Origin of the sequence: Nonomuraea sp. GTA35, assembly GCF_041950525.1 — a bacterium.
Classification (GTDB): Bacteria; Actinomycetota; Actinomycetes; order Streptosporangiales; family Streptosporangiaceae; genus Nonomuraea.
This window is the reverse complement of sequence record NZ_JBGNUV010000004.1, coordinates 1-114,102: the sequence shown is the minus strand read 5'-3', so window position 1 is coordinate 114,102 and position 114,102 is coordinate 1. Positions and strand designations below refer to the sequence as shown.

Here is a 114,102-nt window from a genome sequence, read left to right as displayed (position 1 = left end):
GCTCCAGATCGAGCAGGACACCGCGCGTCTGCGGGTTGGCGCGCAGGATCGTGGCCAGGATGTGTCCCTTGCCGCCGGCCACGTCCACCACGGTCGCGGTGGCGGGGAAGTCGTACCGCTTGGCCAGGCCCTCGGTGAGGGGGATGGCCCTGGCGGTCATGTAGTCGTCGAACATCCGGCTGACGTCCGGATGGGCGGCGAGGTGGTCGTACAGGGGCCCGTAGCGCTTGATGAAGGCCGAGCCGCCGTCGCGGACGGTGGCGGGCAGCATGCCCATGGCGTACCAGAAGCTCTCCTCGCCGAGCATGCGGATCGACGAGCGGACCGAGTCGGGCACGTCGGAGCGCAGCGGCGTGCCCTTCTCGGTCAGGTCGTACGCGTCGGGCCCGGCCACCCTGACCACGCCCATGCTCGCCAGCTCGCGCAGGACCCTGCGCAGCGAGGGAGCGTGCGCCCCGCAGCGCCGGGCCAGCTCGGCGCTGCCCAGCGGCCCCTGCGCGAGGTGGTCGGCCAGGCCCAGCTCCGCCATGGTCAGCAGGGCCGCGAAGCGGGAGATGTCTCCTACGGCTCCCCATAAGAGGTCATCGGAATGCGGCATGTGTCCTTCCAGGGGATCACGGGTTGCGGTTGGCCTGCCGGTGCCAGACGAGCACGCGCCGTTCGGCCAGCACGAACAGGCTGTTCACGACGTAGCCGAGGATGCCGAGCAGCGCGATGGCCGCCCACACCCCCGCGCCGTCGAAGCTGCGCTGGGCCTGCAGGAGCTGGTACCCGATGCCGTCGGAGCCGCCGAGGAGCTCGCTGATCACCATCATGATCAGGGCCAGGGACAGGCTCAGCCGCAGCCCGGCGAAGATCTTCGGCGAGGCGGCGGGGAGCAGCACCACGCGCAGGTACTGCAGCTTGGACAGGTTGAAGACCGTCGCCGTCTCGGTGTAGGTGCGGTCCACGGCCCTGACGCCGTCGATGGAGTTGAGCAGCACCGGCCAGATCACGCCGAACACGATCGTCGAGAGCTGGGTGATCAGGACACCGCTCACGGTCTCGCTCGACAGGCCGGCCATGACCACGAGGAACACCGGGATCAGCAGCGGCGGCGGGAGCGCGCGGCCGAACTCGATCAGCGGGTTGACGAAGTCGGTCGCCGCGCGGGAGCGCCCGAGCAGCACGCCCGCCAGGATCCCGATCAGCGCCGCCAGGATCCAGCCGCCGAACATGCGCCCGAGACTCGGCAGGATGTTGGCGATCGCGTCGTCGGTGAGGAACACGCGGGCGACGGGGCCGGAGAACCACAGCTCGTACATGCGGACGACGATCGTCGTGGGCGGCGGGAAGTCGGGGTCCCCGATCGCCCGGGTGATCAGCTCCCACACGACGAGCACGGCGGGGATCACCAGGAGTCTGGGGAGGTTCTTCATGATTGCGTGGCTCCCGTCCGCATCCGGTGCCAGTGGAAGAGGCGCCGTTCGCCGGCCATCAGGAGCACGTTGGCGAGCACCCCGATGACGCCGGCCCAGAACGTGGCCGCCATCATGAGGTCCGTCCTGTTGCCGCTGCCCGCGACCGTCACGAAGACGCCGATCCCGTTGAAGCCGCCGGCCAGCAGCTCGGCGCTGACGGCCAGGACGAGCGCGATGCCGGCGGCGATCCTGATGCCCGTCGCGACGAACGGGGCGGCGCTGGGCAGGCTCACCCTGGCCAGCACGGCCAGCGGGCCGAAGCCGAAGCTGCGCAGCGACTCCTTGGCGAGCGGGTCGACGTCGTGCATGCCGTACAGGGTGTTGATGAGGATCGGCCAGACAGAGGCGTACACGATGACCGAGATCTTCATCAGCTCGTCCACCGGGATCAGCAGGATCGCCAGCGGGATGATCGCCACGGAGGGGATCGGCCGCATGAACTCGAGCAGCGGCCGGATCGCCCGCTCCAGCGGGGTCAGCGCGCCGAGCAGCACGCCCACCGGTACGGCGATGACGGTCGCGATGAGCAGGCCGAGCACCCAGTTCGTGAGGGTCGTGCCGACGCCGGCCATGAACTCGGGGTCGGCCGGCAGGCGCGCGGCTTCCAGCAGGATGGTCGAGGGGGCGGGGAAGTCCAGCTGGCCGCTCACGCCGAAGCGGATGACCAGCTCCCCCACAACGAGGAACCCCGCGGCGCCGATGGCGCCGCGGAGCAGACGTGCACCGGTCATCCGTTCGACGAGGGAGCCGCGATGACCGACTTCACGTCGATCGGGCTCTTGAGGTAGCCGTACTCGAGCATGAGGTCGGCGACCTTCTGCAGGCGGTTGGCGTTCAGCTCACTGGGGAACGAGCCCAGCGTGATCACCGAGGCCGTCTTGGCGTCGATCTTCGTGTACTTCGGCAGCATGGCCTCGATCTCCTTGCGGTCGCTGGAGGCGAGCTGCTGCGCCTTGGCGATCGCGCGCTGGAAGGCGGCCAGCGTCTTCGGGTACTTCGCGGCCCACTCCTCGGTGGCCATCCAGCCGGCGATGGGCAGGTCGGCGGTCTGACCCGTCATCGTGTCGGCCAGCTTGCGGAAGCCGTGCTGGCTCTGGTTGGCCGTGATGAACGGCTCGGTGATCCAGCCCGCGTCGGCCTGGCCGCTCAGGATCGCGTTGCCCATTTCGGGGAACGGCTTCTCGACGAACTTGACGTCGCCCTCCGCGAGACCGGCCACCTTGAGCTGCGAGGTCGTCGAGAGCGTGGCGATGTTCCTGAGGTTGTTGACCAGAACGGTCTTGCCCTTGAGGTCCGCCACCGTTTTGATCGGCGAGTCCTTCGGGACCATGATGTTGAAGGTGTTCGGGGCGGCCTGGTACATGTCCGCGACCAGCTTGATCTTCTTGCCCTGGCTGACCGCCAGGAACGTCGAGACGTAGTTGGTCTGCGAGATGTCGAGCGAGCCGTTCTCGATCGCCGGAATGGCCGCGGCGCCACCGGTGATGATCTTCGGCGTGACGGTCAGGCCCTCCTCCTTGAAGAAGCCCTTGGCGTTGGCGATGTAGAGGGATACCGGGTCCGGAATGGGGAGCGCCCCGACCGTGATGGTGGTTTTCTCCAAGCCGTTGCTGTTGGCGGAGGTCTCCGGAGTGTCGGAGCCTCCGCAGCCGGCAAGGGTGAGAGCGACTGTGACGCCGAGAACAATGGCGTGACAGCGCAGTTTGCGTGTCATCGGGGGGTTCTCCTACCAGGGGGAAGTCTTCTGGAGATCGGCACGGGATGCCGGGCGTGAAGCGTACCGGAGGGGAGATCCGAACGGCAGCACTATGCCACATTTATGCCGTTTATCGGCAAAATATGTCTGTGCGCCGCTATAGATGTAAATAGCGCTGTAAGTGGTGTTTAGTGACTGTATGTCCGGATTGGAGCGTTGGTTGCGCTCCGTGTCCAGGGGTTTGCCACGTGAACAATGTGTGAGTTGGAACGGTTGAAAACCGTCGAGACGTTGGCCTAAGTATGAGGTTTGTGCTCAAATTGGGCCTCGAACTTGCCTGCGATCACTCGTCCGTGTGACGAAGCCGCTGAGACCCCCCTAAAGCAGGCCATGGCGAGAGGTTGCCACCAGTGAGGACAACAACGACCGGCTCCGGTCGTGGTAGCGCTCCGGACGTTCCGGAAGAGTCTGCGGGCGGTGCGGCGCCGCCGCAGCCGCAGCAGCCGCCCCGCTCGGGCAGCTCGTTCGCGCTGCGCAACTGGCGCGTGCGTACCCGCCTCATCGCTCTCATCGCCATCCCCACGATCGTGGCCGTGATCCTGGGCGCGCTGCGCGTCACCAGCTCCATCAGCAGCGCCCAGCAGTACCAGCTCATCAGCGACTCGGGAAGGCTGGTCGTCCAGATCGGCGAGCTCTCCCGCGATCTCGGTATGGAGCGTGACCTGGCCGCCCGCTTCGTCGCCGAGGGCAGGCGGGACGAGGAGAAGCTGAAGAGCCAGCAGGGCATCGTGGACGCCAACGTCACCCGCACGCTGGATCTCGCCAAGACCGTCGAACCGTCGCTGTCGGACCTGGGCCGCAGGACTCTCGACCGGATCGAGGTCCGGCTCAGCCAGCTCGCCTCGCTGCGCCAGACGGTCGTCGGCTCGGAGCTCCCGCCGCTGCCGACCGTGGAGAAGTACTCCGAGACCATCGCCGACATGCTGCAGATCTACGACGAGCTCGGACAGGGCTCCACGGACGAGCAGCTCATCGCGACGGCCTCCGCGCTGCGCGCCATCGCCCGCGCGCAGGAGCAGGCCTCCAAGCAGCGCGCGCTGCTGACGATCGCGCTGGTCAGGGGCGAGTTCGAGGAGCCGGAGTTCAACGCCTTCCTCGACGCCCGCTCCCGCCGCGAGAGCGAGCGGACAGCGTTCAACACGGTCGCCACGGCCACGCAGCGCCAGAACTTCGACAACACGGTCGCCAGCCGGAAGATCGGCCTCGCCGAGCTCTACATCAGCCGCGCCGTGCTACTGAACAACAACGGCCAGTCCCTGCGCCGGCTCGACAACAAGACCGTCAACGACACCGACAGCTGGTTCGACGCCATCTCCGAGACCGTCGACCGGCACCACCAGGTGCAGAAGTCGCTGTCGGAGCAGGTGGCAACCCGAAGCGCCGACGTCGCCAGCGGCGACAGGCAGCTCGCCGCGATCAACATCGGCATCGTGATCGCGCTGCTGGTCCTGGTCCTCGCGATCACCGCCCTCATGGCCGGCTCGCTGGTACGCCCGCTGCGCCGCCTGCGCGGCGACGCCCTGAAGATCGCCGGGCACACGCTGCCCGACCTGGTCCGCCAGCTCCGCAACACCGACGTCGACCCCGACCAGCTACGGGTCCCGCCCATCGAGATCAACTCCAGGGACGAGATCGGCGAAGTCGCCCGGGCCTTCGACGAGGTGCACCGCGAGGCGGTCCGCCTGGCGGGCGAGGAGTCGAGGCTGCGTTCCAACGTCAACGCGATGTTCGTGAACCTGTCGCGGCGCAGTCAGACGCTGGTGGAGCGGCAGATCACGCTGATCGACGGCCTGGAGCAGGGTGAGCAGGACGAGCAGCGGCTGGGGAACCTGTTCAAGCTGGACCACCTGGCCACCCGCATGCGCCGTAACAGCGAGAACCTGCTGGTCCTGGCCGGCCAGGAGCCACCGCGCCGCTGGAGCCAGCCGGTCAAGCTGGTCGACGTGGCCCGTGCCTCGCTGTCGGAGGTCGAGAACTACGAGCGGGTCGTGCTGGAGGTGCCGGAAGGCGTCTCCATCGCCGGCCAGGCCGTCAACGACGTCATCCACCTGCTCGCCGAGCTGATCGAGAACGCCCTGTCGTTCTCGCCCCGCGAGACCCGCGTCCCCGTCTCCGGCAGCCGGATCGACGGCGGCGGCATCATGCTCTCCATCAGCGACTCCGGCATCGGCATGACCGCGGAGGAGCTGGCCCAGGCCAACGAGCGGCTGACCGACGCGCCCACCGTGGACGTGTCCGTCTCGCGCCGCATGGGCCTGTTCGTGGTCGCCAGGCTGGCGCACCGGCACGGCATCCGCGTCCAGCTCCGCCCGCACGGCTCCGGCGGCCTGACCGCCATGGTGCTCATCCCCGAGTCGCTGCTCGGCGCGCAGGCCGCCCCGGTCGGCACCCCCGCCGCCGCGGGCGGCGCCTCCAGGGAGGCCTTCCACACGCCGCAGCCGGCGGCCGCCAGCCCCTGGCCCGCCTCGTCGTTCCAGCTCGGCCCGGGACACCCGTCGTATCCGTCGTACCCGTCGGAGCCCGTCCCGCAGGGCGGCAGCGGCTCCTGGGCGTCGGGCCCGGCCTTCCCCGCCGAAGCCGGCGGCTGGATGTCGTCCGACTCCTCCAACGACGTCTGGGTCAGCTCGCGCGGCCCCATGACCGGCGACAGCGGGTTGCCGCAGCGGGAGAGCGGCCTGCCCCAGCGCGGCGTGCTGCCCGACGAGACCCGCCCGTGGACGCGCGGCCCCGAGCAGCCGCTGCCCGCCAAGGGCAGCTTCAACAGCTTCCCCGAGACCGAGTCGGCCGCGACCGGCCCCATGCCCGCCGTCAAGCCGGCCTCGGCGGGGGACGAGTACCTGCCGATCTTCGCCTCGGTGGAGTCGGCCTGGTTCGACCACAACGCGGCCGAGGCCAACGCCACGTGGGGCTCGGCCAACGCCGACGCGGGCTGGAGCAGGGCGGAGGCCGTACGCGAGCCGGTGCGCGACGGCGCGACGGCGGCGGGCCTGCCCAAACGGGTGCCCAAGGCCAACCTGGTGCCCGGCTCGGCGGACACCGTATCGGCGCCCAAGGGCGTCGCACCCATGCCGGCGGTCTCGCCCGAGCGCGTACGCAGCCGGCTGTCGAGCTTCCAGCAAGGCTTCAGGGCCGCGCGCGACGACATCAGCGAGGGCAGGACGTACGGGTCCGGCCCCAGGAGTGACAGTAGGGATGAGGGCGCATGAGCGAGCGCAGCGAGCGGCCAGTCACACACAGCCGACTGTCGTTCATGCGATCGACGAAGGAGAGCGCATGAACGACCTGAGCCACGCGGCACGTGGGGTGGACTGGTTAATCACCGACTTCGTCAGTACCGTTCCAGGAGTCGCGCACGCGGTGGTCGTCTCGTCCGACGGATTGCCGCTGGCGGCTTCGGCGGGTTTCCCCGCCGATCGGGCCGACCAGCTGGCGGCCATCGCGTCGGGTCTGGTCTCGCTGACGCAGGGTGCGGCCAGGGTCTTCGAGGGCGGCGCGGTCAATCAGACGATCGTGGAGATGCAGCGCGGCTTGATGCTGATCATGTCGATCAGTGATGGTTCGTGTCTGGCGGTGCTGGCGGCGCCGGACTGTGACATGGGTCTGGTGGCGTATCAGATGACGCTGATGGTCGATCGCGCCGGTCAGGTGCTGACTCCGGCTGTGCGCGCCGAGCTGCGCGCCAGCCAGACCAGGTGATGTAGGTGACGAATTCGTGGAACAGCGGCGGTTGGGAGCCCCCGCCCCCGCCCGTCAGCTCTGACCCCGCCTCCCCTGTACGGCCGTACGCCGTGACAGGCGGGCGGACCGCGCCCAAGGTCAAGCTGGCGATGGAGGCCCTGGTGTCCTCGGCGACCGCCGAGCACCGGGAGTTCTCCCACATCACGCCCGAGTACAAGGCGATCAGCCAGCTCTGCCTGCAGGTCAGGTCGGTGGCCGAGGTTTCGGCGCTGCTGCGGATCCCGCTCGGCGTGGTGCGTGTTCTGATCGCGGACATGGCGGCGGAAGGCCTGGTTCGGGTGCATCAGCCGCAGCTCGAGGCAGGTAGACCGGACGTCAACCTGCTGGAAAGGGTGCTCAGTGGACTACGCAGGCTCTAGCCCCGGCCTCACGTCGACGAAGATCGTCGTCGCCGGTGGGTTCGGGGTGGGCAAGACGACGTTCGTGGGAGCGGTGTCGGAGATCATGCCGTTGACGACGGAGGCCGTCATGACCGACGCCTCCGCCGGGATCGACGACCTCGGCATGACACCGCTGAAGTCGACCACGACCGTCGCCATGGACTTCGGCCGCGTGTCCCTGGACCGTGACCTGATCCTGTACCTGTTCGGCACGCCCGGGCAGCACCGGTTCTGGTTCATGTGGGACGACCTCGTACGGGGCGCCATCGGCGCGGTCGTCCTCGTCGACACCCGCCGCCTGGCCGACAGCTTCCCGGCCATCGACTACTTCGAGGAGGCGCAGCTGCCGTTCGTGGTGGGCATCAACGGCTGGGACGGCTCCTACCCGCACAGCGACACCGAGGTGCGCGACGCCCTCACCCTGTCGCCGCACATCCCGATGGTCCGGCTGGACGCCCGCAAGAAGGACTCGGTGAAGAACGTCCTGATCCAGCTCGTCGAGCACGCGCTGACGGTCAGGATGGCCGTGCCAGGCTGGAGCGGCTAGCGGAGCGGATAGGCTGGAGTCTTAGACGTACATTCGCTTCGAGGACTGGCCAACCACGTGTTCGAGACGCTATCCGACCGGCTGACATCGGTCTTCTCCTCCCTCCGATCCAAGGGGCGGCTGTCCGATGCCGACATCGACGCCACCACCCGCGAGATCCGCATCGCCCTGCTCGAGGCCGATGTCGCGCTGCCGGTGGTCAAGGCGTTCGTCGCCCAGGTCAAGGAGCGCGCCCGCGGTTCCGAGGTCTCCCAGGCGCTGAACCCGGCGCAGCAGGTCGTCAAGATCGTCAATGACGAGCTGATCGGGATCCTCGGCGGCGAGACCCGCAGGCTCCGCTTCGCCAAGACGCCGCCGACCGTCATCATGCTGGCGGGCCTCCAGGGCGCGGGCAAGACGACGCTGGCGGGCAAGCTGGCCAGGTGGCTGCGGGAGCAGGGGCACGCGCCCATGCTCGTCGCCGCCGACCTGCAGCGGCCCAACGCCGTCCAGCAGCTCCAGGTCGTGGGCGAGCGCGCCCAGGTCGCCGTCTTCGCGCCCGAGCCGGGCAGCGGCGTGGGCGACCCGGTCGAGGTCGCCCGCAGGTCGATCGACGAGGCCAGGCGCCTCAACCACGACATCGTCATCATCGACACCGCCGGCCGCCTGGGCATCGACCAGGAGATGATGCAGCAGGCCGCCGACATCCGCGACGCGGTCACGCCCGACGAGACCCTGTTCGTGGTCGACGCCATGATCGGCCAGGACGCCGTCACGACGGCGCAGGCGTTCATGGAGGGCGTCGGCTTCGACGGCGTGGTGCTGACCAAGCTCGACGGTGACGCCCGCGGTGGTGCGGCGCTCTCGGTGCGGCACATCACGGGCCGGCCGATCATGTTCGCGTCCACGGGCGAGAAGCTCGAGGACTTCGACGCCTTCCACCCCGACCGGATGGCCTCGCGCATCCTCGACATGGGTGACATCCTCACCCTGATCGAGCAGGCCCAGAAGACGTTCGACGAGGAGCAGGCCGCCAAGATGGCCGGCAAGCTCACCTCGGGCGAGAACTTCACGCTCGAGGACTTCCTCGAGCAGATGATGATGGTCCAGAAGATGGGCCCCATCAAGAACCTGCTCGGCATGATGCCCGGCATGGGGCAGATGCGCGACCAGATCAACTCCATCGACGACCGCGACCTCGACCGCATCGCGGCCATCATCCGCTCGATGACCCCGGCCGAGCGGCAGGACCCCAAGATCATCAACGGCTCGCGCCGCGCCCGCATCGCCGCCGGTTCCGGCGTGACGGTGAGCGCGGTGAGCAGCCTCGTCACCCGCTTCTTCGACGCCCAGAAGATGATGAAGCGGATGGCAGGCGGCATGGGCATTCCCGGCATGCCCGGCGGGAAGGGCAAGGCCGGCAAGGCGCAGAAGAAGGCCAAGAAGGGGCGGCGCGTCAGCGGCGACCCGCGCAAGGCCGCGCTGGGCAAGCCGTCGGCCGCCGAGCCGGCCGCCGACGCGCCCCAGCAGGGCGGGGTGCTGGGCAACCTCGGCGGGAAGCTGCCGCCGGGGATGGAGCTTCCGCCCGGCTTCGACCCGTCCAAGCTGCGCTTGCCCGGGCAGAAGTAGGACGTCGGCGGCGGGGTGGGGGTATCCACCCCTTGCCGGACCTTTGCGGTGCGCTGTCGTGACAGGTCGTAGGCAGTGCCGTCGATCTGGCACAATGACATGTTGGAACACCGTGGCCATGCGGGTGCCCTCTCACCTCCCGCCGGACACGCCTGTCCCTGGAGCGTCATCCCGTCGTGCCCCACTCGGCGAGGTGCCGTTCACCCACGCTCGAATGCAGGAGAGACCACACCCGTGGCAGTCAAGATCAAGCTCAAGCGGCTCGGCATGATCCGCAACGCTCAGTACCGTATCGTCATCGCCGACAGCCGCACCAAGCGTGACGGCCGGGCGATCGAGGAGATCGGCCTGTACCACCCGAAGGAGAACCCTTCGCGCATCGAGGTCAACGCCGAGCGTGCGGCTTACTGGCTGGGTGTCGGCGCGCAGCCGACCGAGCCGGTGCTCAAGCTGCTCAAGCTCACCGGTGACTGGCAGAAGTTCAAGGGCGAGCCCGCTCCGGCGCCGCTGCTGGTGGCCGAGCCCGCGCCCGACCGCCACGCCGTCTACGAGGCCGCGGCCAAGGAGGCGCTGTCCGGTGGCGACACCGGCACGACCGCCACCACGCCGCGGAAGAGCAAGAAGAAGGACGAGGCCGAGGCCGCCGCCGAGACCCCGTCCGAGGGCGAGGCCTGACGTGCTCGAGGAGGCTCTCGAGCACCTCGTTAAGGGCATCGTCGAACATCCCGACGATGTCCGGGTCCGCGCACGCCGCATTCGCAGCGGGCGCGTCCTGGAGGTCCGGGTGCACCCCGAGGACCTGGGCAAGGTCATCGGACGCGGCGGGCGCACCGCCAAGGCGCTGCGCACGGTCGTGAACGCCCTGGCCGACGGGAAGTACGTGCGGGTCGATCTGCTCGATCTGCACGAAGCAGTCCGTTAGCGTCAGGTTTGTGCGCCCTCATCGGTCTCGTTCCGATGGGGGCGCTCCGCGTTGAGAGAGAAGGCAGGTTCACGTGCAGCTGGTCGTCGGCCGGATAGGCCGCCCGCACGGGGTACGCGGTGACGTGACCGTGGAGGTGCGCACCGACGATCCCGAGCTGCGCTTCGTCGCCGGCAAACCGATCGCGACCGATCCCGCCGACCGGGGGCCGCTCGTGGTCACCGGGCGCCGGTGGCACAAGGGTGTGCTGCTGCTGACGTTCGAGGGGGTCGCCGACCGCGACGCCGCCGAGGAGCTGCGCGGCACCATGCTGGTCATCGACTCCTCCGAGGTGACGCCCTCCGACGACCCCGACGAGTTCCACGACCACCAGCTCATCGGGCTGAGCGTGCAGACCGTCGCGGGCGAGCCGGTCGGGGAGGTGGAGGACGTGCTCCACCACGGCCAGGACCTGCTCGTGGTGCGGCGGAAGGGCCAGGAGGACGCGCTCATCCCGTTCGTCAGGGAGCTGGTGCCCGAGGTCGACCTGGAGGCGGGCCGGCTGGTCGTCGATCCTCCGGAAGGGCTGCTGTGATGCGGCTCGACATCATCTCGATCTTCCCCGAGTACTTCGCGCCGCTCGACGTCTCGCTGATCGGCAAGGCTCGTGAGCGGGGCACGCTCGACGTACGGCTGCACCAGCTGCGCGACTGGGCCCACGACGTGCACAAGACCGTGGACGACACCCCCTACGGCGGGGGGCCTGGCATGGTCATGAAGCCCGAGGTGTGGGGCGAGGCCATCGACGCCGTCGCCGCGGGGGGCTCGCCGCGGATGATCGTGCCGACCCCGAGCGGGCGGCCGTTCGACCAGGAGCTGGCGCAGGAGCTGGCGCAGGAGCCGTGGCTGCTGTTCGCGTGCGGCCGCTACGAGGGCATCGACTCCAGGGTCATGGCGGAGTACTCCTCGCGGATGCGCGTGGACGAGGTCAGCATCGGCGACTACGTGCTGGCAGGCGGCGAGGTGGCGGTGCTGGTCATGGTGGAGGCCGTCGGCAGGCTGCTGCCCGGCGTGCTGGGCAACGCCCAGTCGGCCGTGGACGACTCGTTCGCGCCCGGGTCGATGCGGAACCTGGTCGAGGGGCCCGTCTACACCAAGCCGCCCGTGTGGCGCGGGCACGAGGTGCCTGCCGTGCTGCTGTCCGGACATCACGGAAATGTCGCCCGCTGGCGGCGCGACGAGGCGATCCGGCGCACCGTACGGAACCGGCCCGAGCTGGCGGCGGCGCTCGACCCGGAAACGCTCGACAAGCACGACAGGAAGCTGCTCGAAGAGCTCTCGTTTCGCCTCCAGCCGGAAGATGTGGCAAACTGAATCGCTGCCAACCGTCTATCGGTTGGTCCGTCATGCCCGGGAAACGGTCCCGGGCACATCAAACCAGCAAGCGTGTCCGCCGCGAGCTCAGGCCGGGTGGACCTCCGCGTGCTCGCGAGGACTTGAGGACAGCTCTCATGCACACGAAGATCCAGGAGCTCGAGAAGGCGACCCTGCGCGGCGACGTGCCGGCGTTCCGCCCCGGTGACACGCTCGAGGTTCACGTCCGAGTCGTCGAAGGAAACCGCTCCCGCATCCAGGTCTTCAAGGGCTTCGTGCTGCGCCGCCAGGGCAGCGGTGCCCGCGAGACCTTCACGGTCCGCAAGGTCAGCTACGGTGTCGGCGTCGAGCGTACCTTCCCGGTGCACAGCCCGGTCATCGAGAAGATCGTGCTCGTGACCCGCGGTGACGTGCGTCGCGCCAAGCTCTACTACATGCGCGACCTGCGCGGCAAGGCCGCCCGCATCCGCGAGAAGCGCGAGACGGCCACCGCCAAGTAACCAGGTGGTCTTTTTCGATGGCCCGCGCCTCGCGCGGGCCATTCGGCTTTACAGGGCCGTTTCCTTTATGTGGAGCGACTCGTGCACGGTGTAACGTCGGTCGAGGCTTGTCGGGCCGAAGCATCATCTAGGCTCGTCAGCGATGACTAGCGAAAGCCAGGAGCACGGCGCGGCGCGCCGCCCTGTCGAGGACGAGGTGGACGTGGTCGCCGAAGAGACTCAGAAGCCTGCCAAGGGCGAAAAACAGGAGAAGAAGGGGTCGTTCTGGAAAGAACTCCCCGTACTCATCGTCGTAGCCCTGGCGCTGGCCCTGATCATCAAGACGTTTGTGGTCCAGGCCTTCTACATTCCGTCGGAATCGATGGAGAACACCCTGCTGACGAACGACAGGGTCCTGGTCAACAAGCTCGTCTACCACACTCGTGACATCGAGCGCGGTGACGTGGTGGTCTTCTCGGGCGTCGACTCCTGGGACGGCGAGTTCCAGCTGGAGGAGCCGTCCAACCCGGTCGAGGGCTTCTTCCGGTGGGTCGGCACGGCCTTCGGCATCATCCCCGGCGAGAAGGACTACATCAAGCGGGTCATCGGCGTGGGCGGCGACCACGTCAAGTGTTGCGACTCCAAGGGACGCATCACGGTCAACGGCACGCCCATCGACGAGGAGAGCTATCTCTACCCGGGTGACGTGCCCTCCGACGAGTTCTTCGACGTCACGGTGCCGCCGGGGCGGCTGTGGGTGATGGGCGACCACCGCTCGGTCTCGCTCGACTCCCGCTCGCACACCGGTGACCCGGGCGGCGGCTCCATCCCCGAAGGCCAGGTCATCGGGCGGGCCTTCGTGATCGTCTGGCCGTTCAACCGGTTCGACACGATCGACATCCCTGACACGTTCGCCCAGCCCGCCTTGCAGGCGCTGGGCGGATCGGTGCCGCTGGTCGCCGGGTTCGGCATGGCCGTACCCTTGGTGCTGGTCCGTCGCCGCCTGCGGAGGAGGCGCTGATGGCCGACACCGAAAAGGCGGAGGGCGTGGGGAAACAGAAGAAGAAGGGCGGTTTCCGCGAGACCGTGCTGCTGCTCGTCATGGGCGTCGGCATCGCGCTGCTGCTTCAGGCGTTCGTGGTCGGGTCGTTCTACATCCCGTCGGTGTCGATGGAGAACACGCTGCTGGTCAACGACCGGGTCTTCGTCAACAAGCTGGCGGGCAAGCCCGAGCGCGGCGACATCGTGGTCTTCAAGGGCTGGAACGGCGAGGACACGATCAAGCGGGTCATCGGCATCGGCGGCGACAAGGTGGTGTGCTGCGACAAGCAGAAGCGCATCACGGTCAACGGTACGCCGCTGGACGAGAAGTCCTACCTCTACCCGGACGATTTCGCTTCTGGCGATGAGTTCGACGTCACCGTGCCCGCCGGGAAGCTCTGGCTGATGGGCGACCACCGCAGCGCCTCGGCCGACTCCCGGGCCCACATGGGGGAGCCCGGAGGCGGTTTCATCTCGGAAGACGCGGTGGTCGGCAAGGCCGTGCTGCGCTACTGGCCGCTGTCGCGGGGTTATCTCTTCTCCCGTCCCGACATTTTCGACAAGGTCAAGTAGAGCCGCCTTCCAGTCGCGGTATGCGGCGAATGGGGCGTACGCTGCCTGTGTCATGACAGTTGCGTTCCGCCCTCGACCGAGCGTCGTCCGGCGCGATTCCGGACTCTACGCCTATGAGCGGGCGCTGGCCCGCCGCGGCCTCACCCCCATTGCGGGCGTCGACGAGGCCGGTCGCGGCGCCTGCGCCGGCCCCCTCGTGGTCGCGGCCGTCATCCTGCGCAAGCAGATCGACGGCCTGGGCGACTCGAAACTGCTGACCCCGCAGGTGCGCGAGCGCCTCCACGACCAGATCATGCGTCTCTCGCACGTGGGCATAGTGATCATCCCGCCGGGGGAGATCGATGCCAAAGGTCTGCACAAGTGCAACGTCTCGGGAATGCGGCGAGCTGTCGCGCAGTTGCCCTGTGACCCGGAGTACATCCTGACGGACGGCTTCCCGGTCCCGGGGCTCCCGGCGCCGTCGCTGGCCGTGTGGAAGGGGGACCAGGTGGCCGCGTGCGTGGCGGCCGCGTCGATCGTGGCCAAGGTGACCAGGGACCGGTTGATGGTCGCGCTCGACGAGCGCTACCCGCAGTACGGCTTCGCCGAGCACAAGGGGTATGTCACACCAGGACACCGGCTGGCGCTGGAAACACACGGCCCGTGTCCTGATCACCGTTACTCCTTCGTCACGGTGGCGAGGGAGATGGGTGAAAATGAAATGGGGGCCGGGGTTGCCTGAGCAGGCGAACCGGGGGACCGGTACGACAGGAGGACCGCGATGAGCGCAGAGGATCTCGAAAAGTACGAAACCGAGATGGAGCTGCAGCTTTACCGCGAATACCGTGATGTCGTCGGTTTGTTCACGTACGTGGTGGAGACTGAGCGGCGGTTCTATCTGACCAACTCGGTCGATCTCGACGTCCGGACCGCCGAGAACGGCGACGTCTTCTTCGATGTGAAGATGCAGGATGCATGGGTTTGGGACATGTATCGGCCGGCGCGGTTCGTGAAGAACGTCCGGGTGGTCACGTTCAAGGATGTGAACGTGGAGGAGCTGGCCAAGGCTGATCTGGAGATGCCCAAGGAAGGGTTCTCCGGGTAGGGGATCGTGGTGGTGGGCTCGGGGGTGTGCCGGGAGTGAGCGGGGGTGGAGCCTCCTGCCCCGGGTCCGTCGGTTTGTCGCTGTCAGGGGCGGCTTGTGGCGTGCCCAGCGTCTGACTGTGCCCGGGGCGCCGGGTGCTGTGCCGTCTCGCGGCCGTGACCACGCCTGCGCGCGCCTCACTCGCGTCGTCGACGCCCGTGCCGGCCTTGCACGCGCTTCACTCGTGCCGGCCTTGCACGCGCTTCACTCGTGCCGACCTTGCCTGCGCTTATTCGCGTTTCGCTCGCGTCGGTCGTGCTTGTGCTTACCCGCGCTTCACTCGTGCCAGCCGTGCTTGCGCTTTCCCGCTCTTCACTGGCGCCAGCCTTGCCCGCGCTTATCCGTACTGCACTCGCGCCGGCCGTGCCAGCGCTTGCCCTTGTCCTACTCGCGCGCTCGGCGCGCGCCGACCGTGCCCACGCTTGTCGGCGGCGGCCGTACCCTTCTCCCGCGATGTCCACCGGTCCCGGTGTTTGTATGGGCCGCGCCCAACCCCCGTTGCTGCGCTGCACCCTCACCACACCAAACACCTGAGCACGCTCACTGAGCACATCCAGCCCATACAGCTCATAGAGCACAGCTAGACCTCAGGCGGCTGCGGCAGCCCAGCCGGTTGTCCACAACCCTCCGCCACCCCACACCCCCTAATCCACAGAACCCCGTTCGGCCCTGCCCCCGTCATCCCACCTCCGCGAAGGTGATCCCGGAACCCGCACCGGATCGACCCGACGGAGGTGGCACATGGCCAAGGAAAGCAAGCTCGAGCTAGGCAAACGCGGCGAACAGGCAGCCGTGACCTACCTGGAAGCCGCGGGCATGAAGGTCGTCGAACGCAACTGGCGCTGCCGCCACGGCGAGATCGACATCATCGCGGAGGACGGCCCCACCCTCGTCGTGGTCGAGGTCAAAACCCGCTCGGGCAGATCCCACGGCACGGCACTGGAGTCGGTCAGCCCCGCCAAGCTGGCCAGGCTACGCATGCTCGCGGCCAAATGGCTGTCCGCGCAGCCCCGCACGTTCGAGGCCGTCCGCGTGGACGTGATCGCCCTGGAGCGCTTCGCGGGAGACTTCGCCCTCCGCCACGTACGGGGGGCGATCTAGATGGCCGTGGCCCGCACGCGCAGCGTGGCCCTGGTGGGGGTCGCGGGCCGCACGGTCGAGGTCGAGGCCGACGTGGGAAACGGCCTGGCCGGCATCCACCTCATCGGCCTCCCCGACACAGCGCTCAGCGAGGCCCGTGACCGCGTCAGATCGGCGATGGTCAACAGCAACTACCCCTGGCCCGACGCCCGCATCATCGTCAGTCTCTTCCCGGCCAGCCTGCCGAAGCGTGGCTCCCAGTTCGATCTGGCGATAGCCGTGGCCATCCTGGGCGCGGCGGGCGTGGTCCCGGCCGAGCGTATCGCGGAGCCGTTCTTCCTGGGAGAGCTCGGCCTCGACGGCCGCATCAGAGCCGTACGCGGCGTGCTTCCCTCCGTCCTGGGTGCGGCCAAGCACGGTGACGTCACGGTCGTGGTCCCCTCCGCGAACTCCGCGGAGGCCGTCCTCGTGCCCGACGTGAAGGTGATCCCGGTGGCGGACCTGCGCCAGCTCGTGGAGTGGCTTCGCAAGGGTGACGATCCGCCCAAGCCCGAGTTCGAGGAGTACGCCGAGCCGCCCAAGACCACCGGCGCCCCCGACGTCGACCTGGCGGACGTCGTCGGCCAGCCGGCCGCCCGCCGAGCCCTCGCAGTGTGCGCGGCCGGCGGCCACAACCTGTGGATGCTCGGCCCGCCCGGCACAGGCAAGACCATGCTGGCCGAACGCCTCCCCACCCTCCTGCCGGACCTGGAGCTCGACCACGCCCTGGAGGTCACCGCCATCCACTCGGTCGCGGGCGTCCTGCCGCCCAACGCGCCGATGATGAGCCGCCCTCCGTTCGTCGGCCCGCATCACACGGCGACCGCCGCCGCGATCATCGGTGGCGGCAGTACGGTCGTCCGCCCCGGAGCCGTCTCACTGGCCCACCGGGGTGTCCTGTTCATGGACGAGGCCCCGGAGTTCCCGCGGCATGTCCTGGACGCGCTGAGGCAGCCCCTGGAGTCCGGCCGCGTGACGGTGTCGAGGTCGGCGGGCTCGGTCACGTTCCCGGCCAGGTTCATGCTCGTCCTGGCGGCCAACCCGTGCCCCTGCGCCCAAGCGGAGGACCAGACGGAGACCTGCAGATGCTCCCCCACGATCAGACGCCGCTACCTGGGCCGCCTGTCCGGCCCGCTCCTCGACCGCATCGACATGAAGGTCACCATCACCCGCTCGTCGCGCCGCGAGCTCCTGGCCGACCGCCAGTTCGTGGAATCGAGCGAGACGGTGGCCGAACGTGTCCTGGCGGCCCGCGAACGAGCCGCCAAGCGCCTGGCGGGCACGCAGTGGCGCTCCAACGCCGAGATCCCCTCCTCCGTCCTCCACGCCGACTACCGCCCTTCCGACGAGGCCATGCGCCCCATGACGGCCTGCCTGGACGCGGGCACCCTCACGGCCCGCGGCCTCGACCGCGTCGTACGAGTTGCCTGGACCCTCGCCGACCTGGCCGACAAGGACACCCCAGGACAAGACGAGACGAACGCGGCCCTCAGCTTCTGGCTCGGCGTGACATGACCCAGCCCAGCCACCCACCCGTCCCCGGAAAGCCTTCTCGGCCACCCGTCCCCGGGAGGACTCCTCGGCCACCGGGTCCCGGCTGAGCCTCCTTGAACACCCCGTTGTCACGCGTCCCTGATCACCCTTCTCGGCACGAGCCGCCATCACCCCACACTCCGGGAGGACCTTCATGACCACCCCGCCTTCCGCAGCCGCAGGAGCCGGCAGATCCCCCATCGTTGCGATGACCTGCTCCGACGAAGCCTCGCGAACCCACATGCCCCGCGCCTCGCCACTTGCGACCGCGCACCCGGCGGGTCCCGTGAGCAGAGCGGGACCCGAGGCCCGAGAGGCGTCCATGAGCGGTCAGGCTGATCAGCGTCCCCCGCAAACGGGGATGGCGGGCTCTGGGCGACCGGAGACCGGCCCTCGAGCCGAAGCCCGGCGGGAAATGGAGGCGAGAGCCGCTCTCATGCGAGCCGCCGACGTCGGAGACGTCACGATGGGCAGCCTCGTGGCCGAGTACGGCGCCCCACAGGCGGTGGAGGCCATCCGCGCCCGCACCCTGCCCCCGGAGTTCGTGGCCGGACAAGCCCAGCAAGAGCGCCCGCCCAACCTCACATCCCGCCTGAACGCCTGGTTCACCCGCCTGGCAGCCGCCAACCCCGCGGCCGACATCGAAGCCGGCCAGAGATCCGGCGCCAGACTGATCATCCCCGGCAGCCCGGAATGGCCGACCCAGCTCGACCAGCTGGGCCGCGGCCGTCCGCTCGGCCTCTGGGTGCACGGCAACGCGGACCTCCGCTTCTCCTGCCTCAAATCCGTGGCGGTGGTCGGAGCCCGAGCCGCCACCTCGTACGGCTTGCACATAGCGGCGGAGTTCGGCATCGGTCTCAGCGAATCAGGATGGACCGTCGTGTCGGGCGGCGCGTTCGGCGTGGACGGGGCAGCCCACAAGGGCGCACTGGCCGCCGGCGCGCCGACGGTCGTCGTCCTGGCCTGCGGAGTCGACGTCTGCTATCCGAGCGCGCACGAGTCCCTGTTCGCCAAGGTCAAGGAGAAGGGAGTGCTCATCAGCGAGTGCCCGCCCGGCGTACACCCGACCAGGGCCCGCTTCCTCATCCGCAACCGGTTGATTGCCGCCCTGTCACGAGGAACGGTGGTGGTGGAAGCCGCGGTCCGCAGCGGCGCCCTCAACACGGCCACCCACGCCCTGTCCCTCAACAGACACCTGGGAGCGGTCCCGGGCCCCATCACGTCCGCGATGTCAGCCGGATGCCACAGGCTCCTCCGCGAACGCAAGGCCGTCTGCATAACCTCGCCAGAAGACATGATCGACCTCGTGGGCGTGCTGGGCGACGACCTGGCCCCGCAGATCCGCGCCCCAGCCGTCCCCAGGGACAGGCTCAGCGAGCCGACCAAGAGAGTCCTGGACGCGGTTCCGTCCAGAGGCGGCGCGGGCCCGGCGTCGATCGCGGTGGCAGCCGGCATGAGCCTGGACGCGACGCTGAGCGCACTGGGCGGCCTGGCGGCCGCGGGCTACGTCGAACGCATCCCGAAGGGCTGGCGCCTGCGCAGACAGACGGCCTCCTACCGCAAGGCCCCCGACTCCGCAGCCCTGGAACCCCCACCCGCCCCAGAACCGGACCCTGCCGAAATCCCGCCACCTCCGGACGATTTCCCCGGCCCGGAGGACCTTCCCTCTGCCCCACGGCAGTCCATCCCGGCGCAGGAGCGCTGCCACGCGAACGCGCAGCACGAAGCCGACACCTGGCGAGAGGTTCGTTAATTGGTGTCGGTTTCCGCTTCCATGTCGTTCCTGAGGGGTGGGGATGGTGCCTCGATCGGGAACAGGATCGGGCTGAGCAGGTATTGCGTGCGGTCGGGGGCTGATGGGTTGGCGAGCCGGGGCGCGATGGCGGCGCGTAGCTCGCTGATCAGGTCGTGCAGTTCGTCGTGGCTGAGCCAGATGGCGTGCTGCCGGTAGCCGACGAGGTCCGCCACCGGGTCGGCCTCATCTCGGTCGAGATAGGCGTTGAACTCGGCGAGCAGGATGGCCATGGCCGTGGCGAAACCGCGCCGATGGTCGTCGGGCGACAGCGATTCGATCATGGCAGGGTCGATGACCGCCAGGTCCTGGCGTAGGCGGTAGCGGCGCTCCACCGCTCCCCGCACTCTCCGCTCCTCGGCCACCTCCAGGACGCCCTCGGTCGCCAGCAGATCGATGTGCCGGTAGAGCGTGGCCTTGGAGACGTCGGGGATCCGCGCGCACAACTGAGAGGTGGTCAGCATGCGGCCGCCGCGCATCGCGTGAACGACGCGCAGCCGTACCGGATGGGCCAGGAGCTCCAATGGGTCCATGGGCTTATGATCTCATATCTGCTACCTTTCTCATCGATGAGAAAGGTGAGGGGGCATGGGAGTAGCACGTGAGCCCGGTGCGGTCGCTGTCTCGGTCGTGGAGCTGGCGGGAGAGGGGCGCTTCGGGGAGATCGAGGAGCTGTTCGCTCCGCCGCTGCGGGCGGCCGTGTCCGCGGACATGATGCAGACTGCTTGGCTCGGCGAGATCGGCAAGCGGGGCGGGGTGTCCGTCGTCGGGCAGCCGGTGAGTGAGGCGGCTGGTCCGGGGCTGGTGCGGGTGAGCGTTCCGGTCGGATGCCAGCAGGGTGGAATCACCCTGGTCGCGGTGGTCGATGAGGCCGGCACCCTGCATGGGCTGCAGCTCGCGCCCGCGACGGCGGCCCCGTGGGAACCGCCGCCTTACGCCGACCCCGAACGCTTCTCCGAGCAGGACGTCACCGTTGCCGACGACGCCCATGCGGTGCCGGGCACGCTGAGCCTGCCGCGCGGTGAGGGACCATGGCCCGGTGTCGTGCTGCTCAGTGGAGGGGGACCGTTCGACCGCGACGAGACGAGCGGGCCCAACAAGCCGCTCAAGGATCTCGCCTGGGGTTTGGCCAGTCGTGGTGTGGCCGTACTCCGGTTCGACAAGGTGACGTACGCGCATCGAGAAATGGTGACCGCGCCCGGCTTCACGATGACCGGCGAGTACGTTCCGTCCGCGGTGGCTGCCGTACGCCTGCTCCGGGGACTGCCCGAAGTGGACCCTGCACGGGTCTTCGTCGTGGGCCACAGCATGGGCGGAAAGGTCGCTCCGCGCGTGGCCGTCGCTGAGGAGTCCGTGGCAGGGCTGGTGATCATGGCGGGTGACACGCAGCCGATGCACCGCTCAGCTGTGCGTGTTGTGCGCTACCTCGCCTCGGTGAGTCCCGGTGCCGTCCCGGAGGCCGCGGTGGAGGGGATCATCGAACAGGCCGCGATGGTCGACAGCCCCGCACTCTCGCCCTCGACACCGGCTGCGGCGCTGCCCTTCGGCCTGCCGGCTTCGTACTGGCTGGATCTGCGCGACTACGACCCGGTCGCGACCGCGGCGGCTCTGAACAAGCCGATGCTCATCCTCCAGGGAGGCAGGGACTATCAGGTCACCGTCGCGGATGATCTCTCTGGGTGGCGGACGGGCCTCGCGCACCGTCCCGATGTCACGATCCGGGTGTATGACGCCGACAACCACCTCTTCTTTCCTGGTGAGGGCGTCTCCACGCCTGAGGAGTACGAGGTCGCGCAACATGTCGATCCCGCTGTTGTCGAGGACATCGCGAAGTGGTTGGTCGCGGGGCGCGATGTGACACCGTCGTCGTAGCAGGCCCTTGAGTTGCAACGTTGCGGGCGCGGTGAGTGTCTGGGGATGACTGGGAAGTAATGGGAGTTTAGGTGTGGATGGAGATGCGGAGGGGGTTCGGGCGTGGATCGGGAAGAGGTCGTGGCCGAGTTCGGACGGTATCTGCGGCTTGAGCGTGATCTTTCTCCGCATACGGTCCGGGCGTACCTGACTGACGTCGGCTCCCTGCTCGATCACACGGGTGGGGAAGTTGAGCGTCTGGACATCGGGGTGCTCAGGGAGTGGCTGGCGGAACAGCATGCGGCGGGGAAGGCGCGGGCCACTCTGGCGCGCCGGACCGCCTGTGCCCGCACCTTCACCGCTTACTGCCATCGCCGGGGCTGGCTGCAGGCGGATCCGGGGCTGCTGCTCGGCAGTGCCAAGTCACCTCGGACGTTGCCTTCCGTGCTCGATCAGCGGCAGGCCGAGGCCGTGCTGGCAGCACCCTCGACCGCGGAGCCCAAGGAGTTGCGGGATCAAGCGCTTCTCGAATTGTTGTACGCCACCGGTGTGCGCGTGAGTGAGCTGTGTGCGCTTGATGTCGACGATGTGGACCGCGAGCGGAACGTGATCAGGGTGCTGGGCAAGGGGCGCAAGGAGCGTACGGTGCCTTTCGGGCTGCCTGCGCTACGGGCCTTGGACCGGTGGTGCATTCATGGGCGGCCGCTGTGGATGCGGGCCGGGACGGGGCCGGCGCTGTTTCTGGGGGTACGGGGCGGGCGTATCGACGCGGGGACCGTGCGGCGGGTGGTGCATGCGCGGTTGGCGCAGGTGGAAGGGGCGCCGGACATGGGGCCGCATGGGTTGCGGCATAGTGCGGCCACGCATTTGCTCGAAGGTGGCGCTGATCTTCGCAGCGTTCAGGAGTTGCTTGGGCATGCGTCTCTGAACACCACGCAGATCTATACGCATGTCTCGATCGAGCGGCTGCGGGCGGCTTATCGGCAGGCGCATCCGAGGGCGTGATCGGTGGCGGTTCGGCCGTCCGCCGGGATGGACCGGTGGAGGGCCGGGTGGTGGGCCCAGGCGGAGGGGCCGGGTGGTGGGCCCGGTGGTGGTGGGGGGTTGGGTGGGCGATCGTGCTTGCACTGGCCGGTCTTTCGTTTTGTGTTCCGTGGTGAGTGGTTGACGACGTCGGTGGCGTAGGAGGGCGGGCGGCGGTCAACGCGGCCTTGGTGGGGCTGGTGGTCGGTGTTTCTGGTTTCTGCTTCTGCGTCGCCGTCGTTTGCGGTGCTGGCCCCTCATCCGACTGCGCGCGTGCGTTGTGGCACGGCGTTTGCGACGACTGCGATACAGGGCCGTGATCAGGAGGACGGTTGTGATCAGAGCGCCGAGACCGATGCCGGCGACGGCGAGTTGGGCTGAGGCGCTTCGTCGTAGCGCCTGGACCGTTCCTGCCCAGTGAGGGAGATGGGCAGGAGGGGCGGCGATGCAGGTGGGGAGTCCCGGGGGAGGCACGTTGCTTGAGCTGGAGCTCGCGATGTGGGCTGAGTCGAAGCTCGGGGTTGTACTGGGGCTTGAGCCGGGGTTGGGAACGAGGCTGGGGCTGGCGCTGGGGCTCGGGATGGGTATGTGGCTGGAGTCGAGACTAGGGCCGGAGCTGTGGTCGGAGTCGGGGCTGTGGTTGGAGTCGGCGCTTGGGCCGGAGTTGGGGCTTGGGCTGGGGTTGGGGTGGGGGCTGGAGTGCGGGCTGTAGGAAACCCATGAGGTGGTGGGGGAGTCGTTGTCAGGATCGATGTCGGCACTGGTGGCGGTGATGAGGGCGGTCTTGGTGGTTGCCGGGGCGAGTGGGGTGGTGGCGGTCGTGGAGATGGGGGCGCGGGCCGCGGTTCTGGCGGGGGAGATTGCAGGGGTGCGTAGTGGTGAGGGCCAGAAGGGGAGGAGACGGGTGGGGGCGTGGCCCAGGAGTTGCAGCGGGTTCAGGTAGTCGGTGTCGCGTCGGAGGCCCCAGTGGAGGCATGACTCCTCGCAATGGTGCTCCGAGGGCTCGAGAACGCCGAGTTCGGCTCCTGACGTGATGGGTTGTCCACGGCGTACCGAGGCCGTGACCGGGAGATAGGTCGTGCGTAGGCCGCCTTCGTGATCGATGGTGATCACGCCTTTGCCGGCTACCGGGCCGGCGAAGCGGATCGTGCCTGGGCCTGCTGCCAGGACTGGGGTGTCCGCTGGTGCAGCGAGGTCGATGCCGCGGTGGCCGGCGAGCCATGGCTCGGGAGGTGGGGTGAAGGAGCGAAGGATCCTGGGGGTTCCGTCGAGCGGCCAGCGCCATGTGGGGGGAGAGGCTCTTGCCGGGGGAGCGGGGGTGGTGGCCAGGATCAGAGTCGTCGAGATGAGCAGTGTCGAGACGGTCGAGGCCACTCTCCTCAGGGCTCGGGCTCTTGGGGATTGGTGCTGGGCTGGTGATGCGAGGTGGGCGAACGAGGGGTGGGCGTTCGAGGGCTGGGCGTTCATGGTGGGAGCTTGGCTGGGGCGGGCAGGGCCGCAAGAGGGTGAACGCCGTTCTGTGGATAGTGGGGGCCGGTGGGCTGTGGGTCTTGGGTGCCGGGCGGTGAGTTAGGTCTTGGGATGCGGGGTGGTGGGGTTTTGGGTGCGGCGTGGAGGCCTGTGGGTTTGGGCGAGGCGTGGGGGGTTGCGGGTTCTGGGCGAAGCGTGGGGGTTGCGGGTCTTGGGATGAGCGGTGGTGGGCTGCGGGGGCACTGGAGACAGGGGATGGTTCGTTGTGGATCTTGAGATCGGGATGACGGGGTGCGGAAGCGGGAGGGGGACGGTGGGGGTGGAGAAGGGGTTGAGGGGTGGTGTGGCGGCGGCGTGATCGGGGCGCGTTCGTGGCTGAGGTGGGGCGGTGAATCAGCGCGGGGAATGGCGCTTGGTTTCGGTCAGGTGGGCGGTGGACTGGGCGAACGATGGGGCGGGGGCGTCCGGGGTGCGGGGCAGGAGGGGGCGACGGTGATGCGGGCGGAGCGGGGACGTCCAGATCCAGATGGTGCTGAGGGCTATGCCTGCTGCGCAGATGAGGATTACGGGGCGTAGGCCCAGCAGTTCGGCCAGGAAGCCGCCGGCGAGGCCGCCCAGGGCCAGGACACCCTGGACGGCGAAGGTCGTCGTGGCGTTCACTCGGCCGCGGAGCTCCGGGGCGGTTTCCCGGAGGGTGATCGCGCCCATGCAGGTGGCGAAGGCGACGACGATGCCGCCGGTGATCGTGCTGGTGAGAGCGAGGAGCGAGAGCTTCCACCACAGAGGGCCGGTCAGGAGGCCTACCGCGAGGATCTCGATGGGGAAGAAGATCACTGAGACGAGCAGGACGCGGTTCTCGCCGTAGCGCTTCGCCAAGCGTGCCGTCAGCCAGGCGCCGAGTAGGCCGCCGACGCCGCTCAGGGCGATGAGGACGCCGATCAGGGCCTTGGGGATGCCGAGGGTGTTCAGCATGTAGAGCATGTAGACGGCTGTGTACGCCATGGCGAAGAAGTTGATCGTGACGCCGGCTCCGAGGAGCGCGCGCAGTACCGGATGGGTGACGCTGGTCTTCAGGCCCTCTACGACATCGCGCCACATGCTCTTGGAGGCCGCGGGGGTGTTGTGCTCCGGGGTTCTGATGGTGCGCAGCAAGAGGGCCGAGGTCAGGAACGCGAACGCCTCGGCAAGTACGGCCAGGGGAGCAGTGAGGAGTTGCACCAGGAGGCCCGCCAGACCGGGGCCGCTGACTGATGCCACCGAGTAGGAGGCGTGGAAGCCGGCCATGGCCTCCGTTCGCTGGGACGGATCGACCACCGCTGCGAGGTGGGGGAAGTTCGCGGCCTTGAAGAGCACTCCGGCTGTGCCGATCACCAGGGCCACGGCGATCAGCCAGACGACGTTCAGCACGCCGAGCAGCCAGGCGATGGGGATCGTGGCCGCGGCCGCGCAGGAGACGAGTTCGCAGGCGATCATCAGCGGGCGGTGGCGGGTGAGCCGGTCGGCGATGGCACCCGACTGGAGGCCGAACAGGAGGACCGGGACCGAAGCGGCGGCAGTCAGGATGCCCATCTGGGATGGGGAGGCGGTCAGCAGCGTGACCGCGGTCAGCGGGATGGCCAGCTTGGAGACCTCTGAGCCGGTGACGGAGATGGTGCGGGCCGTCCAGAGGAGGCGGTAGTCGCGTTGTTTCCGGAGGGGAGGAGGGCTGGTCGAGGGCGGGGTTGAGGTGGAGTCGGTGGTGTTCGTCGCCTGCGGGGTTGAGGTGGAGACGGTGGTGTTCGTCACCGGCGGGGCTGGTGGATCGGCGGTGGGATCGGTCGGGGGTTGGGCCGGGGTGGCGGTGATGCGGGTGGCTGTGGGTGCGGTGGGGGGATTCGGGGTGGATGTTTGGGAGGTGCGCGCGGGGGTGGGCGTGAGGCTGTTTTCGCTGCTCGGGGTGGTGAGGGATGGTGTGGGGGCAGGGTCGGCGGAGTTGTGAAAGGAATGCTTCATAACTGTGAAGGTAACGCTTCATAGTTATGAAGGCAATACTTCACGTCTCGGGATGGGTACGTTTGGCGCATGACGCAGGACAGCGAGGGGCTCAGCGATCCCAAGGCGATGCGGGCGCTGGCTCATCCGGCGAGATTGATGATCCTCAACAGGCTTCGGGTGGAGGGCAGTGCCACCGCGACCGAAGTGGCGGAGATCGCGGGGATCACGCCCAGCGCCGCCAGCTATCACTTGCGGATGCTGGCCAAGTACGGGTTCGTCGAGGACGCGCCGCCGCGAGGGGACGGCAGGGAGCGGCTGTGGCGGGGGGTGGACCGGCCGCTGAGCGTCGGCGTGCGGCCCGATGATCAGCCGGAGGTACGGGCGGCCAAGGTCCTGCTGATCACGGCGATCCGGCGGGATGCGAACGAGGAGGCGGATCGGGCTCTGGCGAGCTCCGACCTGGAGTCTGAAGAGTGGCGTGATGTGACGCTCTTCAACCGGCACCGCCTCCGGGTGGACGCCGGGGAGCTGGCGGAGCTGAACCGTCAGATCGAGAAGTTGCTTGAGCCGTACTTCGCCCGGGATCGGAGTGAGGAGGTTGCGCCTGAGGGGGCCAGGCTGGTGGAAGCGCAGGTCAATCTGTTCCCGGTCGCGGCGAGGGTGGTTCCGGGGTTGCCTACCGAAGACCACGATGCTCGCCTGGCCTCCGAGTGAGTGATGGGCCCGAGTGCGTACGGGCTGGGTGCACGGGAGAGCCGGGGCGTGCGGGAGCCGGTGCCCCCCGGGAGCCGGCGCATGCGGTGCGGCGCATGCCGGCGTGGTGCCTCCCAGGCTGGGTCATCCACGACTGGATCATCCAAGACCGGGTGGGCGGGGTCCTTGCGCTGGGTCCGCAGCAGGGCTGGGTCCGCAGCAGGGCTGGGTCCGGAGGAGGGTGGGGTTGCCTCGCTTCGGGATGGATGCGCTGGTGACGGGTGTTGTGGGTGGTGTTCGAGCGGGGTATGTCTGTTCGCGGGGATGGCCGCCGATTTGGTGTGGTCGTCCCAGCAGTACCGCGTGACGGAGAAGACTCGGGGGGCTTCTGTGGTGATCGGGGGTTTCGGGCCATGAGTGGGCGGTGGTGTCCGGGTAGGGGCGGATGTCCGTTTGACCGTAGACGGTCAGCCTGGGGTGGTGTGGGAGGTAGACTTTTCGATGGCCTGTGACCACAGGCCGACTTCGCATGCCCCATTGCGGACCGCGCCATCGGTCCGGGCCATGTGCCCGGCGGGAGCGGGTTCGGGGCATCAGGGCGGCAGACAACGCGCTGTCGCGGCACAACCGAGAACCGCGCCCATCCGCAGGGCGCCCAGACCTGGAGGACCAGCACATGGCCCCCGTCGTCACCATGCGACAGCTGCTCGAGAGTGGCGTTCACTTCGGTCACCAGACTCGGCGCTGGAACCCGAAGATGAAGCGCTTCATCTTCACCGAGCGCAACGGCATCTACATCATCGACCTGCAGAAGTCTCTGTCGTACATCGACCGCGCCTATGACTTCGTGAAGGAGACCGTCGCGCACGGCGGCACGATCCTGTTCATCGGCACCAAGAAGCAGGCTCAGGAGGCCATCTCCGAGCAGGCCGCGCGGGTCGGTATGCCGTACGTCAACCAGCGCTGGCTGGGTGGCATGCTCACCAACTTCTCCACCGTGCACAAGAGGCTGCAGCGTCTGAAGGAGCTCGAGGAGCTCGACTTCGACAACGTCGCGGGCTCGGGGCTCACCAAGAAGGAGCTCCTCATGCGCCGGCGTGAGAAGGACAAGCTGGAGCGCACGCTCGGCGGTATCCGCGACATGGGCCGCGTGCCCAGCGCCGTGTGGGTCGTCGACACCAAGAAGGAGCACATCGCGATCAGCGAGGCCAAGAAGCTTGGCATCCCGGTCGTCGCGATCCTCGACACCAACTGCGACCCCGACGAGGTCGACTACCCGATCCCCGGCAACGACGACGCCATCCGCGCCGTCGGCCTGCTGACCCGGGTGGTCGCCGACGGTGTCGCCGCCGGTCTGATGGCGCGTTCCGGCGCCGCCCGCGGTGACGAGAAGCCGGCCGCCGCCGAGCCGCTGGCCGAGTGGGAGCGCGAGCTCATCGAGCAGGGCACCGGCGAGCGCGCGGCCGACGAGGCCGCTGCCGCTCCTGAGGCCGCCGCCGAGGAGGGCGCCGCTGCCGAGGCTGCTCCGGCCGAGGCTGCCGCTCCGGCCGAGGACGCCGCTCCGGCGGAGGCCGCTGCTCCGGCCGAGGCCGAGACCGCTGGTGAGGGCGAGACCGAGCAGCAGGCCTGACGTCCGACGCGTACGGGGGTACCACGGGTCTTCCTCTGTCCCGATTGAGGGCGGATCCGCGGTCCCCCGGAGCGATGGCGAAGGTCGCCGCCGCCACGTCCGGCTGGACTGCCGGCCGGCGAGCGAGCAAGGCTCGGCGGGTGCGCGAGCACGGCTCGGCGGGTGCGCGAGCACGGCTCGGCGGGTGCGCGAGTGAGCAAGGCTCGGGCGAGCGAGTGAGCAAGGCGACGTACAGCTGAATATGGCAAACCACCGGGTGGCTGCGGGTCTCGGGTGGGCGGTCAGGCAAGGTAGGCGTCCCGGCTCGGCAAACGGCTGAGTCAGGACGGCACGCCGCGCGGGCCGCTCCGGGACCTCGGACGGTAGTCCAGGCCAGGGCGAGGTGGCGGCGAGGTCAGGGTCTCCTGGCCCGGCGCCCCGAGACCGGCCTCTTCGTCTCCTGCAGGCTTGTAGGCAGGGGTGTGGCGTCGAAGCGCGGTCTCCTCGCAATCAGGGTGAAAGCCTCTCGCCACGGCGAAGCGGGCGCTGGGCCGGGCCGGGACGATGTCGCGGTGCGGCGCGGCGGGCGCTCACCGGGGTGAGGGTCCGGACGGGCCGAAGGTGGTGTGCCGAGGTGAGATCGCTGGGCGATGCCGAGCCGAGGTGGTACGCCGAGGCGAGGCTGGGCAGTATGCCGAGCGAAGCAGCAGCGAAGCCGGGCCGGCCCGAGCCCCGAGCAAGACAAGGCTCCTGTACGGCGGGGCGCCTGCCGTACAACCCAGGGTGGGTAGCCGGATCCCGGCTCCCGCCCGAACCCACGATGACGACGACGAAATCCCACAAGGAAAAAGAGCAATGGCTTCCGTGAACATGGCCGACGTCAAGCGGCTTCGCGAGATCACCGCTGCCGGCATGATGGACTGCAAGAAGGCGCTGGAGGAGTCCGAGGGCGACTTCGACCGCGCCGTCGAGCTGCTGCGCCTCAAGGGTGCCAAGGACGTGGGCAAGCGCGAGTCCCGCACCGCCTCCAACGGCCTGGTCGCGCTCAAGCAGGACGGCGACTCCTCCGCCGCGCTGGTGGAGATCAACTGCGAGACCGACTTCGTGGCCAAGGGCGAGCGCTTCCAGGAGCTGTCCGCCCAGGTCGTCGAGCACGTGCTGGCGACCAAGCCGGCCGACGTGGCGGCGCTGCTCGAGTCCTCCTTCGGCGGCAAGACCGTCAAGGAGCACCTCGACACCGCCAACGCCGCGCTCGGTGAGAAGATCGAGATCCGGCGCTTCGCGGTGCTGGAGGGCGGCTACGTCGGCGCGTACATGCACAAGACCGACCCGGCGCTGCCGCCGGCCGTCGGCGTGCTGGTGCAGCTCGACAAGCCGAACGCCGAGGTCGCCAAGGACATCGCGCAGCACGCCGCCGCGATGGCGCCGCAGTACCTCAAGGCCGAGTCCGTCCCCGCCGAGGTCGTCGAGAAGGAGCGCAAGCTCTTCGAGGAGATGACCCGCGAGGAGGGCAAGCCCGAGGCCGCCATCGGCAAGATCGTCGAGGGCCGCGTGAACGGCTGGTACAAGGACTTCACGCTGCTGCAGCAGGCCTTCGTCAAGGACAACAAGAAGAGCGTGGGCAAGTACGCCGAGGAGAACGGCGTCGAGGTCCTCGGCTTTGTCCGCTTCAAGGTCGGTCAGGCTTAGGCTTAGGCAAGCTGCCAGCTCAACGATCCACCGAATGAAGGAGGCCGCCGCCGTGCAGGACCACCGGGAGTCAGCCCACGAATCCACACGGACGGCGGCTTCCTCATCTCAAGATCCACAGAACCCGCACAACCACCTGAGGTGGAAGCGGGTGATGCTGAAGCTTTCGGGAGAGGCGTTCGCCGGGAGCGAGCCGCTGGGCATCGACCCGGTGGTCGTCGATCACCTGGCCGACTCGATCACCGAGGCGGTCAAGGAGGGCGTGCAGGTCGCGGTCGTGGTCGGCGGCGGCAACATGTTCCGCGGCGCGACCCTGTCGCAGGGGGGCATCGACCGGGCCAGGGCCGACTACATGGGCATGCTCGGCACGGTCATCAACTGCCTGGCGCTGCAGGACTTCCTGGAGCGCCGGGGCGTGGAGACCCGCGTGCAGACCGCCATCACCATGCAGCAGGTGGCCGAGCCGTTCCTGCCGCGCCGCGCGATCAGGCACCTCGAGAAGGGCCGCGTGGTGATCTTCGGCGCGGGGCTCGGCTCGCCGTTCTTCTCCACCGATACCGCGGCGTCCCAGCGGGCTCTGGAGATCGGCGCCGAGGCGCTGCTCAAGGGCACCCAGGTGGACGGGATCTACGACTCCGATCCACGCAAGAACCCGTACGCGGTCCGGTTCGACCACCTCGACTACGGCGAGGTGCTGCTGCGCGACCTCGCGGTCATGGACGCCACCGCGATCAGCCTGTGCAAGGACAACGATCTGCCGATCGTGGTCTTCGACCTGATGGGCGAGGGCAACATCCTGCGAGCGGTACGCGGTGAGAAAATCGGCACGCTGGTGAGTCCCGCAGGCAAATGACGGAGCGAGCCCGACACCGCCAGCTAGAAGACAGGGAGCCGCTGTGATCGACGAAACCCTCCTCGAAGCCGAGGAAAAAATGGACAAGGCCGTATCGGTCGCGAAGGAGGACTTCGCGAGCATCCGTACGGGCCGGGTCACCCCCGCGATGTTCAACAAGATCCACGCCGAGTACTACGGCACGCCGACGCCGATCCAGCAGTTGGCGTCCTTCCACGTGCCCGAGGCGCGCATGATCCTCATCCAGCCCTATGACAAGAGCTCGATGGGCGCGATCGAGAAGGCCATCCGCGACTCCGACCTCGGCGTCAACCCCACCGACGACGGCCAGGTGATCCGCGTGACGTTCCCGGAGCTGTCCGAGGAGCGCCGCAAGGAGTACATCAAGGTCGCCAGGAGCAAGGGCGAGCACGCCAAGGTGTCGATCCGCAACATCCGTCGCTCCGCCAAGGAGACCCTCGACAAGATGATCAAGGACGGCGAGGCGGGCGAGGACGAGGTCAGGCGGGCCGAGAAGGAGCTCGACGACCTCACGCAGAAGCACGTCGCGAAGATCGACGAGCTGCTCAAGCACAAGGAAGCCGAGCTGCTCGAGGTCTGAGCGGCGCGCCGTACGGCGGGTCGCCTGGAGCGCTCCGCCGCAGGTAGCGAGTCACCTACGGCCCTCGCCCCGGCGGCGGGGGCCGTGGCTCTTGGAGAAGTCTGTGGAAGAACGTACGGCTGGCACCAGCTCGAGCGGCGGCAGCCGTACCGGAAGGAACCTGCCCGCCGCCATCGCGGTCGGCCTGGTCCTGGCCGGGCTGGTCCTCGGCACCGTCTACACCATCAAGGAGCTGTTCCTCCTGGTGGTCGCGGGCGCTGTCGGCGTCGGCGTGCTGGAGCTGGTCAAGGCCTTCGCCACCCGTGACATCAAGGTCCCTGCCGCGCCCGTGCTGGCGGGCCTGGTGGCGATGCAGGTGGGGGCGTACTGGGGCGGGCCGCGGTGGTTGCTGGCCACGTTCGCGGTGTTCGCGTTCGTGCTGCTGATCTGGCGGATGTTCAGCGACGGGACGGACGGTTACGTCCGGGACGCCTCGGCGTCGGTGTTCACGCTGTTCTACCCCGCGATGCTGAGCGCGTTCGTGGCCCTGATGCTGTATCCGGACGACGGCAACCACCGGGTGCTGATCTTCATCGCGGTGACCGTGGCGAGCGACATCGGGGGGTATGTCGCGGGGGTGCTGTTCGGCAGGCACCAGCTCACGGTGATCAGCCCGAAGAAGACCTGGGAGGGGCTGGCCGGCTCGGTCGTCGCGTGCACGGCGGTGGGAGCCTGGCTGGTGACGTGGCTGCTGGACGGGCAGCTCTGGCAGGGCGCGCTGATCGGGGCGCTGGCGGCGCTGCTGGCGACCGTGGGCGACCTCGTCGAGTCGATGATCAAGCGTGACCTCGGCATCAAGGACATGGGGACGATCCTGCCGGGGCACGGCGGGCTGATGGACCGGCTGGACTCGTTGGTGACCACGCTGGTGCCGGTCTGGCTGCTGATGACGCTGTTCTTCTGACCTAGTGGGCCTGCAGGGCCTGCGTGGTGACGGGGGAGAGCCAGAGCCACCGGACGATCTCGCCCCCGAACGCGAACCCTGACATGTCGGGCATGTGGCCCGGGTTGGCCTGCATCAGGACACCCGAGTACTGCGGGCCGAGCGGGAACGTCGAAGGCTCGTGATACCACTTCGCCGTATGCCCGTGACCCAGCCACGTCACCGAGTGCCACGGATACTGCGACAACCACACCAGCAGCAGCGCCGCGTCCTTCGGGTCGTCGCGGGTGGCCACGGCCAGCTCGATCCTGGCGTACGCGCCGGGCTTGTCGATCCACTGCTCCACCGTCGGCATGCGCTGGCAGCTCATCCCCACCGTGGACAGCACGGTGAAGCCGCGCTCGCCGTGCGGCGGCCGCTCGGTGATGCCGACCGTCGGCAGCCGCTCGCCGCTGGCGTCCCAGTACCGGCCCGCCGGCCCCAGCACCCGGTCCAGATGGCCCATCACGAACTGCTGGAACGACGGCCACGACCCCTCGCTGTGCCGCCAGCGCCAGTAGGACCTGGCGTTCGAGATCCGCGGGCGCAGCCCTTCGAGCGCCTCCGACAGCGCCCAGGCGAACGGCGACTCGCCCACCGCGTCGCGCGCGTAGCCCGGCATGCCCCTGCTCATGTCGGCCCAGCCGGGGATGACCGCGAGCAGCTCGTCGTCCTCGTACAGCGCCACGCCGTCGCCCTCCTCGAACCACAGCGGGCTGAGCTGCCCGAGCGGCCGCCGGCCGTCGGGATGCAGCGTGTTGGCCCTGGGCATGAGCGGCGGCAGGCCGGAGTTGATCCGCGCCAGGTCGACGACGGCCGGGGCGGGGCGATGGTTGGCCAGCCAGACGGCTCCGTGGACCGTGCCGTCGGGCGAGCACAGGTAAGCTACCGAGGAGTCCTCGTCCCGCTCGACCACGAGCGTCCGGCTCCCGTACGGGTTGCCGGCGGCGAGCACGACCTCGGTGCGTCCCTCGCCGGATGCCGACCGAAAAATCGCCATACGAGATGACTGTAGATCGGGCGGCGACCAAGACGCGAGCCGTAGTGAGACCAGGAATGTCACCTCCGATCCGAACGTTGATTACCCTGGTCGCAAACCCCTCAAGCTAGCAAAGGCAGCACAGTGTCCCAGCCTCCAGGTCAGCTCACCTTCGTCGCGCCGCGGCGGGCCAAGCCCGCACGCCACCTGGCCGACCTGTCGATGGCCGACCGGCGGGCCGCCGTGACGGAGCTGGGCGAGAAGGCCTTCCGCGCCGACCAGCTCTCGCGCCACTACTTCGAGCGCCACACCACCGACGTGCAGGCCATGACCGACCTGCCCGCGGCGGCCAGGGAGAAGCTCTCCGCCCTGCTGCCCACGCTGCTCACGCCGGTCAGGGAGCAGACCACCGACCGCGGCACCACCCGCAAGACGCTGTGGAAGCTGTTCGACGGGGCGCTGGTGGAGTCGGTGCTCATGCGCTACCCCGACCGGGTCACCATGTGCGTGTCGTCACAGGCCGGATGCGGCATGAACTGCCCGTTCTGCGCCACCGGGCAGGCCGGGCTCACCCGCAACATGTCCACCGCCGAGATCGTCGAGCAGGTCGTGGCCGGAGCCCGCGCGCTGGCCGCCGGTGAGGTACCCGGCGGGCCCGGGCGGGTCAGCAACGTCGTGTTCATGGGCATGGGCGAGCCGCTGGCCAACTACAAGCAGGTGATCGGGGCGGTGCGCCGCCTGGTGGAGCCGGCGCCGCACGGGCTCGGCATCTCCGCGCGGGGCGTCACGGTCTCCACCGTGGGGCTGGTGCCCGCCATCGGCAAGCTCGCCGACGAGGGGCTGCCGGTCACGCTCGCGCTGTCGCTGCACGCGCCGGACGACGAGCTGCGCGACACGCTGGTGCCGATCAACACGCGCTGGAAGGTCAGCGAGGTGCTCGACGCCGCCTGGGCGTACGCGGCCAGGACCAAGCGGCGGGTGTCGATCGAGTACGCGCTGATCAAGGACGTCAACGACCAGGAGTGGCGGGCCGACCTGCTCGGCAAGCTGGTCAAGAACAAGCTCGTGCACGTGAACCTGATCCCGCTCAACCCGACGCCCGGCTCCAAGTGGACGGCCTCGCGGCCGGAGGACGAGCGGGCGTTCGTGCGGCGGCTGGAGTTCCACGGGGTGCCGGTGACCGTGCGCGACACGCGCGGGCGGGAGATCGACGGCGCCTGCGGGCAGCTCGCCGCCGCCGAGTAGCGGCGACGCGCACGGCCGGGCTCACGCGGCACGGCCGGGCTCACGCGGTACGGCCGGGTAGCCGGTCACGGGCTCGGCCGTTACGTTCTGGTGGCCGGTCGCGGGCTCGGCCGGGGTCGGGCCGTCCGTCATGACCGCCGGCGGAGCCAGCCGTACGCTGCCAGGCCGATCAGGCACCACGCCAGCGAGATGGCGGCCAGCTCGGGGAACGCGCCGAGCAGCTCGCCGGAGTTGGCGGCCTTCATCCACGAGATGAGCGGCACCGTGAGCCAGTACATCGATGTCGAGCTCAGCAGCAGCATCGCCAGGAAGCCGAGCAGCAGGCTCATGATCGAGATGGCCGGCGACGGCAGGACGGCGCGGCTGGTGAGGGCGCCGAGTGCGGTGCCCGCCAGGGCGGAGAGCACGTACAGGACGAGCGCGGCGAGGAGCACGCCGGACGGCGGGGACCCGGAGACGCCGACCATCAGGGCCCAGAGCAGGCCGAGCGCCGCGAACACCGCGCACGCCGTGAAGGCCGCCACCAGCCCCGCCACCACCTCCTTGCCTCGGCCGCCGACCTGGATCGCCGACATCTCGCGCTGCCGGTCGGGTTCGGTGTCGAGCAGGCTCCTGGCCGCCCAGGCCAGGACGGGGACGAGGAGCACGGCGCCGTCCACCAGCACGGTGGCCTCGGCGCCTCTCGGCGCCCGGCTGCCGTGGACGATGGCCAGCAGGGCGAGGGTGAGCAGCAGCGCCTGGTACACCCGATGCGAGCGCACGTAGGCGGCCAGGCGGAAGACGGCCAGGGCGATCATCGGGCCTCCTCGGGCTCGCGGGCCTGAGCCGCGCCGTCGATCTCGCGGGCCTGGAAGCCTTCCTCGCGCATTCTCGCCAGGAACCGCGGCACCTCGCCGGCCGGCAGCGTGACGGCCACGGTGGCCCGGGCTGGGGTCGTGGGCAGGGGCGTCGCGGTGCCCTCCTTGAGGTGACCGTCCACCATCGACCAGTGGCGCAGCTCCGGCAACCCTCGCATGCCGCCCTGGTGGTCGCTGGCGACGACGATCCCGCCCCGCCCCGCCACCTCCGTCGCGATCGAGGGCAGCGCCTCCCGCGTGTCGGCGTCCAGGCCCGCGAACGGCTCGTCCAGGATCAGCAGCCCCGGCTCGGCCATCAGCGCCTGGGCCAGGCCGACCTTGTGCGCGCTGCCCTTCGACAGGTCGGCGAGCGGGGTGGCGAGCAGGTGCCCCATGTTCAGGCGCTCGATCCACGGCTCCCAGCGGGCGCCACCGCGTACGCGGGACATGTGCCGCAGGTACGCCGTGACGGTGAACGGCTGTCCCGCCGGAAACCGGTCGGGGGCGAAACCGACCACCGGCGGCCGGTCGGCGATCGTGCCCGTGGTCGGCCTGGCGAGGCCGGCCAGGAGGCGGAGCAGGGTGGACTTGCCTGCTCCGTTGACGCCGGTCAGCTCGATCACGTCGCCGGGGGCGAGGCGGGCGTCGGCGTCTTCGATGACGAGAGGATCACGTCTTCGGTAACGGAAGGAGACGTTGGACAGACGCATGATCCTGTAACGGTATATCTCGGGTCGCAGGGTCGGCATAAAGGTCCGACAATGGAGGGACCCCCGGCACGAAGAACCCCCCAGAGGAGTGAGGCTTGAACCGCTTTCCGCGCGTCATGGGTATGCGTTCAGGCTATGACCCCGTCGAAGTGGACGCCCTGATCGGGCGGATCGAATCGACTCTCGGCAGAGGCTCGCACCTGTTGGAGCCCGTCACCGCGGACGAGGTCCGCACGGCCACGTTCCGCGCGAGACGCGGCGGTTACCAGGAGACCGCGGTGGACTTCGCGCTGGAGGCGTTCGTGGTGGCGCTGGAGGCCCAGGCCAAGCGGCCCATCCGCCTGGCCATGGCCGAGCCCACCGGCGAGATGCTGCGCGAGCAGTGGTTCGAGACGCAGGCGGCGCGGGTCGAGCGGGTGGCGTTCCGGCCCGGCCGGATGGGCACCGGATACAACGAGGACGAGATCGACGCCTTCCTCGACCGCATCGTGGCCACGCTGCGCGGCACGACCGACTACCCGGTGACGGCCAAGGAGGTGCGGGAGGCGAAGTTCTCGACCGTGATGTTCAGGGCCGGCTACCTCATCGCGGACGTGGACTCGTTCCTCGCGGGCATCGCCGACGTGCTGGAGCAGCGGGCTCTCTAGGAGCCCGTGGCCGCCTCGACCGCCGCGAGCAGCCCGCTCAGGTCGGGCTGCACGTGCGGCACGATCGACGGGTCGGACGGCCGCGTGCCGTGGCGGTTGATCCACACGCGGGGCACGCCCAGCCGGTGGGCGGGCTCCATGTCGTGGAAGTAGCTCTGGGCCGCGTGTACCCACACCTCCGGCTCGTAGGAGCTCCTGAACAGCTCGAAGTGCGCGTCCGACGGCTTGTACGCGCCCGCGTCCTCGGCCGTCACCACCGCCTCGAACGGCACCGGCAGCCGCCGCCGCGTCTGCGCGATGAGGTCGCGGTCGCAGTTGGTCAGCAGCGCCAGCCGCCACCCCGCCTCGCGCAGCGCCGACAGCTCGGCCCCCACCTCGGGGAACACCGGCCAGTACGGCAGCGTCGCGGCCAGCACCGAGGCGTCGTCGGCGCCGAGCTCCACCTTCTCCTCCTCGCAGGCCCTGCGCAGCGCCTCGGCCAGTACGTGGCGGTAGCGCATGGCGGGAGACTCGGCCTGGACGGCGTGCTCGTGCCGGTTGTACGCCTCCAGCAGCCGCGCCCCCTGCCCCGGCGCGACCAGCTCGGCGCTGGTGCGGATGCCGTGCCGCCAGTCGATCAGGGTTCCGAAACAGTCGAACGTGATCCATCGCATGGCTCTCATAATGACGGTCATGGACATTTCCGTGCGCGACATCGGTCCCGGCGACCTGCCCGTGGTCACCCGCGTCATCACCGAGAGCTGGGGCGGCAGCTTCTACCAGCGCTACGGCTTCGACCTGGTCGCCCTGCACAGGAACGCCATGGATCGGGTGCGTGCCATCAAGCCCGACATCCCGGCCGAGTCCGACGGGATCCCGATCAGGCACGAGCTGGAGCTGGAACTGCTCCTGTAGGGCTCAGGCGGAGCGCGGGTGGCGGAGCAGCGCGACGATGACCGAGGTCACCGGGGCGGCCAGGAACGCGCCCGCGATCCCCGCGATCACGCTGCCCACCGTGATCGCGACCAGGATGACGGCGCCCGGCAGGTCGAGGGCCTTGCCGTAGATCTGCGGCGCCAGCACGTGCCCCTCGATCTGCTGCACCGCGAGGGTCACCGCCACCACGATCAGCGCCACCAGCCACCCCTTGGCCACGAGCGCCACCACGGCCGCCAGCAGCCCCGCGAAGAACGCCCCCACCACCGGCAGGAACGCCCCCACGAACGTCAGGACCGCCAGCGGCAGGGCCACCGGCACGCCCAGGATCCACAGCGCGATCCCGATGAAGAACGCGTCCACCAGCCCCACGAGCGCGACCCCGTGGATGTAGCGGCCGATCACCGAGAAGATCAGGCCACCGGTCTCGGTCACGCGCGGCCTGGCGGTGGCCGGCAGGAGCTCGACCAGCCAGCGGAAGAGCCGGTCGCCGCCGTGCACGAAGTACACCGACAGGATGATCGCCAGGACCGCCCCGACCACGATCTCGCCGACCGTCCTGACCCCGGCCAGCGCCCCGGTGGTGATCTGGCGGCTCTGGCCCGACAGGTAGTCCCTGGCCTGGGTGAGGAGCTGCCGGTCGTCGAGCCCGAGCCTGGCCGTCAGGTCGTGCAGGTCGTCGAGCACCTTGCCGACGCTGGCCCGCAGCTCCGACACGCTGGCCACGGTGGGCGGGACCACCAGCGCGATCACCGCGCCGGCCACCAGCAGCCCGCCGACGAAGACGATCGTGGTGGCCGCCGCCCTGCCCAGCCCGCGTGACCTGAGCCAGCGGGCCGGGGGCAGCAGCAGCGCGGTCAGGAAGACGCCGATGATGATCGAGATGGCCACCGTACGCACGTGGTAGAGGCAGAAGCAGGCCACCGCGATGACCGCGAACCACCCCAGCAGCCGCCACGGCCTCATCCCGTTCCCCCCGATCATGCCTGGTCAGTGGCGTTCCCCAGGGTGATCGGGGGCAACCCTGATCAGGCGGGCGGGGTCAGGTGGGGGCGCTGGGAGCGCTTGCCCGCCTCGTACGTCTCCCGCGCCGCGTACGTGGCGCTCGTCGTCGCCACCTGCGCCACGGGCACGTCCCACCACGCCTCGGAGGACGGTGCGTCGTCGGCCAGCCGGTCGGTGCGCACGTAGATCACCGTGGTCTCGGCGGACGAGCGGGCCGTGTCGAGCGCCTTGCGCAGGTCGGCGACCGTCTCCGGGCGCAGCACGGTGGCGCCGAGGCTGGCGGCGTTGGCGGCCAGGTCCACCGGCAGCGGACCGCCGTCGCGGCGCTGGTAGGCGGTGCCGAGCCGCTCGGCGCCGACGCTCTCCGACAGCCGCCCGATCGAGGCGAACCCGGAGTTGTCGACCAGCACCACGACCAGCTTGACGCCCTCGGAGACGGCGGTGACCAGCTCCTGGGCCATCATCAGGTACGAGCCGTCGCCCACCAGCACGAACACCTCGCGCTCCGGCGCCGCCAGCTTCACCCCCAGGCCGCCGGCGATCTCGTAGCCCATGCAGGAGTAGCCGTACTCGACGTGGTAGCTGCCCGGGCCGCTGGGCCGCCAGAGCTTGTGCAGGTCGCCGGGCATCGATCCGGCCGCGCAGACCACCACGCCGTCGTCGCCCGCCGCCGCGTTGACCGCCCCGATGACGGCGGCCTGCGGCAGCGGCGAGCCCTCCAGCGCGTACGCCGCGTCGACGGCCGCGTCCCAGGCCCGGGTCAGCTCGGCGGCGCGCTCGCGGTAGGCGGCCGGCGTGCTCCAGCCCGCGCACGCCTCGGCCAGGTCGCTCAGCCCCTCGCGGGCGTCGGCGACCAGTTGCAGGCCGGAGAGCTTGGCGGCGTCGAAGCCGGTGATGTTGAGGTTCAGGAACGCGGCATCGGGGGCGAAGATCGTGCGGGAGGCGGTGGTGAAGTCGCTGTAGCGGGTGCCGACGCCGATGACCAGGTCGGCCTCGCGGGCCAGCGCGTTGGCGGCCGTGGTGCCGGTGGCGCCGATCGCGCCGAGCGCGAGCGGGTGACCGTACGGGAGCGCGCCCTTGCCCGCCTGCGTCTCGGCCACCGGGATGCCGCACGCCTCGGCGAACGCCTGGAGCTGCGCGGTGGCCTCGCTGTAGATCGCGCCGCCGCCGGCCACGATGAGCGGCCGGGCGGCCGACCTGATCCGCTCGGCGGCGCGGGCGAGGGCCGCGCGTTCGGGGCGCGGCCTGGGGATGTGCCAGACGCGGCGGGCGAACAGCTCGTCGGGCCAGTCGAACGCCTCCGCCTGCACGTCCTGCGGCAGCGCCAGCGTCACCGCGCCGGTCTCGGCCGGGTCGGTGAGCACCCGCATGGCGGCCAGCAGCGCGCTCGGCAGCTGCTCGGGCCGGTTGATCCGGTCCCAGTAGCGGGAGACCGGCTTGAAGCAGTCGTTGACGGAGATGTCGTACGAGCGCTGGTCCTCCAGCTCCTGGAGCACCGGGCTCGCGGCGCGGGTGGAGAAGATGTCGCCGGGCAGCAGCAGCACGGGCAGGCGGTTGATGGTCGCGCCGGCCGCGCCGGTGATCATGTTCGTGGCGCCGGGGCCGATCGAGGTGGTGCAGGCGAGCGTGGCCAGCCGGTTGCAGGCGCGGGCGTAGGCGGCGGCGGTGTGCACCATGGCCTGCTCGTTGCGGCTGAGGCGGTAGGGCAGGTCCTCGGTGGACGTGGCCAGCGCCTGGCCGAGGCCGGCGACGTTGCCGTGGCCGAAGATGCCGACGCAACCGCCGAAGAACCGGCGCTCCACCCCGTCGCGCTCGCTCCACTGGCGGGCCAGGAAGTGCACGACCGCCTGCGCGACGGTCAAACGGATCACGGAGTCCTCCCGAACGGCAGTCTGGGGTCGATGAACTGGGCGTCCCAGGAGGAGCGGATCCAGGCGTGGCGGGGATCGTCGCAGAACGCCATCGAACGTTGCTCCGCTGGGCCTGCCAGGACGTTCAGGTAGTACAGGTCGTAGCCGGGGGCGGCCATGGAGGGGCCGTGGTAGCCGTACGGGACGAGCACCACGTCGCCCGAGGAGACCTCGGCCAGGGTGTCGATGTGGCCGCGCTCGGAGGAGTAGACGCGCTGGTAGCCGATGCCCTGGTCGGCCACCTCGAAGTAGTAGATCTCCTCCAGGACCGCCTCGCCCTCGCCCGGGGTGTCGTGTTTGTGCGGTGGGTAGGACGACCAGTTGCCCGACGGGGTGAGGACCTCGACGGCCATGAGCTTGTCGCAGTCCTGGTAGGAGTCGGGGGAGCAGAAGTTGTTCACCTGGCGGGTGGCCTGGCCCGCGCCTCTGATCTCCACGGCCACCTCGGCGGCGGCCACGTAGCGCGGGGGCATCGCGCGGGTGGCCCGGGCCGAGGGGAACGCGATGCGGCCCGCCCCCTCGACGGTCACATGCGTAGAAATCGGGATATAGGCGAAATCGGAGGGGCCGTCGAAGACCGAGGGACGGCCCGTCAGCACGAACGTCTCGCCGGGGATCGTGACCGTGCAGGAGCCGGCGAGGGGAAGGACGAGCATCTCCTCCTCGCCCGTGTCGAAGGACAGCGGGGCGTCCGTCAGGTCCGCGATGCGCAGGCCCGAGTACGTCCAGCCGGCCAGTGACGGGGTGATCTCGACCGACCAGGGGCCGCTGGCGGTCTTGCCGTACGGAAGGTGAGTCATGCACGAGCCTCTCGTACCAGTGCGGCGGCGCCGTCCACCGCGGTTGCCACGTCGTCGTCCGGAGGGTAGAGCAGGGCGCGGCCCACGACGAGGCCGCGCACGCCGGGCAGGCTCAGGGCGCGGTGCCAGTCGGCGTAGGCGGCGTCGATGTCGGGCGGGTCGCCCCCGAGGAGCAGGGCGGGCAGCGTGGTGGCGGCCATCACGCGCTCCATCTCGGCCACCGCCGGGATCTTCAGCCAGGTGTAGGCCGAGGTGACGCCGAGGGCCTGGGCGACGCTGATCGCGCGGATCACGGCGTCCGGCGACAGGTCGTTGCGCAGGGCGCCCGACTCCGAGCGCAGCGACCAGAACGGCTCCACCATGGCCAGCAGCCGCCTGCGCGCCAGCTCGGTGACCGCGCGGGCGCAGGATTCCAGCGTGGTCACGGTGGCGTGGTCGGACGGGTCGATGCGGCAGAGCATCTTGCCGCCGTCGAGCCGCATGGCGTCGATGGAGGCGGCGTCGAAGCCGGTGAAACGGTCGTCCACCTCGAAGACCGAGCCCTGCAGGCCGCCGCGGTTCATGGAGCCGAAGGCGAGCTTGCCCTCCAGGGCGCCCAGCAGCAGGAGGTCCTCCAGCACGTCGGGGGAGGCCAGGATGCCGTCGACGCCGGGCCTGGACAGCGCCACCCGCAGGCGGTCGAGCAGGTCGACGCGGCTGGCCATGGCCAGGGGGCGGTCGCGTACGCCGAGGGCGCCGCGGGCCGGGTGGTCGGCGGCGATGATCAGCAGCCGCTCGCCCTCGGCCGGCAGCCCGCGGCGCTGCCGGCGGGCCGCGGCCGCGGCGATCTCCTCGGGCTGGGTGGCGCGGATGCGGGTGAGCCGCTCGTAGTCCGCCGATCTGGACAGCGTGGTGTCGCTCAAGAGCGCGCCCCGTTCAGCAGGTCTTCCACCTCGGAGGTGGACGGCATCGCGTCGGCGCAGGCCAGGCGGGCGGCCACGAAGGCGCCTGCCGCGTTGGCGAAGCGGAGCGTGCGCTCCAGCGGCCAGCCGCGAAGCAGGCCGAGGCAGAGGGCGCCGCCGAACGCGTCTCCCGCGCCGATCCCGTTGACCACCTTCACCTCCATGGGCTCCACCAGAGCGCTCTCCCCAGAGGTACGCGCGAAAACCCCTTCCGGGCCCATTTTCACGATCGCCAGCCGTACGCCGGCGTCGAGCAGGGCCTGGGCGGCGGCCTCCGGATCGCGTACGCCGACGGCGACCTCCACCTCCTCCAGGTTGCCCACGGCCACGTTCGCCAGCGGCAGGCTGCGGCGCGCCGCCTCGTGGGCCGCCTCGCGCGACTCCCACAGCACGGCCCGGTAGTCGAGGTCGAACACCGTCAGCCCGGACGTGCGCGCCGCGAGCGCGGCGGCGTGGGCGGCGGCGCTCGGCTCCTGGCTCAGCCCGGTCAGCGAGAACCAGAACAGCCCCGCGCCGGCGATGGCCGCGAGGTCGAGCATGGACGGGGTGAGCTGCAGGTCGGGCGGGCGCTCGCCGCGGTAGAAGTAGATCGGGAAGTGGTCGGGGGGAAAGATCTCGCAGAACGTCACGGGCGTGGGGCGGCCCTCGATGGTGCGTACGAAGGCGTCGTCCACGCCGAAGCCGCGGATCGCCCGCCGCACGTAGTCGCCGAAGGGGTCGGCCCCCACGCCGGTGATCACGGCGGAGCGCAGCCCGTGGCGGGCCGCGGCGACGGCGACGTTGGTGGGGCTGCCGCCGAGGAACTTGCCGAAGGTCTCGACGTCGGCCAGGCCGACACCGGTCTGCAGCGGGTAGACGTCGACGCCGGAGCGGCCGATCGTGATCAGGTCGTACAACAGCACCTCCAGGGACGGAGCTCACCTCGTGACTATGGCATATTGTCATGACATTCGGATGTCCGCTATGTTGCGAATAGCGGCCCCGTCCGAAACCTGGTCGTTCCCTACCCGGCATCCCGGGTAGTGAAGATCGCCCCGCGCGGGCAAAGGCGCAGCATGTGGGCACGTCCTCGAATATCGGCCAGGTCTTTACGTCATATGAATGTCATGACATATTGGCCCATGGCCTCCTCCCTTAAGGACACGTCGGAGGGTTTGCATGGCATTGCGGAAACGGTCGATGGGTGTCGTCGCGGTCATCACCGCCGCCGGTCTGGGGCTCGCCGCCTGCGGCCAGTCCTCCGGCGGGGGCGGTGAGACCATCGAGCTGACGATCGCCCAGAACGCCATCGCCGGCGGCAAGAACGCGGCCGCGGCGCAGTACATCGCCGACTGGGTGATCCCCAAGTTCGAGGCGGCGCAGAAGGCGAAGGGGAAGGACGTCACGGTCAAGTTCGTTCCCAGCGGCGTCGACGACGAGCAGTACAAGACCAAGCTCTCCCTCGACCTCAAGTCAGGCAAGGGCGCGGACGTGATCGACATCGACGGCATCTGGGCCGGCGAGTTCGCCGAGGCCGGCTACATCAAGCCGCTGTCGGAGCTGGTCGGGGCCGAGGCCGACAGCTGGGACGGCTGGGCCCAGATCCCCGAGGCCGTGCAGGCCATGACCGAGTTCAACGGCAAGAAGTACGCCCTGCCCGTCGGCACCGACGGTCGCGTGCTCTACTTCAACAAGAACCTGTTCGCCAAGGCCGGGCTGCCGGCCGACTGGCAGCCCAAGAGCTGGCAGGAGATCCTCGACACCGGCGCCAAGCTCAAGTCCTCCGGCGTGCCCGTGCCCATCCAGATCAACGCCGGCACCGCGATGGGCGAGGCCACCTCCATGCAGGGCGTGTTGCCGCTGCTCGCGGGCGCGGGCGGCGAGGTGCAGAAGGACGGCAAGTGGACCGGCGCCTCCCAGCCGCTGAAGGACGCGCTCGGCCTCTACCAGAAGATCTACGGCGGCGGCCTCGGCGATCCCAAGCTCCAGCAGGAGGCCAAGGGCCGCGACAAGTCGTTCCAGCAGTTCGCCGAGGGCAAGATCGGCATTCTGATGGAGGGCGACTACTTCTGGCGCGGCGTGGTCAACCCCAAGACGGGCGTGGCCAAGATGGCCGACCGCGATCAGGCCGTCGGGTACGCCATGATCCCCGCCATCGAGCCCGGCAAGGGCATCCGCGGCCAGGACTTCGTCAGCATGTCCGGCGGCGCCCTGCGCACGGTGAACCCCAACAGCAAGCACCCCAAGGAGGCGTTCGAGCTGCTGGCCTTCACACTCTCCCCGGAGGCGCTGAAGGAGGAGACCAAGGACGGCAACGTCCGCATCACCCCGCGCACGGACGTCAACAAGGAGATCCTGGCGGGCGAGCCGCTGCTGACGTTCATCTCGGAGAAGGTGCTGCCGGTGACGGCCTACCGCCCGCCGGTCGCGCTCTACCCGCAGGTGTCGGTGGCGTTGCAGGAGGCCACCGCCGCGGTCGCCGGCGGCACGGCTCCGGACCAGGCCGCGGCCGACTACCAGAAGAAGCTTGAGGGAATCGTCGGTGGCGCAGGCAATATCGCCTCCTGAGGCAGGCCCCGGCACGAAGGAGCCCTCCCGCTACAGCTCGGACGCGGCGGGCCTGGGAAAGGCGCGGGCCGGGGTCTTCATGGCCCCCGCCCTGCTGCTGATCGCCGCCTTCCTCGTCTTCCCCGCGCTCTGGGTGCTCTACCTCGGCCTGACGAACTACCGCCTGACGGGCATCGCCGCCGCCGAGCCGCAGTTCGTCGGCCTCGACAACCTCCTCGACGCGGTCGCGAACCAGACGTTCTGGAGCTCCACCTGGCTGACCGCGCAGTTCGTGCTGGGCTCGGCCGTCATCGGGCAGGTGGGGCTGGGCTTCACCATCGCGTGGCTGCTGCGTGACCGGCGCGGCCCGCTCAAGCGGGTGGCCGAGGGCCTGGTCATCCTGGCCTGGATCCTGCCCAGCGCCATCGTGTCGTTCCTGTGGGTGGCGCTGCTCGACCGCGACGGTGGCACGCTCAACGCGCTGCTCGGCATCCCCGGCACCGCCTGGCTGCTGGACCATCCGATGTCGTCGATCATCGTGTTCAACACCTGGCGCGGCACCGCGTTCTCGATGATGTTGTACGGCGCCGCGCTCGCCAACGTGCCGCCCTCGCACCTGGAGAGCGCCCGCCTGGCCGGCGCCTCCGGCTGGCAGCAGCTCAGGGACGTCGTGTTCCCGCACATCAGAGGGCACATCCTGACGAACCTGCTGCTGATCAGCCTGTGGACGTTCAACGACTTCACCCCCTTCCTGCTCACCGCCGGAGGCCCCGACGGCAAGTCGGAGATCCTGGCCGTGCACGTGTACAAGGTGGCCCTGCAGGGCGGCGAGCTGGGCTACGGCGCCGCCGTCTCCACCATCATCCTGCTGATCAACCTGGTCGTGGCGGTGTTCTACCTGCGGCTGTTGCGGAGCAAGAAATGACGCGGTTCGTCCTGGGCCGGATCGGGTTCTACACGCTGATCGCCGTGCTGCTGGCGTTCTTCACGATCCCGCTGCTGTGGCTGGTGACGGCGCCCTTCACCTCCGACCCCACGTACGAGGTGTCGGTGCCCGACTTCACCTGGGACAACTTCGCGGCGGTCGTGGAGCATCCGTACGCGCTGCCGTCGTTGTGGAACTCGGTCGTGCTGTCGGTGGGCACCGCCGTGCTGGTCGTCCTGCTCTCCGCGCTGGCCGCCTACGCGCTCAGCAGGGTGCGGCTGCCCGGCCGCGATGCCCTGCTGTACGCGCTGCTGCTGCTGTCGTCGATCATCACCGGCACGGCGGCCATGGTGCCGCTGTTCCAGCTCGCGGTGGAGCTGAACCTCATCGACTCGCAGCTCGGGCTGATCCTCATCCTGAGCGGTGGCCTGCTGCCCGCGGCGATCTTCATGCTGAAGGACTTCATGGACGCCACGCCCAAGTCGTACGAGGAGTCGGCGCGCGTCTTCGGCGCCACGCCGCTGCAGATCGTGCGGCACGTGGTGGTCCCCCTGGTGCGGCCGGGGCTGGCGACCATCGCGGTGTGGACCGTGGCCAACGTGTGGGGGAACTTCCTGATGCCGTACCTGCTGCTGAGCGACGTGGAGAAGCAACCGGCGGCGGTGATCACGTACACGCTGTACACCGAGGGCGGGCAGGCCAACCTCAGCATGTTGTCCACGTTCGGGCTGCTCTACTCCATCCCGGTGGTGCTCATGTACCTGTTCGTCAGCAAGAAGTACGGCTTCCGCTTCCACGGAGGGATCAAGCGTTAATGGCCGCCATCGAACTACGCGGGCTGACCAAGGTCTACCCCGGCGGGGTGAAAGCGCTCGACGCGCTCGACCTGGCCATCCCCGACGGCGAGTTCTTCGCCCTGCTCGGGCCCTCCGGCTGCGGCAAGACCACGCTGCTGCGCACGATCGCCGGCCTGGAGACCGCCAGCGGCGGCGCCGTGGTCATCGGCGGGCGCGACGTGACGGGCGTGCAGCCGGGCGGCCGGGACGTGGCCATGGTGTTCCAGGACTACGCGCTGTTCCCGCACATGGACGTCACGGACAACATCGCCTACCCGCTGCGCATCAAGAAGGTCGCCAAGGGCGCCCGCCGCGACAAGGCCGCCGAGGTGGGAGCCCGGCTCGGGCTCGACCACCTCATGGACCGGCGGCCCGGGCAGCTCTCCGGCGGGCAGCAGCAGCGGGTCGCGCTGGCCAGGGTGATGGCCACGCAGGCGCAGGCGTACCTGTTCGACGAGCCGCTGTCCAACCTGGACGCCCGGCTGCGGCTGGAGGCCCGCACGTTCCTCAAGAAGCTCCAGCGCGAGCTCGGGGTCACCACCGTCTTCGTCACCCACGACCAGGCCGAGGCGCTGGCGATGGCCGACCGGATGGCGGTCATGGAGGCCGGGCACATCCGGCAGATCGGCACGCCGGCCGAGGTCTTCCAGCGTCCGGCGAACACCTTCGTGGCCGGGTTCATCGGCTCCACGCCCATGAACCTGCTGGACGGCACCGTGCGAGGTGACACGCTGGAGGTGGCAGGGTGCAAGATCGCGGTCCCCGCCTCCGCCGGGGGCGCGCTGTCCGACGGGGAGGAGATCGTGTACGGCGTACGGCCCGAATACCTGACCTACTCGGCCGAGCCCGCGGAGGGCGCGTTCGGCGGGCAGGTGGCCATCGTGGAGAACCTGGGCGCCTCCCACCTGGTGACTCTCGACGTCAACGACGTGAGCGTGCAGGCCGTGGTGCCCGAGGGCAGCGAGCCCGCGGTGGGCGACGACGGCTACGCGGTGCCCCGGCGTGACCGGGCGCTGGTCTACCGGAACGGAGAGCTGGTGTGAGAGGGCACTGGTCGCTGGACGACCGGCTGGAGCGGATCCTGCGGGAGGCGCCGTTCGAGGTGCCTCCGGGGACGGCCGCGGTGCACGTGAAGCTCTCCTACGACAGGTCGCAGGGGGTGATCGACCTCGGCTGCGGCGCTCCCGGCGGCTTCCGCGGCTGGTCGGGCGGCGCGCGCGACGAGTACACGATCACCCGCGACTGGGCCACCCCCGGCTACCTGCCGGGCGAGCCCGAGCCGGGCACCTGGAACGTGTGGCTGCGGCTGCACCGCATCCCGCCGCAGGGCCTCGACTACACGCTGGACATCTCCTGCGAACCGGTCGCGCCTCCCGAGCCGGTGGCCGAGGAGCCGCCGCACGGCGCACGGCCGCCGCGCCGCGACATCCCGGACGTGGACGGCCTGCGCTGGTACGCCGGCGACTTCCACGCCCACACCGTCCACAGCGACGGCGGCCTGACCATCGCGGAGCTGGCCGAGCTCGCCCACGGGCGCGGGCTCGACTTCCTGGCCGTCACCGATCACAACACGGTCAGCCACCACCCCTGGCTGGGCAGGATCGACCGGGGCGTCACGCTCATCCCCGGCCAGGAGGTCACCACCGACCGGGGGCACGCGAACGTGTTCGGCGAGGTCGGCTGGGTGGACTTCCGCGAGCCCGCCGACTCCTGGGTCGAGCACGCCGAGCGCGCGGGCGGGCTGATCTCGATCAACCATCCGCTCGGCGGCGACTGCGCCTGGCTGCTGCCGATCAGCCGCCGGCCGCGCGTGGCCGAGGTGTGGAGCTCCGGCTGGTGGGACCGCCGCTGGGGCGCGCCGCTGGCCTGGGCCGACGCCTGGCGCGACGACGTGATCGCCATCGGCGGCAGCGACTTCCACCGGCCCGGCTCCGACGGGCTGCCCGGCGCGCCCGCGACCTGGGTGCTGGCCGAGGATCCCGCCGCCGTGCTCGACGGCGTGCGCGCCGGGCGCACCGCCGTGTCCACCGGCCCTGACGGGCCGCTGCTGCTCAGGCTGGGCGACGAGCTGCTCGTGCTGGACGCCGACGGCCTGGTCCTGGTACGCCCCGGCGGCGCCCGGCAGGTGGTCCGCGGCGAGCGGGTGCTGCTGCCGGCCATCGACGGGCCCCACAGGCTGGAGACCTACGACAACGAGGTGATCGCCCTATGCGCGTGAGGAAAGTCGCCAACGCCCCCGTGAGCTTCGGCGTGTTCGAGCTGAGCGACGGCCCGCCGCCGCTGACCGCCGACGAGATGGTCCGCGCGCTGGCCGAGGTGGGCTACGAGGGCATCGACTCCGGGCCGATCGGCTACCTGGGCACCGGCTCCGAGCTGGCCGACCGGCTCGGCGGGGCCGGGCTGCTGCTCTGCGGCGGCTGGGTGGACCTGCCGTTCCACGACGCGGAGGCCTACGACAAGGCGCTGCCCACGCTGGCGGCGGCGCTGGACGTGTTCGCCGCCGCGCCTCCGGGGGACCTGCCGCCGCGGCCCACGATCGCCTGCCCCGGCACGCCGGAACGGTTCGCGCGGCCCGGCGGGACCGCTCCAGGGCTGCCGGCCGACGAGTGGCCCGCGTTCGCCGCCCGGATTCAGGACACGACCGAGCGGTGCCGCGCGCGCGGCTTCGAGCCCGTCTTCCACCACCACCTCGGCACCCACGTCGAGACGCCCGAGGACGTCGAGCGCCTGCTGGAGCTGACCGACGTGCAGCTCTGCCTGGACACCGGCCACCTGCTGCTGGCCGGCGGGGACCCGGTCGCGGCGCTGCGCGCCTGGGCCGGCCGCGTCGGGCACGTGCACATCAAGGACGGCGACACCGCGATCCTCGCCCAGGCCCTGGCCGACGGCGTGGACCTGCGCGAGCTCATGGGGCGGGGCGGTTTCGCCCTCCTCGGCGAGGGCGAGCTGGACCTGCCGGCCGTGGTGCGCACGCTGGACGAGATCGGCTACGAGGGCTGGATCGTGATCGAGCAGGACACCCTGCCGGGGCGGCGCACCGTCGCCCAGAACATCGCCGACCAGGCGGCCAACCGCCGGAAGCTGAAGGACTTGGGGCTTTGAGAATCGCGCTCGTGGGGTGCGGGGCCGTCACCCAGGCGGTCTACGTGCCGCTGCTGTCCCGGCGGCGGGACCTGTTCGAGGTGAGCGCCGTCTGCGACCTGTCGCGCACGCTCGCCGACGCCGTGGGCGACCGGCTGGGGGCCGCGCGGCGATACACGGCCGTGGCGGACATGCTGGCCGACGGCGGGTTCGAGGCCGTCGTCGTGCTGGCGTCCGGCTCGCACGGCGAGACCGTGCGGCAGGCGCTGGCCGCCGGGTACGCCGTGCTCTGCGAGAAGCCGCTCGCGCTGACCAGGGCCGAGGTGGCGGCGCTGCCCGAGGGGCGGCTGATGGTCGCCTACATGAAGCAGTACGACCCGGCCGTGCGCCGGGCCGAGGAGGTGCTGGCCGAGCTGGGCGGGCCCGAGGCGATCAGGGCGGTCGAGGTGACCGTGCTGCATCCGAGCGGGGAGTCGCAGCTCGCGTTCGCGAACCTGACGCCGGCCGGCGACGTGGATGCCGGGCTGCTGGCCTCGTTGCGCGCGGCGGAGCAGGATCTGGTGTCGCGGGCGCTGGGGGAGGAGGCCCCGGAGCAGGTACGGAGCCTGTACGCGGTGGCGCTCGGCTCGATCTGCCACGATTTGTCGCTCATGAGGCGCTTTACCGGCTCTCCTGCGGAAATTTCGTACGTTGAGATGTGGGGGCCCGCGCCCGGCTCGATCGAGATCTCCGGCCCCCTGCCGGTGCGGGGCCGCTTCTCCATCCGGTGGCACTACCTGGAGGACTACCCCGCCTACCGCGAGACCGTGGCCATCCACCACGACCGGGGCTCGCTGGAGCTCGTCTTCCCCTCGCCCTACCTGATGAACGCCCCGACCACGCTCACCGTGGTGTCCGGGGGCGAGAGCCGTACGCACTGGCGTGACGTGACCGAGGCGTTCGAGGTACAACTGGCCGCCTTCCATGCTTACGTGAACGATGGCAAGCCGCCGCTCACCGACGCGGGCGGCGGGCTGGAGGACATCGTCACGGCGCAGCGCATCGCGGCACGCTACGCCGTACTGAATGATCTGCCCTTGGGAGGAGAGTCAGCGTGAGCACGGAGATCGTCGTCGTACCGCACACGCACTGGGACCGGGAGTGGTACGAGCCCTTCCAGCGCTTCAGGCTGCGCCTGGTGGCACTGCTCGACGAGGTGCTCGACACGATGGAGCGCGAGCCGGCCTACCACTTCACCCTCGACGGCCAGCTCGCCTGCGTGGACGACTACCTCGAGGTACGCCCGGAGAACCGCGACCGCGTGGCGGCGCTGGTGGAGTCGGGGCGGCTGGCGGTGGGGCCGTGGCAGATCCTGCTCGACGAGTTCCTCTGCTCCGGCGAGAACATCATCCGCAACCTCGAGCTGGGCATGGCCAGGGCGGACAAGCTGGGCGGCGCCATGCCGGTCGGCTACCTGCCCGACATGTTCGGCCACACGGCGCAGATGCCGCAGATCCTGCGCAAGGCCGGGCTGCTGCACGCCTGCGTCTACCGCGGCGTGCCGGCCTCCGTCACCACCGACGCCTTCGCCTGGGTGGCGCCCGACGGCACGGCGCTGCGCACGCAGTACCTGCCCGCGGGCGGCTACGGGAACGGGGCCTACCTGTTCCACGACGGGGAGGGGCTCAAGGAGCGGGCGGCGGGGTTCGTGCGCACCATGCGGGAGTGGCACGGGCCCGAGGGGCCGCTGCTGGCGATGTACGGCACCGACCACTCGGCGCCGGTGCGCGGGCTGCCGGAGATGGTGGCCGAGATCGGCGCCCGCATGGACACCCTGTCCGGATACATCGGCGCCCATTCGGGCGAGGTGGACGGCCTGCCGCAGGTGCACGGCGAGCTGCGCTCCCACGCCCGCGCCAACATCCTGCCCGGCGTCATCTCCATCCGCCCGCACGTCAAGCAGGCCATGAGCCGCGCCGAGCGGATGGTCGAGCGGTACGCCGAGCCGCTGGCCGCGCTCTGGGGCGAGGAGTGGCCCGGCCGCTTCCTCGACATGGCGTGGTGGCGGCTGGTGGACGCCAGCGGCCACGACTCGGTGACCGGCTGCGGCGTGGACGACACCGCCCAGCAGGTCGCCGCCCGCATCGCCGAGGCCGAGCAGCTCGGACAGGCGGTACGCGACATGGTCACCGCCCGCCTGGCCCGGGCGGTGCCGTCCGACGGCGTGCTGATCGTCAACCCCACCCCCGGCGCCCGGCGCGGCGTCGTGGTCGTGGACGTGGCCGGCACCGACCCGCTGGTGGGCCCGTCGGGCGCGCCGGTGCCGGTGCAGCCGCTGGAGTACGCGGCCACGCTGCTGCTCGACGAGGAGATGGACCCGGCCACGGCGCTGACCTTCGTGCACGGCACCGAGCTGTACGGGCAGCACATCACGGGCTGGACGGTCGAGGACGGGACGCTGACGTTCACCGTGGCCCGGGAGACGTCCGTGGTGTTCGACGCGGGCGACCTGCGCGGCGCCCTCGACGGCGTGACCCGCGTACGCATCCTCGCCGAGCCCCGCCGCACGGTGGCCGCCCTGGTGGAGGCCCCGCCCCTCGGCCACACGAGCCTGCGTCCCGCGCCGCGCGACCACGTGTACGGCGACCCGCAACCCCTTCCCGGCACGCACCACCCGTCCTGCTGGCTCAGCTCCGACTCGGCCCCCCTGCCGGTGCGGGGCGACGAGGAGGTGCTGGACAACGGGCTGCTGCGGGTCACGATCGCCCCCGACGGCACCCTGACCCTGGTGGGTCGGGACGGCACCACGGTCACCGGCGCGGGCCGCGTCGTCGACGGCGGCGACGTGGGCGACACCTACAACTACGCCCCGCCGGGGGCCGACGTGACGGTGTCGCGGCCGGTGGACGTGGAGTCGGAGCTGATCTGCACGGGGCCGCTGGTGGCGATGGTGGACGTGCGGCGCACGTACCTGTGGCCCGCCTCGGGCGAGGGTGTCGAGGGCGCTCCGGAGCTGCCCGCCGCGGCGCGCGGCGCCAGGATGGAGGAGATCGCCGTCACCACCCGGGTCGAATTGCGGGCGGGGGAGCCGTTCGTGCGGTTGCGGGTCGAGTTCGACAACCGCTGCGCCGACCACCGGGTACGCCTGCACGTCCCGCTGCCGGCGCCGGCCACGCAGTCGTACGCCGAGGGGCAGTTCTCGGTCGTCACCCGCGGGCTCACCGCGGAGGGCGGCTGCGGCGAGACCCCGCTGCCCACCTTCCCCGCCTCGTCGTGGGTGGCCGCCGGAGGCGTGGCGGCGCTGCTGGAGCACGTGACGGAGTACGAGCTGGCGGACGGGGAGCTGGCGCTCACGCTGCTGCGCTCGGTCGGTTACCTCTCCCGCAACCGCAACGCCCTGCGCCCGGAACCGGCCGGCCCGCAACTGCCCACTCCGGCGGCGCAGTCGCGCGGGGTGCGGTCGGTGAGCGTGGCGCTGATGCCGTACCAGGGGTCGTGGGGCGAGGTGGTGCCGCAGGCGGAGGCCTTCAGGCACGACCTGCTGGTGGTGCCGGGGCTCGGCGAGCGGTTCCTGCCGCTGCCCGAGCCCGCGGCCGGGCTGTCGGTGAGCGGGGACGGCGTGGTGATGACCTCGCTGCGCGAGCGCGACGGGTGGCGGGAGCTGCGGGTCGTGGCCCTCACCCCCGAGGCCGCGGAGGCGGTGGTCAGCGGGCGCTTCACCCAGGCGCGCCGGGCCGACCTGCGGGGACGCCCGGGAGAGCCGCTCGACGTGACGGACGGGACGCTCCGGTTGCCGCTGGGGGCGTGGGAGATCGCCACGGTGCAGCTGTCGTAGGGGATCACCGGTCGAGGCGGCGCTGGGCCTCCTCCCTGGCCGCCCTGGCGCTGTCCTCGTCCGAGCGGGGCAGGCCGAGCGCCAGGGCCCGGTCCAGATCCGCCAGCGCGCCCGGGAAGTCGCGCAGCGCGATCCGCACCCGGCCCCGCCCGTAGAGCGCGCGGGCGGCGTTGCGGTCGACGTCGAGGGCGTCGTTGTAGGCCGCCTCCGCGTCCGCCGGCGAGCCCGCCTGCCAGAGAGCGTAGGCCAGGGTCGTGCGGGCGCTCACGTCGCCCGGCATCCTGGTCACCGCCTGCCTGCCCAGCTCGACCGCCTCCTCCGCGTCGCCCATCGACAGGGAGATCTCGGCCAGCGCGGTCAGGACCTGCACGGTGGACAGCGCGTCCTGCTGGCTCTCGAACTGGGAGCGGGCCTCGTTCAGCGTCTGCCTGGCCGTCTCCAGGTCGCCCTCGATCCTGGACACCTCCGCCTGGAACGCCAGCAGGTTCGCGAACTGCCGCTCGTCGCCCTGCTCCAGCGAGCGCCTGGCCGCCACGGAGGCGAAGCGGTGGGCCGAGATGAAGTTGCCCTCCCCGAGCGCGGCCTCGGCGGCGGCGCGGAAGTCGGCGGGCGTGTGCTCCTGCGGCCTGCCGCGGGAGGGCACGACGTGATGCGCGCGGTTCGCGGTGCGTACGGCCTCGACCAGGCGCTCCTGCCCGAGCTGGTACCACAGGCTGCGGGCGCGCTGCTCCTCGGTCAGGATGTGCCGGGCCACCAGCGCGTCCACCACGGCGTTGGGTATGTCGGCGGTCTGGGCCAGGCCGCGGTAGGCCGTGCCGCGCGTGCCCCGCTCGGTGATGAACGTCGTCTCGATCCAGTCGCGCAGCTCCGGCTCCGGCACGCCGGTCTCCACGCTCACGTCACGTACGGTCCGGTCGAAGTACCCCGCGAGGACTCCGGCGAGGGCGCCGAGCCGGGCGAGCCGGTCGAGGGTGATCGCGTCGTCGCCGTCGTCCAGGCTCGCCCACAGCGCCGCGCAGGCGATCTGCAGCTCGAACGGCGACACCCGGTCGCTGACGATCTCGACGCTCGTACCCAGCCGATCGGTGTAGGTGGTGGTACGCAGCCGCTGCACGAGCTGCTCCGCCACGCCGGGGCCGTAACGCCGGCCGCTGCCGGCCGCCGGCCCCGTCACCGCCGACACGGCCGACCGCTGGTCCAGCCCCTCCAGGCGGACGTAGGCGAAGGGCTGACGGCTCAGCAGCCCCTCGTACGCGCTCAGCGTCGCGAGCTGGTCGTCGCGCACCACCAGCAGCAGGTTGAGCGGCAGCTCGCGCAGCGCGCCCGCCAGCTCGGCGACGAGCCGCTCCCGCTCCCGCACCCGGGCGGGGAAGGCGGTGAACAGCTCCTCCATGTGATCGATGGCGGCCAGCACCCGCCGGGGCGAGGCGCCGGCGATGACGCTCTCCAGGGCCGCTCCTACCGTCTGCTCGGGATCGGGCGCCTGACCGGCGGGGGTCCAGCTGCTGATCAGGGTGAAGCGGTAACCGCCGGGGCCGGACGAGCGTGCCAGCGGCCAGGTCGGCTGATGGATCAGCCGCCCCACGGGCAGCACCAGCGCGTCCGTGGCGCGCGGCCCCTCCTCCAGCAGCGGCAGCACCCCGGCGTGCAGCAGGGACGTCTTGCCGACGGCGGCCGGGCCGTGCAGCACCACCACGCGCTCCGACAGCCAGGCGTCGCGCAGGTGCCGCGCCTCCTCGGAGCGGCCGTGGAACAGGGCGGACTCGGTCCGCCGGAAGGGACGCGGGCCGACGTACGGCTCGGCGGGCCTGTCTCCTGGCACGGTCGTCATGGTGTCCCCCGCAGTCCGGCGGCGAGCTTGTCGTTGAGCGAGCGAGGGGTTTCCCACAGGATGCGGATGCTCTGGGCCTGGAAGTAACGCTCGAGGTACTCGCGCTCCTCGCCGGAGTGCTCGTGCGGGTTGAGCTGGATGCTCGTGTGCTCCCTGCGCATGGTGCCGAGCAGGCCGTGGAGGAGCGTCCTGAACATGACGTGGAAGGTCCAGTCGCGCAGCCCGTACCCGATGAACAGCAGCGCCTTCGTGCGCAGCGCGGTGCGGATCGAGTACGGCAGCAGCGTCATCGGGCGACCGCCGGGCGAGGCGTTGGTGTGCCTGCCGTCCTGCGCGAGCCGGACCAGGAAGTCGAGGTAGTCGTCCTCGATGAGCACGATCGAGTGCGGCTCCCGATGGTGTCCGTGCAGGTGGAAGACGAGGGGGCGCTCCTCACAGGGGACGTAGTCGGGTTCACGGAAGGGGCTCCCGGTCCAGTCGTCGGGGGACATCGCGTACCAGGGGCACAGGTCCCAGGCCGGCCGCTTTCTCGCCTGCTGTAACGCCAGGAACATGAAGTCGTCGTAGTTGGTGGTGATGTAGAGGGGCAGAGGGTATCGCGCCAGCACGGCGTGCACAGGGAATTCGTCCGTCGCGGCGGGCGGGGTGGCGTGCGCGAACTCCTCGTTGAGGAATTCGCGTTTGGTCCTGATCGCATCGCGATAGTGCATTGTCGCCGCATACTGCATCACCCGGGCCAGATCGCCGGAGTCGCCAGCCGGATATCCGATCTTGGCGGCCCATTTCCTGGCGAGCTGGCCACCGAGCGGGAGCCGCTCCGCGCTGGCCCCCGCGCCCAGAAAAGGGACGCAGTCTCCATTGTTGAGATCCCCGATCAGCAGGTTCCAGGCGTCGTCGTTCTCGCCGTCGGCGTCACCGGTGCGCACGCGCCACCGCCTTCCGGGGTAAGGGCGGCTCGGGTGCTCAACGTTACAGACGTTCCATGAAAGAGCCGCCGCCGTCAATAGCCGGGAATAGTCGCCCGATAACTAAGGGTTAGCAGCGACATAATCTGATATGTGACCATAATTCTGGCAGGTGGGACGGCTTTCCTGCCTGGCCCGGCCGCATGGAGTAAGGGGACTCTGCCCGAAAGGGGGATGTGAGAGACGCGAGATCGATGGACGCATTAAGGTCGAGGGCAACGGGCCTGATGGCGATAGACGGCGGTGATCGTGATGGAGGACATGGCACGCCGGGAGCGACGACTTCCCATCTGGGGCCGCGAAATTCCGTACCGTAATCGCTGTTTCACCGGCCGTGAGCGAGAATTGTCCGAGTTGCGCGAACGGCTGGCACGCGACTCCACCGCGCTCGTCGGCCAGCCGCCGCAGCCGATCTACGGCATGGGCGGCATCGGCAAGACCGAGATCGCCGCCGAGTACGCCCACCGCCACAGCGGCGACTACGACCTGGTCTGGTGGATCAGGGCCGAGCAGGAAGAGACGATCATCAACGCGCTGATCGGGCTCGGCCGGAAGATGGCGCTGACCGGCTTCCGCCCCGACGACCGCGACTACTCGGCCAAGCTCGTGCTCACCGCCCTGGCCGCGCACGACCCCTTCGAGCGCTGGCTGCTGATCTACGACAACGTCGAGAGCGCGAACGAGGTGCAGAACTACCTGCCCAGCGGCGGCGGCCACGTCATCATCACCACCCGCGACCGCCACTGGCGGCGGGTGATGAATTTGGACGGCATCGAGGTCGGCGAGTTCCTGCCCGAAGATACGGTCAAGTTCCTGCACAAGCGGGTGATCGCGCTGTCCGGGCAGGGTAGTGAGCGTTCCGTGGACGCCGAGGCAGAAGCGCAGGACCTGGCCGGCCAGCTCGGGAATCTCCCGCTGGCCGCCGAGCACGCCGCCGCCTACCTCAACGAGACCGGCACCAGCATCACCGAGTACCTCGCGCTGTTCCGCGACAACGCCCACGCGCTGCTGGCGAGCTCGGTGGACATCAAGTACCCGCAGACGGTGGCCACCACGTGGAGCGTCTCGCGCAGCAAGATCTCGCGGGAGGCCGACGCGCTGTTCCGGCTGCTGGCGAGCCTGTCGGCCGAGCCGGTCGCCGAGGAGCTGCTCGTGCAGCCCACCGTCGCGGCGAGCCTGCCCGAGCCGCTCAACCGCGTGCTGAGCTCCGTCACCGAGTTCCGCCGCGCGGCCAGGGAGCTGGGCCGCTACTCCATGCTCAAGCTCGACGGCGTCCGCAACGTGGTGCAGCTCCACCGCGTCGTGCAGGCGGTCACCAGGGACCGTATGGTACGCGAGGACCCCGAGGCCGCCGCCCGCTACCGCGAGGCCGCGCACCTCCTGCTGGCCGCCTCCGACCCGCGCTCGGTCGACCGGGAGGACAGCGAGCAGATCTACCAGCGCTCCCTGCAGCACCTGGTGCCGTCGAGGGCGACCGAGTCCGCCGACCGCAACGTCCGCAGGCTGATCATCAACCAGGTCGAGCAGCTCTCCCGGCGCGGCGGTCACCAGGAGAGCCTGCGGCTGGGCCTGCCCACGCTGGAGTCGTGGCGCGAGCGGTTCGGCCCCGACGACAAGCACACGCTGGCCCTGGCCGTCCAGGTCGGCAACGCGCTGCGCGTCTCCGGCCGGTGGGAGGACAGCCAGCGGCTGCTGGCCGACACCCTTGCGCGGCTGCGTGACAACTTCGGCGAGCTCGACCCCGTCCACCTCAACTGCGCCCGCGTCCACGGCATCGGCCTGCGCCTGCTCGGCCGCTACGCCGAGGCGCTGCAGAACGACCAGAAGCTGCTGCCGCTCTTCGAGCGGGAGCTGCGTCCCGACCACCCCGACACGCTGCGCATCCGCAGCAACCTCGCGGTGAGCCTGCGCTGCCTCGGCCGCTTCGCCGAGGCCCTCGAGTACGACGAGGAGACCCTCGCCGAGCGGCTGCGCATCTTCGGCCCCGTCGAACGGCCGACGCTGAGCTCGCAGTTCGGCCGCGCGCGCGACCTGCGCGGGCTCGGCCGGTACGAGGAGTCGCTCGACCTGGTCAGGAAGATCAGCAACGCCCTGGAGCGGGGCAACCACCCGTGGAACCAGTTCCGCCTGCTGGTCGCCATCGACTTCGGCGTGGCGCTCAACCGGGTCGGCCTGTACGAGGACGCGTTCGTCCAGGGGCGCAAGGCCCTCGACCTGCACCAGTCGATCCTGGGCAAGGAGCACCGCAAGACGCTGCAGTCGGCCACCAACCTCATCAACGACTACCGGCTCACCGAGGACCTGGCCGGTGCCCAGCGCCTGGGCGAGGAGACGGTGGCGAGCCTGGAGAAGGTGGCCGGCGCCGACCACCCCAACACGCTCGTGGCCTGCTCCAACCTGGCCATCGTGCTGCGGGTGCGCAACAATCCCGGCGGGGCGCGCCGGCTGAGCGAGCGGGCCGTCGAAGGGCTGAGCGCCGACCTGGGCGAGGACCATCCCAACACGCTGATCGCCATGCACAGCCTGGCCAGCGACCTGGCCGCGCTGGGCGAGGTGCGTCAGGCCAGGAGCCTGGGGGAGAAGGTGCTCGAACGCAGCCAGGACACGCGTGGCGCCGACCATCCCAACACCCTGGCCGCCATGGCCAACCTCGCCCTCGACCGCAATGCCGACGGCGACAAGGACGCCGCGGCGCGGTTGCGGGAGGAGGCGCTGGATCGCTATCTGCACTCGTTGCTGCCGGACCATCCGCATGCTCGGCTGGCCGCCCAGTACGGCCGCATCAACCTCGGCATCGAGCCCATGAACGACTGACCGGCCCGTTGCCCGCCGTACTCCGGCCGGGATTCTCGGGGAAGGGGTGCCGGTGCGCCGGCGTCAGAGTGCGTAGCCGGGGTTGGCGGCCAGCCAGCGCGCCCGGTGGGCCGCGCGCAGCTCGGCCGCACGCCGCTCGGCCGCGGCGGGCAGGGGCTCGCGCAGCCAGGGCGACAGCCGGTGCAGCAGGCCGTCCACCAGGTGCCGGCCCGCCGCCGTCAGGCCGCCCGAGCCGGCGGCGCGGGTGAGCGCCTCGAAGGTGATGGCGCGGCGGTGGGCGAACTCGGTCTCGGCGCGGCCCGGCGACCGCGGTGACGGCACGCCGCACTCGGTACGCCAGAAGGCGGTGATCGCGAAGTTGGCGAAGCAGCCCTGCACCAGCGCGCCCAGCGGCCGGGGGTCGGAGCGCCACGGGGCGTACCAGCGGCGGTCGTCGTCGGGGTCGGCCAGCGAGGTCATGTCCTCCACCGCGCCGAGCAGCAGGTGCCACACCTCGTGCACCAGGCTCTCGGCGAGCCCGAGCGGATCGGGCGGAGGCGACAGCGCGATCGCGCCGTACGCCCAGCCGGAGGTGGCGCTGAACGGCCGGCTGCGCTGCCGGCTCTCCAGAGGCACCAGCGTCGTGAAGACCTCGGCGACCGTCTCGGCCGCGCCGTGGTGCCGTTCGCACAGCACTCGCCACGCCCGTCCCAGCTCGCGCTGCCACCACACCGGGTCGGGCCGCCCCCGCTTGCCGTAGCCGGCGAGGTAGGGGTCGATCGCGTCGAGGCGGACGGACAGCCGTGTCCCGCCCTCCGCTACGTCGAGGGTGGGGATCGGCACGAGGCCGGAGCCGGTGACCGTGCCCAGCCCGGGGACGAGCGTGCCCGCGCGGAGCCAGGGCGGGACCGTGCCCGGAGGCCGGCCCGCCCGCATCGCGGCGCCGGCCGCGAGGGCCGCCAGGTAGTCGAGGTCCGGCTCCTCGCCGTGGTCCAGCCGCCACAGGGAGTCGACCGCCCAGCAGCCCACCTGGGGGAGCAGCAGCGTCTCGGCCATGAGCCGCGGCTCGTCCCGCTGCAGGCGGCCGAGCGCGTGGAAGGCGGCGTCGTGGCCGGGCACCCTGCGCTGCACCGCCGCCAGGAGCACCTGGTTCCTGGCGAGCTGGAGGCTCCTGAGCCGCTGAAGCAGCGCGGGTGTCGGGTCGCCGCCGGCCAGGCGGTCGCAGAGCTCGTACGTGCCTGCGGTCACGGGACGGCGCCGTGGCCGGAGTCGTCCTCTTCCTGCCACAGCCGGTCCCACGGCCCTCGTCGCCCGACGATCCCGCGCACTGCCCGATCGAGGGTCGCCTCGTCCATCTCGATGAGCTGGAGCAGCGTCAGATCAGTCAGCTCCGCGAGCCCGGTGCCGACCGCGCGAGCCGGTTGCGCCATAGAGAGTCCCTCCTCGCCCGCTGTGGCGATGATACGACGGGACTTTGGCCGAATGAAATGCCGGAGAATCGGGCGCTGTTTTCGGCCAGGGCGTACCGGGGCGGTGACCATCGTGCCGTCTCAGTTGTGCAGCAGCCCGAGCTGGCGGGCCGCGCGGATGGCCAGCCAGACCTCGGCGAAGGCCGCGCTGGAGTCGAGGTCCCTGCCGCTGAGCTCGCTGAATCGGCGCAGCCGGTAGGCCAGGGTATTGGGATGGATGTGCAGGGCCGCGGCGGCGTCGCGCATATGGCGGTTGTGTTCCAGCCAGGTCCGTACGGAAGCCAGCAAAGAGGAATCGTGCGCCCCGTCGTAGGCGAGCACCTTGCCCAGCACGTATTCCACCAGTGCGGCCAGGGTGTCCGGGTCCTCGGGCAGCCACCGGCCTGTCGTGTCGTCGCCGTACAGGACGAGCCCGCGGCCCGACTCGGCGGCGTGCGTGGCCGCCCAGGTCGCCTCGCGCTGGGCCACCCGCAGCGGCTCCCCTGGCGGGAACGGGCGGCTCATCCCGGCGGTGACCCCCGGGACGGCGGCCACGGCGGGGCCGATCCCGGGCGGGCCCAGCAGGTAGTGCTCGTCGCCGCGGCGCAGCATCAGGTGCGGCAGGTCGTCCATGGCGCGGCGCAGGGCGTCGTCGGGGACGCCGCGCACCACCAGCAGCACCATTTCCGACTCGGTGTCCGGCTCCATGGACAGGCCGAGGCGGGCCAGGCGGCGGCGGGCGGCCGGCGGGTCGAGGAGGTCCTGCAGCAGCTCGGCCAGCGTCTCCGCGCCCTCCCTGCGCAGCGTCTCGCGCTCGTGCCTGGCCATCGCGACCTGGAGCGCGGCCACCGTGGCGATGTGCTGGACCACGGCCAGGCCCGCGGGGCGGGCGCCCTCCCGCTCGAAGGCCACCAGATAGCCGGCGGGGCCGCCCGGGGCCGAGACGGGCAGCACGAAGCCGCCGGGGATCGTGGGCGGGGCGTCGGGCACGGCGGGCAGGACGGCCGGCGGGGGGACGGGGACGCCGGGCAGGAGCGGCCGGCCCGAGCGGGTGGACAGGTAGACGTCGTAGCCGGACAGGCGTTCCAGGCGCTTGAAGAGCGTGGCCGTGTCCAGGTCCTCCGCGGCCAGCCAGCGCAGCGCGCCGAAGACCTGGAGCTGGGCGCCGAGGCGGTGGCTGGCGTCCTCCTGGAGCGCCGCCGCGACCTCCTGCGCGATCGCGATGAACGGGACCGCCAGCGGCACCTCCAGCACCGGCATGCCGCGCTCCTCGGCGGCCGCGAAGAACGCCGGGCGCAGCGGCGGCACGTGGAGCTGGGCCGACAGGGCGAGCGCGGAGACGCCGGCGTCGTCGAGGCGCTCCAGGTAGGCCCGCTGCCTGGCGGCCGTGCGGGGCACGCCGATGCCGGTCGTCATGATGACCTCGGCCCCGAGCAACCACGGCGTCGGGTCGTCCAGCTCGCTGACGTGCGCCCACGAGACCGAGCGGGACAGCCCGGCCTCGCCCGCCAGCACGCGGAGCTGGAGTGCGGGGGAGCGGAGAAGGTCCTCCACGGTGAGTTTGTGGTCGGCCACAACACACACCGTAGTACTTCGTGATGACCACAATTGCCGCAGGTCAGAGGCGTGACGAACACTGAGGCGCATGAACCTCGGTCCCGTCGACTCCAGCAAGGTCCCGCGCTTCGCGGGCCCCGCCACCTTCGCCCGCCTGCCCCGCCTGGACCAGGTGGAGCGGGCGGACGTGGCGGTGGTGGGCGTGCCCTTCGACACCGGCGTCTCCTACCGGCCCGGTGCCCGGTTCGGCCCCGCCGCCGTACGGGAGGCGTCCCGGCTGCTGCGGCCCTACCACCCCGGCCTCGACGTGTCCCCGTTCGAGCGGGTGCAGGTCGCCGACGCCGGGGACATCGCGGTCAACCCGTTCGACATCGGCGCCGCCATCGAGACCATCGAGGGCGCGGCCGACGATCTCGACGCCAGGCTCGTCACCATCGGCGGCGACCACACGATCGCGCTGCCGCTGCTGCGCTCGGCGGCCAGGAAGCACGGCCCCGTGGCGCTGGTGCACTTCGACGCGCACCTCGACACCTGGGACACCTACTTCGGGGCCGAGTACACGCACGGCACCCCCTTCCGCCGGGCCGTCGAGGAGGGCGTCCTCGACACCGAGGCGCTCAGCCACGTCGGGATCAGGGGCTCCCTCTACGGCAAGAAGGACCTGGAGGAGGACCGGCGGCTCGGGTTCGGCATCGTGACCGCGGCCGACGTGCTGCGGCGCGGGCTGGACGAGGTGATCGACCTGCTGCGGCAGCGGGTCGGCGACCGCCCGCTGTACCTGTCCGTCGACATCGACGTGCTCGACCCCGCGCACGCCCCCGGCACGGGCACCCCCGAGGCCGGCGGGCTCACCAGCCGCGAGCTGCTGGAGATCCTGCGCGGCCTGGCCGGGCTGAACCTGATCGGGGCCGACGTGGTCGAGGTGGCCCCGGCCTACGACCACGCGGAGATCACCTCGATCGCCGCCTCCCACGTGGCCTACGACCTCGTCAGCCTGCTGGCGCTCCAGGAGAAGACATGAGCAGCGGCTCCCTCACCGAGATCGAGACCTACGGCGTCGAGCGCATCCCCGACGCCGACCGCAACGCCCGCCCCGTCGACCTGTTCAGGGTCGCCTTCGGCGGCGCCAACACGTTCGCGACGTGCGTGCTCGGCGCCTTTCCCATCCTGTTCGGCCTGTCGTTCTGGCACGGCCTGGCCGCCACCGTGCTCGGGCTGGTGGCGGGGGCGCTGATCCTGGCGCCGCTGTCGCTGTTCGGGCCGCTCAACGGCACCAACAACGCCGTCTCCTCCTCCGCGCACCTGGGCGTGCACGGCCGGATCGTGGGCTCGTTCCTGTCGCTGCTGACCGCGATCGCGTTCTTCTCGATCTCGGTGTGGTCGTCGGGAGACGCGCTCGTGGGCGGCGCCCACCGGCTGGTGGGGCTGCCGGACACCGACCTGTCGTACGGGGTCGCGTACGGGATCTTCGCCGTCCTCGTGCTGGTGGTCTGCGTGTACGGCTTCCGGTTCATGCTGTTCGTGAACAAGATCGCGGTCGCGGCGGCGTCGCTGCTGTTCGTGCTGGGCGTGTTCGCCTTCGCCGGCGACTTCGACCCGTCGTACGCCGGCGCCGTGCAGCCGGGCGACGCCCTGTTCTGGCCCTCGTTCATCGGCGCGGCCCTGATCGTGCTGTCGAACCCGGTCTCCTTCGGCGCCTTCCTGGGCGACTGGTCCCGCTACATCCCGGCGAGCACCCCGCGCGGGCGGGTGATGGCGGCGGCGTTCCTGTCGCAGCTCGCCACCATCCTGCCGTTCTTCTTCGGCCTGGCCACCGCCTCGATCATCGCCACCAAGGCCGCCGAGTACGTGGATCCCGCCGCCCCCAACTACGTCGGCGGCCTGCTGGCGGTCTCGCCCGGCTGGTACTTCGTGCCCGTCTGCCTCATCGCCCTGATCGGCGGCATGTCCACCGGCACGACCTCGCTGTACGGCACCGGCCTCGACTTCTCCAGCGTCTTCCCGCGCTTCTCCCGGGTCCAGGCCACGGTGTTCATCGGCACGCTGTCGATCGTGTTCATCTTCATCGGGCGTTTCGCGGCGAACCTCACGCAGAGCATCTCCACGTTCGCCACACTGATCATCACGTGCACGGCACCCTGGATGGTGATCATGATGCTCGGCTACGTGACGCGGCGCGGCTGGTACGACCCGGAGGCGCTGCAGGTGTTCAACCGGCGCCAGCGCGGCGGCCGTTACTGGTTCGCGCACGGCTGGAACTGGCGCGGGCTCGGCGCCTGGCTCGTCTCCGCCGGGCTGGCGCTGATGTTCGTCAACCTGCCGGGGCAGTTCGTCGGGCCGCTGGGGGGCCTGGCCGGCGGGATCGACATCTCGCTCCCGGTCGGGCTGGCCGTGGCCGGGCTGCTCTACCTGGTGCTGCTGGCGCTCTTCCCCGAGCCACGCGAGGTCTACGGGCCCGAGGGGCCGCGCCTGGTCCGCTCGGCCGACACGCCCGTCCTGCCGATCGTGGAGCCGGTGACGTGATGGAGCTGATCGACCTGTCGGCGCCGATCGAGACCGGGATGCCCGTCTACCCGGGCGACCCCGAGGTCTCGGTCGGCCCCGCCCTCACCGTGGCCCGCGACGGCGTGAACGTGCTGGGCCTGCACCTGGGCTCCCACTCGGGCACCCACGTGGACGCGCCCTTCCACCTCGACGACGCGCTGCCCACGCTGGACGAGCTGCCCCTGGAGCGCTTCCACGGGCCCGCCGTCGTGGTGGACGCCCGGGGGCGGGCGCCGCGCTCGCCGATCGGGGCCGAGCTGTTCGGGCACGTGAGCGCGGGGGTGATCGTGCTGGTGGCCACCGGGTGGCCGTTCGGCAGCCGGGACCACCCCTTCCTCAGCGCGGAGGCCGCCGCGCTGCTGGTCGAGCGGGGCGTGCGCACGGTGGGCATCGACGCGCTGAGCGTGGACCCGACGCCCGCCGACGACTTTCCCGCGCACGAGGCGCTGCTGCGCGCGCACGCGGTCATCGCGGAGAACCTGGTGGGGCTCGATCGATTGCCGGGAGACCGGCCGGTCGAGGTGTCGATGTTCCCGCTGCGGATCGCCGGAGGTGACGGCTCGCCCGTGCGGGCGGTCGCCCGGATCGGCTAGCGGGTGCCCCAGGAGTAGGTCTGCTTGCGCAGCTTGAGGTAGACGAACGACTCGGTGGCCCGGACGGCGGGGATGGCGCGGATCTTGCTGAGGATCTCCAGCAGGTGCCCGTCACCCTCGCAGACCACCTCGACGATCACGTCGAAGGAGCCGGCCGTGAGCACGACGTAGTCGATCTCCTCGATGCCGGCCAGCTCGTCGGCCACCTTCTCCAGGTCGCCCTCGCAGTTGACGCCGATCATGGCCTGCCGGGGGAAACCGAGCGTGAGCGGGTCGGTGACCGCGACGATCTGCATGACGCCGGCGTCCTGGAGCCGCTGCACGCGCTGGCGTACCGCGGCCTCGGAGAGGCCGACCGCCTTCCCGATCGCCGCGTACGGCTTGCGCCCGTCGGCCTGGAGCTGCTCGATGATCTGCTTGGACAGGTCGTCGAGGACCACCGGGCCGCTGGAGCCTGCGCTGTTTCGGCGTACGCGGGGCGGCGTCGTCATCGATCGGATTCCTCCTAGCGGTCCGGCGTTACGGGGACGTTCCCGCCGGGTTGCCGTCCTGGTGCGACATGTTGTCAGTTCTTCGCGGTCTGTCAAGCGAATTCGTAGCAATTTGATATCTTCACCACGAAATCCCTTGTCGTGATGCATCTGCTCTGTCAGAGTCGCGGCATCTCAGCCACCTCACGAGGAGGTCATCACCTTGACCACCCGTCTGCAGAACTACATCAACGGTGAGTTCGTGGACGCCAAGAGCGGCCGATTCTCCGACATCATCGATCCGTGCACGGGTGAGGCCTATGTCCAGGCTCCCGTCTCGGGTCAGGAGGACATCGACGCCGCCTTCGCCGCCGCGGCCGCCGCGTTCGAGTCGTGGGGCAGGACCACCCCGGGCGAGCGGGCGAACCTGCTGCTCAAGGTCGCCGACGCGATCGACGCCCGGGCCGATGAGATCAACGAGGCCGAGTGCCGCAACACCGGCAAGCCCCGCGCCCGCATGGCCGAGGACGAGACGCCGGTCGCCGCCGACCACTTCCGCTTCTTCGCGGGCGCGGCGCGCACGCTGGAGGGCCCCACGGCCGGCGAGTTCCTGGCCGAGCACACCAGCGTCATCAGGCACGAGCCGATCGGCGTGGTCGGCCAGGTGACGCCGTGGAACTACCCGATGATGATGGCGGTCTGGAAGATCGCCCCCGCGCTGGCGGCCGGCAACACGATCGTGCTCAAGCCGTCCGACACCACCCCGGTCTCCACGCTGAAGCTGGCCGAGATCCTCGGCGAGGTGCTGCCGCCCGGCGTCTTCAACGTCGTCACCGGCGACCGCGAGAGCGGCGCCATGGTGGTCAGCCACCCGACCGCCGCCATGGTGGCCATCACCGGCTCGGTCGGCGCGGGCATGTCGGTGGCCAAGAGCGCCGCCGACGACCTCAAGCGCGTGCACCTGGAGCTCGGCGGCAAGGCGCCGGTCGTGGTCTTCGAGGACGTCAAGGACCTGCGCAAGGCCGCCGGCGACATCGCCACCGCCGGCCTCTACAACGCCGGCCAGGACTGCACGGCCGCCTGCCGGGTGCTGGTGCACGAGAGCGTGCACGACGAGTTCGTGGCCGCGCTCACCGAGGCCGCCGCCGGCACCGTCACCGGCGACCTGGGCAACGAGGACGCCCTCTACGGCCCGCTCAACAACGAGAACCAGCTCGCCAGGGTCCAGGGCTTCATCGACCGGGTCCCCGCGCACGCCAAGGTCCTCACGGGCGGTCACCGCGTCGGCGACAAGGGCTACTTCTTCGCCCCGACCGTCGTGGACGGGCTGCGCCAGGACGACGAGATGGTGCAGAACGAGGTCTTCGGCCCCGTGATCACCGTCCAGACCTTCACCGACGAGGCCGACGCCCTGGCCAAGGCCAACGACGTGAAGTACGGACTGAGCGGCTCGGTCTGGACCTCCGACCACGGCCGCGCGATGCGCATGTCGAACCGGCTCGACTTCGGCGTGGTCTGGGTCAACACGCACATCCCGTTCGTCTCGGAGATGCCGCACGGCGGCTTCAAGCACTCCGGGTACGGCAAGGACCTGTCGGTGTTCGGTCTGCACGACTACACCCGGGTCAAGCACGTCATGCACTACATCGGCGAATAGCGGCAAGGAACGAACCTGGAAATGACCGGGCTGAGTGCGATTGAGCTTGCGGACGTCGTCAAGGAGTATCACTCGCATGGCGAGGTCGTCCAGGCAGTCAAAGGCGTGACGCTGGGCATCGAGGAGGGGGAGTTCTTCTCCCTCCTCGGCCCGTCCGGCTGCGGCAAGACCACGACCATGAGGATGATCGCGGGCTTCGAGGCGCCGACGAAGGGCCTGGTGAAGCTCTACGGCCAGGACGTCACGAACGTTCCCCCCAACAAGCGCGACGTCAACATGGTCTTCCAGTCCTACGCGCTCTTCCCGCACATGAGCGTCTGGGACAACGTGGCGTTCGGGCTCAAGCAGCGCAGGACGCCGAAGGCGGAGATCGACCGGCGGGTCGGCGAGATGCTGGAGATCGTCGACCTCGCCGACCGGGGCAAGCGCATGCCGCGCCAGCTCTCCGGCGGCCAGCAGCAGCGCGTGGCCCTGGCCAGGGCCCTGGTCAACCGGCCGCGCGCGCTGCTGCTCGACGAGCCGCTCGGCGCGCTCGACCTCAAGCTGCGCCAGGCCATGCAGGTCGAGCTCAAGCGCATCCAGCGCGAGGTCGGCATCACGTTCGTGTACGTCACGCACGACCAGAGCGAGGCGCTGACCATGAGCGACCGCATCGCCGTCATGAAGGACGGCGTGGTCGAGCAGCTCGCCGGCCCGCGCGAGATCTACGAGCGGCCCGCCACGGCCTTCGTGGCCGGCTTCATCGGCACCTCCAACCTGCTCGCCGGCGCCGCGACCGGCGGCGAGTTGAAGGTCGGCGGCGGCAAGGTGCTGGTGCCCGGCCACGACGGCGACGTGACGGTGACCGTGCGGCCCGAGAAGATCACCATCGGCACGGAGGAGCCCGCGCAGGAGCTGAGCGCCGTGCAGGGCACCGTGGCCGAAGTGGTGTATCTCGGCACGTATAACAGCTATGCGGTGAGCCTCGCTGACGGGGCCGAGATCACCGTGTTTCAGCAGAACGCGCATGACGCGACGGCCACGGCGGAGCGGGGCGACTCCGTCTGGCTGTCGTGGCAGGCGCAGCACTCGTACGTGATTGGAAGTTGATTGCACCCCATGAACCCCTTCATGCGTGGAATGACGCAGCCCCGCACCCGTCGTGACGTCTTCCGCCTGGCGGGTTTCTCCGCCGCCGGGCTCGCCCTGGCCGCCTGCGGCGTGCAGGGGCAGAAGGCGGCACCCCCGAAGGCCGACGCCGTGGCCGACTACTGGGCCAAGCAGAAGAAGAACGGCAAGGTCGTCTTCGCCAACTGGCCCGAGTACATGCCGGAGGACAAGGGCCCGCTGGAGAAGTTCAAGCAGGACACCGGCATCGCGTACGAGTACAAGGAGGTCATCCAGGAGAACGCCGAGTTCTTCGGCAAGGCCGACCCCGTGCTGCGCGCCGGGCAGTCGCTGGGCTACGACATCGTCGTCATGACGAACGGCATCCAGCTCCAGCACATGATCGAGCTGGGCTACGCGGTGCCGCTCGACCACGCCAAGCTGCCGAACTTCCAGGCCAACGCCGGCCAGAAGTACAAGGAGCGCTCGTACGACCCGGGTAACAAGTACACGGTGCCGTACACCTCCGGGGTGACCGGCATCGCCTACAACACCAAGTACGTCAAGGACGAGATCACCAGCATCGAGTCGCTGTTCGACCCCAAGTACAAGGGGCGGGTCGGCATGATGGCCGACGCCCAGGAGATCGCCAACTTCGGCATGATCGCGCTGGGCATCGACCCGGAGAAGTCCACCGAGGCGGACTGGAACAAGGCCGGCGAGAAGCTGAAGGCGCAGCGCGACGCCGGAATTGTGCGGAAATATTATGATCAGTCGTATATCGACGCCGTGTCGAAGGGCGACGTCTGGCTGACCATGGCCTGGTCCGGCGACGTGTTCCAGCGGCAGCTCGCCGGCGAGCCGGTGAAGTTCGTCGTGCCGGCCGAGGGCGGCACGATCTGGACCGACAACATGCTCATCCCCAAGGGCGCGGCCAACCCGGTGGACGCCCTCATGCTGATGGACTACCTCTACCAGCCGGCCGTGGCCGCAGAGCTGGACGAGTACATCCAGTACGTCACCCCGGTCCCCGCCGTGCAGGACCTGCTGCGCGAGAAGGCCAGGACGGCCAAGGGCGAGGACAAGAAGGCGCTGGAGGACATGGTCAACAGCGCGCTCATGTTCCCCTCCGAGGCCGACTACGCCAAGCTGCGCAACTACACCCAGCTCACCACCCAGCAGGAGCAGGTGTTCAACCCGATCTTCCAGTCCATCACCCAGGCGTAACCGATGCGGCGGCTCACCCCCTACCTGCTCGCGCTGCCGAGCTGGATGTGGCTGGCGATCTTCCTGGTCGTGCCCATGGTCGCGATGGCGTCGGTGTCGCTGCAGACCGGCAACGCCATCGACGGCTTCGCCATGACGTTCAGCTTCTCCAACTACGCGGACGCCATCGGCCGCTACAGTACGCAGCTCGTCCGGTCGCTGCTCTACGGCGGGCTCGCCACCGTGGCCATGCTGGTGATCGGGTACCCGGTGGCGTACTTCATCGCCTTCAAGGCCGGCGCCCGCAAGTCGACGTACCTGTTCCTGCTCCTGCTGCCGTTCTTCGTCTCGTTCGTGTTGCGCACGATCTCGTGGAACTTCCTGCTGTCGGACAACGGCATCCTGTTCGGCACGCTGAAGGGCTGGGGGCTGCTGCCCGCGGACTTCCACGTGCTGGCCACGACGTTCGCGGTGGTGGGCGGGCTGACCTACAACTTCCTGCCGTTCATGATCCTGCCGATCTACGTGGCGCTGGAGCGGGTGGACCCGCGGGTGGTGGAGGCGGCCCAGGACCTGTACGCGACGCGGGCGGCGGCCTTCCGGCGGGTGGTGCTGCCGCTGTCGCTGCCGGGGGTGTTCGCCGGGGTGCTGATGACGTTCGTGCCCGCCACGGCCGACCCGATCAACGCGGCCATCCTCGGCGGCACCTCGAACACGATGATCGGCAACATCATCCAGACCGAGTACCTGACCAACCTCGACTACCCGACCGCCTCGGCGCTGTCGTTCACGCTGATGGCGGTGCTGCTGGTGGGCATCTTCGCCTACGCGCGGGCGCTCGGGACCGAGAACGTGCTCGAGGCGGCGGCCCGATGAGGGGCGCGCGGGCCGGCGACCGGCTGCTGCACCTCTACACCTGGCTGATCATCGTCTGGCTGTCGTCGCCGATCGCCGTGATGATCCTGTTCGGGTTCAACGACAAGCAGAGCAAGTCCAACACCACCTGGCAGGGCTTCACCCTGCGCTGGTACGCCGAGCTGTTCGACATCTCCGACCTCACCGACGCGCTGTACAACTCGCTGGTGATCGCCCTGGTCAGCACGATCATCACGGTCGTGATCGGCACCATGCTCGGCCTCGCGCTCGGCCGGCACCGCTTCCGCGGCCAGGGAGCGACGAACTTCCTCGTCTTCGCCGCCATCTCGACACCCGAGCTGGTCATGGGGGCGTCGCTGCTGTCGCTGTTCGTCTCCGGCAACGTGCCGCGCGACGCCGGCACGATCATCATCTCGCACGTGCTGTTCTCGCTGTCGTTCGTGGTGGTCACCGTGCGGGCGCGGGTCGTCACCCTGGACCCCTCCCTGGAGGAGGCCGCCAGGGACCTGGGCGCCACGGCCTGGGGCACCTTCCGGCAGGTGACGCTGCCGGCGATCCTGCCGGGCGTGCTGGCGGGCGGCATGCTGGCCTTCGCGCTGTCCATCGACGACTACGTGGTGACCAGTTTCGTCAACGGCTCGACCGTCACCTTCCCGCTGTGGATCGTCGGCGCGGTGAAGACCGGCATCCCGCCGCAGGTCAACGTCATGGGTACGCTGATCTTCTGCATCGGGGTGCTGATCGCCGTCGGCAACGCGGTCGCGGCGCGCCGCCGTAGCTGAGAACATTCTTCCGGATTCCCCTCCGCAGGTCGCGGAGGGGTTTTCACCTTGGCCAAGAACAGGGAGGCGAGATCGGATTCCGGCGGGGGGAACCCGCGCGTGACACCTCATTGGTCCCGCAATTTTCAAGACTCAGACTTTCGTAAGGGAAGTGGGATTTGTGGATCCGCTGAAGGCGCTGGCTGATGCGGAGCGCAAGCCGTACTGGCTGGACAGCCCGGCCAGACCCGAGCCGCAACCGCGGCTCTTCGGACACACCACCGCCGACCTGGTCGTCGTCGGCGGCGGCTTCTCGGGGCTCTGGACGGCCCTGATGGCCAAGGAGCGCGACCCCTCGCTGGACGTCGTCCTGATCGAGGGCCGCAGGATCGGCTGGGCGGCCACCGGCCGCAACGGCGGGTTCTGCATGGCGACCCTCACCCACGGCCTGGCCAACGGGCTGGAGCGGTGGCCTGAGGAGATCGACCGGCTCGAACGCATGGGGGTCGAGAACCTCGACGAGATCGAGCGCACGCTGGAGCGCTACGGCGTCGACTGCTCCTTCGAACGCACCGGCGAGCTGCACGTGGCCACCGAGGAGTGGCAGCTCGACGGCCTCAACGAGCACCTCGACCTGATCTCCGATCTCGGCCTCGACTATCTGCCGCTGGACCAGGAGCAGGTGCGGGCAGAGGTGAACTCGCCGACCTACCTGGGCGGGCTCTGGGAGCGCAGCGGCTGCGCCATGCTCGACCCGGCGCGGCTGGTGTGGGGGCTGCGGGACGCGTGCCTGCGGCTCGGCGTACGCGTCCACGAGCGCACCCCGGTCCGCTCGATGGCCGACGACGGCACGACGATCACCTTGCGCACGCCGCACGGCACGGTGGGCGCGCGCCAGGTGGCGCTGGGCACCGGGGTGTTCCCGCCGCTGCTGCGGCGGCTGAAGCACTTCGTGGTCCCGGTGTACGACTACGTGCTGATGACCGAGCCCCTGACCGCGGCCCAGCTCGACTCCGTGGGCTGGCGCAACAGGCAGGGCGTGGGCGACTCGGGCAACCAGTTCCACTACTACCGGCTGACCGACGACAACCGGATCCTGTGGGGCGGCTACGACGCCGTCTACTACAACGGGGGCCTGGTCAAGCCGGAGTACGACCAGCGCGACGAGACGTTCGTCAAGCTCGCGCGGCACTTCTACGACACCTTCCCGCAGCTGGACGGGGTGCGGTTCACCCACAGGTGGGGCGGCGTGATCGACACGTGCAGCCGGTTCAGCGCCTTCTACGGGCAGGCGCACGGCGGCCGGCTGGTCTACGCCGCCGGCTACACCGGCATGGGCGTCGGCGCCACCCGGTTCGGCGCGAACGTCATGCTGGACCTGCTGTCGGGCAAGCCCACCGACCGCACCGAGCTGCGCATGGTGAAGGAGAAGCCGATGCCGTTCCCGCCCGAGCCGGTGCGGTCGGGGGTCATCCAGTTCACCCGCTGGTCGATCGCCCAGGCCGACCAGCACCAGGGCAGGCGCAACCTGTGGCTGCGCGCGCTCGACCGGATGGGGCTCGGGTTCGACTCGTAGCCTGGTGTCCATGAGAGTGGAATTCGTTGTGGACGGTCTTACGCTGGCCGGCGACCTGCGGGTGCCGGACGGCGTGGGGCCGTGGCCGGGGCTGGTGTTCACCGGGCCGTTCACCGGAGTGCGTGACCAGGTCACGGGCCTGTACGCGGTCCGGCTGGCCGAGCGGGGGTATGCCACGCTGGCCTTCGACCACCGCAACTGGGGCGAGTCCGAGGGGCTGCCGCGCCGCCACGAGGACCCGCAGGGCAAGCTGCACGACCTGCGGGCCGCGGTGTCGTTCCTGCGGTCGCGGCCCGAGGTGGACCGTGAGCGGATCGGGGCGGTCGGGATCTGCCTCGGCGGGGGATACGCGCTCAAGTTCGCCGCCTTCGACCCCCGGGTGAAGGTGTTCGCGGGGATCGCCGGGGCGTACAACAACCCCTACGCGATGCGCGGCGCGGACCTCGCGCCCTATCTGGACGTGCTGGAGCGGCAGGACCTGGGCGGGCCCGTCGAGTACCTGCCCGCGGTCGCCGGGCAGGGCGAGGCCGCGATGCCCGGCGACGAGCCGTACGCGTACTACGGCGGCGAGCGCGGCGCGTCCCCGCACTGGTCGAACGAGGTGACCAGGGCCAGCGTGCTGGAGCTGCTCACCATGGACAACATGACGGGCAGCGACTTCCTGTCGCCGAAGCCGGCGCTGCTCGTGCACGGGGTCGTGGACCGGTTCTGCACGCCCGAGGGGGCGGAGGAGGTGTTCAGGCGGCTCGACCAGCCGAAGAAGATCGTCTGGGTGGACGCCAAGCAGCACATCGACCTCTACGACCGCGAGCCGTACGTCACTCAGGCCGTGGACGCGACCGCCGATTTCCTGGGCGAGCACCTCTGAGCCGGGCAAGGTAGTGCTGAAGGTCTCGCCAGGAAACCGCCTGGCGGGATGGGCGGGCCCGCCGGGCAGGGCATCATCCGTACGACCCCCGACGAGATCACGGGGGTTCGCGCGTGCGTGGGAAGTGGATGGCCTGGCTCGGGCTGGCGGTCGCGGCCGGTTGCGGGGCCGGGAAGGCGCCGGTCGTGCCCGCCGCGGTGGAGGCGCCGGTCAAGGTCGCACGCTGTGTCTTGAAATTTCGTGACATCCGGGCGGGCAAGGCCGCCCGGGCGCGGCTCGAACGCGACCTCGCCCAGTACGTGCGCGGCCGGCCGGGCCGGATCGTCTACGGCGCGCTGGACCTGGTGACCGGGGTCCGGCTGGGGCAGGGGGAGCACGAGCACGACATGATCACCGCCAGCGGCGCCAAGGTGGACATCCTCGCCGCGCTGCTGGCCGGCCGCGACTCCCGCCTTGACGAGGGCGAGCGGGACCTGGCCACCCGCATGATCAGGGAGAGCGACAACAGCGCCGCCGACGCGTTGTGGTCGCGGGTCGGCGGCGGCGGGGCCATGAGCGACTTCTACCGCCGGATCGGGCTCAAGGAGACCACGCCGGGGCCGAGCAAGTACTGGGGCGGCACCAACACCAGCCCCGCCGACCGCATCCGCCTGATGAAGGTGCTCGTCCAGGGGGGCAAGGGGCTGACCGCAGGCGACCGGGGGATGGTGCTCGGGCTGATGGAGCGGGTGCAGAAGGACCAGGCGTGGGGTGTCAGCGCCGCCGCCAGGCCAGGGGATCGGGTGGCGCTGAAGAACGGGTGGACGCCGCGGCCGTTCATCCACCACACGTGGGCGGTGACCAGCTACGGCCGCGTCGTGGGGCCGGGGCGGGACCTGCTGCTGTCGGTGCAGACCGACCGGCAGCCGGGCGAGGGGACGGGCATCCAGACCATCGAGGGCATCGCCCGGATGATCGGCCACCGCCTCGACGACCTGTCCCCGACGAGGACCCGCCCCTGCCCGACGAACCCCATCGCGTGAGCTAGTGCGCGCCGGACAGCACCTCCTCCGGGATGACCTTCGGCACGCCGCGCAGGCCCACCAGGGCGAGCACCGCCACCACGGCCAGCAGGCTCGCCGTGACGAGCGAGGTGAGGTGCACGCCCTGGACGAAGGCCGCCTGCGCCGCCCGTACGAGCTGGTCGGCCTGTCCGGCGGGCAGGGTGGCGGCCAGGTTCAGCGCTCCGGCGATCGACTCCCTGGCGGCCTCGGCCGGGACCCCGGCGGGCACGTCGAGGCCGGCCCGGTAGGCGCTGGTCAGCACCGTGCCCAGGATCGCGATGCCGAGCGCGCCGCCCAGCTCGAACGCGGTCTCCGACACCGCGGCGGCGGCCCCCGCACGCTGCCGCGGCGCCGTGGCCAGCACGTTGTCGTTGTTGACGGTGAAGGCGAACCCGACGCCCATGCCGCCGATCACCATGACCGGCAGCAGCGTCAGGTAGTTCAGCTCGGTGCCGAGCGTGGCGTAGTAGAGGAACGAGCCCGCGTTCATGGCCAGGCCCAGCGCGACCACGCCGTTCCTGCCCAGGGGCCGGATGAGCCTGGCGGCCAGCACGCCGCCCACCGCGCCGCTCAGCCCGCCGGGGAGCTGGGCGAGCCCCGCCTGCAGCGGCGACCAGCCGAGCACGAGCTGCAGGTACCAGGCGAACATCAGCATCATGGCCGACATGGCGAAGATCGCCAGCAGGTTCGTCAGGATCGAGGCGGTGAACGCGCGGCGCGCGAAGAGCCGCACGTCGATGAGCGGCTCGGCGAGCCTGGCCTGCCGCCACACGAACAGCGCGAGCAGCGCGACCCCCGCCACGCCCGCCGCCACCACGTCCGCGTGCTCGACGCCCTTGTGCGCCGCCTCCTTGATCGCGTAGATGGCGGTCACGATGCCGGCGAACGACAGCACCACGCTGACCAGGTCGAGCCGGCCCGCGTGCGGGTTGCGCGACTCCGGCAGCACGAGGATGCCGCCGGCCAGCACCAGCGCCATGATCGGCACGTTGATCAGGAAGACCGAGCCCCACCAGAAGTGGTCGAGCAGCAGGCCCCCCACCACGGGGCCGACGGCGAAGCCCGCCGCGCTCATCCCGCTCCAGACGCCGATGGCCGCGGTGCGCTCGCCCGGCTCGGTGAACACGTTCCGGATGATCGACAACGTCGAGGGCATGATCGTGGCGCCGGCCACGCCCAGCAGCGCCCTGGCCGCGATCAGCAGCTCGGGGGTGGGCGCGTACGCGGTGACCACGGAGGCGGCGCCGAACGCGACGGCGCCGATCAGGAGCAGGCGCTTGCGGCCGATGCGGTCGCCGAGGTTGCCCATGGTGACGAGCAGGCCGGCCAGCGCGAAGCCGTACATGTCGCCGATCCACAGCAGCTGCGTGGAGGTCGCGCCGAGGTCGGCCACCAGCCGGGGCAGGGCCAGGTGCAGGACGGTGAGATCGAGGGAGAGCAGCAGCGTGGCCAGGCAGGCGATGGCCAGGCACGCCCATTTGTTCTTCATGCCGCACACTCTGGCCGGGGCGGCTGACGGCGGGCCTACCGTTCGCTGACCGAGCCGCTGAGCTGCGCCAGCGCGGTGTCGATGCGGCAGCGGGTGTCCTCGGTGCTGTACCAGTCGCCGGGGCACACCTCGCGGGCCTGGACCAGCAGGGCACGGGCCGCACCGGGATCGCCCTGCTCCATCTCGACCAGGCCCAGCCCGAGCAGGGCCCAGGCCAGGATCTCCATGGAGCCGTTGCGGCGCGACAGCTCGCACGCCTCCGCGTAGTCCGCCCGCGCGCCCCGCAGGTCGTTCAGGGCGATCCGCGCGTCACCGCGGCGGCACAGCCCCTCGGCGGTCTCCGTGGCCGCGCCCAGCTCGCGCGCCAGCGCCAGCGCCTCGTCGGCGAGCGCGTGCGCGCTGCGGTAGTCGCCCTGCCGCTGGCGCAGCGTCCCGAGCCCGGACAGCACCAGCACCATGCCCCACCGCTCCCCGATGGCCCTGAACCTGGTCAGGCTGATCTCGAAATACTCCAGCGCCTCCTCGGCCCGGCCGAGTATCTGCAGGACGAACGCGTGGCCGCAGCTGGCCAAGGCCCGCTTCCAGGGCGGCAGGTCACTGACCTGGTTCACGTAGAACTGCTGCATGGCGTCGAAGTCCTCCGGGGGCCCGGTGAACATCGACAGCAGCATCATCATGAACTCCACCCGCACCGGCAGGTAGTCGATCGGCAGCAGCCGCCGCACCTCGTCCAGCTGCGCGCGCAGCGACTCGTCCATGCCTCCGGCCCAGGCCACGATGAGCACGCACATGCCGTACTCCTCCTCCAGGCCGGGCAGGCGCGTCTCGCCCAGCGCGGCCAGCAGCGCGGCGGCCAGGTTCGCGCTCGCGGTGCGGTGGCCGCGCATCCACCAGTAGCAGGCGCTGTGGGCCAGCAGCCGCATGCCCAGCTCGAACTGCCGGGTCTCGGTCGCCCAGCGCACGGCCGCGTCGAGGTCGCCGCTCTCCTCGTCGAGCCTGGCCAGCCACTCCATCTGCGCGCTGGTACGCAGCAGCGGGTCGGCCGTCAGCAGCAGGTCGAGGTAGTAGCGGGCGTGCGCGTCGCGGATCGAGTCCCCTTCGCCCGACTCCTCCAGCCGTTCCGCGCAGAACGCCCGGATCGTCTCCAACATCCTGAACCGCCCGTCCGCGAACTCCACCAGCGACTTCTCCGCCAGCGAGAACAGCGCCTCCTCCGGCAGCCCGCACACCCGCTCGGCCACCTCCGGGCGCGCCCCCGCCACGAACGTACTCAGCCGCCTGGCCATCACCTGCTCGCTCTCGTCCAGCAGGTCCCAGCTCCACGCCACGACCGCGTGCAGCGTCTGATGCCGGGGCAGCGCCGTACGGCTGCCGCGGGTCAGCAGCCTGAACCGGTCGTCGAGCCGGGCCGCGACGTCGGCGATCGACAGCGTGCGCAGCCGCGCCGCCGCCAGCTCGATCGCCAGTGGCAGCCCGTCGAGGGCCCGGCAGATGCGTACGACGTGCTCGGCGTTGCCCGCGTCCACCGCGAAGCCGGGCCGAACGGCGGCGGCCCGGTCGGCGAACAGCCGCACCGAGGGATAGCCGAGTGGCTCGTCCGTCTCGGCGGGCGGCAGCCGCAGCGGCGTCACGGGCAGGATCGACTCGCCCGTGATGCCCAGCGCCTCCCGGCCGGTCACCAGCACGCGCAGGTCGGGGCAGGCGGCCAGCAGGTGGTCGGCCAGCTCGGCGGTGGCCGTCACGAGGTGCTCGCAGTTGTCCAGGATCAGCAGCAGCTCGCGGTCGGCCAGCGCGGCGACGAGCCTGGCCTCGGGGTCCAGGGTGGGCCGCTCGTGGATGTTCAGCAGGGCGTCGCGGACGCCGAGGGCGGCCAGCACGGCCTGCGGCACGCCGTCGCCGTCGGAGACGGGGGCCAGCGGCACGAAGCACACGTCACCCGGCTCCTGCGCGGCCGTCTCGATCGCCAGCCGCGTCTTGCCCGCGCCGCCGGGGCCGATCAGCGTGACCAGCCTGCTGTCCCGGAGCCTGGCCCCGACCTGCGCCAGCTCCTCGGCGCGGCCCACGAAGCTGGTGAGCTGGGCCCGCAGCCCCCGCCGCGCCGGCTGCCCTGCCGGACCCTGCGCCCCTGCCTCGGCCCCCGCTCCGGCCCCCGGTGCGGTCCCAGGCGCGGCCGGGTGCGCGGACTCGGGGGCCGCGGGATGCGTGCCGCCGAGCGTCGCCGGGTGCGTGCCGCCGCCGGGCGCGACCGGATGCGCGGTGCCGAGCGCGGGGTCGGCCCTGAGGACGGCCAGGTGGGCGGCGGCCAGCTCGGCGCCGGGCTCGATGCCCAGCTCCTCGTCCAGCAGCTTCCTGGTCTCCTCGTAGACGGTCAGCGCCTCCGCCTGCCGGCCGCTGCCGTACAGGGCGCGCATGAGCTGGGCGCGCAGCCGCTCGCGCAGCGGGTACGCGGCCGTGAGCTGGCTCAGCTCGGCCACCAGCTCCCGGTGCCTGCCGAGGTCGAGGTCCGCCTGCGCGCGGTCCTCCGTGGCGGCCAGCCGCAGCTCCTCCAGGGCCGCCGCGGCGGCCTCGGCGTGCGGGGCGTCCACGAGCGGTGCGCCCCGCCACAGCTCCAGCGCCTCGCGCAGCAGCGCCGCCGCCCGCTCGGGGTCGCCGCCGGCCAGCGCCTGCCGGCCCTCGGCCGTCAGCAGCTCGAACCTGCGCGCGTCCACGTCCCGCGGGTCGGCGACCAGCCGGTACCCGGCCGGGTGGAACTCCACCCGGTCCCGCCCCAGCGCCCGGCGCAGCCGGGACACCTGCGACTGCAGCGCGTTGGCCACGCCCTCGGGGGGACGGGGGCCGTACATGCCGTCCACGAGCTGCTCCGCGCCGACGATGCGGCCCGCGTGCAGCGCGAGCAGCGTCAGCAGGGCACGCACGCGGGGGCCGCCGAGCGTGACCGGATCGCCGTCCTCGCCCAGCACGTTGGTGGGCCCGAGGATCTGGAAGCGCATGTCTCGATTATCGCGGCAACCAGGCGACGATCTCGGCATATGTCGGCATCCCTGGGGCCTGCTCGCCGCGGGCGGCGAGCGCCGTGCCCAGCGCCGCCGCCAGCGCGGCCCGGTAGAGCAGCGACCCGGTGCTCACCCTGGCCACCCCCGCCTCGGCCAGCCGGGCCAGGCTGGGCCCGCCCTGCTGGTAGAGCACGTTGAGCGGCAGCGGCGTGCTCGCCGCCACCTTCGCGATCTCGTCCAGGTCGCTCAGCCCCGGCACGAAGACGCCGTCGGCGTGCCCGTAGGCGTCCACCCGTTCGGCGGTGCCCTCGCCGGTCCCCAGCCAGTACGTGTCCGTGCGCGCGTTGACGAACACGCCGTGCCCCTTGGCCGCCTCGATGATCCGCTGTTGCAGCCCGATGGGGCGCAGCGTGCCGTCAGGACGGCCGTCCTCCAGGTTGACGCCCGCCACGCCCAGCGCGGCCAGGCCCGCCACCAGCTCGCCCACCTCGGCCGGGTCGTCGCTGAACCCGCCCTCGATGTCCACCGTCACCAGGACGCCCAGGCCGCTGATCGACTCCGCCAGCTCGATCGTCTCGGCCCTCGTGGCGCCGGCCGCGTCGGGCCTGCCGTGCACGGCGGCCACGCCGAGGCTGGTCGTGCCGATCGCGGGGAAGCCGTGCGCGGCCAGGTAGGCCGCCGAGCCGTAGTCCCAGGCGTTGGGCAGCAGCAGCGGATCGCCGGGGCGGTGCAGGTCGTGGAAGTTCACTTCAGCAGTCCTTCCAGTACGCCCGCGGCCAGCGCGAGCGCGTGCTCGGGGGCGGGGCAGGGGCGCACGCCGTGGCCGAAGGTCAGGTGCGGGACGTGGCCGCGCGCGGGGTCGTGCGCGCCGGGGTCGCGGTTGACGGCCACCAGGTCGATCGTCACCTCGTCGCCGGTGCGCGTGTCCAGCCTGCGGGTGGCCTTGAGCGGCGGGTCGCGCCTGAGCGTCTCGCCCAGCAGCTCGTCGATGTCCTGGTCGGGGCCGGCGTGCGCGAGTGCGGTCTCGATGAGCCCTTCCGTGGCGGCGTGCGCCTGCAGCAGCAGCGTGATCACCGGGATGCCGGCCAGCTTCAGCAGCTCGGCCACGGCGGCGTCGGCCTGCGGGCTCTCCTCGCCCGACAGGTAGCCGGCCGCGGCGGCGGGCACCGCACCGGTGTCCTCGACTCCTAGCGCCGCTCCCAGCACGGCCGTCGGCACGCCACGCCAGTCGCCGCCCCGCTGCCTGGTCAGCGCCTCGGCGGCCGCTCGCAGCCCGGCGGGGTCCAGCCCGCTCAGCAGTTCGACCAGCTCGTGGCGCCGCCGCGCGTGCGTCTCGCCGGTGCTGAACCGGGACACGCGGGCACGCAGCCAGGCCAGCGTCCCTTCCGTGCCGTCCTGGCGTACGGGTGGCGGCACGTACCGGGTGTCGGAGAGAACCGCCGTGGCTTCGGCATGTCGGGTGATGAGCATGAGGTCACGCTAGGGCTCAGTCCTTTCGGCGGCGGTCGAAGTGTCGCGGGCAGGACGGGGGTGCCACGCGGTGGAAGCGCGTCAGGTGGTGGAGCGGGTCTGCGGTGGAAGCGTTCGGAAGCGCGTCAGGCGGCCAGCCGTTCCTGGGGCTCGCGCTCGGGGACCTCGGCCGGCTCGGCGGGTACGGGCTCGCTCTTCGCGACGGCCCGGCCGGAGAAGGTGGCCAGCGCCATGGCGATGAGCAGCGCCATCTCGGCCAGCACGACGCCGCGCTCCAGCGTCCCGTAGTAGCCGCCGCCGTTGATCAGCGACGAGGTGATGGAGGCCGGGTGGGCCGCCAGGTAGATCGCGAGCGTGGCCGCGGCGGCCACGCTGAGCGCGCGCACCGCGTTCCACCCGGACGCCGCCGCCCGGCCCTTGGCCAGGACCCAGCCGGCGACCGGCAGCGAAGTGAACACGACCGCCGCCGACCAGCGGTGGATCTCGCCGGAGAGCGTACCGATCTGCGAGGTGCCCGGATCGGTCGGGAAGATCGCGCTCATCATCAGCCCCGCCGCCCCGGCCACCAGCAGCACCCGGGTGGGCGCGGTGCGCGCGGGGTCGAGGGTGGCCAGCCCGTACGCCAGGCACAGGCAGGCCGCCGCCAGCGCCAGCATCCCGATCAGGACGGGCACCAGGCCGCCGGAGACCAGCGCGTAGTCGCTGAGCAGCACCTGGGTGGGCAGCGCCACGTCCGCGTACGCGAGCGCGCCGGCCGACACCAGCGTGCCGATCATCGTGCCCCAGACGCTCTGCCTGGGCGTCATCGCATCACCTCGTCGTAGATCCGCTCGAACCGGGCGAGCGACGCCTGGTCGTCATGGGTGAGTGCCAGCTCCCTGCTGGCCTTGCCGAGCCGGGCGCGCAGGCCGTCGTCGGCGAGGACGGTCGCCAGGTGCCGGGCCAGCGCGACCACGTCGCCCGGCTGGTACAGGTAGCCGTTGCCGTCCACCAGGTGCGGCAGCGCCATCGCGTCGGCGGCCACCACGGGCAGCCCCGAGGCCATGGCCTCCAGCGTGGCGATGCTCTGCAACTCGGCGACGCCGGGCATGGCGAACACGTCGGCGGCGGCGAAGGCCTGCGGCATGTTCTCGTCGGCCACGAAGCCGAGGAAGAACACCCGCTCGCTCACGCCGATGCGCCTGGCCAGCCGCGTCAGCTCCTCCCGCTGGTTGCCCTTGCCGACGAAGGCGACCTGCGCGTCGGTCTCGTTGAGCACCAGCGGCAGCGCGCGGATCACCTCGTCGAGGCGCTTCTCCTCGTCGAGGCGGCCGACGAACAGGATCGTGGGCCGGTCGGGCAGGTCGAACATCTTGCGCGCCCACGCCTTGGGCTCGGTGTGCGGGTAGAACCTGGTCAGGTCGATGCCGCAGGAGACCGGCTCGACGCCGCGCCCGAAGCCCTGGTCGGCCAGCAGCTTGGCGGCCAGCGGGGTGGGCGTGGTGATGTGGTCGGCCCGGTTGAAGATGCGGCTGAAGTCGCGCCAGGCCAGCTTGCCCGCCTTCTCTCGCAGCCGCGCGGGGATGTGGGCGAACTGGAAGAGGTTGTCGGGCATGAAGTGGTTGGTGGCCACGATGGGCACGCCGGCCCGGCGGGCGGCGGCGATGGCGGACCTGCCGACCACGAAGTGACCCTGGGTGTGCAGCACGTCGGGCTTGATGATGGAGACGAGCCGGTCGAGCCGGGTCGGCACGGTGAAGCGCATGGTCGGGTGGACCAGCAGCGGCGCCGAGCGCAGCCGGTGCACGATCACGCCGTCGGACACGTCGGCGCTGGCCGGGCCCAGGTCCGACTGGCAGACCACGTGCACCTCGTTGCCCCGCGCGGCCAGGCCCGTGGCCAGGCGATGGGTGAAGTAGGCGGCGCCGTTCACGTCGGGTGGGTAGGTGTCGGACGAGATGAGGATGCGGCGCGGGCGCTCGGGGGCGGGGGAGAGCGCGGCGCGGTCGGGGACGCTGTGCAGGGGCATGGCCATGTCGATGAACTCCGATGTCAGGGATGGCTTGGGGAGAGCCGTGAACTGGGGAATCTCATGCGGGGTCGTGGTGGGCCTCCAGCGGGCTGGTCCGCGCCAGGGCGACGGTGCCCGCGGCGGTCAGCAGGGCCGCCAGGACCGGCAGGATCCCGGTCGGCAGCGGCTCGCCCAGCAGCAGCGCGCCGAACGCCACCGCGGTCAGCGGGTCGGCGATCTGCAGCGAGGCGAAGGAGACGCCGAAGTGCCCGACGGCGTAGGCCCGCTGGAGCATCACCAGCGCCAGCAGCGCGGGGACCGGCAGCGCCAGCAGGTACCACCAGTTCCAGGCGCCGTCCACCAGCACCCGCATGAGGGTGGCGGTGGCGCCGTACAGCACTCCTGAGCTGGTCGCCAGCAGCGCCGCCCGGCCGGCGGGCGAGACCGCCTTCGAGCCGGCCCACAGCAGCACCGCCGCCACCCCCGCCACGCCCAGCAGCGTGAGCACGCCGTTCGGGCTGAGCTGGGTGGGGCCGTGCGACTCGGGGACCAGCAGCACCAGCCCGATCAGCCCCGCCGCCACCACGCCGGCGGACACCAGCTCGGCGCGCGACGGCCTGCGGCCGTGCAGCGTGGCTGCCAGGGGCAGCGCGAACAGCAGGCTGGCCACGCCCATCGGCTGCACGATCGTCAGCGGCCCGAGCCCGAGCGCGACGATGTGCAGGCCACCACCCGCCAGGATGGACACGCCGCCGAGCAGCCAGCGTGGCCTCCTGAGCAGCGCGAGCAGCCCCGGCTTGGCGGAGCCGGCCGCCTCGAACTGCTGCAGCGCGGCCCCGAGCGCGAAGAACAGCGAACCGACCAGGGCGATCACCGCGGCCAGCACAGTCATGCGCACTCCTTTCAGACGGATGGTTGCCAGGCAGGGTCAAACGGACGTGTCCGCAGGAAGACGTTCCGGGGAAGCCTTGATGGCGCGCTTCTTCCTGACCCATCGCACGATCTCCACCACGGCGGTGATGGACAGCGCGATGCCGAGGCCGAGCAGCAGACCCTTGATCGGGTCGTTCTCGAACGCCATTCCGCCGAAGTAGCCGATCAGCCCGGAGTACACCGCCCACGAGCTCGTCGCGATCGCGTCGAAGAAGGTGAACGAGCGCAGCGGATGCCGCACCGCGCCCATGGTCAGCGTGGTCGCGGTACGCCCCCCGGGGATGTACCTGGCCACGACCAGGACGAGGCCGCCCCGTTCTGCCAGGGCACCGCGCGCCCAGACGAACGCCTTCTTGTCGCGCAGCCTGCCTGACGACTTGTTGCCGATCAGGTAGGAGATGTGGTCCCCGGCGAACGCGCCGAGCGCGGCCACCAGGATGACCAGGGCCAGGTTCGGCTCGCCGGAGGCAGCGGCGAACACCCCCGCCGTGATCACGGACGTCTCGGCGGGCACGACGGGGAAGAACCCGTCGAGCAGCGCCAGGCCGAACAGCGCGACATACAACCACGGCGACGACATCACCTGCTCGACGAGGTCGAGGATGGCGTGCGACATGAGCGTGTACTCCGATCGTTAGGGCACTCACACAGCCTGACGGCGTGCGACGTCCGGGAACATCGGGGATGCCCCCGGTCGAACGCGGTCCTTTCCCTTACGCGGGTCAGGGCCGATACCCCTTGAAACTAGGAACTCCGCAGTTCACGGCACATCGGACGATCGGCACGCACTACCCCCTACTTTCGTCGGGGGGAGGGCCTGCGACCTCCGGATGACACCTTCGATCAAACCGGTTCTCGCCGGTGGAATCAGGAGTGGAGATAGGCGCATTCGTGGTGGGGCTAGCCCCACCACGGTGGTGGACGGCACCCCACCCCCGACTTTCGTCAGGGGCGCCACCTGACTTCGGACGGCATCCGCTTCCCGGCACTGCCGATACCGTCGGTGCGGTGAAACGTCTTCGCCGGGAGAACCGCCGCCAGGTGGTCTATGACGTGCTGCTCTTCGTCGCGCTCGGCGTTTTCGTCGCCGCCATGGGGCCCGACCCGTTCCAGGACCCCGCCGGGTTCGGGACGGTGACCGTGCCCCGCTGGGTGCTCGCCGGGGTGGCCGTGCTCGTCGGCCGGCCCTACCCGCTGGCCGCGCTGGTGCTGCTGCTGCCGCTGGGGCCGTGGCGGTTCAGCGAGGGGTTCGCGACCGTGGACCTGAGCTGGCTGCTGCCCCGGCGCAACGTGAAGATCCTGCCGCTGCTGCCGACGTCGCCGTTCATCGCCTGGTACGCGTACCTGACCGGGCGGCGCATGGCCAGGGGAGGGCCGGCGCTGGTCGCGTTCTGCCTGATCGCGCTGGTGGGCGTGGTGGTGGTGCTGAGCAGGGGCGGCGATCTGGCGCTGTGGGTGTCGATGGCCACCGCGGTCGCGGGCACCTACGTGGTGCCGCACCTGTTCGGGGTGCTGCGCCGCAAGCTGCTGCAGCAGCGGCGGCAGGCCAGGATGTCGGCCGAGGCGCAGGCCAGGCTGCGGGAGCGGGCCAGGATCGCGCGCGAGATGCACGACTCGCTCGGCCACGACCTGGCCCTGATCGCTGTCAGGGCGGCGGGGCTGGAGCTGGCTCCCGGGCTCGCCCCCGCCCAGGTCAAGGCGGCGGGGGAGCTGCGGCTCGCGGCGGCCGACGCCACCGAGCGGCTGCGCCAGATCATCGGGCTGCTGCGCGAGGACTCCGACGCGGCGCCGCTGGCCCCCGCGGGCGAGGAGGTCCCGGAGCTGGTGCGCCGGGCCGCCGACTCGGGCATGTCGATCTCCCTCGACCTCGCCCCCGGGCCGGTGCCCGGCCTGGCCGCCGCCGTGGTGCAGGAGGGGCTCACCAACGCCGCCAAGCACGCGCCGGGGGCCGCCGTGGCGGTCTCGGTCGCGCCGCACCTGGTCCGCGTACGCAACGGGCCGCCGCGCTCCAGGCCCACCGCCAGGACCGGCGGGCTGGGGCTGGCGGGCCTGCGCGAGCGCGTACGCCTGGCCGGCGGCACGCTCACCGCCGGACCGGCGGGCGACGGCTTCGAGCTGACCGTGACACTCCCCCGCGAGGGGGAGGAGGATCCCCGCTAGGCGGGAGGGTCCAGGCAGCCGGACGCGCGACGCTCGGAGCATGACGCAACCCGCACCGAGCGCCGACCACCGGCCCCGCCAGGTCGTGAGCACCACGGACCTCGCGCCGGGCATCGGCCGCCGCACTGCCGCGATCGTGGCGGTGGCGGCCATGCTGCCCTACCTCACGCTCAAGATCCTCTGGCTGACCGGCAGCTCCCTCGGCGTGAGCGACCCGAGCCTGATGAACGACCCGGCGATGGTCGGGCTCAACGCGATGACCTTCGGCATGGACGCCGTGGGCCTGCTGCTGGCGCTGGCCTTCACCGCGCGCTGGGGCATGCGGCTGCCCGCGCTGCTGGTGCTGCTCCCGCTCTGGGTGGGCACCGGACTGCTGTCGGTGATCGTCGTCACCGCGCCGATCGTCGTCGCGGCGGCCGGGACGGCCGCGTTCAGCGGCGGCCCCATCGCGTCGTGGGTCTACATGATGGTCTACAGCGGTTTCCTGGCGCAGGGCGTCGGCCTCATGGCGGCCTTCGCCCTGTACGCCCGCGACCGCTGGCCGGCCGCCTTCACCACGGCCACCGGCCTGTCCTTCCCCAGCCCCACGAGGCCGCTGCAGGCGATCCTGGCCTGGGCCGCGCTGCCGGTGGCCGTGGTGCTGGGCGGCGCGCGGCTCGTGCAGGCCTTCGAAGGCCCGGCAGCGGCGGCGGCGCAGAGCGGGGTCAAGGGCCTGCTCGCGGTCGCGGGGGCCGTCGCGCTGGTGGTGATCGTCCGCAGGCGGGGCGCCGGCCCGTTCTGGCGCCCGCTGGTGGCGGCCTGGCTGGGCTCGGGCTCGCTGTTCGCCTGGGGCCTCTACGTGCTGATCATCCGGTCCGTGGGCGGGCCGATGGCCGCGGGGGCGGGTGACCCGGCCGACCTGGTGGAGCTGTTCGGCATGCTGACAGGGCTGGTCATGGGGTTGTGCGGGGCGTTCCTGCTGATGGAACGGTCAGGTGTGCGCGACGTGCAGCCGGTGCAGGAGCCGCTTGAAGGCGATGATCGAGAACGTGATCGCCGTACCGCTGATCACGGCCACCGCTGACGTGCGCAGGATCATGAACGCGCCGAGCGAGCCGCCGATCGACTCGTAGACGGCCAGGAAGATGCTCAGCGTGGAGTTCATCAGCAGCACGAACGCCCACAGCAGCGTGATCCTGGCGAAGAACCGGCGCACCCGCTCGTGCTTGAGCACCGCGGACGGCAGATGGATGTAGTCGAGCGTGAGCTTCTGCACGAGCGGCCTGTTCAGCCGTACGGAGGCGAGGAAGGCGATGCTGATGCAGATCGTGCCCATCTCGGGCTGGATGAAGAACCACATCCAGGTGCCCGTCCAGAACGCCACGATCGCCCGGATGGTGATCGCGAACGCGGCCAGGTACATGGTGGCGGGCACCTTGACCCGCTTGACGAGCCGCCAGGCCACACCCAGGTAGACCCAGGCGACGGTGAGGGCCAGCGCCCACTTGAAGCCGAGGACCACCATGGCGAGGTAGAAGACGGCGAGGGGGGCGACCACGCCTTCGAGCAGCCGGGGAGCCGCCTGCCGGGCGAGCGCGGTGAGGCGTGGGAGGGTGACCGGTGGATGGTTCAAGGCTGCTCCGCAGATAGGCCGACGATCGACGTCTACCCGGGCTTCGGGGGACCAGGCGTTTCGGATGGATCGCTCGACGTCACCGATGCGTCCATCACCGCCGTCCCGGGAAGCACGCCGGTGGCCTACCGTACCCGAGGAGGAGGGATGGGACTGCCTCTTTTGACGCGTTCCATCTGTCTCCACGAAAACAGCGCAACCTTGAATACGGCTTTCATCCGAGTGACGCTGTGGCGAGCTTCGCGCCGAACCCCAGGAAGACGGCCCCGACGCCGGACGTGAGCCCGGCGCTGAGCCGGCGGTGGCGACGGAACTGCGCGGCCAGGAAAGTGCCGCCGAAGATCAGGCCGGTCAGGTAGAGGAAGCTGAAGAGCTGGATGACCGCGCCCAGGATGACGAACGACAGCGCCGGGTTGGCGTAGGCCGGGTCCACGAACTGCACGAAGAACGACAGGAAGAACAGGATGGCCTTCGGGTTCAGCAGGCTGATCGTCAGGGCCTTGCGGAACGGGCGCGTGCGGGCGTCCACCTTCTCGGCCGGGGTCTCCGTCGTCCGGGCCGATCGCCATGACTTCAGGGCGCCGCGGAGCATCTGGAAGCCGATCCACGCGAGGTAGCCCGCGCCGGCGTACTTGACGATCGTGAACAGCAGCGGGTTGGCCCGCAGGAGCGAGGCGGCGCCGGCGGCGGTGAGGAACATCAGCACCGTGTCGCCGACGAAGACGCCCGCGGCGGCCCGGTATCCCTGCCGGACACCGTGCTGGGCGGCGTAGGAGAGCACGTACAGGGAGTTCGGGCCGGGCAGGAGGATGATCAGGAAGGCGCCGACGACGTAGGCCCAGAAATCCGTGATACCGAAGAACATGCCGCTTGCTCCTGGGAAGAATGGTGACATATCACGGTATCCGGTGATCAGGCGTACCAGATGCCTCCGTAGGCCTGATGGTGGCCGAGCGCCCGGTACGCCGCGTCCACCAGCGCCTGGCCGCGCGGGTTCACGCCGAGCCCGGCGCCCTGCCTGCTCATCGTGTAGCCGAACGCCAGCCGCGCCGCCGGATCGCAGAACCCGATCGAGCCGCCCATCCCGACGTGCCCGAACGCGCTCTCCGGCAGCAGCACGCCCTCGCTGTCGGGCTCGGGCAGATGCCGGTTGTCCACCGCCTTGACGAAGCCCAGCGCGAAGTGGGTCGGCGCGAGCAGCACCGCGTCGGCGCCGGCCGAGGCGGTGAGCGACATGAGCGCCAGGTGCTCCCTGCTCACCAGGCCGCCGCCGCCCAGCGACAGCGGGCGGTACATGCCCGCCAGCCCCCGCGCGTTCGTGATCCCCCCGACGGCCCCGATCTCGGCGGCGTGCGCGGCCCTGCTGTCGGACTCGCCGGCGGCCATGTAGCCGCCCTCGTGGGCCAGGACCGCCGCCTGCACCGAGGTGGGGTCGCCGAACGCCTTGAGGTAGAACGAGGCCGGCGCCTGCGGCGGATCGGCGGGCACGGTCGGCGCGACCCGCCCCTCCTGCTCCTCGGGCAGCCCCAGCCAGAAGTCCAGCCCGAGCGGCTCGGCCACCTCCTCGCGGAAGAACGTGCCGAGCGAGCGCCCGCTCACCCGCCGCACCACCTCGCCCACCAGGTAGCCGAAGGTGAGCGCGTGGTAGCCGTGCCTGGTGCCCGGCTCCCAGTACGGCTCCTGCTCCGCCAGCCGCCCGGCCATCAGCTTCCAGTCGTAGAAGGCGCCGGGCGGCAGCGGCTCGCGCAGCGCGGGCAGCCCGGCCTGGTGGGAGAGCAGGTGCCGGACGAGCGTGCCGCCCTTGCCGCGCACGCCGTACTCGGGCCAGTAGCGGGTCACCGGCGCGTCCAGGTCGAGCTCGCCGCGCGAGGCGAGCACGTGGGCGCACAGCGCCGTCGCGCCCTTCGTGCACGACCACACGTGCCCGATCGTGTCGCTCGCCCAGGGACGGCCGGGTGCCGCCTGCCCGCCCCACAGGTCGACGGCCACCTCGCCGCCGACGATCACGCACACCGACGCGCCCAGCTCGCCGCGGCGGGCCAGATTGGCCTCGAACTCCTCGCGCACCTGGGAGAACATGGGGTCACAAGTGCCATGCACGGTCATTTCCCGAATGCATCACGAATGTCGGCGCGTGTAAACCGATGACTTTCCACCCCGGCCCTGGTCAGAAGTGCAGACAAGGAAGGAGCAGGAGATGGATCTCGGAATCGGACTTCCCGTGACAGGCCCGCAGGCGAACCCGGAGGAGATCGTCCGCGTGGCCCAGGCGGCCGAGCGGGCGGGGCTCGGCGCGGTGTGGACCTACGAGCGCCTGCTGCGGCCCGCCCAGCCCTGGATGCTGGGGCTGGAACAGGTCATCCCGCTGCCCGAGGAGAGCGCCTCCGTGTACGACCCGCTGGAGACCCTGTCCTACCTCGCGGCCAGGACCAGCACGATCCGCCTGGGCACCACGGTCATGGACGTGCTGTTCCACCCGCCTGTCGTGCTGGCCAGGCGCCTGGCCACGCTCGACCGGCTCAGCGGCGGCCGCGTCTGGGCCGGGCTGGGGCAGGGCTGGATGAAGCAGGAGTTCGAGGCGGCGGGCGTGCCCGTCAAGCGGCGCGGGGCGGGCTTCGCGGAGCACGTGGAGGCCATGCGCGCGTGCTGGGGCCCCGACCCGGTGAGCTTCTCCGGCCGGTTCTACACGATCCCCGAGTCGGGCATCGGGCCCAAGCCGACGGGGCTGACCCTGCTCGGGGGCGCGGCGGCGCCCGCGGCGGTCGAGCGGGTGGCCGGCCTCGGGCTGGGGCTGACCACGGTGGTGTTCGACTGGGATCAGCTCGCCCAGGGCGTCGAGGCGTACCGCAAGGCCGGCGGCGCGGGCCCGCTGGTGATCCAGGTGAACGGCACGGTCAGCGAGCGCCCGCTGGACGAGCGCGCACCGCTCACCGGCTCGCCGGAGCAGGTGGCCGAGGACCTGGCGCGGGCCAGGGCGCTGGGCGCCGACCACGTGCTGTGGCAGCCGATCGGCTTCGACACGGAGGGGCTGGTCGAGCGCATCGCGGAGATCAATACCCATTGACGGTGTAGGGAATCGGTCTATATCTGGAGAGATGACCCTCTGGACTCCGGATCCCACGTTCTACCCGTCCCCCAGAGACGCCGCCGGCGCCCCCGCAGAGAAGCTGGCCTACGTCGCCGCCTTCGACCGGGCGGCGGCCCGGCCCGACGCCCTCGCCGTCATCGACACCGACCCGTCCTCGCCCGCCTACGGCACCGTCGCCGGCTGGACCGACCTGCCCAACACGGGCGACGAACTGCACCACTTCGGCTGGAACGCGTGCAGCAGCGCCCTGTGCCCGAACGCGCCGCACCCGCACGTGGAGCGGCGCTACCTGGTCGTGCCGGGCCTGCGCTCCTCGCGCATCCACATCTACGACACCAAGGACCGGATCAGCCCCGAGCTGGTCAAGGTGATCGAACCGGAGACGCTGGCCCGCCGCGCCGGCTACTCGCGCCCGCACACGGTCCACTGCGGCCCCGAGGGGCTGTACGTCTCCGCGCTCGGTGGCGCCGACGGCAGGGACGGGCCCGGCGGCATCGCGGTGCTCGACCACACCTCGTTCGAGGTGATCGGCCAGTGGGAGCTGGACCGGGGGCCGCAGTACCTGGCCTACGACTTCTGGTGGCACATCAACCAGGACGTGCTGGTCTCCTCGGAGTGGGGGACGCCGTCGATGATCGAGGACGGGCTGGTCGGGGAGCTGCTGCTCGGCCGCAAGTACGGCCACAAGCTGCACTTCTGGGACCTGCGCAAGCGCGCCCACGTGCAGGAGGTGGACCTCGGCGACGAGCACCAGATGCCCCTGGAGCTGCGCCCCGCCCACGACCCGACCCGCCTGTACGGCTTCGCCGGCGTGGTCGTCAGCGTCGAGGACCTGTCGGCGTCCGTCTGGACCTGGTTCCACGAGGACGGCCGCTGGCAGGCCCGCAAGGTCATCTCCATCCCCGCCGAACCGGCGGACGCCGACCGCCTGCCGCCGATCCTGCAGCCGTTCGGCGCGGTGCCGCCGCTGGTCAGCGACATCGCCCTGTCGGTGGACGACCAGCGGCTGTACGTCTCGTGCTGGGGGACGGGGGAGATCAAGCAGTTCGACGTCGCCGACCCGTTCAAGCCGGTCGAGCTGGCCTCGCTGCGGGTGGGCGGCATCGCCCACCGGAACCCGCACCCCGCCGCCCCCTCGCTCCCGCTGCGCGGCGGGCCGCAGATGGTCGAGGTCAGCCGCGACGGCCGCCGCGTCTACCTCACCAACTCCCTGTACGGCGCCTGGGACGACCAGTTCTACCCGGACGGGGTGGGCGCCTGGATGGCCAAGATCGACACGGACGCGTTCACCTTCGACACCCGCTTCTTCCCCCACGGGGACGACTTCCGCGGCCTGCGCCCCCACCAGGTTCGCCTGCAGGGCGGCGACGCCTCCTCCGACTCCTACTGCTACCCGTGACGCTCACCGCCGTGCTCCTGCTGGGCGCCTTCCACGGCCTCAACCCGGCGATGGGCTGGCTCTTCGCCGTGGCCCGCGGCCTGCAGGAGCGCAGCCTGGACCGGCTGCTGCAGTCGATCCCGATGATCGCCCTGGGCCACCTCGCCTCGGTGGCCCTGGTGGCCCTCGTCGTCGCCGCCACCGGCTCGCTGGTCACGGGCAGCGTCCTGTCGATCGGGGGCGGGGTGGTGCTGGTGGGCTTCGGACTGTGGCGGCTGCTGTCCCGCAGGCACTTCCGGTGGGTGGGGATGCGGCTGTCGCTGTGGCAGCTGGCCGGCTGGTCGTTCCTGATGTCGTCCGCCCACGGGGCCGGGCTGATGCTGCTGCCGGTCTTCACCGGCCTGCACGCGCAGGGCCACGCGGGTCACGCCGCCTCCGGCGGGCTGGGCGTGGCGGCCCTGCACACGCTGGCGATGTTCGGGGTGGCCGGGACCGTCGCCGTGGTCGTCTACCGGGTCGCGGGGCTGACCGTGCTGCGGCGGGCCTGGTTCAACGTGGACCGCATGTGGGCCATGGCCCTGGTGGCGGCCGGGGTCATCACGCTGGCCCAGGTCTGACACCGCCCTGCCACGGACCTGTCAGCGGCATCACGCGGTGCGGCACCACCGTGGACAGCGTGATGACGGTGGTGCTGCGCCGCACTCCGGGGATGGCCAGCATCCGGTCGATGACCTGCTGGAGGTGCTCGTGGTCGCGGCCCGCGATCCGGCACAGCACGTCGCCGGGACCGGTCACGATGTAGGCCTCCAGCAGCTCGGGGATGGCCTCCAGGGTCGCCGAGATGTGCTCGCGGGCCGCCTGCTCGACCTCCAGCGTGGTGAACGCCTGCACCGGGTGCCCGAGCGCGGCGGGGGAGAGGGCCGGACCGAAACCCGTGATCACGCCGTCGGTGACCATGCGGTCGAGCCGGGCCTGGACGGTTCCCCGCGCCACCCCCAGCAGCCGGGCGATCTCCAGCAGGCCGCTGCGCGGGCGTTCGGCGACCAGGCGGAGGACGGCGCGGTCGAGATCGTCGAGACCGTGGCGGCGTGCTGGCATATTCGCCTCCCATGGGGGGTTTCGCTGCCAGATCGGCAGCATGTGAGGGGCACTGTTGTCAGATCCGGCACCCGGGCCGAGACTTGCGATCTTATGGAGCACCGGCACCCGTTCGTTCCCTACAGGCCCGAGCGCTACGCGCCCGAGGAGATGGTCAGGCGCGGCGAGGAGTTCCACCGGCTGGTGGACCGGCGGCGCAGCGTGCGGCAGTTCAGCCCGGAGCCGGTGCCGTACCGGTGTGTCGAGCTGGCCGTGCGGGCCGCCAACACCGCGCCGTCGGGGGCGCACCAGCAGCCGTGGAAGTTCGTGGTGATCGGCGACCCGGAGACCAAGCGGCGCGTGCGCGAGGCGGCCGAGACCGAGGAGCGGCAGAACTACGAGGGCGGCCGGCTGCCGCCCGAGTGGCGGGCGGCGCTGGAGCCGCTGGAGACCGGCTCGGACAAGGGCTACCTGGAGGTGGCGCCCTGGCTGGTGGTCTGCTTCGCCGAGAAGTACGGCCTGACCTGCGAGGGCGAGAAGGTCCGCCACTACTACGTCAACGAGAGCGTGGGCATCGCCTGCGGCCTGTTCATCACGGCGCTGCACGTCATGGGCCTGTCCACGCTCACGCACACGCCGAACCCGATGGCCTTCCTCGGCGAGATCTGCCGCCGCCCGGCCAACGAGCGGCCCTACATCCTGTTCCCCGTCGGGTACGCGGCCGAGGGGAGCGAAGTGCCTGATCTGGCCAGGAAACCGTTGGAGGAAGCCCTTATCCCCATGTCCGTAAATTTGGGTCTTTCCTAGGTCTTCCAACCTCATCACTCTCAGTTCAGGCGCGAGTCAGTACCCCATCCGGCGCGCCTGAGGAGGACGAGGTGAAACGCCGTTTAGTCATCCTGATGGCCGCCCTCAGCCTGATCTGCCTGACCGGCATGACGGGCGCGGGCGCCACCGCCGAACCGCCGCCCAACAAGCAGTACCGCGTGTCCGGCCCGGCCGACGCCCGGCAGCGCAGTGCCGTGGCGGCCACAGGAGCCGCCATCGAGGAGGTGGCCACGGACTCCGTCGTGGTCACGGCCACGGAAGCCGAGGTCTCCGCGATCAGGCGGCTCGGCTACCGGGTCGCGGAGGTGCCCCGCCCGACACCCCCGTCCGCCGACGCCTTTGACTTCCCGCCGGCGGACTCGCAGTACCACAACTACGCGGAGATGAACGCGGAGATCAACGCCCTGGTGGCGGCCCATCCGACGATCATGAGCCAGTCGAACTACGGCACGTCGTACGAGGGCAGGAACCTGCGCCTGATCAAGATCAGCGACAACGTGGGAACGGACGAGAACGAGACCGAGGTCCTGTTTACCGCCCACCAGCACGCCCGCGAGCACCTCACGGTCGAGATGGCGCTGTACATCATGCACCTGCTCACCGACAACTACGGCAGCGACGCGAGGATCACCAACCTGGTGAACACCAGGGAGATCTGGATCATGCCGGACATGAACCCGGACGGCGGCGAGTACGACATCGCCACCGGCAGCTACCGCTCCTGGCGCAAGAACCGCCAGCCCAACTCCGGCTCGTCGGCCGTCGGCACCGACATGAACCGCAACTGGGCCTACAACTGGGGCTGCTGCGGCGGCTCGTCCGGCTCGACGTCGAGCGAGACGTACCGGGGCGCGAGCGCCGAGTCGGCGCCCGAGGTCAGGGCGGCGGCCAACTGGGTGCGCAGCCGCGTGGTCGGCGGCGTCCAGCAGATCAAGTCGCACATCGACTGGCACACCTACAGCGAGCTGATCCTGTGGCCCTACGGCTACACCTTCAACGACACCGCCCCCGGCCTGACCCAGGACGACAGGGACGCGCACGCCACCCTCGGCCAGAACATGGCCTCCACCAACGGGTACACGCCCGAGCAGGCCAGCGACCTCTACATCACCGACGGCACCATCGACGACTGGATGTGGGGCGTCTACAAGATCTTCAGCTTCACCTTCGAGATGTACCCGACCGGCTCCAGCCCGGGCTTCTACCCGCCGGACGAGCAGATCGTCCCCCAGACGACCCGCAACAGGGAGGCGGTGCTGCGCTTCCTGGAGTACTCCGACTGCGTCTACCGCATCATCGGCAAGGAGGCCCAGTACTGCGGCACCGGCAACCCGCCGGTGACCGTCTGGTCGGACACGTTCGAGACGGACACGGGCTGGACCGCCAACCCGTCCGCCACCGACACCGCCACCCTCGGCCAGTGGGAGCGCGGTGACCCCGAGGCCACCACGTCCAGCGGCGCCAAGCAGCTCGGCACCACGGTCAGCGGCACGAACGACCTGGTCACCGGGCGGCCGGCAGGCTCCTCGGCGGGCGCGTACGACGTCGACGGCGGGATCACCTCGATCCAGTCGCCGCCGATCACCCTGCCGTCCACCGGCGCGCTGAACCTGTCGTTCTCGTGGTACCTGGCGCACGGCTCGAACGCCTCCAGCGCCGACTACCTCCGGGTCCGCGTGGTCGGCAGCACCACCGCCACGGTGTTCAACCAGGCCGGCGCGGCCACCAACCGCAACGGCTCCTGGGCCACGGCCACGGCGAGCCTGAACGCGTTCGCCGGCCAGACCGTCCGCATCCTCGTGGACGCCGCCGACGCCTCGGGCGCCTCCCTGGTGGAGGCCGGCGTGGACGACGTGCGGATCACCCAGCAACCGTAACTCTCCACCACCACTCCGCCGCACGGGATTCCGGCCCCCGTGCGGCGGAGTCGCGTTTTGGGTCTTGTAAGCCTCCGTTGTCAAAGCTACGATCGCGACAACTCTTAGGAAACTTTCCTAAAAGTAATCATCAATCGGACAAAACCTAACAACCGCTGCAAGGTTACTCGCGCCGACACCCCAGGCCCGTGTCTACATCTCCGCGGGCCGTGCCGTACGGCTTGCGCTCTCACCCCCCGGTGCAAGCCGTACGGCACGCACACCCCCCAAAGGAAGAACCGTGAGACTCCGCGCGATCCTGTTAGCTCTGGCGACCCTCACACTCGGCCTCCACGCCCTTCCCGCCCACGCCGCGGCCGCCACCGCGACCTTCGTCAAGGTCGCCGACTGGGGCTCCGGCTTCGAGGGCAAGGTCACCGTCACCAACGGCACCACCACCGCCCTGCCGAGCTGGAACGTCCAGTTCGACCTGCCCTCCGGCTTCACCATCCCGTCCGCCTGGGACGCGGTGATGACCAGGAACGGCCAGCACTACACCTTCACCAACCCGGGCTGGGCCTCCCCGCTCGCGCCCGGGGCCAGCGCAAGCTTCGGCTTCAACGGCAGCCCCGGCAACTTCCCCGGCATCACCGGCTGCACGCTGAACGGCTCCTCCTGCGGCGGCGGCACCCAGCCCGGCGTGCCCGGCGCCCCCGGAGCCGTCAACGCCACCGCGACCGGCAACGCGATCACCCTGAGCTGGGGCGCGTCCAGCGGCACGGTGACCGGCTACCGCGTCTACGAGGGCACGGCCGTCAAGGCCACCACCACCGCCACCACCGCCACGATCGGCGGGCTCGCCGCCTGCGAGACCCGCACCTACACCGTCAAGGCGTACAACGCGCAGGGAGAGTCGCCCGGCCGCGATGCCACCGCCACCACCACCGGCTGCACAGGCGGCGGGACGCTGCCCAGGCACTTCCTCACCGGCTACTGGCACAACTTCGTCAACCCCGCCGTCGAGCTCAAGCTCTCCGCCGTGCCGAACGAGTACGACCTCGTCGCCGTCGCGTTCGGCGAGGCCACCGCCGACCCCGGCGAGGTCGTCTTCGCGGTCGATCCCGGGCTCGCCACGGCCGTCGGCGGCTACACCGACGCCCAGTTCAAGGCCGACGTCGCCGCCCTGCACCAGCGCGGCAAGAAGGTGATCCTGTCGGTCGGCGGCGAGGCCGGCCGCGTACAGGTCGCCAGTGCCGCCGCGGCGACCCGGTTCGCGGACTCGGTGCACGCGCTCATGCAGAGCTACGGCTTCGACGGCGTGGACATCGACCTCGAGAACGGCCTCAACGCCACCTACATGGCCCAGGCGCTGCGATCGCTGCGCGCCAAGGCCGGCTCCGACCTGATCATCACGATGGCCCCGCAGACCATCGACATGCAGTCGACCGGGATGGAGTACTTCAAGCTCGCCCTGTCCATCAAGGACATCCTCACGGTCGTCCACACGCAGTTCTACAACTCCGGCTCCATGCTCGGCTGCGACCAGGCCCAGGCGTACACGCAGGGATCGGTCAACTTCATGACCGCCCTGGCCTGCATCCAGCTCGAGAACGGCCTGCGCCCCGACCAGGTGGCGCTCGGCCTGCCGGCAGGGCCGGGCGCCGCGGGCGGCGGCGTCGTCGCACCCTCCCTCGTCAACCAGGCACTCGACTGCCTGGCCAAGCGCACCAGTTGCGGGAGCTTCACGCCACCGCGCGCCTACCCGGACATCAGGGGCGTGATGACCTGGTCCATCAACTGGGACGCGAGCAACAACTGGCAGTTCTCCAAGACCGTCAAGCCCCACCTTCAGGGAATGCCATGAAATTTCGCAGCAGACTCACCGCACTGGTGGCCGGCCTGGCTCTCGCGCTGACCGGCGCAGGGCTGACCACCGCGCCCGCGGCGTACGGCGCGGTGCAGCAGATGGCCGCCGCCTGGGCGCCGTGGACCTCCTACGCCGTCGGCGCGGTCGTCACCCACAACGGCGTGGACTACGTGTGCCTGCAGGCGCACACCTCCCAGCCCGGCTGGGAGCCGCCGAACGTGCCCGCCCTGTGGAAGCAGGGCTCGGGCGGCGGCGGCAACGACACCACGGCCCCGTCCGTGCCCGGCAACCTCCGCTCGACCGGCGTCACCTCCAGCAGCGTCTCCCTGGCCTGGAACGCCTCCACCGACAACGTGGGCGTCACCGGCTACAACGTCTACCGCGGCGGCACCCTCGTCACGACGGTGAGCGGCACGTCGTACACCGACACCGGCCGCGCCGCGAGCACCAGCTACACCTACACCGTCCGCGCCCGCGACGCGGCGGGCAACCTGTCCGGCACCAGCAACTCCGCCACCGCCACCACCTCCAGCGGCGGTGGCGGCAACCCGAACCCCACCAGGATGCCCGGCGCCCCGTACCTCTACATGGGCTGGGGCAACCCGCCCAACCCCGGCACGGTCATGGACGCGACCGGCGTGAAGTCGTTCACGATGGCGTTCATCCTGTCCAGCGGCGGCTGCACCCCGGCCTGGGACGGCCAGCGCGCGCTGACCGGCGGCGCGGACCAGCAGGCGATCAACACGATCAAGTCGAAGGGCGGCAGCGTCCAGATCTCCTTCGGCGGCTGGTCGGGCAACAAGCTCGGCCCCAACTGCGCCACCCCGCAGGCGTACGCCAACGCGGTGCAGCAGGTCATCAACGCCGTCGGCCCGGCCGTCGTGGACTTCGACATCGAGAACACCGACGAGTTCGAGAACTACACCGTCCAGGACCGCATCCTGAACGGGCTCAAGATCGTCAAGCAGAACAACCCGAACGTCAAGGTCGTCGTCACGTTCGGCACCACGAGGACCGGCCCGAACAGCCACGGCATCCGCCTCATCAACCAGGCGAGGGCGCTCGCCGTGCCGATCGACAACTTCACGATCATGCCGTTCGACTTCGGCAGCTCCAACATCTACCAGGACACCGTCAACGCCTCAGAGGGCCTGAAGAACGCGCTCAAGAGCGCCTACGGCTGGACCGACGCCCAGGCGTACGCGCACATGGGCATCTCCGGCATGAACGGCCTGTCCGACCAGCAGGAGCTGACCTCGCCCGCCACCTGGACCCAGATCCGTGACTGGGCCAACTCCAAGGGCCTGACCAGGCTCGCCTACTGGGCCGTCAACCGCGACCGCCCCTGCCCCGGCGGCGGCGTGGTCTCGAACTGCAGCGGCATCGCGCAGTCCGACTGGGAGTTCACCCGCATCACCGCGGGCTTCTGACCCGCTGAGCGGCCCGCCCCCGAACTCCGGGGGCGGGCCGCAGTGAGGAAATCCATGAGACTCCGAGCACCGGCGGTCCTGGTCGCCGCCGCACTCATCGCGCTGAACGCCACCCCCGCCTTCGCCGCCAACATCGCGGCGAATCCTGGCTTCGAGGACGGCCTGACCGGCTGGACGTGCTCGGGAGCCCAGACGGTGCCGTCCCCCGTGCACGGCGGCACGCGGGCGCTGCAGGCGACCCCGCAGGGCAACGACCTGGCCCGCTGCCAGCAGGCCGTCGCCGTCCAGCCAAACACGACCTATCAGCTCTCGGCCTGGGTCCAGGGCGGCTACGTCTTCCTGGGCGCCACGGGGACGGGCGTCAACGCCAGCACGTGGGGCGCTCCCGGCGGCCAGTGGAGCCGGCTCAGGACGTCCTTCACCACCGGCGCCGCCACCACGTCGGTGACGATCCACGTCAACGGCTGGTACGGCCAGGGCGCCTACCACGCCGACGACGTGGTGCTCGACGGCCCCGGCGGCACCCCGGACACCCAGGCGCCCAGCGTGCCCGGCAACGTGGCCGTCGGCGGCGCGACCTCGACGAGCCTCGACGTGAGCTGGTCGGCCGCCACCGACAACGTCGGCGTGACCCGTTACGAGGTGTCCAGGAACAACGGCACGCCCGCGACCACCTCGGCGACGTCCCTGACGGCCACCGGCCTGTCCCCGCAGACGTCGTACTCCTTCCGGGTCAGGGCCTGCGACGCCGCCGGCAACTGCTCGGCCTACTCGGCCCCGGTCACCGGCACCACGACCAGCGGCGGTGGGGGTCCCGGAGGCGACCTGCCGAAACGGGTCCTGGTCGGTTACCTGCACGCCTCGTTCGCCAACGGATCCGGATACATCCGGATGAGCGACGTACCGAACGAGTGGGACGTCATCAACCTCGCCTTCGGCGAGCCCACCTCCGTCACCTCCGGCGACATCAGGTTCCGCCAGTGCCCGGCCGCCGAGTGCCCGAACGTCGAGCCCGAGGCCGACTTCGTCGCCGCCATCAAGGCCAAGCAGGCCCAGGGCAAGAAGGTGCTGATCTCGATCGGCGGCCAGAACGGCCAGGTCCAGCTCACCACCGCGGCGGCCCGCGACGAATTCGTCGAGTCGGTCTCCGCGATCATCGACAGGTACGGCCTCGACGGCCTGGACATCGACTTCGAGGGCCACTCCCTCTACCTGAACCCCGGCGACACGAACCTCGCCGCCCCCACCACCCCGGTCATCGTCAATCTCATCTCCGCGCTGAAGACGCTCAAGAGCCGCTACGGCGCGAAGTTCACGCTGACCATGGCCCCGGAGACGTTCTTCGTCCAGCTCGGCTACCAGTTCTACGGCCCGGGCCCGAACGGCGCGGCCGACAACAGGAGCGCCTCCTACCTGCCCGTCATCCACGCCATGCGGAACGACCTGACCCTGCTGCACGTGCAGGACTACAACTCGGGCCCGATCAAGGGCCTCGACGACCAGTACCACACGATGGGCGGGCACGACTTCCACGTGGCCATGACGGACATGCTGCTGGCCGGCTTCCCGATCATGGGCAACCCGGCCAACGTGTTCCCGCCGCTGCGCCAGGACCAGGTGGCCATCGGGCTGCCCGCCTCGGTCAACGCGGGCAACGGCTTCACCAGCGTCGCGGAGGTGCAGAAGGCGTTCGACTGCCTGGCCAGGGCGAGCAACTGCGGGACGTACCGGCCGCGCGGGGTCTACCCGAACCTGCGCGGCCTGATGACCTGGTCGATCAACTGGGACCGGTACAACGGGCACGAGTTCTCCCGAAGCCATCGGGCCTACCTCGACGGGCTCACCTGACCAGTTGCGTCGGCTTGACCGGCAGGCCCAGGCCGGGCGGGCGGTAGGTGGGCAGCGCCTCGCCGTACTCGTGCATCCAGGCGTGATCCACCAGCAGCCGCATCCGCCCGGCCGCGGCCGCGCCGCCGGGCTCGGACGGGGGCGTCCCGCCGGCCATCCTGGCCAGCGCCACGGCCACCAGCTCGGGGTCGGGCGGCGACAGGTCGCAGTGCTCGTCCGGCCCGATCAGCAGGTCCACGGCCGGCGGCAGCGGGTAGATCGGCCGGGGCAGCGCCAGCACCCGGGGCGGCGGCGCCATCGGCCAGCCGTCGGCCACCGCCTCCAGCAGCACCGAGCGCGCCGACCTGCGCGCGAACAGGCCCTCCGCCAGCGCCCAGCTCAGCGCGCCCACGTCGGAGCGGTCCTCCCCGCACGCGTGCAGGCACAGGTACGGCACCAGCGGGATGCCCTCCTGTCCGGCCTGCGCCCACCCGCCGCCGCATCCGGTCAGCACCAGCAACGCGAGCATCGCCCGGTAGGCGGTGTCGGCGTGCGGCGTCTCCAGCCGTCCCGGCACGATCACGCACCGGCCGCCGGTCTTCTCCGCCGTCACCCCCAGCTCCCGCGCGGTCTTCAGCGCCCGCGACGCCGCCACCCCCGTGTACGCCTCCTGCCAGGCGGGCGTGTACGGCTCCGCGCGGTCCTCGTACCCGCCCGGCCACACGCCGGGCAGCCCGGGCCGCGCCACCCCGTAGGCGGCCAGCAGCAGATCGAACACGGTCGTCACCAGCTCGCCGCCGTCCCGCAGCACCGGCACGCCGCGCCGCAGCACGCCGGGCCCGTCGTCGAAGCGCGGCAGCAGGACCTCCACGGCCTCCGCCCCGTACAGGCTGAGCCGCCCGTACGCGCCGCCCGTCAGCCCGCCCGGCACGTACCCCGACTCCCGCTCGCGCAGCCGCACCAGGAACGGCAGGTCCGTGCGCTCCATGGCGTGCGCGGCGAACGGCGTCCGGTCCAGGAAGAACTCCTTGAGCAGCACGTGCCCCATGGCCATGGCCAGCGCCCCGTCCGTGCCGGGCCGGACCACCAGCGTCTCGTCCGACAGCCGCGTCGGGTGCGTGCCGATCGCGACCACCTTCTGCCCCTTGTACCGCCCGGCGATCACCCACGGCGTGTCCGCCGAGCGCACGAGGCGGTTGTTCTCGCCCCACAGCAGCACGTGCGCCGCCCGCGCCCAGTCGTCGGCCCCCGGGCCCGCGAACCGGGGCCCCAGCACCTGCTCGGGCGCGCACGGGTGCTCGGTCAGCACCGCGCCGCCGAGCCCGCCGACCACCCGCGCCAGCGGCGAGGTGGCCAGCGCCGCCACCTGCTCGGCCCCGTGACAGGCCGCCGTGTACGCCATCGCCGCCGCCGTCAGCTCCGCCGCCGTCGCGTCGTCCAGCGGCACCCGGCGTTCGCCCCGGGCCCGCTGGTAGAGCTGTGAGTTCCCTGTGAGTTTCGCCCAGGCCGCGACCGGGTCGCGCAACCCATCTCTCACCTCGAAGTAGAGCCTGACCAGTGCCTGGTTGACCTGCGATCCCCCCATGGAAAAAGTTCAACACAGACGGTGATGTCGTATCGGGATACGTGTCGGCATGTCGGGGATAAGAATTGGAAGCCCAGGTGGCAGTAGCCCTCTGGTTACGGCAGGCTAGAGGCCGCCATGGATTACGCAGTTCTCACGGGGATCGTCCTCGTCGCCGGTGTCGTGCTCGCCCTTGTCGCTCAATGGCGTGATTGGCGTCCGCCTCTCGTCGTCGCCATCCTCGTGGGCGTCGCCGTACGCGTGCTCATCATGTACACCTCGGCGATCGACAGCTGGCAGCCCGTCGACTTCGTCGAGAGCTTCAAACCCGCGGGCGAGGCCGTGCTGCGGGGTGAGGACCCCGTGCTCGCCAGCGAGGGCGGCTGGCACTTCCTGCCGACCATCCCCTACGTGTACGGCATCCTGCTGTGGCTGGGCATCCCGTGGGAGTACGCCGGCCGCCTGGTCACCGTGGTCGCCGACATCGTGCTCATCCCGCTGGTCGCCAAGCTGGCCGGCGGCCCCAAGGCGTCGCTGCGCGCCCTGCAGTACGCGCTCAACCCGCTCGCCGTGCTCATCGCCTCCGTCCATGGCCAGGTGGAGCCCGTCGCGCTCGTGTTCGGCGTGGCCGCGTTCGTGGTGGCCAGGGGGCCCGGCGATCCCGACCGGCCGGGCATGGTCACCGACGTGGTGGGCAAGGTGCGGGCGGGCGTGGCCGCGTACGGCGTGCGGGCCTGCGTCCCGCGGGTGATCGGCCGCGGCGGCATGCTGCACCGGGCCCTGCTGCCCGGCCCCGGCGACCGCGACCACCTCAGGCGCGGCGCGCTGGCCGGCGTGCTCATGGGCCTGGCGCTGTGCGCCAAGAGCTGGCCGATCTGGCTGATCCCCGGCTTCCTGCTGCTCCTGCCGAACCTGCGCTCCCGCATCGCCGCCCTGTTCACGACCGGCCTGGTGCCGATCTTCTTCTTCGTGACGCTGCCGATCTTCGCGGGCACGTCGATCAACCAGCTCCCGGCGGTCATCGACACCATCCGCGACATCCGGCCCATCGTGGGCGAATGGGGCTGGACGCCGTGGTTCACCGAGGGCAGCTGGTCCCTGGAGCCCGAGCTGGCCTCGTTCGGCACCAACCTCATCTACGCCTGCGTCATCCTCGTCATCCTCTGGTGGCGGCGGGCCGACCCGATCGACATGACCACGGCCATCCTGCTCATCTTCATGGTCGTGACGCCCCGGCTCGGCGCCCAGTACCTGCTGTGGTTCATGCCGTTCCTGGTCGCCCGGCCCACCCGGTTCGCCTGGCCGGCCATCATCGGCGTCTCGCTGTGGTCGGGCTACGGCTACCTCGTCATGACGCAGTTCGACGTCAACGGCTGGTGGCTGCAGCACACGTACTGGTCGCGGGCGTCGATCGTGCTGCTGCCGATCCTCCTGCTGGCCATGCCGTGGGGCCGCCACATCGCGGCGGCCCCGGCGGCGAAGTCGTCGCTCTCCCGTCAGGTCACCGGCATAGGCGCCCCCACAGCGTGACCCACTGGTCGGGGTGGACGTGGCCCACGACGGCGTCGCGGGCCACCCCGGCCGCCGCCAGCGCGGCGTCCACGCCCTCGTAGCGCGTCTTCAGCGAGGCGCGCACCGAGCCGCCCAGCCCGCCGAAGCCCAGCTCCACCAGCTCCTGGTAGGAGCGGCGGCCCTGCACCAGCGGCTCCGGCCTGCGCTCCAGGCGCAGGATCGCCGAGTCGACCGACGGCACGGGACGGAAGCTCTCCCTGCCGACCGTGTCGCCCAGCCGCCAGTCGAACCACGGCCACGACTCCACCGTGACCAGGCTCCACCGGCCGTAGTCGCCGGTGCGCTTGCGGGCGTACTCCCGCTGGGTGAGCAGCGTCGCCGAGGTCAGGGCCGGCGCCCGCAGGCACCAGTCCACGATCTTCGACGTGACGGAGTAGGGGATGTTCCCCACGACCGCGAACGGCTCGCGCGGCGCCCGCGCGACGGTGAAGTCGCCCCTGATCACGTCGATCCTGGAGTCGCCGCGCGTACGCGAGGCCAGCCGCCCGGCCAGCCGCGGATCGAGCTCGTAGCCGATCACCCGCGCGCCCGCCTCCGCCAGCGCCAGGGTGAGCGCGCCCTCGCCAGGACCGGGCTCCAGCACCAGCCCCTCCGGCGCGGCAGCCTTGATCATCAGCTCGACGGCATGCCTGTCGACCAGGAAGTTCTGCGACAGCTCGCGCCGCGCCCGATCCATGGGCGTGCGACCGCCACCGCCGCCTTTCCTGGCCTTCTTCTGGGTGTGTGAATAGTTTCCGTGCGCGAAATTCTGCGCCACAGCACTGCCCTTCCGGGTCCTCGAGATGAACGGGTCTCGAAGGGCCCTGGGCGCGCCTGCGGACGCTCAGCTCAGGTGCGTGAAGTCACCGCGTCCGCTAGCGGGCCAGAGCCCGGCCGCGGCGGATGCGGATGAAAACCTGGCAGGTGAACATGCATGACATGCGAGTCACGCTAGGCGGCCCGTCCACGGGCGGGCAACCGAATAAACGCTTTGAGCCCGCTTTGAACTGGCTCGGGTAAACCTTGGAGCATGGACCGACCGGCCAGGGTGCTCGTCGTGGACGACGAGCCGAACATCCGCGCCCTGCTCTCCCAGACCCTGCGTCTGGTCTCGTTCGAGGTCAGGACCGCCGAGACGGGCGCGGAGGCGGTGACGGCCGCCAGGGAGTTCAAGCCCGACATCGTGGTGCTCGACGTGATGCTGGAGGACTTCGACGGGTTCGAGGTCGCCAGGCGGCTCGGCGAGAGCGTCCCCGTGCTGTTCCTGACCGCCCGCGACCGCGTCGAGGACCGCGTGCAGGGGCTCACCCTGGGCGCCGACGACTACGTGGCCAAGCCGTTCAGCCTGGAGGAGGTCGTGCTGCGCATCCGCGCCATCCTGCGCCGCAGCCGCGCCGCCCCCGAGCCCGACGTGCTGCGCTACGCCGACCTGGAGCTGGACCCGCAGGCCCACGAGGTACGCAGGGCCGGCGTGCCGGTCGACCTGTCGCCCACCGAGTTCAACCTGCTCGAATACCTGCTCACCAACGCCGGCCGGGTGGTCAGCAAGGCGCAGATCCTCGACAGCGTCTGGCGCTACGACTTCGACGGCGACTCCAGCATCGTCGAGTCCTACGTCTACTACCTGCGAAAGAAGATCGACAAGTTCGAGCCGCAGCTCATCCACACCGTGCGCGGCGTCGGCTACACGCTCAGGAGCCCGCGATGAAGGCCTGGAGCCTGCGGGCCCGCCTCGTCATGGCCGTGCTCGGCCTCGCCACGCTCGGCCTCGTGCTGTCCAACGTCATCGGCATCGCGCTGCTGCGCGACAACCTGATGGACCGCGTGGACGGCCAGCTCCAGCAGCTCACCAAGGTCGCCGGCGCCAAGGGCGTCCGGACGTTCACCAAGATGCCGATCACGCTGAACGACGTGATCGCCAAGCGGGTCGCCGCCGTCCAGCGGATCATGGTCTACAACCCCGACGGCTCGCTCCAGTCCAGCAGCTCCGCCGACGACGACCAGCCGCGCCCCGTCATCGGCGAGATCGAGGTCGGCGTCAACCACACCGTGCCCGGCTCCAGCGGCCCCTCGTGGCGGATCCGCGCCGCCGCGCTGCCCGACGGCAGCACCCTGGTGTTCGCCCAGTCGCTCGCCGAGGTGGAGCAGACCCAGACCGCGGCCATCGCCATCGCCGTCGCCGTCAGCGCCGTCGTGCTGCTCCTGCTCGGGATGGGCGCCAACGCCGTCGTACGCCTCGGCCTGCGCCCCCTGACCAGGATGGAGGCCACGGCCGGGCACATCGCCCGCGGCGACTTCGCCCGCCGCGTGCACGCCGCGGACCCGCACACCGAGCCCGGCCGCCTGGCCACCGCCATGAACGTCATGCTCGACCGCCTCCAGTCCGAGATCGCCGCCAGGACCGGCTCCGAGGCCCGCATGCGCAGCTTCCTCGCCGACGCCTCCCACGAGCTGCGCACCCCGCTCACCTCCGTACGCGGCTTCGCCGAGCTGCACCGCAGGGGCGGCGGCGACGCCGACGAGGCCATGCGCAGGATCGAGGAGGAGGCCGCCAGGATGAGCGTGCTGGTCGACGACCTGCTCACGCTCGCCCAGCTCGACGAGGAGCGCCCGCTCGACCGCCACCCCGTGGACCTGCTGGAGGTGGCCGCCGACACCATCCGCGACGCCCGCGTACGCGTGCCGGAACGCCAGGTCAGGCTGGCCGGGCTGGACGGCAGGCTCACCCCCGTCTCGGTCGTGGGCGACGAGGCCCGCCTGCGCCAGGTCGCCGCCAACCTCATCGGCAACGCGCTGTGCCACACCCCCGCCGAGGCGGCCATCACCGTCAAGGTCGGCAGCGCCGGGCACCTGGGCGTGCTGGAGGTCTCCGACACCGGGCCAGGCGTGCCGCCCGAGCACGTGCCCCGCCTGTTCGACCGCCTCTACCGGGTCGGCCAGGGCAGATCCAGGGCCGACGGCGGCGCCGGGCTCGGCCTGGCCATCGTCTCCGCCATCGTGCGCGCCCACGGCGGCCGCGTCGAGCTCGACACCGCGCCCGGCAGGGGCGCCACGTTCCGCGTACTCCTACCTGGCTCCGAGGTGACTCCGAGCCCGCTCTGAACGGCGCTCGGCACATTCGGGAGCATGACAAGGACACTCCTCGCCGCAGCCCTCCTCGCCGCCCTGGCGGCGGGCTGCGGCACCCAGCAGAGCGGCACAGGCGTCGCCTCGGTGACCGCCACGAGCGCGACGCCCGCCTCCGCCCCCACCGCCACCGCCACGGCCGACCCCCAGGAGCAGGGCAGGAAGTTCGCCCAGTGCATGCGCGAGCACGGCGTGCCCATGGAGGACCCGCAGCCCGACGGCAGCGGCGGGCTCGCCGTGATGGTCCAGAAGGGCGCCGACGGCAAGACGAAGGAGGCCATCGAGGCCTGCCGCCACCTCTCCCCGTTCAAGGACCGCAAGGAGCTCTCGCCGGACGACGTCGAGAAGCTGCGCGAGTTCGCCAAGTGCATGCGGGAGAACGGCGTGGACATGCCCGACCCCAACCCCGACGGCACCTTCGGCGGCGGCGCGGGCAACATCAAGCGCGACGATCCGGCGTTCCAGAAGGCCTTCGAGGCCTGCCGCGGCTCCTTCCCCAGGACGGGAGCGGGCAAGTGACCAAGGTCGAGGAGGCCGGGCCCGCCCTGCGCGCCCTGCCGCCGCGACGGCGCAGCCCGCTGCGGGCCCTGGCCTGGACGGGCGGCGCCGCGCTGCTCGCCGCCGCCGTCGCGGCCGCCGCCGTGGGCTTCGGCGGCGACAGCGCCGGCACGGCCGTCGCGGGCCGCACCCCTCCGGCCACCGCCCCGGTGACCCGCACGACGCTCACCGAGACCAAGACCGTGGACGGCACCCTCGGCTACGGCGACCCCCTCACGGTCAGCGCCAAGTCCCAGGGCACGATCACCTGGCTGCCCGCCGAGGGCTCCACCATCACCAGGGGGCACGCCGTCTACAGCGTGGACGCCGACCGCCGCCCCCTCCTGTACGGCACCATGCCCCTGTACCGCGAGCTGCGCGACGGCGTCGAGGGCAAGGACGTCGAGCTGCTCGAACGCAACCTGGACAAGCTCGGCTACGACGGCTTCGACGTGGACGGCGAGTTCACCTGGGCCACCAGGGAGGCGGTCGAGGACTGGCAGGACGACCTCGGCCTCACCGTCACCGGCACCGTGCGGCCGGGCGACGTCGTCGTGGCCGACGGCCGCATCCGCGTCGCCGAGCTGCGCAAGGCACTCGGCGACACCGCGAGCGGGCCCGTCCTCGACGCCACCGGCACCACCCGCGAAGTGGACGTCGCCCTCGACGTCGCCGACGAGCACCTCGTCAAGAAGGGCATGCCGGCCACCGTCGAGCTGCCCGACGGCGCCACCGTGAAGGGCGAGATCAGGAGCGTGGGCAAGGTCGCCACCGAGACGACCAGCGGCAACGACACCGTCACCACCGTGGAGGTGAAGGTGTCGGTGAGCGGGCTGAAGAAGCCGTACGACGCCGCCCCCGTGGACGTCACCATCGTCTCCGAGCGGCGCGAGAACGTCCTGGCCGTCCCGGTCGGAGCGCTGCTCGCCCTGGCCGAGGGCGGCTACGGCGTACAGGTCGTGGAGGGCGCGTCCACCCGTTACGTCGCTGTGGAGGTGGGCATGTTCGCCGACGGCAAGGTGGAGGTCGAGGGCGTGCCCGAGGGCGCCACCGTGGCGGTGCCCAAGTGATCGCCGAACTGCGCGACGTCAGCAAGCACTACGGCGACGTGGCCGCGCTCCGCGGTGTGTCGCTGGGCATCGACCACGGCGAGCTCGTCGGCATCGTCGGCCCGTCCGGCTCGGGCAAGTCGACGATGCTCAACATGCTCGGCACCCTCGACCGCCCCTCCGGCGGCACCGTCCGCATCGCCGGGCACGACGTGCTCACGCTCACCGACAGGCAGCTCTCCGCCCTGCGCGCGAACGTCATCGGCTTCGTCTTCCAGCAGTTCCACCTGGCCGCCGGGGTGACCGCGCTGGACAACGTGGCCGACGGCCTGCTGTACGCGGGCCCCTCGCCGCGCGAGCGGCGGTCGCGGGCGTACCGGGCGCTGGAACGCGTGGGCCTCGGGCACCGGGTCGGCCACCGGCCGCACGAGCTGTCCGGCGGCGAGCGGCAGCGCGTCGCCATCGCCCGCGCCGTCGTCGGCGGGCCGCGCCTGCTGCTGGCCGACGAGCCGACCGGCAACCTCGACTCCCGCTCGGGAGCCGGCGTGATGGCGCTGCTGCGCGAGCTGAACGCGGCCGGCACCACCGTGGTCGTCATCACCCACGACCGCGACATCGCCGCCTCCCTGCCCCGCCAGGTGGAGATGCTCGACGGCCGCCTCCTGGACGGAGCACGCACATGAGCCCGGGCGCGGACATGACCGTCCTCGTGCCCGCCCGCCTGCGCCCCCGCGACGTCATCAGGGTCGGCGGGGCGGGGCTGCGCGCCAGACCGCTGCGCGTGTTCCTGTCGGCGCTCGGCATCGCCATCGGCATCGCCGCCATGCTCGGCGTCGTCGGCATCTCCGCCTCCAGCCAGGAGGACCTCAACCGCCAGCTCGCCGCGCTCGGCACGAACCTGCTCACCGTGTCACCCGGCGACACCCTGTTCGGCGAGGCGTCGCACCTGCCGGCCGAGGCCGAGGGCATGATCGGCCAGATCGCCCCCGTCACCGCCGTCACCGCGATCGGCGCCACCAAGGCCAGGGTCTACCGCAACGACCACGTCCCCGAGGCCGAGACCGGCAGCATCTCCGTCACCGCCGCCCGCCTCGACCTGGTCGAGGACACCGGCGCCACCGTCGCCGCCGGCACCTGGCTGAACGAGGCCACCCACGGCTACCCGGCCACCGTGCTCGGCGCCAAGGCCGCCGACCGGCTCGGCGTCGTCCACGCGGGCCCCGACCAGCGGGTCTGGCTCGGCGGGCAGTGGTTCACCGTCGTCGGCGTGCTGGCCCCCGCCCCGCTCGCGCCCGAGCTCGACTCGGCCGCCCTGGTCGGCTGGCCTGCCGCGCAGGAACGGCTCGGCTTCGACGGGTACGCCACCACCATCTACGCCAGGGCACAGGAGGCGCACGTCGTCGAGGTGCGCGGCGTGCTCGCCGCCACCGCCAACCCCGAGCAGCCCAACGAGGTCGAGGTCTCCCGCCCCTCCGACGTGCTGGCCGCCAAGCAGGCCACCGACGCCACCCTGAACGCCCTCCTGCTCGGCCTCGGCGGCGTCGCGCTGCTGGTCGGCGGCGTCGGCGTGGCCAACACGATGGTGATCTCCGTCCTGGAGCGGCGTGCGGAGATCGGCCTGCGCCGCTCCCTGGGAGCCACCCGCGGGCAGATCCGCGTCCAGTTCCTCGCCGAGTCGCTGCTGCTGTCGGCCATCGGCGGCGTCGGCGGGGTGCTGCTCGGCATCGGCGTCACGGCCGCGTACGCCGGCATCCAGGGATGGCCGTCGATCGTGCCGGTCTGGGCGATGGCGGGCGGTGTCCTGGCCACGCTCGTCATCGGGGGCATCGCCGGCTTCTACCCCGCGGTCCGCGCGGCCCGGATGTCTCCGACGGAGGCCCTGGCCACGCCCTAGCTAGCCGGTGACCACGATGACGCGGACGAGGTGCCCGTGCGACTTGTACGTCCCCGGCGGGTCGCCGGGCATCACGCCCGTCACGCACTCGTACGCGCCGCCGCCCGCCTGCCGTACCAGGAAGGACGGCTCCGCGATCACCGACAGGAGCCTGATCACCGCCCGCAGCACGTCCACGCCCTCCAGCGCCTCCTCCGGCCGGGCCCGCACCTCGTAGAACCCGTCGTCGAGCAGCCGCTCGCCCAGCACCCGCCAGCCGGGCACGGCCCGCAGGTGCGGCAGGAGATGCGCCTCGGGCTCCTCCGTCACCCACCCCTCGCTGCGCATCATCTCCTCGAGCCGGTGCACGGCGGGCAGCATCGCCGCCGCGTCGCTGACGCCGGTGAACCGCTCGTCGATGTCCCATCGCCGTTGCTCCACACGTCCGATTGTTACAAGAGAACGGCCTCGGCAAGGGGATAGCTTCGCGGTCGACACCCCTGACGGAAGGACCGCTGCCATGGACATACTCGACCGGGCGGAGTTGTACCTTCACCACCACGCGAGACTGATCGACAGGCTTCGCTTCGAAGCGCTGTTCAGAGGCGGCTCCCGCGCTCGCGTGCTCGACGTGCTGAGCTGCTACCAGAACGAGGACGGCGGCTTCGGCAACGCGCTCGAACCCGACCTGCGCGGCCCCGGCAGCCAGCCGGAGCCGGTCGAGGTGGCGTTCTGGATCCTCGACGAGCTCGACGCGTTCGACTCACCGATGGTGCCCGCCGCCTGCAAGTACCTCGCCTCCATCACCACAGGGGACGGCGGCGTGCCGTTCGTGCTGCCCTCGGTGCGGGAGACCCTGCGCGCGCCCTGGTGGGAGACCGAGGACGACCCGCCGGGCAACCTCATCCCCACCGCCTCCATCGCCGGCCTGCTGCACAAGCACGCCGTCACCCACCCCTGGCTGGACGCCGCCACCGACTTCTGCTGGTCGAAGCTCTTCGCGCAGAAGGAGTTCGAGCCGTACGCGGCTCGCGCGGCGGTGACGTTCCTGAACTGGGTGCCCGACAGGAGGCGCGCGGAGTCGGAGTTCGCGCGGCTGCGCGACGCCATCCTCGCCACCGTCACCTTCGACCTGACCGCCTCGGGACACGTGCACTTCCCGCTGGACTTCGCGCCGCGGCCGCTGCGGCTGCCGCTGTTCACGCAGGACGTCCTGGACGCCAACCTCGACGCGCTGCTGGCCGGCCAGTCGGCCGACGGCGGCTGGAGCGGGAACTGGCCGATGTGGACGCCGCTGGTGGCGCACGAATGGGGCGGCTACGTCACCCTGCAGAGCCTCAACACCCTGCGCGCCTACGGGCGGCTGCCCGGGTGAGCGGCCTTCTGTCGGAGGCCTCGCGTACGTTGGAGGCATGTACGTGGAACGGCCTCCGAGCGCCGGCCTGGCGGGCCGCCTGGCCTGCGGGTGGCATCGCATCAGCGAGGCCGCCTTCACCCAGCTCGTGGTGCCCGACGCGTGCGTCGATCTGATCTGGGGGCCTGATGGCCTCTACGTGGCGGGCCCCGACACGGGGCCCATGCCGGCGGCGCTCGGCATCGGAGAGACGCTGGCCGGGGTGCGGTTCAGGCCCGGCGGGGTGGGCGACTTCTTCGGGCTGCCGCTCCAGGAGCTGCGTGACCTGCGCGTGCCGCTGAGCGACCTGCCCGTGGGGCCCGGCCTCCTGGCCGAGCTCACGAAGGCGGCGGAGACCTGGCCCGCCGCCCCGGAGCGGCCCCGGCTCGCGGAGTCGCTCATGGCCGGCGTCCGGCCCGCCCACCTCGCGGACGCGCCCGTGGCGCGGCACTCGTCCCTGGACGAGGCGGTGCTACCGGGCCTGCGTGCCGGGGTGGAGGCCCGGCTGCAGCTCCTGCAGGCGGTGGTGGGCCGGCGCCTGGCGGCAGCGGCCGGCCCGGCGTCCGTCGACCCCGCCGCCCCGGCCATCACCACCGCCCTGGGCAGGGGCCGCTCGGTGGCGGAGGTGGCCCGTGACCTCGGCTACAGCGAGCGCCAGCTCCATCGCCGGAGCCTGCTGGCCTTCGGCTACGCGCCCAAGACCCTCCAGCGCATCGTCCGCTTCCAGCGCGCGCTGCGGCTGGCCCGCGCGGGCACCCCCCTGGCCGAGGTGGCGGTCACGGCCGGCTACAGCGACCAGGCCCACCTGTCCAACGACGTCAAGCGCCTCAGCGGCGTGCAGCTGAGCCGCCTGCTCTGATGCGCCTCACCCGCGCGGCAGCCGTCCCGACACCAACGACTGCACCCATTTCGCACTCGGATCGCTGTCGATCAGCAAGGCCCGCGTCAGCAGGCTCAGCGGAATGGCCAGAATCGCGCCCAGCGGCCCCAGCACGAAAGTCCAGACGATGAGCGAGATGAACGTCATCGTCGTCGAGAGCCCGACCGCGTCCCCCAGGAACTTCGGCAGAATGAACGACTGCGTCACGACATTGATGACGATATAGGCGGCGATCACCAGCAACATCGTCTGCACGCCGCCGTCCAGCAGGGCCAGCATGGCCGGGGGCAACAGCGAGATGACGAACCCGATGTTCGGGATGTAGTTGGCGATGAGCGCGAGCACTCCCCAGAGCAGCGGCAGCGGCACGTCCAGCAACGACAGCGCGACCATGTCCAGGATCGCGTTGATAAGTCCGAAAACAGTGGAGACGATCAAATATCGCCGGGTCTTGTGGCCGAAGGTGGCGAGCGCCGTCACCAATTGCGGCCGGCTGTCTTCCCCCGTGGTGAGAATGCGCGCCGTCACCGGCGCGTCGAGAGACATCGCCAGCAACAACACCACGATGAGAAAAAGCGCGGACAGAATGCCGATCAAACTGCCGAGCAGGCTCTGCGCCAGCCCCAGCACCCGCCCGGGGTCGAACGCCTGCAGCCCCTTGTTGAGCACGTCGTTGCTGATCCCGTGCGCGGCCGCCCACCGCTCGGAGTCGTCGAGCAGCCGCTCGAACTGGTCGGTGTACGTGGGCAGCAGGGAGACGAGTTGGGTGACCGAGATGGTCAGGATGCCGACCATGCCGAGCAGCACCAGAACGACGATCAGGAACGGCACGGCGACCTGGAGCCAGATCGGGGTTCTCCTGGCGGCGAGCCAGCCGCGTACCGGGGAGACGGCGATGACGAGCACCAGCGCGAGCACCACGGGGCCGGCGATGGAGGCGACCTCGCGGATGCCGAAGAGCACGACCACCACGGCGGCGATGCCCACCAGGATGATGAGCGCCCGGGGCACGGATTGATCTCGCACGCACCCGTACCTACCCGTGTGCGCAGGGGGAAGCATCGATTTGACGGTTCCCGTAGGCGTACATAGAGTTCAGCAGTCCCACGGGGACGGCGTGATCGCCGGCCCCACTCGGGGGCCACCTCCAGACTCCACCGTCCCGGTGTGGCGTGCGCGTCCACTCGGATCGGCTGGTAAGTTAGAGGGGTTGTCTCCGAAAGGGGGCAGGGATTAATTTCCGCAGGTCGAGCAAGTCGGGTCAATTTGACAGAGACTTGAACGGCTGGAAGAATTAAGACCACAACGACGAAATGAACGCCTCCGAGCGGGGGCCGCGAGAGCGGGCCTGGTGAGGAAGTACGCGTCCGTTTCTTGAGAACTCAACAGTGTGTTAAAAGCCAGTGCATGATTTTCATGCAACACCTCGTCAAGAATTGTTTCTTGATGGATTTTGCTCGGATGAATAATCCAGACATTGTTTGGAGAGTTTGATCCTGGCTCAGGACGAACGCTGGCGGCGTGCTTAACACATGCAAG

General features: G+C 70.8%; 105 protein-coding genes, 1 rRNA gene and 1 pseudogene (1 of these 107 only partly in view). 69 read left to right on the top strand and 38 right to left on the bottom strand.

The window, feature by feature from the left end:
• The 4 genes in view from ACBJ32_RS18950 to ACBJ32_RS18935 are tightly spaced (at most 16 nt apart) and all read right to left on the bottom strand, a layout consistent with a single transcriptional unit that may run on beyond the window.
• On the bottom strand, positions 1-598 hold the 5' portion of the coding sequence (locus ACBJ32_RS18950) for a methyltransferase (RefSeq protein WP_375127845.1). 410 nt of this gene lie to the left of the window's left edge; only the first 598 of its 1,008 coding nucleotides appear in the window; it begins with the start codon at positions 596-598; the stop codon falls past the left edge of the window.
• Between the two features lie 16 nt (positions 599-614).
• Positions 615-1,418 (bottom strand): ABC transporter permease, encoded by an 804-nt coding sequence (locus tag ACBJ32_RS18945; protein ID WP_375127844.1) that lies wholly within the window; start codon positions 1,416-1,418, stop codon positions 615-617.
• A complete protein-coding gene (locus ACBJ32_RS18940) occupies positions 1,415-2,191 on the bottom strand; it encodes an ABC transporter permease (protein WP_375127843.1) in 777 nt (258 codons plus the stop codon). Before ACBJ32_RS18940 ends, ACBJ32_RS18945 begins: the two co-directional genes overlap by 4 nt.
• Positions 2,188-3,063, bottom strand: coding sequence for an ABC transporter substrate-binding protein (locus ACBJ32_RS18935; RefSeq protein ID WP_375127842.1), 876 nt, complete (start codon positions 3,061-3,063; stop codon positions 2,188-2,190). Before ACBJ32_RS18935 ends, ACBJ32_RS18940 begins: the two co-directional genes overlap by 4 nt.
• Positions 3,064-3,566: 503 nt before the next feature.
• On the opposite strand from ACBJ32_RS18935, the gene ACBJ32_RS18930 reads away from it, so the two are divergent.
• From ACBJ32_RS18930 to dprA, 17 genes are all read left to right on the top strand, one after another.
• Positions 3,567-6,422 (top strand): nitrate- and nitrite sensing domain-containing protein, encoded by a 2,856-nt coding sequence (locus tag ACBJ32_RS18930; RefSeq protein ID WP_375127841.1) that lies wholly within the window; start codon positions 3,567-3,569, stop codon positions 6,420-6,422.
• Positions 6,423-6,489: 67 nt separating this feature from the next.
• Positions 6,490-6,912 (top strand): roadblock/LC7 domain-containing protein, encoded by a 423-nt coding sequence (locus ACBJ32_RS18925; protein ID WP_080042345.1) that lies wholly within the window; start codon positions 6,490-6,492, stop codon positions 6,910-6,912.
• Between the two features lie 5 nt (positions 6,913-6,917).
• Complete coding sequence (locus ACBJ32_RS18920) at positions 6,918-7,313, top strand: DUF742 domain-containing protein (protein WP_080042344.1); 396 nt, start codon at positions 6,918-6,920, stop codon at positions 7,311-7,313.
• Positions 7,294-7,881 (top strand): ATP/GTP-binding protein, encoded by a 588-nt coding sequence (locus tag ACBJ32_RS18915; protein WP_080042343.1) that lies wholly within the window; start codon positions 7,294-7,296, stop codon positions 7,879-7,881. The genes ACBJ32_RS18920 and ACBJ32_RS18915 overlap by 20 nt, the downstream gene beginning before the upstream one ends.
• Before the next feature lie 57 nt (positions 7,882-7,938).
• A complete protein-coding gene (ffh, locus tag ACBJ32_RS18910) occupies positions 7,939-9,489 on the top strand; it encodes a signal recognition particle protein (protein WP_357875468.1) in 1,551 nt (516 codons plus the stop codon).
• A gap of 234 nt (positions 9,490-9,723) precedes the next feature.
• Positions 9,724-10,164 (top strand): 30S ribosomal protein S16, encoded by a 441-nt coding sequence (rpsP, locus tag ACBJ32_RS18905; RefSeq protein WP_357875466.1) that lies wholly within the window; start codon positions 9,724-9,726, stop codon positions 10,162-10,164.
• A gap of 1 nt (position 10,165) precedes the next feature.
• Complete coding sequence (locus tag ACBJ32_RS18900; RefSeq protein WP_043634919.1) at positions 10,166-10,411, top strand: RNA-binding protein; 246 nt, start codon at positions 10,166-10,168, stop codon at positions 10,409-10,411.
• A gap of 73 nt (positions 10,412-10,484) precedes the next feature.
• Positions 10,485-10,985 carry a ribosome maturation factor RimM gene (rimM, locus tag ACBJ32_RS18895; RefSeq protein WP_357875464.1) on the top strand — a complete coding sequence of 167 codons (501 nt, stop codon included), beginning with the start codon at positions 10,485-10,487 and terminating at the stop codon, positions 10,983-10,985.
• Positions 10,985-11,764 (top strand): tRNA (guanosine(37)-N1)-methyltransferase TrmD, encoded by a 780-nt coding sequence (gene trmD / locus ACBJ32_RS18890; protein ID WP_375127840.1) that lies wholly within the window; start codon positions 10,985-10,987, stop codon positions 11,762-11,764. The genes rimM and trmD overlap by 1 nt, the downstream gene beginning before the upstream one ends.
• Before the next feature lie 137 nt (positions 11,765-11,901).
• Positions 11,902-12,264, top strand: coding sequence for a 50S ribosomal protein L19 (gene rplS, locus ACBJ32_RS18885; RefSeq protein WP_357875460.1), 363 nt, complete (start codon positions 11,902-11,904; stop codon positions 12,262-12,264).
• 142 nt (positions 12,265-12,406) lie between these two features.
• The gene (gene lepB, locus ACBJ32_RS18880; protein ID WP_375127839.1) at positions 12,407-13,264 is read left to right on the top strand and encodes a signal peptidase I; all 858 of its coding nucleotides are present in this window, start codon (positions 12,407-12,409) and stop codon (positions 13,262-13,264) included.
• Positions 13,264-13,857: a signal peptidase I gene (gene lepB, locus ACBJ32_RS18875; RefSeq protein ID WP_375127838.1), complete on the top strand. Its 594-nt coding sequence runs from the start codon at positions 13,264-13,266 to the stop codon at positions 13,855-13,857. Before lepB (ACBJ32_RS18880) ends, lepB (ACBJ32_RS18875) begins: the two co-directional genes overlap by 1 nt.
• A gap of 52 nt (positions 13,858-13,909) precedes the next feature.
• Positions 13,910-14,578 carry a ribonuclease HII gene (locus ACBJ32_RS18870; RefSeq protein ID WP_357875455.1) on the top strand — a complete coding sequence of 223 codons (669 nt, stop codon included), beginning with the start codon at positions 13,910-13,912 and terminating at the stop codon, positions 14,576-14,578.
• Positions 14,579-14,617: 39 nt separating this feature from the next.
• On the top strand, positions 14,618-14,941 hold the full coding sequence (locus ACBJ32_RS18865) for a DUF2469 domain-containing protein (RefSeq protein WP_026215037.1): 324 nt from the start codon (positions 14,618-14,620) through the stop codon (positions 14,939-14,941).
• A 780-nt stretch (positions 14,942-15,721) separates the two neighbouring features.
• Positions 15,722-16,081: a YraN family protein gene (locus tag ACBJ32_RS18860; RefSeq protein ID WP_357875453.1), complete on the top strand. Its 360-nt coding sequence runs from the start codon at positions 15,722-15,724 to the stop codon at positions 16,079-16,081.
• The gene (locus ACBJ32_RS18855) at positions 16,082-17,614 is read left to right on the top strand and encodes a YifB family Mg chelatase-like AAA ATPase (RefSeq protein WP_375127837.1); all 1,533 of its coding nucleotides are present in this window, start codon (positions 16,082-16,084) and stop codon (positions 17,612-17,614) included.
• Between the two features lie 454 nt (positions 17,615-18,068).
• The gene (gene dprA / locus ACBJ32_RS18850; protein ID WP_375127836.1) at positions 18,069-19,385 is read left to right on the top strand and encodes a DNA-processing protein DprA; all 1,317 of its coding nucleotides are present in this window, start codon (positions 18,069-18,071) and stop codon (positions 19,383-19,385) included.
• Here dprA and ACBJ32_RS18845 read toward each other — a convergent pair.
• On the bottom strand, positions 19,382-19,957 hold the full coding sequence (locus ACBJ32_RS18845) for a helix-turn-helix domain-containing protein (RefSeq protein WP_375127835.1): 576 nt from the start codon (positions 19,955-19,957) through the stop codon (positions 19,382-19,384). The two genes, dprA and ACBJ32_RS18845, sit on opposite strands and share 4 nt — an antisense overlap.
• Positions 19,958-20,012: 55 nt before the next feature.
• On the opposite strand from ACBJ32_RS18845, the gene ACBJ32_RS18840 reads away from it, so the two are divergent.
• The 3 genes from ACBJ32_RS18840 (at position 20,013) to ACBJ32_RS18830 (ending at position 23,010) form a co-directional block, all read left to right on the top strand.
• Entirely contained in the window at positions 20,013-21,296 is a 1,284-nt protein-coding gene (locus tag ACBJ32_RS18840) for an alpha/beta fold hydrolase (protein ID WP_375127834.1), read from the top strand.
• A gap of 102 nt (positions 21,297-21,398) precedes the next feature.
• On the top strand, positions 21,399-22,280 hold the full coding sequence (locus tag ACBJ32_RS18835; RefSeq protein ID WP_375127833.1) for a tyrosine recombinase XerC: 882 nt from the start codon (positions 21,399-21,401) through the stop codon (positions 22,278-22,280).
• A 493-nt stretch (positions 22,281-22,773) separates the two neighbouring features.
• Positions 22,774-23,010: a hypothetical protein gene (locus ACBJ32_RS18830; RefSeq protein ID WP_375128467.1), complete on the top strand. Its 237-nt coding sequence runs from the start codon at positions 22,774-22,776 to the stop codon at positions 23,008-23,010.
• A gap of 230 nt (positions 23,011-23,240) precedes the next feature.
• Here ACBJ32_RS18830 and ACBJ32_RS18825 read toward each other — a convergent pair.
• Positions 23,241-23,765 (bottom strand): annotated as a pseudogene (locus ACBJ32_RS18825) (M23 family metallopeptidase); the annotation flags it as partial.
• Positions 23,766-24,161: 396 nt separating this feature from the next.
• A complete protein-coding gene (locus ACBJ32_RS18820; RefSeq protein ID WP_375127832.1) occupies positions 24,162-25,553 on the bottom strand; it encodes an MFS transporter in 1,392 nt (463 codons plus the stop codon).
• A 276-nt stretch (positions 25,554-25,829) separates the two neighbouring features.
• Between ACBJ32_RS18820 and ACBJ32_RS18815 the strand changes: the two genes are divergently transcribed.
• The 6 genes from ACBJ32_RS18815 to ACBJ32_RS18790 all read left to right on the top strand — a co-directional run bounded on the left by ACBJ32_RS18815 (position 25,830) and on the right by ACBJ32_RS18790 (position 32,130).
• The gene (locus tag ACBJ32_RS18815; protein WP_357875439.1) at positions 25,830-26,456 is read left to right on the top strand and encodes a helix-turn-helix domain-containing protein; all 627 of its coding nucleotides are present in this window, start codon (positions 25,830-25,832) and stop codon (positions 26,454-26,456) included.
• Between the two features lie 655 nt (positions 26,457-27,111).
• Positions 27,112-28,065 (top strand): 30S ribosomal protein S2, encoded by a 954-nt coding sequence (gene rpsB / locus ACBJ32_RS18810; RefSeq protein WP_357875437.1) that lies wholly within the window; start codon positions 27,112-27,114, stop codon positions 28,063-28,065.
• Positions 28,066-28,899: 834 nt separating this feature from the next.
• Complete coding sequence (tsf, locus tag ACBJ32_RS18805) at positions 28,900-29,733, top strand: translation elongation factor Ts (RefSeq protein ID WP_375127831.1); 834 nt, start codon at positions 28,900-28,902, stop codon at positions 29,731-29,733.
• 154 nt (positions 29,734-29,887) lie between these two features.
• Positions 29,888-30,586: a UMP kinase gene (pyrH, locus tag ACBJ32_RS18800; protein ID WP_357875433.1), complete on the top strand. Its 699-nt coding sequence runs from the start codon at positions 29,888-29,890 to the stop codon at positions 30,584-30,586.
• 43 nt (positions 30,587-30,629) lie between these two features.
• Positions 30,630-31,187: a ribosome recycling factor gene (gene frr / locus ACBJ32_RS18795; protein ID WP_357875431.1), complete on the top strand. Its 558-nt coding sequence runs from the start codon at positions 30,630-30,632 to the stop codon at positions 31,185-31,187.
• A 103-nt stretch (positions 31,188-31,290) separates the two neighbouring features.
• Complete coding sequence (locus tag ACBJ32_RS18790; protein WP_375127830.1) at positions 31,291-32,130, top strand: phosphatidate cytidylyltransferase; 840 nt, start codon at positions 31,291-31,293, stop codon at positions 32,128-32,130.
• A 1-nt stretch (position 32,131) separates the two neighbouring features.
• On the opposite strand, the gene ACBJ32_RS18785 is transcribed toward ACBJ32_RS18790, so the two are convergent.
• Complete coding sequence (locus ACBJ32_RS18785) at positions 32,132-33,148, bottom strand: suppressor of fused domain protein (RefSeq protein WP_357875427.1); 1,017 nt, start codon at positions 33,146-33,148, stop codon at positions 32,132-32,134.
• Between the two features lie 123 nt (positions 33,149-33,271).
• On the opposite strand from ACBJ32_RS18785, the gene rlmN reads away from it, so the two are divergent.
• The gene (gene rlmN, locus ACBJ32_RS18780) at positions 33,272-34,372 is read left to right on the top strand and encodes a 23S rRNA (adenine(2503)-C(2))-methyltransferase RlmN (protein WP_375127829.1); all 1,101 of its coding nucleotides are present in this window, start codon (positions 33,272-33,274) and stop codon (positions 34,370-34,372) included.
• A 128-nt stretch (positions 34,373-34,500) separates the two neighbouring features.
• Here the strand turns inward: rlmN and ACBJ32_RS18775 are convergent, their stop codons facing one another.
• Both ACBJ32_RS18775 and ACBJ32_RS18770 read right to left on the bottom strand, forming a co-directional pair.
• Positions 34,501-35,169 (bottom strand): hypothetical protein, encoded by a 669-nt coding sequence (locus ACBJ32_RS18775; protein WP_375127828.1) that lies wholly within the window; start codon positions 35,167-35,169, stop codon positions 34,501-34,503.
• Positions 35,166-35,918 carry an ATP-binding cassette domain-containing protein gene (locus ACBJ32_RS18770; RefSeq protein ID WP_375127827.1) on the bottom strand — a complete coding sequence of 251 codons (753 nt, stop codon included), beginning with the start codon at positions 35,916-35,918 and terminating at the stop codon, positions 35,166-35,168. Before ACBJ32_RS18770 ends, ACBJ32_RS18775 begins: the two co-directional genes overlap by 4 nt.
• Before the next feature lie 122 nt (positions 35,919-36,040).
• Here ACBJ32_RS18770 and ACBJ32_RS18765 point away from each other — a divergent pair, with 122 nt between their 5' ends.
• Entirely contained in the window at positions 36,041-36,565 is a 525-nt protein-coding gene (locus tag ACBJ32_RS18765) for a DivIVA domain-containing protein (protein ID WP_357875419.1), read from the top strand.
• Here ACBJ32_RS18765 and ACBJ32_RS18760 read toward each other — a convergent pair.
• Positions 36,562-37,218, bottom strand: a complete 657-nt coding sequence (locus ACBJ32_RS18760; protein WP_375127826.1) for an HAD family hydrolase — start codon at positions 37,216-37,218, stop codon at positions 36,562-36,564. The two genes, ACBJ32_RS18765 and ACBJ32_RS18760, sit on opposite strands and share 4 nt — an antisense overlap.
• Positions 37,219-37,237: 19 nt before the next feature.
• On the opposite strand from ACBJ32_RS18760, the gene ACBJ32_RS18755 reads away from it, so the two are divergent.
• Positions 37,238-37,459 (top strand): hypothetical protein, encoded by a 222-nt coding sequence (locus tag ACBJ32_RS18755; RefSeq protein WP_375127825.1) that lies wholly within the window; start codon positions 37,238-37,240, stop codon positions 37,457-37,459.
• A gap of 3 nt (positions 37,460-37,462) precedes the next feature.
• Here ACBJ32_RS18755 and ACBJ32_RS18750 read toward each other — a convergent pair whose 3' ends face one another.
• From ACBJ32_RS18750 to iolC, 5 genes are all read right to left on the bottom strand, one after another.
• Positions 37,463-38,446 carry an AI-2E family transporter gene (locus ACBJ32_RS18750; protein ID WP_375127824.1) on the bottom strand — a complete coding sequence of 328 codons (984 nt, stop codon included), beginning with the start codon at positions 38,444-38,446 and terminating at the stop codon, positions 37,463-37,465.
• A 62-nt stretch (positions 38,447-38,508) separates the two neighbouring features.
• On the bottom strand, positions 38,509-40,353 hold the full coding sequence (gene iolD, locus ACBJ32_RS18745) for a 3D-(3,5/4)-trihydroxycyclohexane-1,2-dione acylhydrolase (decyclizing) (RefSeq protein WP_375128455.1): 1,845 nt from the start codon (positions 40,351-40,353) through the stop codon (positions 38,509-38,511).
• Positions 40,353-41,195 carry a 5-deoxy-glucuronate isomerase gene (gene iolB / locus ACBJ32_RS18740; RefSeq protein WP_357875411.1) on the bottom strand — a complete coding sequence of 281 codons (843 nt, stop codon included), beginning with the start codon at positions 41,193-41,195 and terminating at the stop codon, positions 40,353-40,355. The genes iolD and iolB overlap by 1 nt, the downstream gene beginning before the upstream one ends.
• A complete protein-coding gene (locus ACBJ32_RS18735) occupies positions 41,192-42,097 on the bottom strand; it encodes a deoxyribose-phosphate aldolase (protein WP_375127823.1) in 906 nt (301 codons plus the stop codon). The genes iolB and ACBJ32_RS18735 overlap by 4 nt, the downstream gene beginning before the upstream one ends.
• Positions 42,094-43,032, bottom strand: a complete 939-nt coding sequence (iolC, locus tag ACBJ32_RS18730) for a 5-dehydro-2-deoxygluconokinase (RefSeq protein WP_357875409.1) — start codon at positions 43,030-43,032, stop codon at positions 42,094-42,096. The genes ACBJ32_RS18735 and iolC overlap by 4 nt, the downstream gene beginning before the upstream one ends.
• 262 nt (positions 43,033-43,294) lie before the next feature.
• Between iolC and ACBJ32_RS18725 the strand changes: the two genes are divergently transcribed.
• From ACBJ32_RS18725 to ACBJ32_RS18690, 8 genes are read left to right on the top strand one after another with little or no spacing between them, the layout of a single operon-like run.
• Entirely contained in the window at positions 43,295-44,683 is a 1,389-nt protein-coding gene (locus tag ACBJ32_RS18725) for an extracellular solute-binding protein (RefSeq protein WP_357875407.1), read from the top strand.
• Positions 44,658-45,587, top strand: a complete 930-nt coding sequence (locus ACBJ32_RS18720; RefSeq protein ID WP_375127822.1) for a carbohydrate ABC transporter permease — start codon at positions 44,658-44,660, stop codon at positions 45,585-45,587. The genes ACBJ32_RS18725 and ACBJ32_RS18720 overlap by 26 nt, the downstream gene beginning before the upstream one ends.
• Positions 45,584-46,402, top strand: coding sequence for a carbohydrate ABC transporter permease (locus ACBJ32_RS18715; RefSeq protein WP_375127821.1), 819 nt, complete (start codon positions 45,584-45,586; stop codon positions 46,400-46,402). Before ACBJ32_RS18720 ends, ACBJ32_RS18715 begins: the two co-directional genes overlap by 4 nt.
• Positions 46,402-47,466: an ABC transporter ATP-binding protein gene (locus ACBJ32_RS18710; RefSeq protein WP_375127820.1), complete on the top strand. Its 1,065-nt coding sequence runs from the start codon at positions 46,402-46,404 to the stop codon at positions 47,464-47,466. The genes ACBJ32_RS18715 and ACBJ32_RS18710 overlap by 1 nt, the downstream gene beginning before the upstream one ends.
• Entirely contained in the window at positions 47,463-48,641 is a 1,179-nt protein-coding gene (locus ACBJ32_RS18705; protein ID WP_375127819.1) for a CehA/McbA family metallohydrolase, read from the top strand. The genes ACBJ32_RS18710 and ACBJ32_RS18705 overlap by 4 nt, the downstream gene beginning before the upstream one ends.
• Complete coding sequence (locus ACBJ32_RS18700; RefSeq protein ID WP_375127818.1) at positions 48,632-49,525, top strand: TIM barrel protein; 894 nt, start codon at positions 48,632-48,634, stop codon at positions 49,523-49,525. Before ACBJ32_RS18705 ends, ACBJ32_RS18700 begins: the two co-directional genes overlap by 10 nt.
• On the top strand, positions 49,522-50,601 hold the full coding sequence (locus ACBJ32_RS18695) for a Gfo/Idh/MocA family oxidoreductase (protein WP_357875397.1): 1,080 nt from the start codon (positions 49,522-49,524) through the stop codon (positions 50,599-50,601). The genes ACBJ32_RS18700 and ACBJ32_RS18695 overlap by 4 nt, the downstream gene beginning before the upstream one ends.
• Positions 50,598-53,318 carry a glycoside hydrolase family 38 C-terminal domain-containing protein gene (locus tag ACBJ32_RS18690; protein WP_375127817.1) on the top strand — a complete coding sequence of 907 codons (2,721 nt, stop codon included), beginning with the start codon at positions 50,598-50,600 and terminating at the stop codon, positions 53,316-53,318. Before ACBJ32_RS18695 ends, ACBJ32_RS18690 begins: the two co-directional genes overlap by 4 nt.
• A gap of 4 nt (positions 53,319-53,322) precedes the next feature.
• Here the strand turns inward: ACBJ32_RS18690 and ACBJ32_RS18685 are convergent, their stop codons facing one another.
• Together ACBJ32_RS18685 and ACBJ32_RS18680 are read right to left on the bottom strand one after the other, a co-directional pair.
• Positions 53,323-55,140, bottom strand: coding sequence for a tetratricopeptide repeat protein (locus ACBJ32_RS18685; RefSeq protein ID WP_375127816.1), 1,818 nt, complete (start codon positions 55,138-55,140; stop codon positions 53,323-53,325).
• A 5-nt stretch (positions 55,141-55,145) separates the two neighbouring features.
• Positions 55,146-56,075: an SIR2 family protein gene (locus ACBJ32_RS18680; RefSeq protein WP_375127815.1), complete on the bottom strand. Its 930-nt coding sequence runs from the start codon at positions 56,073-56,075 to the stop codon at positions 55,146-55,148.
• A 291-nt stretch (positions 56,076-56,366) separates the two neighbouring features.
• Between ACBJ32_RS18680 and fxsT the strand changes: the two genes are divergently transcribed.
• Positions 56,367-58,928: an FxSxx-COOH system tetratricopeptide repeat protein gene (fxsT, locus tag ACBJ32_RS18675; RefSeq protein WP_375127814.1), complete on the top strand. Its 2,562-nt coding sequence runs from the start codon at positions 56,367-56,369 to the stop codon at positions 58,926-58,928.
• 63 nt (positions 58,929-58,991) lie between these two features.
• On the opposite strand, the gene ACBJ32_RS18670 is transcribed toward fxsT, so the two are convergent.
• The 3 genes from ACBJ32_RS18670 to ACBJ32_RS18660 all read right to left on the bottom strand — a co-directional run bounded on the left by ACBJ32_RS18670 (position 58,992) and on the right by ACBJ32_RS18660 (position 61,930).
• Positions 58,992-60,155 carry an HEXXH motif-containing putative peptide modification protein gene (locus ACBJ32_RS18670; protein WP_375127813.1) on the bottom strand — a complete coding sequence of 388 codons (1,164 nt, stop codon included), beginning with the start codon at positions 60,153-60,155 and terminating at the stop codon, positions 58,992-58,994.
• Positions 60,152-60,337 (bottom strand): hypothetical protein, encoded by a 186-nt coding sequence (locus tag ACBJ32_RS18665; protein ID WP_375127812.1) that lies wholly within the window; start codon positions 60,335-60,337, stop codon positions 60,152-60,154. Before ACBJ32_RS18665 ends, ACBJ32_RS18670 begins: the two co-directional genes overlap by 4 nt.
• Before the next feature lie 120 nt (positions 60,338-60,457).
• Complete coding sequence (locus tag ACBJ32_RS18660; protein ID WP_375127811.1) at positions 60,458-61,930, bottom strand: PucR family transcriptional regulator; 1,473 nt, start codon at positions 61,928-61,930, stop codon at positions 60,458-60,460.
• A 70-nt stretch (positions 61,931-62,000) separates the two neighbouring features.
• On the opposite strand from ACBJ32_RS18660, the gene speB reads away from it, so the two are divergent.
• The 3 genes from speB to ACBJ32_RS18645 are packed head-to-tail and all read left to right on the top strand — an operon-like array spanning position 62,001 to position 65,049.
• Positions 62,001-62,933: an agmatinase gene (gene speB / locus ACBJ32_RS18655; protein WP_357875389.1), complete on the top strand. Its 933-nt coding sequence runs from the start codon at positions 62,001-62,003 to the stop codon at positions 62,931-62,933.
• A complete protein-coding gene (locus ACBJ32_RS18650; RefSeq protein ID WP_375127810.1) occupies positions 62,930-64,435 on the top strand; it encodes a purine-cytosine permease family protein in 1,506 nt (501 codons plus the stop codon). Before speB ends, ACBJ32_RS18650 begins: the two co-directional genes overlap by 4 nt.
• Positions 64,435-65,049: a cyclase family protein gene (locus tag ACBJ32_RS18645; protein WP_375128454.1), complete on the top strand. Its 615-nt coding sequence runs from the start codon at positions 64,435-64,437 to the stop codon at positions 65,047-65,049. Before ACBJ32_RS18650 ends, ACBJ32_RS18645 begins: the two co-directional genes overlap by 1 nt.
• Here ACBJ32_RS18645 and ACBJ32_RS18640 read toward each other — a convergent pair.
• Entirely contained in the window at positions 65,046-65,540 is a 495-nt protein-coding gene (locus ACBJ32_RS18640; RefSeq protein WP_375127809.1) for an Lrp/AsnC family transcriptional regulator, read from the bottom strand. The two genes, ACBJ32_RS18645 and ACBJ32_RS18640, sit on opposite strands and share 4 nt — an antisense overlap.
• Positions 65,541-65,742: 202 nt before the next feature.
• On the opposite strand from ACBJ32_RS18640, the gene ACBJ32_RS18635 reads away from it, so the two are divergent.
• The 8 genes from ACBJ32_RS18635 (at position 65,743) to ACBJ32_RS18600 (ending at position 74,571) form a co-directional block, all read left to right on the top strand.
• On the top strand, positions 65,743-67,176 hold the full coding sequence (locus ACBJ32_RS18635; RefSeq protein ID WP_357875383.1) for a gamma-aminobutyraldehyde dehydrogenase: 1,434 nt from the start codon (positions 65,743-65,745) through the stop codon (positions 67,174-67,176).
• Positions 67,177-67,197: 21 nt separating this feature from the next.
• Positions 67,198-68,265 (top strand): ABC transporter ATP-binding protein, encoded by a 1,068-nt coding sequence (locus ACBJ32_RS18630; RefSeq protein ID WP_375127808.1) that lies wholly within the window; start codon positions 67,198-67,200, stop codon positions 68,263-68,265.
• Between the two features lie 21 nt (positions 68,266-68,286).
• Positions 68,287-69,489, top strand: coding sequence for a spermidine/putrescine ABC transporter substrate-binding protein (locus ACBJ32_RS18625; RefSeq protein ID WP_375127807.1), 1,203 nt, complete (start codon positions 68,287-68,289; stop codon positions 69,487-69,489).
• Positions 69,490-69,492: 3 nt separating this feature from the next.
• On the top strand, positions 69,493-70,344 hold the full coding sequence (locus ACBJ32_RS18620) for an ABC transporter permease (protein ID WP_375127806.1): 852 nt from the start codon (positions 69,493-69,495) through the stop codon (positions 70,342-70,344).
• Positions 70,341-71,126: an ABC transporter permease gene (locus ACBJ32_RS18615; protein WP_375127805.1), complete on the top strand. Its 786-nt coding sequence runs from the start codon at positions 70,341-70,343 to the stop codon at positions 71,124-71,126. The genes ACBJ32_RS18620 and ACBJ32_RS18615 overlap by 4 nt, the downstream gene beginning before the upstream one ends.
• Before the next feature lie 160 nt (positions 71,127-71,286).
• Entirely contained in the window at positions 71,287-72,681 is a 1,395-nt protein-coding gene (locus ACBJ32_RS18610; protein WP_357875373.1) for an FAD-dependent oxidoreductase, read from the top strand.
• A gap of 10 nt (positions 72,682-72,691) precedes the next feature.
• Complete coding sequence (locus ACBJ32_RS18605; RefSeq protein WP_375127804.1) at positions 72,692-73,549, top strand: alpha/beta hydrolase; 858 nt, start codon at positions 72,692-72,694, stop codon at positions 73,547-73,549.
• A gap of 113 nt (positions 73,550-73,662) precedes the next feature.
• Positions 73,663-74,571: a serine hydrolase gene (locus ACBJ32_RS18600; protein ID WP_375127803.1), complete on the top strand. Its 909-nt coding sequence runs from the start codon at positions 73,663-73,665 to the stop codon at positions 74,569-74,571.
• Position 74,572: 1 nt separating this feature from the next.
• Here the strand turns inward: ACBJ32_RS18600 and ACBJ32_RS18595 are convergent, their stop codons facing one another.
• From ACBJ32_RS18595 to ACBJ32_RS18560, 8 genes are all read right to left on the bottom strand, one after another.
• A complete protein-coding gene (locus ACBJ32_RS18595) occupies positions 74,573-76,081 on the bottom strand; it encodes an MFS transporter (RefSeq protein WP_375127802.1) in 1,509 nt (502 codons plus the stop codon).
• A gap of 35 nt (positions 76,082-76,116) precedes the next feature.
• Positions 76,117-79,071, bottom strand: coding sequence for a BTAD domain-containing putative transcriptional regulator (locus tag ACBJ32_RS18590; RefSeq protein ID WP_375127801.1), 2,955 nt, complete (start codon positions 79,069-79,071; stop codon positions 76,117-76,119).
• A gap of 7 nt (positions 79,072-79,078) precedes the next feature.
• Positions 79,079-79,822 (bottom strand): isocitrate lyase/phosphoenolpyruvate mutase family protein, encoded by a 744-nt coding sequence (locus tag ACBJ32_RS18585; RefSeq protein WP_375127800.1) that lies wholly within the window; start codon positions 79,820-79,822, stop codon positions 79,079-79,081.
• Entirely contained in the window at positions 79,819-80,544 is a 726-nt protein-coding gene (locus tag ACBJ32_RS18580; protein WP_375127799.1) for a hypothetical protein, read from the bottom strand. The genes ACBJ32_RS18585 and ACBJ32_RS18580 overlap by 4 nt, the downstream gene beginning before the upstream one ends.
• Positions 80,545-80,669: 125 nt before the next feature.
• Positions 80,670-81,350, bottom strand: coding sequence for a DUF998 domain-containing protein (locus ACBJ32_RS18575; protein WP_357875359.1), 681 nt, complete (start codon positions 81,348-81,350; stop codon positions 80,670-80,672).
• Complete coding sequence (locus ACBJ32_RS18570) at positions 81,347-82,558, bottom strand: glycosyltransferase (RefSeq protein WP_375127798.1); 1,212 nt, start codon at positions 82,556-82,558, stop codon at positions 81,347-81,349. The genes ACBJ32_RS18575 and ACBJ32_RS18570 overlap by 4 nt, the downstream gene beginning before the upstream one ends.
• Before the next feature lie 55 nt (positions 82,559-82,613).
• Positions 82,614-83,426 carry a DMT family transporter gene (locus tag ACBJ32_RS18565; RefSeq protein WP_375127797.1) on the bottom strand — a complete coding sequence of 271 codons (813 nt, stop codon included), beginning with the start codon at positions 83,424-83,426 and terminating at the stop codon, positions 82,614-82,616.
• 36 nt (positions 83,427-83,462) lie between these two features.
• Entirely contained in the window at positions 83,463-84,083 is a 621-nt protein-coding gene (locus ACBJ32_RS18560) for a DedA family protein (protein ID WP_357875355.1), read from the bottom strand.
• Positions 84,084-84,475: 392 nt separating this feature from the next.
• On the opposite strand from ACBJ32_RS18560, the gene ACBJ32_RS18555 reads away from it, so the two are divergent.
• Positions 84,476-85,627, top strand: a complete 1,152-nt coding sequence (locus ACBJ32_RS18555; RefSeq protein ID WP_375127796.1) for a sensor histidine kinase — start codon at positions 84,476-84,478, stop codon at positions 85,625-85,627.
• Positions 85,628-85,667: 40 nt separating this feature from the next.
• The gene (locus ACBJ32_RS18550; RefSeq protein ID WP_375127795.1) at positions 85,668-86,690 is read left to right on the top strand and encodes a hypothetical protein; all 1,023 of its coding nucleotides are present in this window, start codon (positions 85,668-85,670) and stop codon (positions 86,688-86,690) included.
• On the opposite strand, the gene ACBJ32_RS18545 is transcribed toward ACBJ32_RS18550, so the two are convergent.
• The 3 genes from ACBJ32_RS18545 to ACBJ32_RS18535 all read right to left on the bottom strand — a co-directional run bounded on the left by ACBJ32_RS18545 (position 86,598) and on the right by ACBJ32_RS18535 (position 89,345).
• Entirely contained in the window at positions 86,598-87,239 is a 642-nt protein-coding gene (locus ACBJ32_RS18545; protein ID WP_375127794.1) for a VC0807 family protein, read from the bottom strand. The two genes, ACBJ32_RS18550 and ACBJ32_RS18545, sit on opposite strands and share 93 nt — an antisense overlap.
• A gap of 214 nt (positions 87,240-87,453) precedes the next feature.
• Positions 87,454-88,104, bottom strand: a complete 651-nt coding sequence (gene leuE / locus ACBJ32_RS18540) for a leucine efflux protein LeuE (protein ID WP_357875347.1) — start codon at positions 88,102-88,104, stop codon at positions 87,454-87,456.
• A 47-nt stretch (positions 88,105-88,151) separates the two neighbouring features.
• A complete protein-coding gene (locus ACBJ32_RS18535; protein ID WP_375127793.1) occupies positions 88,152-89,345 on the bottom strand; it encodes a serine hydrolase domain-containing protein in 1,194 nt (397 codons plus the stop codon).
• A gap of 91 nt (positions 89,346-89,436) precedes the next feature.
• On the opposite strand from ACBJ32_RS18535, the gene ACBJ32_RS18530 reads away from it, so the two are divergent.
• The 3 genes from ACBJ32_RS18530 to ACBJ32_RS18520 are packed head-to-tail and all read left to right on the top strand — an operon-like array spanning position 89,437 to position 92,322.
• Positions 89,437-90,303 (top strand): TIGR03619 family F420-dependent LLM class oxidoreductase, encoded by an 867-nt coding sequence (locus ACBJ32_RS18530; protein ID WP_375127792.1) that lies wholly within the window; start codon positions 89,437-89,439, stop codon positions 90,301-90,303.
• Positions 90,304-90,334: 31 nt separating this feature from the next.
• The gene (locus ACBJ32_RS18525; protein WP_375127791.1) at positions 90,335-91,726 is read left to right on the top strand and encodes a selenium-binding protein SBP56-related protein; all 1,392 of its coding nucleotides are present in this window, start codon (positions 90,335-90,337) and stop codon (positions 91,724-91,726) included.
• Positions 91,723-92,322: a hypothetical protein gene (locus ACBJ32_RS18520; protein ID WP_375127790.1), complete on the top strand. Its 600-nt coding sequence runs from the start codon at positions 91,723-91,725 to the stop codon at positions 92,320-92,322. The genes ACBJ32_RS18525 and ACBJ32_RS18520 overlap by 4 nt, the downstream gene beginning before the upstream one ends.
• Here the strand turns inward: ACBJ32_RS18520 and ACBJ32_RS18515 are convergent.
• Positions 92,303-92,803 carry an Lrp/AsnC family transcriptional regulator gene (locus ACBJ32_RS18515; RefSeq protein ID WP_375127789.1) on the bottom strand — a complete coding sequence of 167 codons (501 nt, stop codon included), beginning with the start codon at positions 92,801-92,803 and terminating at the stop codon, positions 92,303-92,305. The two genes, ACBJ32_RS18520 and ACBJ32_RS18515, sit on opposite strands and share 20 nt — an antisense overlap.
• Before the next feature lie 93 nt (positions 92,804-92,896).
• Here ACBJ32_RS18515 and ACBJ32_RS18510 point away from each other — a divergent pair, with 93 nt between their 5' ends.
• The 5 genes from ACBJ32_RS18510 (at position 92,897) to ACBJ32_RS18490 (ending at position 100,611) form a co-directional block, all read left to right on the top strand.
• A complete protein-coding gene (locus ACBJ32_RS18510) occupies positions 92,897-93,589 on the top strand; it encodes a nitroreductase family protein (protein WP_375127788.1) in 693 nt (230 codons plus the stop codon).
• Positions 93,590-93,660: 71 nt separating this feature from the next.
• Positions 93,661-95,487 (top strand): M14 family zinc carboxypeptidase, encoded by a 1,827-nt coding sequence (locus ACBJ32_RS18505; protein ID WP_375127787.1) that lies wholly within the window; start codon positions 93,661-93,663, stop codon positions 95,485-95,487.
• 280 nt (positions 95,488-95,767) lie between these two features.
• Positions 95,768-97,330, top strand: coding sequence for a chitinase (locus ACBJ32_RS18500; RefSeq protein ID WP_375127786.1), 1,563 nt, complete (start codon positions 95,768-95,770; stop codon positions 97,328-97,330).
• Positions 97,327-98,763: a carbohydrate-binding protein gene (locus ACBJ32_RS18495; RefSeq protein WP_357895483.1), complete on the top strand. Its 1,437-nt coding sequence runs from the start codon at positions 97,327-97,329 to the stop codon at positions 98,761-98,763. Before ACBJ32_RS18500 ends, ACBJ32_RS18495 begins: the two co-directional genes overlap by 4 nt.
• A 54-nt stretch (positions 98,764-98,817) precedes the next feature.
• Entirely contained in the window at positions 98,818-100,611 is a 1,794-nt protein-coding gene (locus ACBJ32_RS18490; RefSeq protein ID WP_375127785.1) for a chitinase, read from the top strand.
• Here ACBJ32_RS18490 and ACBJ32_RS18485 read toward each other — a convergent pair.
• Entirely contained in the window at positions 100,604-102,175 is a 1,572-nt protein-coding gene (locus ACBJ32_RS18485; protein ID WP_375127784.1) for a molybdopterin-dependent oxidoreductase, read from the bottom strand. The two genes, ACBJ32_RS18490 and ACBJ32_RS18485, sit on opposite strands and share 8 nt — an antisense overlap.
• Before the next feature lie 117 nt (positions 102,176-102,292).
• Between ACBJ32_RS18485 and ACBJ32_RS18480 the strand changes: the two genes are divergently transcribed.
• A complete protein-coding gene (locus ACBJ32_RS18480; RefSeq protein WP_375127783.1) occupies positions 102,293-103,684 on the top strand; it encodes a hypothetical protein in 1,392 nt (463 codons plus the stop codon).
• On the opposite strand, the gene erm is transcribed toward ACBJ32_RS18480, so the two are convergent.
• Positions 103,656-104,402, bottom strand: coding sequence for an ErmE/ErmH/ErmO/ErmR family 23S rRNA (adenine(2058)-N(6))-methyltransferase (erm, locus tag ACBJ32_RS18475; protein ID WP_375127782.1), 747 nt, complete (start codon positions 104,400-104,402; stop codon positions 103,656-103,658). The genes ACBJ32_RS18480 and erm overlap by 29 nt on opposite strands.
• A gap of 333 nt (positions 104,403-104,735) precedes the next feature.
• Here erm and ACBJ32_RS18470 point away from each other — a divergent pair, with 333 nt between their 5' ends.
• Genes ACBJ32_RS18470 through ACBJ32_RS18445 form a run of 6 tightly spaced genes read left to right on the top strand, consistent with a single transcriptional unit; the run spans position 104,736 to position 110,311 of the window.
• Positions 104,736-105,413, top strand: a complete 678-nt coding sequence (locus ACBJ32_RS18470; RefSeq protein WP_357895469.1) for a response regulator transcription factor — start codon at positions 104,736-104,738, stop codon at positions 105,411-105,413.
• The gene (locus ACBJ32_RS18465) at positions 105,410-106,807 is read left to right on the top strand and encodes a sensor histidine kinase (RefSeq protein ID WP_375127781.1); all 1,398 of its coding nucleotides are present in this window, start codon (positions 105,410-105,412) and stop codon (positions 106,805-106,807) included. Before ACBJ32_RS18470 ends, ACBJ32_RS18465 begins: the two co-directional genes overlap by 4 nt.
• A gap of 24 nt (positions 106,808-106,831) precedes the next feature.
• A complete protein-coding gene (locus ACBJ32_RS18460) occupies positions 106,832-107,350 on the top strand; it encodes a hypothetical protein (RefSeq protein WP_375127780.1) in 519 nt (172 codons plus the stop codon).
• A complete protein-coding gene (locus tag ACBJ32_RS18455; RefSeq protein ID WP_375127779.1) occupies positions 107,347-108,438 on the top strand; it encodes a peptidoglycan-binding protein in 1,092 nt (363 codons plus the stop codon). Before ACBJ32_RS18460 ends, ACBJ32_RS18455 begins: the two co-directional genes overlap by 4 nt.
• Positions 108,438-109,100: an ABC transporter ATP-binding protein gene (locus ACBJ32_RS18450; protein ID WP_375128453.1), complete on the top strand. Its 663-nt coding sequence runs from the start codon at positions 108,438-108,440 to the stop codon at positions 109,098-109,100. The genes ACBJ32_RS18455 and ACBJ32_RS18450 overlap by 1 nt, the downstream gene beginning before the upstream one ends.
• The gene (locus ACBJ32_RS18445; protein WP_375127778.1) at positions 109,097-110,311 is read left to right on the top strand and encodes an ABC transporter permease; all 1,215 of its coding nucleotides are present in this window, start codon (positions 109,097-109,099) and stop codon (positions 110,309-110,311) included. Before ACBJ32_RS18450 ends, ACBJ32_RS18445 begins: the two co-directional genes overlap by 4 nt.
• Here the strand turns inward: ACBJ32_RS18445 and ACBJ32_RS18440 are convergent, their stop codons facing one another.
• A complete protein-coding gene (locus ACBJ32_RS18440) occupies positions 110,312-110,731 on the bottom strand; it encodes a hypothetical protein (RefSeq protein WP_375127777.1) in 420 nt (139 codons plus the stop codon).
• Between the two features lie 79 nt (positions 110,732-110,810).
• On the opposite strand from ACBJ32_RS18440, the gene ACBJ32_RS18435 reads away from it, so the two are divergent.
• Together ACBJ32_RS18435 and ACBJ32_RS18430 are read left to right on the top strand one after the other, a co-directional pair.
• Positions 110,811-111,665 (top strand): hypothetical protein, encoded by an 855-nt coding sequence (locus ACBJ32_RS18435; protein WP_375127776.1) that lies wholly within the window; start codon positions 110,811-110,813, stop codon positions 111,663-111,665.
• A gap of 37 nt (positions 111,666-111,702) precedes the next feature.
• Positions 111,703-112,542 carry a helix-turn-helix domain-containing protein gene (locus ACBJ32_RS18430; RefSeq protein ID WP_375127775.1) on the top strand — a complete coding sequence of 280 codons (840 nt, stop codon included), beginning with the start codon at positions 111,703-111,705 and terminating at the stop codon, positions 112,540-112,542.
• Between the two features lie 6 nt (positions 112,543-112,548).
• Here ACBJ32_RS18430 and ACBJ32_RS18425 read toward each other — a convergent pair whose 3' ends face one another.
• Complete coding sequence (locus ACBJ32_RS18425; RefSeq protein WP_375127774.1) at positions 112,549-113,550, bottom strand: AI-2E family transporter; 1,002 nt, start codon at positions 113,548-113,550, stop codon at positions 112,549-112,551.
• 491 nt (positions 113,551-114,041) lie between these two features.
• Between ACBJ32_RS18425 and ACBJ32_RS18420 the strand changes: the two genes are divergently transcribed.
• Positions 114,042-114,102, top strand: a 16S ribosomal RNA gene (locus ACBJ32_RS18420); the annotation flags it as partial.

Coding starts and splice junctions, on each gene's coding strand:
- ACBJ32_RS18565 (WP_375127797.1), bottom strand. CDS start 83,426: ATGACTGTGCTGGCCGCGGTGATCGCCCTGGTCGGTTCGCTGTTCTTC.
- ACBJ32_RS18465 (WP_375127781.1), top strand. CDS start 105,410: ATGAAGGCCTGGAGCCTGCGGGCCCGCCTCGTCATGGCCGTGCTCGGC.
- ACBJ32_RS18775 (WP_375127828.1), bottom strand. CDS start 35,169: ATGATCGCCCTGGCCGTCTTCCGCCTGGCCGCCTACGTGCGCTCGCAT.
- ACBJ32_RS18700 (WP_375127818.1), top strand. CDS start 48,632: ATGCGCGTGAGGAAAGTCGCCAACGCCCCCGTGAGCTTCGGCGTGTTC.
- ACBJ32_RS18945 (WP_375127844.1), bottom strand. CDS start 1,418: ATGAAGAACCTCCCCAGACTCCTGGTGATCCCCGCCGTGCTCGTCGTG.
- ACBJ32_RS18570 (WP_375127798.1), bottom strand. CDS start 82,558: ATGGCCATGCCCCTGCACAGCGTCCCCGACCGCGCCGCGCTCTCCCCC.
- ACBJ32_RS18845 (WP_375127835.1), bottom strand. CDS start 19,957: ATGGACCCATTGGAGCTCCTGGCCCATCCGGTACGGCTGCGCGTCGTT.
- ACBJ32_RS18630 (WP_375127808.1), top strand. CDS start 67,198: ATGACCGGGCTGAGTGCGATTGAGCTTGCGGACGTCGTCAAGGAGTAT.
- ACBJ32_RS18870 (WP_357875455.1), top strand. CDS start 13,910: ATGACAGTTGCGTTCCGCCCTCGACCGAGCGTCGTCCGGCGCGATTCC.
- ACBJ32_RS18535 (WP_375127793.1), bottom strand. CDS start 89,345: ATGACCGTGCATGGCACTTGTGACCCCATGTTCTCCCAGGTGCGCGAG.
- ACBJ32_RS18580 (WP_375127799.1), bottom strand. CDS start 80,544: ATGCTCATCACCCGACATGCCGAAGCCACGGCGGTTCTCTCCGACACC.
- ACBJ32_RS18460 (WP_375127780.1), top strand. CDS start 106,832: ATGACAAGGACACTCCTCGCCGCAGCCCTCCTCGCCGCCCTGGCGGCG.
- ACBJ32_RS18645 (WP_375128454.1), top strand. CDS start 64,435: ATGGAGCTGATCGACCTGTCGGCGCCGATCGAGACCGGGATGCCCGTC.
- ACBJ32_RS18640 (WP_375127809.1), bottom strand. CDS start 65,540: ATGACGACGCCGCCCCGCGTACGCCGAAACAGCGCAGGCTCCAGCGGC.
- speB (WP_357875389.1), top strand. CDS start 62,001: ATGAACCTCGGTCCCGTCGACTCCAGCAAGGTCCCGCGCTTCGCGGGC.
- ACBJ32_RS18435 (WP_375127776.1), top strand. CDS start 110,811: ATGGACATACTCGACCGGGCGGAGTTGTACCTTCACCACCACGCGAGA.
- ACBJ32_RS18575 (WP_357875359.1), bottom strand. CDS start 81,350: ATGACGCCCAGGCAGAGCGTCTGGGGCACGATGATCGGCACGCTGGTG.
- ACBJ32_RS18515 (WP_375127789.1), bottom strand. CDS start 92,803: ATGCCAGCACGCCGCCACGGTCTCGACGATCTCGACCGCGCCGTCCTC.
- rplS (WP_357875460.1), top strand. CDS start 11,902: ATGCACACGAAGATCCAGGAGCTCGAGAAGGCGACCCTGCGCGGCGAC.
- ACBJ32_RS18470 (WP_357895469.1), top strand. CDS start 104,736: ATGGACCGACCGGCCAGGGTGCTCGTCGTGGACGACGAGCCGAACATC.
- ACBJ32_RS18650 (WP_375127810.1), top strand. CDS start 62,930: ATGAGCAGCGGCTCCCTCACCGAGATCGAGACCTACGGCGTCGAGCGC.
- tsf (WP_375127831.1), top strand. CDS start 28,900: ATGGCTTCCGTGAACATGGCCGACGTCAAGCGGCTTCGCGAGATCACC.
- lepB (WP_375127839.1), top strand. CDS start 12,407: ATGACTAGCGAAAGCCAGGAGCACGGCGCGGCGCGCCGCCCTGTCGAG.
- lepB (WP_375127838.1), top strand. CDS start 13,264: ATGGCCGACACCGAAAAGGCGGAGGGCGTGGGGAAACAGAAGAAGAAG.
- ACBJ32_RS18715 (WP_375127821.1), top strand. CDS start 45,584: ATGACGCGGTTCGTCCTGGGCCGGATCGGGTTCTACACGCTGATCGCC.
- ACBJ32_RS18665 (WP_375127812.1), bottom strand. CDS start 60,337: ATGGCGCAACCGGCTCGCGCGGTCGGCACCGGGCTCGCGGAGCTGACT.
- ACBJ32_RS18760 (WP_375127826.1), bottom strand. CDS start 37,218: ATGCGATGGATCACGTTCGACTGTTTCGGAACCCTGATCGACTGGCGG.
- ACBJ32_RS18785 (WP_357875427.1), bottom strand. CDS start 33,148: ATGGCGATTTTTCGGTCGGCATCCGGCGAGGGACGCACCGAGGTCGTG.
- trmD (WP_375127840.1), top strand. CDS start 10,985: ATGCGGCTCGACATCATCTCGATCTTCCCCGAGTACTTCGCGCCGCTC.
- ACBJ32_RS18490 (WP_375127785.1), top strand. CDS start 98,818: ATGAGACTCCGAGCACCGGCGGTCCTGGTCGCCGCCGCACTCATCGCG.
- ACBJ32_RS18430 (WP_375127775.1), top strand. CDS start 111,703: ATGTACGTGGAACGGCCTCCGAGCGCCGGCCTGGCGGGCCGCCTGGCC.
- ACBJ32_RS18620 (WP_375127806.1), top strand. CDS start 69,493: ATGCGGCGGCTCACCCCCTACCTGCTCGCGCTGCCGAGCTGGATGTGG.
- ACBJ32_RS18940 (WP_375127843.1), bottom strand. CDS start 2,191: ATGACCGGTGCACGTCTGCTCCGCGGCGCCATCGGCGCCGCGGGGTTC.
- ACBJ32_RS18480 (WP_375127783.1), top strand. CDS start 102,293: ATGGATTACGCAGTTCTCACGGGGATCGTCCTCGTCGCCGGTGTCGTG.
- ACBJ32_RS18865 (WP_026215037.1), top strand. CDS start 14,618: ATGAGCGCAGAGGATCTCGAAAAGTACGAAACCGAGATGGAGCTGCAG.
- ACBJ32_RS18755 (WP_375127825.1), top strand. CDS start 37,238: ATGGACATTTCCGTGCGCGACATCGGTCCCGGCGACCTGCCCGTGGTC.
- ACBJ32_RS18765 (WP_357875419.1), top strand. CDS start 36,041: ATGCGTTCAGGCTATGACCCCGTCGAAGTGGACGCCCTGATCGGGCGG.
- ACBJ32_RS18445 (WP_375127778.1), top strand. CDS start 109,097: ATGAGCCCGGGCGCGGACATGACCGTCCTCGTGCCCGCCCGCCTGCGC.
- ACBJ32_RS18495 (WP_357895483.1), top strand. CDS start 97,327: ATGAAATTTCGCAGCAGACTCACCGCACTGGTGGCCGGCCTGGCTCTC.
- ACBJ32_RS18860 (WP_357875453.1), top strand. CDS start 15,722: ATGGCCAAGGAAAGCAAGCTCGAGCTAGGCAAACGCGGCGAACAGGCA.
- ACBJ32_RS18925 (WP_080042345.1), top strand. CDS start 6,490: ATGAACGACCTGAGCCACGCGGCACGTGGGGTGGACTGGTTAATCACC.
- ACBJ32_RS18525 (WP_375127791.1), top strand. CDS start 90,335: ATGACCCTCTGGACTCCGGATCCCACGTTCTACCCGTCCCCCAGAGAC.
- ACBJ32_RS18815 (WP_357875439.1), top strand. CDS start 25,830: ATGACGCAGGACAGCGAGGGGCTCAGCGATCCCAAGGCGATGCGGGCG.
- rpsB (WP_357875437.1), top strand. CDS start 27,112: ATGGCCCCCGTCGTCACCATGCGACAGCTGCTCGAGAGTGGCGTTCAC.
- erm (WP_375127782.1), bottom strand. CDS start 104,402: ATGGATCGGGCGCGGCGCGAGCTGTCGCAGAACTTCCTGGTCGACAGG.
- ACBJ32_RS18485 (WP_375127784.1), bottom strand. CDS start 102,175: ATGGGGGGATCGCAGGTCAACCAGGCACTGGTCAGGCTCTACTTCGAG.
- ACBJ32_RS18710 (WP_375127820.1), top strand. CDS start 46,402: ATGGCCGCCATCGAACTACGCGGGCTGACCAAGGTCTACCCCGGCGGG.
- ACBJ32_RS18750 (WP_375127824.1), bottom strand. CDS start 38,446: ATGAGGCCGTGGCGGCTGCTGGGGTGGTTCGCGGTCATCGCGGTGGCC.
- iolB (WP_357875411.1), bottom strand. CDS start 41,195: ATGACTCACCTTCCGTACGGCAAGACCGCCAGCGGCCCCTGGTCGGTC.
- pyrH (WP_357875433.1), top strand. CDS start 29,888: ATGCTGAAGCTTTCGGGAGAGGCGTTCGCCGGGAGCGAGCCGCTGGGC.
- ACBJ32_RS18625 (WP_375127807.1), top strand. CDS start 68,287: ATGCGTGGAATGACGCAGCCCCGCACCCGTCGTGACGTCTTCCGCCTG.
- ACBJ32_RS18530 (WP_375127792.1), top strand. CDS start 89,437: ATGGATCTCGGAATCGGACTTCCCGTGACAGGCCCGCAGGCGAACCCG.
- ACBJ32_RS18560 (WP_357875355.1), bottom strand. CDS start 84,083: ATGTCGCACGCCATCCTCGACCTCGTCGAGCAGGTGATGTCGTCGCCG.
- ACBJ32_RS18615 (WP_375127805.1), top strand. CDS start 70,341: ATGAGGGGCGCGCGGGCCGGCGACCGGCTGCTGCACCTCTACACCTGG.
- ACBJ32_RS18855 (WP_375127837.1), top strand. CDS start 16,082: ATGGCCGTGGCCCGCACGCGCAGCGTGGCCCTGGTGGGGGTCGCGGGC.
- ACBJ32_RS18840 (WP_375127834.1), top strand. CDS start 20,013: ATGGGAGTAGCACGTGAGCCCGGTGCGGTCGCTGTCTCGGTCGTGGAG.
- fxsT (WP_375127814.1), top strand. CDS start 56,367: ATGGAGGACATGGCACGCCGGGAGCGACGACTTCCCATCTGGGGCCGC.
- dprA (WP_375127836.1), top strand. CDS start 18,069: ATGCGAGCCGCCGACGTCGGAGACGTCACGATGGGCAGCCTCGTGGCC.
- leuE (WP_357875347.1), bottom strand. CDS start 88,104: ATGTTCTTCGGTATCACGGATTTCTGGGCCTACGTCGTCGGCGCCTTC.
- ACBJ32_RS18590 (WP_375127801.1), bottom strand. CDS start 79,071: ATGCGCTTCCAGATCCTCGGGCCCACCAACGTGCTGGGCGAGGACGGC.
- ACBJ32_RS18595 (WP_375127802.1), bottom strand. CDS start 76,081: ATGAAGAACAAATGGGCGTGCCTGGCCATCGCCTGCCTGGCCACGCTG.
- ACBJ32_RS18605 (WP_375127804.1), top strand. CDS start 72,692: ATGAGAGTGGAATTCGTTGTGGACGGTCTTACGCTGGCCGGCGACCTG.
- ACBJ32_RS18770 (WP_375127827.1), bottom strand. CDS start 35,918: ATGCGTCTGTCCAACGTCTCCTTCCGTTACCGAAGACGTGATCCTCTC.
- ACBJ32_RS18550 (WP_375127795.1), top strand. CDS start 85,668: ATGACGCAACCCGCACCGAGCGCCGACCACCGGCCCCGCCAGGTCGTG.
- ACBJ32_RS18725 (WP_357875407.1), top strand. CDS start 43,295: ATGGCATTGCGGAAACGGTCGATGGGTGTCGTCGCGGTCATCACCGCC.
- ACBJ32_RS18510 (WP_375127788.1), top strand. CDS start 92,897: ATGGAGCACCGGCACCCGTTCGTTCCCTACAGGCCCGAGCGCTACGCG.